Origin of the sequence: Cryobacterium serini, assembly GCF_004404025.1 — a bacterium.
Taxonomy (GTDB): domain Bacteria; phylum Actinomycetota; class Actinomycetes; order Actinomycetales; family Microbacteriaceae; genus Cryobacterium; species Cryobacterium serini.
The window spans coordinates 57,672-170,648 of sequence record NZ_SOHN01000009.1 but is presented as its reverse complement, the minus strand read 5'-3'; the positions used below and the strand labels follow the sequence as shown (position 1 = coordinate 170,648).

Here is a 112,977-nt window from a genome sequence, read left to right as displayed (position 1 = left end):
GATGTGGTCGCTCATAGTTTCTCCCGGCACGGTCTTCGCGTGAACACGCACGCGTCAGCCGCCGAGCGAACACCCGGCGCACGCGACCCGGGAACGGCAACTCGTGCCATTCTTTGCCGTTCCCGGGTCGCACACTGCGAGTGTGCTGCCCGGAAAGACGCCGTGGCGCAAGCCGTTGGCGATCAGGGGAGAATGACGCAGCCGAATGGCTGTGGAGGAGGAGCTAACTGACCAGGTACTGCGAGTACGACTTGCGAATCTTGTTGACCTTGGGCACGGCAACCGCCATGCAATAACCCTGACCGGGATTCTTGTTGAAGAAGTCCTGGTGGTAGTCCTCGGCCTCGTGGTAGTCGCCGAGCTGCTCGATCGTGGTCGTGATGCCGGCGCCCCACCATTCACTTGCCCGCTCGCGGGCCGTCTCGAACAGCTGCTTCTGCGCATCGTCGGTGTAGAACATTGCCGACCGGTACTGGGTACCCACATCGTTACCCTGCCGATTGAGCTGGGTGGGGTCGTGCAGGGTGAAAAATACGTCGAGAATCACGCTGGCTGGAATGACATCGGGATCGAAAGTCACCGCGACAGCTTCGGCGTGACCGGTATGACCGGTGCAGACCGCTTCGTAGCTCGGGTTGGCGGTCGTACCGCCGGTGTACCCCGACACGACTTCGCTCACTCCGCGTAAGACCCGATACACAGCATCGAGACACCAAAAACATCCACCTGCGATCACAAAAGTTTGCACCCGACAAGTCTAACTCCTCGCTCGCTGCAGCCTCCGGTCGACGTGGCGCTCACGCCCTCTGTTCGCCCAAAGCGGATGTCGGTGGTCGCCCCTAATCTAAAAAAAGAGACCGGGGCCGGCGCGGATACTGCTGAACTTTTATGGAGGAGCACGAATGACCACTCTCATCGCACCGATTCTTCGCGCAGCAATGCCCAGCACAGCACGCCCCGAACTGGCACGTCCCACACCGTCCTTTCCCGTGGTGCGTGGCCGCAGCTTCATCCTCGTGCGCGAAGGGCTGTGGCGTATCGTGGACCCAGCTGGCGCTGTCATCGGGTATATCGAACACCACGTCGGCGTCGACGGCGACCGATACAGCGCCCGGCGAATCGTCTTCGCGACCCGCACCCGAGACCTCGGCGAGTTCTGTCGGGTCGCCGATGCGGTGGACTGCTTTCGCTAGTGCCGCACCGGCAAGTGCACTGGGCGGTAGCGCACTTGACTGAGGGCACGCCGCGTCTGATCCCAAAGAACCGGGTTCAGCACGGATAAAATCCTGCACATGGAATGGTGGAATAACTTCGTAACCTGGTTTACCGACGTCAGCACTCGACCGATGATTTTCACCGCGGTCGTGTTCATCGGCGCGATCGTCATTGCCAGCTTGCTGGCCGCGTTGATCTCGCGCGGGGCCATCAAACGGCTCATTGCCCAGCGCGATCGCGAGATCAAAGTGGCCGCTATCGCGACCCTCGTCGACGCCGCCACCGAGGCATCCGTGTGGAATTCCCTCACCCCGCAGGAACAGGTCATGAGCGATCGGGCGGTCGGCCAAGCCGATATTCAGGTGCGGCTGCTTCCGATTCGCGGATCGGGAATCGCCGCGACGTGGGCGGCGCACGAACTGTACGAACTCAAGCGCACCTCCGCTACGTTCGGGTACCAGCTGGAACCGGCACTGGTGGAGTTTCGTGACCGACTGGTCGAGTGGCAGAACAAGCCCGCCCGCGCACGCAAGATTTTTCAGGGCGATCTTGACCGATGGAAGTCCCAGAACTCCTCCACCGAAAAAAGCCTGCTCGCGGAGCAGGAAGCGTGGGTGGCCCAGCAACATCACGACCAGTACAACGCAACCGATTCGGCCCTCTCCCCGGCGCGGGCCGCGCCGCTCACGCCGGCGGTCGTCAACCGCACTGCCGTATCTGCGTCGACGGCTTCGGATGCTTCGACCGAGACCCAGCGCCTTTTGGATGACGTGAATAAGCTCGAGGTGCGCGGCACCGACCCGCTCACGCGTTCGTCGGCGGCCCCGACCCTGTAGTCGCTCTCTCCGACAACCGGCGAGTCGGTCGGCGCTTTCTCAGCGTTGACCGGCTCGTGCTGTGTTTTCCGCGTTGGAGATTAGTGCCACCACGTGTCGAACAGTGACGCAGGTACGCGCCGCTTGTGCTCGGTGTTGAGATAGCGCGCTTCGATGGCCTCGGCCACTTCGTCTTCGACCGACTGGCCCTCGAGGAAGTCGTCGATGTGCTCGTACTGCAGACCGAGGTTAGCCTCATCGGTTTGGCCAGGAGTGCGGTCGAGCAGGTCGGCGGTGGGTTCCTTCAAATAGAGCTGTTCGGGAGCTCCCAGTTCCAACAACAGGGCGCGGCCCTGGCGCTTGGTCAGGCCGGTGAGCGGCAAAATATCGGAGCCGCCGTCGCCGTACTTGGTGAAGAATCCGGTCACGGCCTCGGCGGCATGGTCGGTGCCGACCACGAGCAGACCGAGCTGGCCGGCTACCGCATACTGGGCGATCATGCGTGAGCGCGCCTTGACGTTCCCCTTGGTGAAGTCCGTCATAGCCACGTCGAGGCTCGCTAAAAACTCGCTCTCGAACCCGTCGACAGCGGGTTCGATGTTGAAGGTGGCCTGCGATTGTGCACGGATAAATTCCAAGGCGAGTTGAGCATCCGCTTCGTCGCGCTGCACCGCGTACGGCAGGCGCACGGCCACGAAGGTGGCCGGATGCCCTTCCTCGGTCAGTTCGCCTACCGCCAGGGCGCAGAGGCGGCCGGCGAGGGTGGAGTCCTGGCCGCCGCTGATGCCGAGCACGAAGCCCTGGGCTCCGGTGCGCTTCAGATACTCCTTTAGGAATTTCACCCGGCGGCGCACTTCGGCGGACGGGTCGATAGTGGGTGAGACGTTAAGTTCCGCGATGATCCGCGCCTGAAGTTCTCGCATACGTTGAATGTAGCAATCCTCGAAAATCCGCGCTGCGCTTCCTGCGAAATCATCTCACAAGGTGCCGGCGAAAAGTCGTGAAGATTTGCCGTACGGTAAGACAAACGCCGCTCGGGGGGACATGACAATGATTGTCAACAATTGGGACAGCGCGCGTGCGCGCTCGCTGACAGCACGATCGACAAACAGGACGGTTCGCGGCGTCAGCCGTTCTGCCCTGGCTATAGGTGTGGCCGTTGTTCTACTGGGCGGACTCGGCGGGTGCGCCTCCGCGGTCACGAACGACGAAACGGATGCCGCGACTGCTGAGCGGACCGCCGCACCGACGGTCGCACCGACAGGGTGCAGTTCCGAGTTCGCCGTGGACTACGGCGACGTGGTCGGTCTTCAGGACGTGACCGATGAGTTCGGCACGTACTGCCACACGACTATCGGCCCCGAGTCCGAGGCGGCCATCTACGATTCCGCCAAGACTGATGTCGAGACTTTGAACGAATTCGGGTTCACCGAGGACGACGCCGCGGAGGCCCTGCCGGTTGCCCTGCGCATTCTCACCGAAGAGGTATTGGACAGCAGCCGGCTGGACAACTACAGCATTGCCCCGGCCGAGTGGTTTGCGGCGAATTCCGACTACATGAGCACGAAGTGGCAACCGGCTCACCAGAAGGCGATCGACAAAGATGCCGCCACATTAGGCATGTCGGAAACCTCTGGCATCATCGTCACCGACATTCTGCCGTCGCCACTGGCCCGCGACGGAGGCGCACGCGCGTCGAGCGCAGTCGTGCGACTTGATCGCGTCCACGGCGAAGAGCCCGACGGAGGCGAGCAGAACCTGGTGTTCAGCTTCAGCACAACGAGCACGTTTGTTGCGACGGATGCCCAGATCGTCGCGCTGGTGCTCGCGGCCGACCCGAACCAGATCGAGGATGCTCTGCGGACTTCCAATCCGGAACTCTTCGATGAAGCGGATAACTCGTCACTCATCATGACCGGGAAGACCCTTCTGGGTTTCGGTCTGGAAAGCAACGAGCAGATCATCGGCTCGAGTTCGGTGTTCCAGCTGTATACGGACCAGGGCCTCGGCATCGTCGAGTAGGCCGGAGCGTTCGTTCGGACCCGATTGTCACGCGTTTGCTCACGAACATGCAGCGAAACAGGTGCTAACGGCCGTCTGGCTCTTCAATGCTGAGAACCAGGCCATCGAATGTTGTGCTCATCGTCACGAACCACACACCAGTCGCCAGGACCTCCATAGGCCGACCGGATTGCACATAGGTTGCCGTGTAGTCAAGCAGCACCTTTATCGTGTAGACACCGCCGGCCTCGGAGTCAAATCCGGCCATGGGAATCCCACGGGTGACAATCGTCGTTGTCATATTGTTGAAGCCGCGCGGGTTGACGAGATTTGGCTCATTGGTCAAGAGTTCGGAACCCGGTGCGAAGTGCTGTGCAAGTCGGGCGGATCGCGCTTCAACGGTCTCGTCTGGGGTGACGGTCGTGTAGGCGAGCACAGCAGCCCCTGCAGCCGTGTAATGCGCTCTCATATCCCCGGTCGGTCCGGTGTAGATGGAATCAACAGAGTTTTCGTCGGTTTCGCCTGCGCTTTCGCCCGCGCTTTCGCCGCCAGACATCGGTGTCGACTCGGTTGACGCAACAGTTTCACCATCGCTGGTCGCAGCAGCGTCTGCAGTGTTGGCTGCACTAGTCGCTGTCGCGGAGGATCCCGCCAGTTCTTTGGCGACTCCCTCGGCCTCCCCACGTGGCCACAGGGCGAACGCTGCGATAGCGAGTACCGCGCAGGCACCGATAGCGGTGGCGCCGATTTTCTGTTTGAAATCCATTAGATCTTCCTGTCTGTCCCACGGCCCCATGTCCCAGGTGGCCTCGAGCAAAGTGAAATTGACGCAGCGCTCCTTCATAACTGACAGGGTGCAGTCCGCCGGCTTGATCGAGCGGAAAAGAGCTCGAGGATATTTTTGAGGGCGCCGGACAGCGTCTGAGAGAATTTCGTCTCTGGTGCCCCCGGCAAGAATCGAACCTCCGACAATCGGATTGCAGCGGACCCAGTCTTGGCTGAGCGACCCTCATTGCGAAACCTAGACTGATCTCGTCTGATCTCGTCTGATCTCGATCTGATCAGGCGTTCCCCATGATATCCGTCACAATACTATCGCAGAGATAGCAGAAGAGCTTGTAGGGACCGTTTACGTCGTGGGTGATGAGGTCTTCTCTTCCGACTTGGAGAAAGTAGCCACGCTGGATAAATACATCGAGATCTTTGAAGAAGCAGGCGTCGACGTGGTGTCTGGTGACGTGGTGTCTGCTGGATTCGGAAAACAGGGTGGATTTGCCGTTCAGCGGGCCAGCATGGTCCGTCCGAAATTTGAGGCTCCCGGATGCAGCGGCCACGATGCTAACCGGAGTTTGCAGGCTTTCAAACGGACTGCAAAAGGAGGAGCTCCGAGAGGAATCGCAGAGCTTCGATGTGGTAATTCATCGTGGGGCTGGCGACACATCACCACCGGGCACAAAGCTGACTACGGCAAGATTAGTGCTCCCTCTGGAAAGAGCTGGGACACCTTCGCAAAATGGTGCGTAGGGCAGACCCTCGGATCCCCGTCGAGCGCAACCAAGCAATCCTCCAACAACACCTATCTCTACACGGCCCCCATTCAGATCTGGAACAACGGCGCCCTGCAAAAGACCTACCAGAATCGTGTGTCTGTGCGAACGAGCGATTGGGTGATCGTGACTTCCTACATCAGCCGCACCTAAGGTAGAGGACTATGTCTAAGCGAGTCGACGAAGCATCGGCCTTACTCGACGAACTCTTCGCGTATCTCGAGGGGTTCGACCCGCCCATCTTCAGCACTGACCGGGCTGCAGAGACTGTCATGGTGGAGGCAGCAGAACCCGGCCCTGCTGCGAATGTTCTGATCACTCAGCGCGAGTTTCAGTCGTACTACGAAGTGCTACTTGAATCGGCGGCTGACGACCCTAGTCCGGGTTCTCTTCGAAGGAGAGCCTTCTCGCTCTTCTCTGTGTTACTTCAGGAAGCCGCGTGGGACATGTCGGAGCCCGGATCGCTTGGCTACCAATTAATGGGGCACCGATTCGTTTCTCGAGATTGAATCAGTGGTATCAGAACCATACGATCCGATACCGCCGAGCACCGGCAAGCTCCGCGGGCGGAGCCCCAAGGCGATGGATGCGAAGCGCGCCCGGGGGCGGCGCCGCCGTCCGAATGGGTATCACCCCAGAAGTGCACTATCCCTGGATGGAGCTGAGCATGTCCAACGGCACCACGAACCTGGTGTCGCTGGGCGTGTATCCGACCCAGGCGGCGGGGGTTGACGCTAATGCCCTGTCGCTGGGATGTTCTGCAGCTGAGCTCTTTTCTACCCGTACCCATCTCATCGCCCTGCTCGAGGAACAACTCACCGACCAACGCCACGACCTCTTCACCCGCCTCGGCCTCGGACACCTCGCCGGCAAGCTCTACGCCCTCCTGCGCCAGCACCCGTCCCTCACCATTGACACCGCCGCTCGCCTCCTGGGTGTCACCGCCCGGCACACCGCCACGATCCTGAGCCGTCTCCGCCGTCACAAGCTCCTGGTTGTGCACCGGAATGGTTGGGCGAGGTCGAAGCGGGATCTCCGGAACCAGACGGCCCTGCAGATCAACGTGCTTGGAACACTGCTGGCCAGGGCGGAGCGGTATCGGATCGAGCGGGAGGTGTGGGCATGGTGGCAAGCGGAACTGACCACGATGATGTCCGCGCCCGGGTCTCGGCCGCGGCGCCCGCATGTGTCGAGCCGTCCGTTATTTGAGGCGAGCACGCCGGGTGAGCGGGTCTGGCCGCGGTATCCGCGAGCCAGCACCCACCTTGCTGATCATCGTTCCGCGCTCGAGCTGGTGGGTGCAGGGTTGCTCAACCCGGAGAACCGGTGGCAGTACCTGGGTGAGGCGGCGTAACAGTTCCACGGACGCGTGTTCTGGTCCGTGGTGCTGCTCGGTGGGGTTTTTTGCGGGTTATGGCCGGGCCTTGGCGCGGGTGTCGCGTTTGGAGAGCTGGGCGCCAGCAAGGGTGAGGGCGACGAGGCAGCCCGCGGTGAGGATGCTCCAGGGCCAGAAAGCGGACGCATTCCACAGGAGAGTCGTCGCGGCGAGTGAGAAGACGATGCTGACGTAGCTGAGCGTTTCGCGCCGCGGGGTGGAGTACAGGGTTGGTATCCCGTCCCAGACCTTCACTGGGCAGTAGCCCCGCTGCAAATGGGGCGTCTGTCAGTTTGATCGAGGTGAGCGAGCGTGGACGTGCTTGTTTCAGTCGGAATTGTGCGAGTCATCCCCCCGGATGTTCGGTGCACAACCAGCTGCGCTTCCCGACCGTAAGCCTAAGGGGCCGAGCGCCGGACTTGATTCGGATAGCCGGCGGCAGGAGTCGGGCGGCAGCCTAGTTGTACTGGCCAGGGCATTGGTGAAGCATCCAGCCTCCGGCTTGCGAGACGATGCGGTGGCAGGGTCAGGTCGTGCAGCTGGGAAGGCCAGGCAGCGTTGAGCCCTCAGTCCCCGGGGGCCACGGGACGAACACCTTAGGGAAGCGTTATCTCCCGAAGTTGCTGGACTACTGCCTTCCAGCCGCCCAGTTGCTGCTGAGTGATAGGACGTTCCGGGCTCGTAGCCCAGTCTTCGACGTCCCTTCCGCCGATAGATTCCGCCAAATACCTTATGACGCCCTTCTTAGACTCGGTGGACATCGCAGCACCCGTCTGCTCAGCGCCCGGAACGTCGGCGATTTCCGTGAGGTACGCCTGGGCGAACCAGTCAGCGGCTTCAGCACGTAAGTACGCGCTCGTCAGTGAGGTGTACCAGCGAGAGATGAATTCTCCGTAGGGTGCTGAATTCGTCATGAAACCGTCGCCGCTGAAGAGGAGTTCCCGGACTCTTTCAGGGGTTAGCCCTCTCGCTGCAAGGAGGGCGCCGTCGATATCTCCTCGGTCTACGAGTTTACCAAGTTCGTTGCTCATCACACCCATCCGTTACTGATACGGCCACCCGAAGACGTCGGCACGGCGACGGTCCCCCTTGTCTACCCGCGTGAGTTGCTGCGGGCATTTCGGACAGCGGAATTAGTGGATTCTTCTGCGTTGCCAATGTTGGCTGTTGATAACCATAGTGGACGTCACTAAAGTCGGCGGAAACCCGGCGCGGAGTGCTGGCGTCGGCTGTTGTGGAAGCCTTCTACATACCGGATGACATCGCTGCGGGCTTGTGATTTCATCGCGTATGCGGTGCGGTAAACGCGTTCGTTCTTGAACATCGAGAAAAGCTTTCGGCCAAACTGTTGTGCCAACACGCCGGGCGGCCCATCGAGGAGCGCAACCAGAGGCTGGTCACCAGCTCCCGGAACTCGGTCGACGTGAAAACGCTGCCGCGGTCCTGACCGCGTCGGCAATTCCCGTGTCTACGGTGCGGCGCAGCGGCTGCGGGACAGCTTCTGGACCGCGACAGGAATTGTGCCCCGCGACCCCAACAAATCCACCCGAGGGGGCATCTAGCACGGGATTCCGTAGGACGTTCCGCATACGGGCGCACTCTTGGTCACCGTGGTCTTCGCTGCCAGCCTTTGGGAGTTCGAATTACCGTCGTTCTTGCGCTCGCTTTTTGCGCACGGCCATTTTGACCGCTCCGGCGATTATGAGCAGTCCACCGACAGTGCCGAAAATTCCCAGTGGCGTGCTCGTCGACAAATAGCCAATCCCAGCGACCACAAACGCAATCCCAATGAGTGTCAGGATGCCCTGAAATATTTGTGTTTCTCGCATAATAGTCTCCTGGATCGGGTGGCCAGGGAATCGGCCTCTCACCGCATTTTATGCGGCTGCTGCATAGTCGAACGCGACTGCTGGACCCACGGCTTTGGCTCAACATCTGTCCTCGGACCGGCTTGACCCACGTCGTCCCGCAAGGGGTTCCTGTTACGGATCGACTGTTCGAGTGTCCCGTTCACCGTCCGGCTTCCGGGCATTGTATCCATCAATTTTCTGACAGTCCCGCCCCACACCGATCGGAGATTGGCACGTCGTGGTGGGCAGAACTCTAAGGTCCGCTAGGGCGCGGCATCGAGAACGCTGACCACCGTTCGCGAGCTGAGTGTCGGATGCTGGGAGTAGCATGATCGCAATCTCGCTCTTCTGCTATTGGAGGATGAAATGTCCCGTCCCACTGACCGTTCCGGTACCGCGCTTCTCGTGATAGATGCCCAGAACGGGGTTCTGGCCAACGCCCACCGGCGCGGTCCGGTGGTTGCCAATATCGCGATTCTGGTAGACCGCGCCCGCTCTGAAACAGTGCCGGTCCTCTGGGTACAGCATTCCTCTGACGAGCTGCCGATCGACAGCGATGTCTGGCAGATCGTTCCCGACCTCACGCCAGCGCACGGTGAGGCCGTTATCCGCAAAGAGTATGGAGACTCGTTCGAGGCGACCAGCCTGGAACAGGTGCTCGCCGGGATCGACGTCGGGCACCTCGTCGTTGTCGGTGCGCAAACCGACGCGTGCGTGCGCTCCACCCTTCATGGGGGTTTCACCCGCGATTACGATGTGACGTTGGTCTCCGACGCGCACACCACAGAAGATCTCACCGAATGGGGTGCTCCGCCGCCCGCTCAGGTGATTGAGCACACCAACCTGTACTGGAGCTTCCAGGCCGCCCCCGGTCGAACCGGCAAGGTCGTGCCGACGGCAGACGTCGAGTTCACGCGAAGAGCCCCTCGAGCGAGATAGAACGTTCGCTCACGCTTCGTTGCTCGGCCGGGCCGGTGATTGTCGACTGCGACGATATCTTGATCGAGCGATCCGATGTCGTTGTGGTCCGAGCTGCGGCCCCCAGCACCACCAGCAAAGGAGCAGAGATGTCATTCCAGGCATACCTCGACAACATCGAAGACAAGACTGGACTGACCCCGCGACAGTTCATCGCGCTCGCTCAGGAGAAGGGGTTCGACGACCCGTCCACGAAAGCCGGGGTGATCGTCGATTGGCTGAAGGCGGACTTCGACTTGGGCCGCGGTCACGCCATGGCGATCGTGCACATCATCAAGAACGGCGAAAAAATCGACACGAAGCACGTGGGCAGTGGCACCGCGCATAGCGACGCATCCGACACACTCTGGCTCGACGGGAAGCAGAACCGCCCCGCGTGAGCCAATAGCTCCTGGCCGTCGCTGCCCACTGGACAGATTTCGGTGCCCGCTGAGGGTTCGGCGGATGGGCACATGAAAGGACCGCCGACGTTAAGGGCCTGCCCTCGCGACCTGCGCTTCTGCCCGAGTTCGGGGCACCGTCGCATCGAAGTGGTCGTGACTCCTGGGTGAGCTCTAATGGACTAGATAGGCTGCATCTCAAGGGGGCCTCAAAATGGGAACAGATATCCGGAGTCGCACGCTATTCAGAAGTACCTTCACCGTGCTGCGGTCAATAGGTGGAGTGATCATTACGGTGGCCATAATTCTGGCCGATGTCGTGAAATCGACATCCGGGGGCGGGGCCTCCTCATCGGCGTACCCAACCGTAGTATTACTGAGTTCGAAGACCAGCACGTCAGCGGCCGTCTCCCCCGCGAAGGAACTAATCCCGAAGAAGAAGAGACTGCACAGGAAGCGCAGATCCTAGCCACAGCATTTCGGTGGTAGCGGCGTAGTGCTGGGCGGGGACCGCTGGGTAATCTGCGCGCTTGGCTCCGCCCGATTCCCGCAAAGGGTTCCACTTACGGGCAACATGCTCCGCGAAGCGACTTGAGCTGAATCACGTTTGAACGCGCCCGCTGGACGTCCCCCTTGCAGACCCCTCACTCTCAGGCGTTGACCCCAAGGCGTTCCCTTTACGTGACGTTTTGTTCATCTGAGCCATGGCTAAGGCGGTTCAGCTATCCTCGCATCACAGGCAATGAATGGGGACGACATGGCTTCCACACGATCGATCAATACGGCAAGGCGATTGGTCGTTCTCAGTGCCGCGCTCATGGTGAGTGCGGTTGTGTCCGGCTGCTCAGTCTCGGACGTGTGCCCCACGATCGGGTGGGACAACACTGTCACCGTCGAACTCGAAGGCATAACATCTAACGTCAGCGTCGTTGAGTTGTGCGTCGACGGCGAATGTTCAGGCCCTGCCCCAAGTCAGCTATCACCAGACGAGTCCGTCGGGATCGATGAACACTCGTGGGAAATCTCGACAGTAATGGCGACTCCAGAAAATGTCACTATTCGCGCACTCTCACCAAGCAAAGAAGTCCTCGCCGAGAGGGACGTGACACTCAACTGGGTCCGCGTGGGCGGCACTGAACAATGTGGCGGACCTGCCGAGACCGAGCCCATCACCCTCACTATCGCATCCTGAATTCTCTGAGCGTCCCGACTCTGACCGTCCCGCAGGGGGTTCCCAAGTGACACAGTGTCTTCCCGCAACGCCGCGGGTGGATTGGCCGCAGATCTGTCGCGGTGGAGGTCCGGCTTACGGGCAGGACTTTTCGTTGACGGCGTAGGCAGCGTCAAACGAGACTTTGTCTCCTAGCGCATTACCATCTAGCACAACGTCGAAGATCAGAAGCGCCCGGCGCTTGGGGTCAAGACCTGTCGCGCGGTCCGTCCGCCCTGCGAGCGGCGGCCTGAGAAGTGTGAAGTTCGTGCGATGCTTACTGGTGCGCAAAAATCCCGGAGTGCCACCCGTGAACTCATTTACTGTTGCCTCTGCGCAGATGAACTCGTCCGTCGGACAAGTTGAAACGAATCTTTCCGAGACTCTCCGAGTTATCCGTGCGGCGAGTTCACAAGGCTCGCGCTTGGTGGTATTTCCGGAATTGTCATTGACCGGTTACGATCTGATTCAACTGGCCCACGATGACCGGTGGTTTGCCCCAGACGATCAGCGCCTGGATCTTTTGCGGGAATGTTGTGCCGAACTGAATATCACAGCCGTAGTCGGAGCACCCGTACTTATGGCGGGGCGACGATTTCTTGCATCCTTAGCAATCGAGCCCGACCGCACCATCTTGGTCGCTCCCAAGAATCACTTGCACGGCGACGAGGTCAACCACTTCGAACCAGGCACCGGGCTGACAATTTTGAGCGTCGACGGATGGCGCGTGGCCTTAGCGGTGTGCGTTGATACCGCTTGGCCGTCTCACGCGACTACTGCCGCTGAAAACGGGGCCGACCTTTATGCGGCATCCGTTCTTTACACCGACGGCGAACAACGAAAATTGGACGTCCGGATGGCCGCTCGCGCTATCGACCACAACATGTACTCACTCGCTGCAAACACAGGGGGCACCCTGTCGGCCAACGCTCCGCTGGCAACTCCGCAATATGGGCACCCGACGGAACCTGTCTTGCCCGGGCAATCACAGCGGATGACGAGCTTGTCATCGCGAGTCTCGCACCGAGGCATGGGTAGGCGATTCAGGCGCAAAAATAGGAAAATCTGTCCCACTCATCCTTCGGCTACGGGCACTGACTCTGTCAGGCTAGTGATTTCTTCAAACGCTTACCCCGGTGTCTGGCAGCACATACTCTGTGAAGGAGGGGGTACACGAAATGCAACTGCAAAGACCGGCCTTTCCCGCGCTCCTCGCCGTGACTGCGCGGTCCTGGATCCTCGGCATTCCGTCGATGGCCCTCATCGCCCTGGCGGGGCTTCAGTTCGCGATCATCTCACATGCGGGTATCGGCGAATCCTGCTATCAGAACATCGAGCTAGGCCGTCTGCCTTTGCCCTCAGCAGGATGGACTACGGACGGCTCATTGTCGTTCTTCCCCATTGGGGTCCAATGCTCCTATTTCACAGGCGAGCATGAACTCCTCTTAGTACATACCCAGACCAGCGTGTGGGACTGGGGAATCACGATCGCCGCGATCCTCGGAGTCTTGGGCGTTGCTCTCTTTCTGACCGCCCGACTCGCAACTCGACGGTCCTGGCACGAATCCCTCTGAAGAATTAGACCCAGACCGTCCCGCAGGGGGTTCGGCTTGCGGGCAACATGCTCCGCGAAGCGACTTGAGCTGAATCACGTTTGAACGCGCCCGCTGGACGTCCGTCTTGCGGGCGCCGACTACCGTATTCTTGCGCCGTGAAGAAATTGCGGCGAGGCACCTACGACCGGTCTGCGGATGCGGCTTATTTCAACATTTCACCTCGGATAACCGCCGGGGAGGCCGTTCGGCAGGACGTTCACGAAATCGACGGCCGCGGCGAAGTCATTCTCGACTTCGATGAAGACGGCAAGCTTCTAGGGGTCGAGATCCTCGGTGCCAAGTCTCTGCTGCGCCCGTCCACCCTGAAACAAGCCAAGCGAATCGGCTGACCCAGTGGCGCTCCGGTTCCGGTCCTATGGCCGTTCGTTTCGCGGTCCGTGGGTGCACTCAGCCCTAGACCGTTTCACTAGGACCTTCCCGGCGTCCCTCTGCATCCAGAAGGACTCGCCGACGGTCGCTCCCCTGGACCAGCAAGAAGCCAGCCGCGAGAACGGAAGCTGCTGAAGTGGCTGAAGTGGCTGAAGTGGCTGAAGTGGCTGAAGTGGCGAACATAGCCGTCAACACAACATCGGGTTTCAAGGTCATGGCCCGCCCGGTCATGGACGTAAATTCGCACTGCAGTCCCAGAGGGATCAACGTGATCCGGCCAACGATCGGCTCGTCGGGATCGACGCTCTCGCGCGACGCCGGGAGTGCGTCCACAACGCACGAATAGCTTGGATCTCGAACCGCATATATCGCCGCCGCAGGCGGCAATGCCATGAAGATAGCCAGCCCGCACAACGCAGTAGCCGCCCATCCTCTCGTCCCCATTAGGCCATGCAACCGCATTCCCATGAGCTTGCCGGGACTCCTCTTCTTAAGTCGTGGGAAGTGACCGCACGGGGTTCCCCTTGCGGTTAGGGGGTGAAGGGTCTGCCGGATCCGATCCGGAATACGCCAATCACTGTGGTGCCGTCCGATGCGTAGGCCAAAATGTCGACGTAGGTTCCTTCATGCGCATTCGTCCACTCGATCGCTTCCTCGGGTGACTTCAGGTTCGAGCCTTCAGCGGCTTCAAGGTCTTTGGAATACACGTAGCCCGACTGCATATCGAGGGTTTGGACGAGGATGAGGTCGGGGGCGATCGCGCTGCTTCCTTGGACACCGAACGTTTGACCGTTTGCGTTGACAGGCCAATCCGGAACCGGCCCGAGTGTGGCCTTTCCGCCAGGAGTGGCCGAGGGCGTGTAAAACAGGGTCCCGTAGTTCAGTGCCGTCGCCGTTCCGCCTGTTCCGACGGCCGCGATCAGGAGGATCAGCGCAGTCCAGCGGATTGCGCGCCCTCTTCGAGTCACGGGATGCTTCTCCTGAGGGAGCGAACCTTGCGCTTCTGCGACAAGGAAGTTCCTCATTTGGGTTTTGCGTTCCGGGAACAAGTTGTCGTCGTTCATGATCAGGCAGTCCCTTCTGGCTGCACGCGCGGAGTCGGTGCTGCACCGCTAACCCCGAGGGCAAGTCGGCCTTTGGCTCGGGCGAGTCGGGATTTCACCGTGCCGACCGGGATTCCCAAGGCCAACGCAGCCTGGGCCATCGACATGTCCTCAAGGACGCACAAGGCTAGGACGTCCTGGTCCCGTGGACTCAACCGGGAGAATGCCTTCCGGACGCCAGTTCGGGGCGATTGAGCGTCGAGACGTTGGCCGGTAGCTTCCGCGAAATCGTCGGCGTCTCGAGGTGCAGGGAGTCTGGCAAGAACCAGGTGTTGGCGCCGCCGAGAACGGGCCAGATTGCGGGCCGTGTGGGTGGCCGTTACGAGGAGCCAACCGATGATCGATGCGTCCACTACGCGAACGGACCGGCGGCGCTTCCAGGCTGTGAGAAAGGCAATGGCGGTCACATCATCGGCGTCGGCGCGCGACCCTGTCAGTCGAAGGCTGTGGCCGAAGACGCGATCCGCGTGAAGTTCAAAGACTCGCCCGAACGCTTCAGGATCGTCGGCGACCGCGCGCAACCACAGTGCGACCTCGCTCACGTCCTCCGAATGGTCCACACCTAATAATGTCCACTCGGCTCATCCGAGTTCCCTTTCTCTGACACGAATGTCAAACGTCGTCGCGGAAAGAAAGCACTCCACGCGGCACTCGCGAGAAACCAAGTCAAAGCGTCCCAATAGAGGTTCGGCTATTGGGACGGTGCCAGTCAGTTTTCGAGTCGTGGCGTGAGCTGCCCTGCTGCCCAGTCGAATCAGCCGACTTCGTCGATCAGTGAGAGGCAGAATGGGTGGCCAGCGGGATCTGCGAAAACGAGACAATGGGCGGCATTCGGCTGGTGGTCAAAACGGCGGGCTCCGGAGCGCACAGCCCGCGCCCCTGCCTCTTCGAGATCGTCTACAAAGAAGTCGATATGGACGAGCGATGGGTCCTCGGGCCAGCGTGGCGCCCGGTAGTCACTCACTCCCATGAACTCCAGCCGAGCTCCCACACTGCGCATCGTTGCCCACTCCTCCTCGTGGACGAAAGTTACCTCTCCATCTGTGAGGTCTGCGTAGAACGCAGCTAAGGCCGCGGGATCGGGGCAAGCCAACGTCGTCGAGCTGTAACGGATTCCACTTGACATAGCGATCACACTACCGAGCCGGGACCAACGACGTCAGGCATCGCTAGTCATGTTCGTGTATCTGTGCAGTAGAAGGATTCCCTATCCGGACGCCTCCGCGTCCCGCTGAAGGTTCCCAAGTGACATAGCGTCTTCGCGCAACGCCGGTGGGTGGATTGGCCCCAGACCTGTCGCGCTGGAGGTCCGGCTTACGGCACCCTTCGTCAAGCTACATTCGGATCATGTGGAGGACTTTTGTGCGACAGGCGACGGCCGACGACCTGGAGTTTCTTGAAGCGATCGAGAATGAAGCAGATGCGCTGTTCGCGACCGTGTTCTCGATAGTCGACTGGCGGCCTGCTCCTTCCTATACGACGCCCTCACTGCAGAGTGGCTTCATCCTCGTAGCCAGCGAAAATCCGGGATCGGACCCGATCGGGTTTGCCATGTCCTCGAAGTCCCTGGCAGCAGTCATCTCGAGCAGCTGTCGGTCATGCCGTCGGCGGCACACCGCGGGCATGGGCGCGCGCTCGTCGAGTAAGTCAAGAGCGACTCACGACTGCGCGGATGCAAACGGGTTACCTTGCGAACGTTCACGGACGTTCCATGGAATGCGCCCTTCCACTTGAGCTGTGGTTTCATCGAGCGTGATCCCGATTCTGATTTTCTTCGTGATCTGTCAGCGGCAGAGAAACAGCGAGGACTTGGGTGCGGCCGGCGTATTCAAATGAACTTCGACCTGACTGATGAGCTGCCCCGATAACCGTTCCCCACTAGGAGCCTCTGGCGGGGGTGCTCTCAGGTCACCGCGAGCGGAACATGATTCGCGGAAATCAAGCTCTCGACAGCCCCCATCCTCCGGCGTCGGTTTCACCGGGCTTCGCACCGCCCGCACCGCAGCAATCGGCGCAGGGCTTTATTTGGTTTGGCCGTCGTGCGCTCGGCCACCGCACCACCGTCGTCTAGAAGTCAGTTTCTTGGCAGGCCACGCGCACCTTGCGGGAATACGATCTCTCTATCGGGCTTCCCGTCACGTCGGCAGCCCGCGACGCACCGCCTCACAGCAGCGTCGAAGCATCGCTGCACCACAGATTGACGCCGCTGCGATGCGGCGGCTAATCGTTAAATTGTGACCCCGACGACACCGTTTCTCATCCAGCTAAAGCACACAGGGAGCATCAATGGGTACTGACGACCAGACCAACACATGCAGTTTCCACATGAGCGGTGCGCTGCCAGCAGGTGGCGACCACCTCGGTGGCACCTTCGGTCAGTCGCCGACCCTGGACAGTTGGTACCCGCAGCGTCTCCGGGTTGAGCTTCTCCACCGGAACGGCGTAGACGCCGACCCGCTCGGCGCGGACTTCGACTACGCGGCGGCCTTCGCAACGATCGACTTCACGACGCTCAAGTCGGACATCAAGCGACTGCTCACCACATCGGTCGACTGGTGGCCGGCGGACTACGGCAACTACGGTCCACAGATGATCCGAATGGCGTGGCATGCCGCCGGCACGTACCGAATTGCCGACGGCCGTGGCGGAGCGGGCACCGCGATGCAGCGGTTCGCACCAATCGGAAGCTGGTGGGACAACGGCAACACCGACAAATCACGACGACTCCTACAGCCGATCAAGCACCAGTACGGCAACGCTCTGTCGTGGGCCGACCTGATGGTCTTGACCGGCAACTGCTCCCTCGAGTTGATGGGCCTGCCGACGTACGGCTTCGGTGGTGGACGACTCGATGCGTGGGAACCGGACGACGGCACCTGGTGGGGCCCGGAGGTCTGGAACCCGCACGCGGTCGCGAGCCCTGACGAGATGGTGAGCCGCGACGAACGCTGGCATGGTCAGAACGGCGACGCGGGCTACGACTTGCAGAGCCCCCTGGCCGCGTCGCACCAGGCGCTCATCTACGTCAACCCTGAGGGGCCCTATTCGAACGGCGACCCGCTGGGCTCAGCACGCGACATTCGCATCACGTTCACGCGGATGGCGATGAACGACGAGGAAACGGTGGCATTGATCGCCGGTGGCCACGCGTTCGGTAAGAGCCACGGCCAGGTACCCGCATCCGACATCGGACCATCACCCGAGAAAGCCCCGATCGAGTCGATGGGGCTCGGTTGGCACAACCCGGTGGGCACCGGCAGTGCCGAGCACACTTCGACCAACGGCATCGAGGGCAGCTGGTCTCCGAACCCGACACAGTGGGACAACACCTACCTCGAGAACCTGTTCGCGTACGACTATGAGCAGACGAAAAGCCCGGCCGGCGCGCTGCAGTGGGCACCGACTGACTCGGAGGCGCCGAAGACTCCGGACGCCCACGTACCCGGTCAGATGAACCCTCTCATGATGATGACCTCGGACATCGCACTCAAGGTCGACCCGGAGTATCGGGCCATATGCGAGCGTTTCCTAGCCGACTTCGATCTGTTCACCCTCGCGTTCTCGAAGGCCTGGTACAAGCTCACGCACCGCGACATGGGGCCGAAGCACCGGTACCTCGGCCCGGAGGTCACCATCGCCGACGACCTGCTCTGGCAGGACCCGCTCCCGGACGCAGCAGGATCCTCACTCGACGAGGCCGACGTGGCAGCTCTCAAGGAAGCCGTCCTCGCGACCGGGCTGTCCGTGTCCGACCTCGTCTACACGGCGTTCTCCGCCGCCTCGACTTACCGCGACAGCGACAAGCGCGGAGGGGCGAACGGTGCCCGCCTGGCCTTGTCGCCGCAGAAAGACTGGGCGGTCAACCGACGCACCGTCCCAGTCATCGACGCGCTGCGGAACGTACAGGCGGCTTTCACGGCGACGTCGGGCGGACGGAAGGTGTCTCTCGCCGACCTCATCGTCCTCGCCGGCAGCGCCGCCGTGGAGCAGGCGGCACGGGCGGCAGGATCTGACGCCAGCGTGCCGTTTACGCCAGGCCGTGTCGACACGACGCAGGAGTTGACCGACATCGAGATGTTCGAGTGGCTGCGCCCCATTGCGGACGGGTTCCGCAACTTCGTGTCCGAGCGCTTCGAAGAGTTTGCTCCGGGCGTCGCGCCCGAGGCGGCATTCCTCGACAAGGCGAACCTGTTCACTCTCACCGCACCGGAGTGGACCGTCCTGCACGCCGGGCTCCGCGTGCTCGGCAGCAACTGGGACGAGTCCGACGTGGGTGTGCTCACGGATCACGTCGGAGCCCTGACGACCGACTTCCTCGTGAATCTGACCGACACCGACCTCATCTGGACGAAGGACGACGAGACCGCGATGACCTTCACTGGTCGGGTTCAGGCGACCGGCGAGGCTCGCTGGAGGGCCTCCCGGAATGACCTGGTATTCGGCTCGAACGCGCAACTGCGGTCGATCGCCGACGCCTACGCGGGCAGCGACGGGCAAGAGCGGTTCGTCCGCGAATTCATCCGCGTCTGGTCGAAGGTCATGATGCTCGACCGCTACGACATCAAGGGCCACAAGCGTTACGGGGCGATGGCCGCCTGACCTCGGAGGTCGCGTCCCGGCGAGCTGACGGCGTGGAGGCACGGCGCGGTCACGCGCTGAGCCTCCAAGCCGTCGAGGCCTTGACCGAACGTCGCTTGAGGCCGCGAGCCGAACGTTGCACGGATTGATCAGGCTGGGGACGGCCAAGGAACCTCCGCGGGCAGCACGTGATCGACCACACTCGCACCTCGACGGCTTGCGAGGGTGGACGGGCCGCTATGCCCTGGAAGCCGTTGCCCCCACTCGTAGAGACGCCGGCCGGATTTGCTTCGGCCTCGGGTCGCGAGAGGGTGCCGCTGATGTTCTCTGTGGCGGCTCGTAAGGCCTGAGCCTTCCGGGGTCATGTCCCGCTGAGAAATGCGCGTGACCGGTAGAGGCTCCCGCTACGGGACCAGCCGATAGTCGTGTCTCGGCTAAACGCCGGGGTTGACGATGCGCTCCATCCACGTCTCCGGGGCGATCAAAGTGGAGAACCCGAGATTGGAATACAGGCCGTGTGCATCGTTGGTTGAGAGGGCGATGCGCCTCAGTCCCAGGGGATCGCATTCCTCGAGAATGCCCGCGATGAGGGCTTTGCCAATTCCATGGCCTCGCACTGTGGGGTCGACGAAGACATCGCAGAGCCAGGCAAACGTGACGCCGTCGGTGATGACGCGCGCGTAGGCGACCTGTCTGTTGGACACGCTGTCGTAGATGCCGAAGTTGCGTGATCCGTCAATCGCTGCGTCTTGCCGTGAGCGTGATCGCTCGGGTGCCCAGTAGGACTGCTCGCTGATCCAGCGGTGCACCTGGACACGGTCGATCTCGGCAGTGTCGGATGAGAACCGATAATTTGCATTCATCAAGCCATCTAATCGTGTTGACACGGACCGTGCCGAGTCCTGTCACTCTGGATCCACTGACAAATCAATCGCGATTAGAGCGAGCGCGCTGAAAGCGTCCCGCAGAAGTTTCCTCGAGGGGCCGACATTTAGACGGGGTAGGCCGAGATGTCGATCCGTTGCGATGGCGGCAGGCTGACATCCGCTGGACGGATTGTCCTGTGTGGAATCGATGGCGCTGTTGTACAGCTGGGGTCGCCCGCCGGTGTTCCCACGACAGTCATGGGTAGGTGGCCCGTGACCTCTGGTGTCAAGTCGCTCAGCGCGGTCTTCAGATCGGCTCGGGCTCGTTGGTAGCGGGTTCGGGCGGTTGATGGGCTGATGCTCAGGATCTGGGCAGCTTCGGTGATGGCGAATCCGTCCCAGTGGATGAGGCGGACGAGTTCGGCCTGCGCCGGAGTCAGTCGGCCGATCGCATCTCGCACGTCGGCCCCGTCGTCCGCGGGTCGCCCTTCGGTGGGGGAGGTTCGGAGGACCTCCCGGAATCGTTCGGTGAGGCTCCACCGTCGTCGTTCACTCCGTGCGGCGTTCGTCACGACATGGCGGGCGATTCCGAACAACCACATTCGGCACTGCTCGGCACCGGGTGGTGTTGAGTCGACTCGTCGCCAGGCCGCGAGCATCAGCTCCGCAAGTCCGTCGGCAGCATCGTCGATCGGGAGTCGACGTTGGAAATAGCGCAGCAGGTCCGGCGACGCAGCAGCCAGTGCTTCAGTGAGACGCTCAGAGGAGTTGCTATTGCGTGCCCTCACCAGCTGGCTCCGGGGCAGAAGGACTGCCCGTCCGAGCTGAGGTTGCTGTCGGCGCCGTCGATGCCCTGGTTCGCGAGCTCGGCGCTGACCGCAGCGGTGACAATCATCGTCACCGCCCGCTGGTACTCCTCATCCGCGTTGTAGTGCACGGTTCCGTAGCCGGCTGGTTCGGTCGAGCCGTCGGCGTTGACGGCGATGTTCGAGTCCTGTCGGATCCACTCGATCGTGCTCGCGATCTTCTCCTTGGTCAGCAAGGATTCAATGTCTGTTGTGCGGTAGAAGTTCTTGACGGCCTCGACGGCGGCGGGGTCCTGCCCGCGGATGTTCCCGATCCGCTCCTCGCACTCCACGCCGCTGGGCAGGGTGTAGGCCATCGAGGCGACCGGGGTTTGTGCCCAGGGAACCCAGCTGTTGGTCACCGCGGCCGTTGCCGTTGCTGCGCCACCCAGAAGCAGTACGGACGCCAGCCCCGCGAACACCGGCCGTCTCCACGGCCGCCGTGCGGTCACGCGCGCAGTCTCGACACTGGTTGCAACCCGAAGCTGGGTCAGCTCATCAGCGACACTGTCGGTCATCACCGTGGTGCGCGGAGCGGATCGGTCGAGCAAGCCGTCCAGATCGTCAGATGTTGGGCCCATGATGTTCTCCTCAAAAGTTGGTTACATCAAAGACATGTCCGGAATGACGCCCAACGTCTGCGCAAGCCTCAGAAACTCTTCCCGCCCCCAGGGCCCGCCACCTGGTCCTTCGATCATGCCGGAAGGATTGCGCGCCAGGTTACCGTCCAGAACGACGTCCGAGGAGTTCATCGAACTTCCATCGTCCACTCCGCGCTAACGTGTCCCGCAACAGGTTCCCCCTGCGGGAAAGTTGAGAGGCAGCTAGTTGGGCATCCCAGGGCACGCATCCGCGCCGATTGGAGAACATCGTGACCTTCACAAGCCAGATGATCACCGTCACCTTGCGCGGACAAAATATAATCAAGGGGTCCACGAAAATCACGTTCAACATTAATCAGTTCGGCTCACTACCCACTGTGCTCGTCACCCCCGCAGCGCCGACGGTCGCACGATATCAGGCCCGTGATTGGGCAATCCACAAGATTTCCCCGCCGACGAAACGACATACCTGTGGCTGACCGTGGTGCACGCCGGCCTCGGGCTTACCTGGGTCGAGTCTGATACTGAGTGAACGCCCAATCTGCGCACCCCGATCGCCCGCGGTCCAGCACTCGCGTTCGTGCAGGAGACTAATGGTCGCCACGTCCGCCAACGCCTGCCCGATGGTGCGCGGGCGAAAACGCGTTGGAATGGCATGAATGGAATGGAAACCGTGAGACAGCGCCGCGATCCGAAAATCGGGGTACTGATCTTCTTCCGCTTCGATGTCGCTCAATGTCACAACGTTCCCTGACCGGTAGGCGTCAAGGCAGGGACCTTCTCCGGCTTCGCGGTGCAGGACTTCAACGATGTGGCTTTCCTCACTGGTGGACGCCAGCACCTGCAAGTTGTCGTGGGGATCGGCCAGAAGTATGCCCGCTGCGCTGGCGTCGAGCAACACAACACATTGATCGACCAAGGTACGGAACAGATCGAGCACGTCATATTCTCCGACGAGCATCAGCTAATTCAACAAAAGCGCCGCTCACCAACGCGGCCCGGGACATGCTCGTCGTACGTGAAAGTGTCGATCTCAACTCCTTCGCGTGACCGGGTCGGACCCAAAAACACAGCGTTTTGGTAGAGCGCATGGTCACGCGGCCGGGCACGTCCAGTAACTGACGATGGCGAATCCTCGCAACATAACGATGCCCTTCCTGATCACGTGATTTCACGACTCCACCCGTAAAGTGCTCACTTTCTGACTACTTTCTTTGCGACACTATATTTATGCGCGCAGATCGCCTCGTCGCCACACTCCTGCTGATGCAGGCGCAAGGACACGTGACAGCTCAGGAAGTAGCGGCAGAGGCCGATGTGCCCGACCCTGCGCGGTGGACCGCCCCATCGCGCGCAGCCACCACTCCTGAAGGCATTACAGATGCCGTTGTCCAACGCAGGAAGGTTCGCCTCAGCTACCGGGGTTGGAACCGCACACGGGTCGAAGGACTTTGTGACCTGTGGGGACTGGTCGAGAAGAACGCGGTGTGGTAATTCGTCGGCGGTGTGGATGGCACCCAGCGCACGTATCGCATCGCATCGCATCGGGCGAATTGTCTGGACAGCTGTCACAGATGACCCCGCCGACACAACAAACGTGACCCCATCGAAAGTACGCAGACGGCCGGGCAGCGAGGATTGAGCGTCGCTCAGATCGCGGACGGATCGCTCGGAATGAGATCTGCGCTGGGATCGGGCTCGGCTCCGCGTGCGCCCTGCCCGGTCTTGATGCGGGCCTGATACAGGTGGGATTCAACGGTGCGTACCGAGAGAAAAAGCTCACTGGCGATGTCGCGATTGCTCAGCCCTTGCTGAACGAGCGCGGTAATCTCTCGCTCGCGCGCGGTGAGCGTATCGATCGGGCTTCGCTCCGAACCCGGGGGCAGAACGATACTGAAAGTCCCCGCCGCACTCGCCGCAGCATAGCTGTCAGCCAGGGCTCGGCTACGACGTTCGGACACCGAATTGGACCTCTGCCCGTGCAGGTGGGCAGCTTTGAGGCAGGCGCTGGCGGCCATTCCATAGGCGCCGAGTTCGGCCAAGTGCCGCGCCGCGACGTCCATTTTGTCGGCATCGACCGCTGCGGCGGCGCTCGCCCGCTGGGCCATCGCAAGCACGATCGGTGAGTCTGTTTCGGAGGCGATTTGCTCCAGGCGCACGGCGACATCCGCGGCCGGTTCGCCAAGTTCGTAGAAGGTGTTGAGCAACCAGGATCGAATCAACGGCGACTGCTCGTCCGCAGACTTCAGCAGGCGGCGCGCTAGATGCAGCGCGGCGACGTTGCGACCGGAATGCATCAAGAATTGCAGATCGGATTGGTCGAACTCAAATTGCGAGAGCGCTCCGGCGGCGGGGATGGTGCAGCCCCGGGCCCGGGCCATTTTCGCGGCGGCCGCCTGCATGAGTCCCATTCGGGCGAGGGAACTCGCGTGCAAGCTCTGCACCCAAGGTAACCAGCCCCCGGGATCGGATTGGACGAGGTTTGCATCAGCCATTCGAAGTTCAGCCTCCGTTCCAACCGTGTCTCCCCGATAGTGCGACAATTGGGCCGAGATAAAGCCGAGAATGCCCAACTTGCCGTGGTCGTGGTCGGCGACCGAAACGCGGATCCACTGGTCCAACTCGTCCGTGAGGCTCGCCACCTCAAGCCCGCTCCTGCAGCGCAGTGCCGCGGTGCTGTGAAAGATTTCGATGCCTAAACCGTCGCTTGAGTAGATGTCGGCGTTGCGTTGTGCGCGTTCGCGAAGATTAAGGTCTGTGGCGAGTTCGAGCAGGGTGAGGCCGTGCTGGGTGCGCCCTTCGTGGACGTGACCCATGCTGCTCAGGCAGGCCGCACGAATGCGGGTGATGACGTTGTAGTCCTCATTGTTGGCGATGAACTCGCCGTCCCGGGCGACCCTCGCGCAGTCCATGTTCTGCACGGCCTGGGTCAGACGGATATATTCCACTTCGCCGCGCATAGCGAGGTCGCCGACAAACCAGCCAGCCACCCGGTTGCTGAACGCATCGTACTGCGCTGCGGTGAGGGGCGAAAACTTAGTTAGGGAAATTGCCCAGCGAGCGAGCTTGACGCCGTCCGACGGTTTCACCAAAAGCTCGTCGGCCGTGGACGTGACGGCCACGGCCGCGGCGTAGCGACCGCAGGCGGCTAGGGCTCGTGAGTATTCGATGGTCGCTTTGAGACCCGGTTCGATCTCCAGGCTCAGTGAGGAGTAAAGGAGCGCCTGCTCGGGCTGGCCGCCGCTGCGGCTGCGACGGGCAGCCATGATCAAAATATCAGCGACGACGGCTTGGCCCCATTTCTCGGTCACACCGGGGCGTATATCGGAGCGCTCGAGCCAGCTTTTGGCGATGATCTGGGCTTCGGCCGGGGTGGTGGCGATGCCGTGGCTGCGTTCGGTCAGCAACACCTCGACCAAACGCTGGGTGCTGCTCCGGAGCAGCGCGCTGTCGGCCCGGGCGAGAGCAGCCTCGGCGAGCATGGCATGACCCTGCACGTGGTTGTCCATGTCTGACAGGCGCCGCACATGGCCACGCCGGATGAGGTCGCCCAGGTCGGCGGGGCTACTCAGCATCAGCGCCCGAGTATAGGTCGTTTTGTGCAGCGCACCGATAAGTGAGAGCGTCACCAGCTGGGCCGGGGTGAGACCGCGCAGCTGGTGAGTGAGCAAGTCGGTGATGCGCCGCGACGGGGCCTGGAACGCAAAGGCGGTGCGTTCCAGGTCGGCCAGGGTCGGCTCCTGTCGTGCGACTTCGGCTGTGAGCTCGCGCAGTATGACGCGGGAACCACCGCTTCGGGTGTGCAACAGCGCCTGCGTGACGCGGTCGAACTGAGTGCCCGGTGCAAATTCCCGCACCAACTCGGCGGACTCCGGTTCGGTCAATGGCTCCAGATCAAGGCGCTCGGCGCCGCCTTTGATCCAGAGATCGTCGAGGAGGAGTGTGGTCGCGTCGTCGACCGAGGTGAGGGCCGCGCGCGGCACCAGGTCGCTCGTTGCGAGAAGCGTGATGGCCTGCGCCGCGACTAGCTGGCTCAAGCACCGCATGGTGTGGGCATCGACCAGGTGGGCATCGTCGACGAGAACGATCGGACGGTCGACCGCGCAGACGCGTTGGAGATAGCTCAGGAGCCGACCGGTGGTGACGACTGTGCCGACGAGCGCCTCGGCGAGAACGAGGTTCGGTCCGTTCAACAGGGAACCAAACGGTTCGCGACTGCTGCCGAGCCTTCCGCCGAGACGCTCGGGCTGCTGGCCCGACGTCGTCAGGCATCGAGCCACACTGTCGAGCAAGAGAGATTTGCCGAAACCGAGCGGTCCAAAAATGACCATGCTGATTCCGGCATCCAGGCGATCGACGATCCGTTGCGGGTCACGGTCGATACCGACGACGCGGGGCGCTGCGGCAAGTTCGAGTTGCAGCCCCATTCGCCGATCCACATTCACGTTGCCCCACCGATCCAGACCCAGGATTACGTTGCTCACCGCAGCGCTTGTTCGAACACTTATCGTCACCCCTACGATACCCGCATGCAGAGGGGGGAACTCCCGCAAGGGGACCCGCACACACTGGGAGCGGAAATCGAACTGCTGGATCAACATTCAAATTTTACTGGGGTAAGTGGGTACGGTTACGGGTTTTGTTGCGGAACAGGCGTAAAGAGCACTGGACACTGCAGCGAACCGCCGAATCGCTGGAAATCATCTCATAACGTCCCTAGATACACGAATGTAAACGGCCTGACCGGTCCGATTCGTGGCGATTATGAGACCGGCGATTCAAAGGACACGGCATGGTAATTCAGACTTCTAACGAGCGTCGCTCCGACCGCAAGCGCACCAGTCGAGGCAAAATCATGGCCATTCTGGCCGGCGGTGCCGTGCTTGGTCTCGGTTCCACCGCGACGCTCGCCGCGTGGACCGATACGGAATGGGTTTTCGGTGGCAGCGGTAATGATGCCGGCGTCGGAACCTCGTCCTTCGAGGTCGAGCAGAACGTCGTCGCTCCCTTCGCCACGACCGCGTTCGTACAGGACGAGACGAACCCCGGCCAAGCACTCACCTTCGGCCTCGACGCTTTGAGTCTCACCCCTGGCGATTCCGTCTACGCGCCCGTAGCCCTGCGCACGGTTGCCAACTCGGTGGCGGGCGACCTCACCCTAGAGCCAGCCGTCCCTGCCGCCGGCGTGGTCGTCGTCGACGCCGGCGGCAACCTGTGGAATGACCTCACCGTACGGGTCTGGGTGTCGGGAACAGCGTTTACCTGCGATGCGAGCACCGTCGCATCCGCTTCCATCGTGCAAATCGCCAGCGGTGCCCTCGGTACCAGCGGCGGAACTGCCGCGCAAACCCTGGCGGCGGCCAGCGCGAACACCCAGTACTACTGCTTCTCAGTCACCCTGCCAGAACCGATCAATGCGAATGCAGCCCGCGAGATCGCGGGCCTGCAGGGCCGTACTGTGGCGCCGGCATGGGAATTCTCGGCCGTCTCGAGCTAACCGGCCACAATGTCACGAGTGAAAAGTACCAACGCAATCACCAAGGATGTGATCCTCAGCCTCGCCGGTGTGCTGGGGCTCCTGTCGATCGTCTGGTTTTCACTGGCCCACATCTTCTCGCTGTCGATCGTGGTGGTTTTGACCGGTTCCATGGCCCCGGGGCTTCCCACGGGTTCAGCCATCGTGGTTGAGCAGGGGGTGCCGGCCGCCGACCTTTTGGTCGGAGATATTGTGACCGTGCCCCGGCCCGGGTATGAGTTACCGGTGACCCACCGCGTCGTGAGTATCGATGACATCGCGGGAGACGTAACCGCCCGCTCCCTGACGTTGCAAGGTGACGCGAACGCAACGGTGGATCGCACGCCGTACTCGGTGCAAACTGTGCAGCGAGCCGTGATGGGCTTGCCCACCCTCGGATACGTTATCCGCACCCTCCAATCGCCCCTGTTCACGGGTGCGGCCACCTTGCTGATCGCCCTCGCCATCGTCTGGGCATTTTGGCCGCCGAGTGCGAAACGGGTTGTCGCCACAGCCGGTCCACGTCGGGAAAGCATCGATTCATCCACAGAACGTTAGGGAGCGCGTTGATACGCATGCGAGAGATCACAGCGCGCCCGATGATCGTGGCCGCGGCAGTCGTCGCCGCCAGTGCGCTGGTGAGTGGGCTCAGTTTGTTTTCCCTACGCGCCGTCGCTGTAGTCAATACCGTGACGATCGTGCAGCAACCAGGCGTCCTCAAGCTGACCTCGAACCTATCGCGCGATGAAGTCCTCGATCTGGCCCCGGGGGACCCCGTGTATTGGCAGATCGGGGCCGACCTCACACAGGATCTCACCGGATCGCTGGTATTGGAGATCCGGAAGACCGGTGACCTCGCCACCAACGCGCATGGCTTGATCGTCGCGATCGAGCGCTGCAGCGAGCCATGGCTGAACCTAGAAAGCACACCGAGCTGTGGGGAGGAACACCACTTCGTGCTCGTGGCCACGCCGGTCGATGATAATTCGTCGAACAGTGCCGTCTTTGACCTGGCCGGAATTACTGAAGCGCACGGAAAATACCTACTCGTGACGCTGTCGCTCAATGCGCCCACGAACGTGGACGATGAAGACCTTATGAGCCTGACCGGCGAGGTGGGAATCGGCTTAACCGCAGCGGGCGACGGCTTTCTGAGCGAGCCCGGCAGTGCGGTACAGGGGTCTTTGTCAGCGGATTCCCGCGCCACGCTGGCAATGACCGGCATCGATGCGCTGGCCTTGTTTCTCGTAGCTGTCGGAGTGCTCGGACTCGGCGCGGTCTTCTCCCTACTACGTCGATTCGGGCCGAAGCGCGCCGACGCCCAGGCCCTGCGATGAGTCGCCGCGTTGTGCGCACGCGACCGCGCCACCGCCGGCCCGGCCGGGCTCGGCGGGCAACCGCGCTCGGATTAATTGTTGTCGGAACCCTGCTCGCCGCGACGGTGCAGCCGGCCATTGAACGCAGTTTCGCCGCATGGACCGATACCGAATGGACCCACGGATCGGTAGGAACCGACCTGATGGACTGTGGTATCGACACAGGATATTCGAGTATGGCCGCGGGCATTTTTCTCGCGGCGACGGTCGCGGGCGTCAGCCTGGACTCCGCCGTCGGTATGAACGGCCTGCGGGCCACGCGCGACGGCAACACCTCAGCCAAGGTCGTTCCGAGCTCGGCTCAGCACCCAGACGCCGGCGACGCTGACGCGACAACGGACACCTTCACGAACCCGCTGACGGTGTCCGTGATACAGCAGGGGGTGCTCAACCTCACGGGCCTGAACGCGGGCTTGCCGGTGGGAGCGGCGGGCGTGATCGGCGAGTATGCACGGGTGAGCAACACGGGGTCGTCGGCGGGGGCATCTGGTCTGGTGAATGACTCGGGCGGCATCGGCTTCACGCCGGCCACCGCAAGTGCGCAACTGCCGACGGCGGCAAGTCTCAACCTGGCATCGGTGCTACCGGCCAGAGTGGCCAGTACGTCGCTCTCGATCGGGGCGGTCGCTGCCTCGGCCCAGCTGGACTGGTGCGCGGCGCTCGAAAGCTCAATTTGGGGCGACGGCACCGTGAGCGGCATACAGCGGGACTACGAGATCGCGAGCCTCGGCCTCGTGATGCAGGTGCCCGCGCTCAAGGACGTTCTGACGAGTGCGACCTCTACGGTCTCGTCTTTCGTCAATTCAGAACTCGGGTCAAAGCCGGAGGTTGCCCGGGCGACGGACCTGCTGGCGAATCCCGTCATCGTAGCCGACAGCATGACCGTCGATCTCGCACAGGGCACGGTGTCCATGAACCTCGCTAGCCTGCTGAGCGCCAGCGTGAACGATCAGGCTCCGAACACGACGCTGGGTCTCAACGCCGCCAAGGTCACGGGCGCCGTCGCGCGGGTCTCCACCCTAGTCAGGGCGTGGGCGAGCGCTATTTCAACCGAACTGCAGATAGCGAAGTCGATGCTGAGCGTGCTGCTCACCACGCTGCTGGGCACACTGAACGCTGCCCTGGACAATCTAGCGAGCGTTTTGAATACCACGGTCACTGCGCTGACACCGACCCTGAACGAGGTCTTCTCGGCGCTGCCGCGGGTGCTGTCGCTCACCGTGAACGTGCAACCCGACCAACCGAACGCATTAACGGGGGCGACGTTCACGGCAGCAACTCCAACGTCGAGCGCCGAGTATCAGGTGAGTGCCCTACACATCGAACTGCTCGGCTACTCCACGGGAACGCAGCTCGCGACAGCGACCTTCGCAACAGGGTCGGCCGGAGCGAATGCGCGCTTGCCATAACGGGGCGCCCCCGCGCGCTCCCGGCCCACCTTAAGACCACGGGCCCAGTTCCGCGCATGGCCCTCGTTCCGGGCTTATGCCCGGAACGAGTTGGAGCCGTTAGTTGTCGAAGGTGTAAGGCATTTCCCACCACTGCAGGCATCCCGCACTTCTCCACCTCGTAACCACAGTCAAGGAACCCATCACCCGATCATTGAAGCCAACGGTTCTTACCAGGACCTACCAATCCAAGAAAGAGTGGGCCGGTGCAAGCGCTCGCTGGGCTCGACCCCCGCGGCCGGATCACCCTGCGGGACGTCATCAAATGCCTCGCCGGTGACGGTACGACCGTACTGTTGACCACGCAGCCATCCGCCGGTGTAGGCCAGTGGAACACCGGCCGGATGCCCTGCCCATTCGATTTGAACTGTGCCATTGCAGTTCTGCAAATGCGCGCGGAGAGAAAACAGGGATATGCAAATTGGGATGACGAAGTAATAAAATGGGTCTCTTAGAGTACGGCAATAGAACAGTCGAATTTGACGATCGGATTCTGGCGCACATTCAAATCCTCGACGATCCCAGCACCCTCGTGGCCGAGCACTGCAGGCAGAACAATCCCTCTGACTAGAGTGGCGAGGCCGTATCACTTTTGGATACACGAGTAAATCGTTCGAGGCCAAGCGAGGGAGGCATCAATGGAGATTGTTGAACTTGGCGAGACTGCCGTCATCGGAATCGAAGTTGTCGCTTACTTCGGCCAGCTGCGCTCCGAGATGCCTGCGGCCTGGCGCGAGCTGTTTTCCCGTCAAGACGAGCTGCCCGACTCAGGCACAGGCGTCTTCGTCGAAGCCAGCAACCATTTAGGCGACGGCCGTTACCGCGAGACTATTGGATCAGTAGCTGTCGCCGCCGAAATTCCAGTGCCTGATGGTATGGCTGTGGCTCTCCTTCCCGGTGGAAGATTCGTCCACCACCGGCATGACGGTACGGTGGCAACCATCGCAGGCGGTTTCCAGACCATTTATGACTGGGCTGAAGAGCAGGGATTGACTCTCGGGAACCGCAAGCTCGATGTCGGGTACACGTCCGACGGTGCTCAACAACCGCACGAACTGTACGTCGACATTCTCATCTGACGGCCCCCCTTCACGACGGAATCAGGCTATATCCGGTCGAACCGCCTTATAGTGCCAGTGATCCGCACAGCTGTCGCAGTCGTCCGGGTGCGGCAGCCTCGTATACTTGTTGAGACAGGGAATCGGTGACAAGTTATCTCTCCCCTGTGGCACAAAGTCAGCGAGCTCGGCAGTTCAAGTAGTCCGCCCGAGACCTCTCCCGTTGACCGTTCGGCTTGTGAGACGACCGTGATCGTCGACGTCGGTATTTGTGACGTTTAGCGCTAAGTGGTCGCGTTTTGTGATCCGCTTGTGCGACCTCGCCTCCTTCCGATCGAGCTTCCCCTGCGCAGACGACCGCAGCGAGAATGGAAGCATGCAGGCTGGCAAAGGTGATTTCGAGCTGAGTATGGACGAGCTGCGAGTCGTATCCCAGTACGCCGTCGAGAGCGCTGAGGAAGTACTTTCCGTGTTTGAGGAGACCAATCCGGAGGATTTGCGGCCGCGCTTAGCTATCGAGGCAGCCTGGGCGTTTGTGCATGGCGCCGCACGAACGAACGTGCAACGCGTGACGGCTCTGGATGCGCATCGCGCGGCGAAGGAGGTGGCCGGCGCAGCCGCAGAGTTCGCTGCCCGGTCTGCAGGCGATGCTGCCGCCGCCGCATATCTGCATCCTCTGGCCAAAGCGACGCGAGTTGGCCACATTCTGCGCGCTGCGGCGAATGCAGCTCGGGCCGCCGAGCTGACCGCCGGAGAGGATCCGGCCGAGGGAGAGGCGCTGATCGAGCGGGCGCGCCGACGCGCCACGCCAACTCTGATCGATGTGCTGCGTCGATACCCTCGTGCGCCAGTGGGAAAGAGCCGCGTCGCGCACCTCATGCAGGCACTGGACAGCTCTTTGTGCACGCCCTGCTGCGGGGTTCGGCTACTGCGGCTTCGCGAATCGTAACTACTGACGATCTGAGATCATTGGCCTCATGCTCGTATGGGTTACGGAATGGCAGGTCGCGGAAGAACACCTGCTTATCGCCGTCGGTGACTTCGTGGACTTCACCCTCTACCCGGCCAATATCGTTTGGCTGGCCCGCTTGTTTGGTGACCGCCCGGCGGTTGAGTGGCAGTTTGACACGTACGGCGATGCAGTAGATCAGCCATCGCTTCGTGTGCAGGGGAAAGTCGATGGGCTCATGAGCGTTCGGTGTCGGCAGGTTCAAACTACAGAAGGTCTCGTTCCCGTGACGGGAGCAGCCAAACAGCAGTCCGTGGCAGACACCTCCGGTTCGTGGATGCGCCAAGGTCGGTTTGAGCAAAGCGAGACTAGTCACGGCGCTGACGCGAGGAGTCACCATGGATCATACGAAAATGCCCACGCCGACGACACCACCGATCTTTATGGCTACATACTCTCGTTGACGGTCAACGACGAGACTGACAGCGCCGCAGAAGCGGCTATGAAATAGAGCGGAGGGCTCGCTATTTCATATCTCCTCCGGTCGGCTGCATAGGTAAGTCGCGATAGGGGTTCGATCTACGGGACGGTCTGGAAGTGCTCGACCAAGGGGAACGGTTCATAGAAATGGTGCAGTAGGGCGCGCCATTCTTGGTAGTGCACGGATTACCTGAAGGCGATCGCGTGGTCGTCGGGTCGCTCCCACTCAACGAGCAAGAGGTATGTGCTCAGATACTCGATCGAACGCGACAGCGTCAGGCTACGGCACCCGGGCATTGACGAGATGATGGCCCGCGCATCGGTAAAGGCGAGCTCGAATTCAACTTCACGACCGGGAATCACGGGTCAGAGGGCATGCTCTGTCATCACCCAAGCAGTGTCCCATTCAGCGTTCCCTATGCAGGACGGCAGCAAGGGTCGACGTTGGTGTGGATGATTTGTGCAGGCGAGTACGGAAAATGACACTGGTGCTAAACAATCAATTCCGGAGTAGCTTCAAACGCGAGACACGTTCCTGGCGTGAGCCGGTTGACGAATCCCTGCCCTTCAATAATAATCATTAGGCATGTGCCTAAGTATCACGACGAGCTCGATGCCGTGCTCCGCGCTCTCGCGGATCCGACGCGCCGGGCCGTCGTGGAACGGTTGGCGAAGTCCCCAGCAGTCGTGTCCGAACTCGCGGCACCGATCTCGATGGCGTTGCCGTCGCTCATGCAGCACCTGTGCGTCCTCGAGAACGCGGGACTGGTCACGTCACAGAAGCATGGGCGCGTCCGCACCGTGAGCCTGCGACCGGGCGCCCTCGACGTCCTACACCTGTGGCTCGGCGAGCAACGAACCCCCGCCGAACACCAAGCCGACCGGCTCGGCATCCACATGACCTGTACCACCCCGAAGGAAAACTGACGTGACCCGCGTTCGCATCGACCTGTTCCTCTCGCTGGACGGCTATACCTCGACGACCGACCACGCCCCCGAAAATCCGATGGGTGAGGACTGGGGGCGCCTCACTGCGGCCTACGCCGCGACCCGCACTTTCCACGAGCGCGTCTTCGACGACACCAGCGGCAAGGGCACGACCGGCATCGACGACTCCTACGCCGCCGCGTTCTTCGAGGGCGTCGGCGCCGAGATCATAGGTGCGACCATGTTCGGCCTGCACTCGTTTCCCGACGATCCGGACTGGAAGGGCTGGTGGGGTGGCCAGCCGCCGTTCGGCACCCCGGTCTACGTCCTCACCCACACTGCACCGCGTCCGTCGATCCCCATGGAGGGCGGAACAACGTTCCACTTCCGCAACGCCGCGATCGAGGACGTGCTCGCGGAGGCGACCGAGGCTGCCGGCGGCCTGGACGTGCGCGTCGGCGGTGGAGTCGGCACCGCGCGCGACTTCCTGCGCGCCGGCGTGGTCGACCACTTGCATCTCATGGTCGCCCCGATCCTCCTCGGCCGGGGCACTCGACTGTGGGACGACCTGCCCAACCTCGACCTCACCCACAAGGTAACAACGGAAGTGGCCGAGAGTGGCACGATCCACGTGAACTTCGCACGATAGGACGTGCGCATGACGATCGAACGCCGACTAGCCCGCGCCGGGTTCACCCTGACCCGCGACTACCCGTTCCTCTCGAGCGCGTCTGGGACTCGTTCGCCGACGAGGACCAGAAGCGGGGCTGGTACGGCGCCGGCGACACCAGTGAGCCCGGTGAGTGGGCGTTCAACTTTCGCGTCGGCGGACGCGACGTCGACGATGACTTTCTACTGAACGATTTTAAGTCGCTACAGCGGCGGCAAAGCAAAGGCGCGCACTTCGACCGCCGCGTAGCGGGCTTCAACGAAACGTGCAGCAATCTCGATCGCGCGATCTTCGCTTGCGACGTCGACGATGTAGTACCCGCCCACCCATTCGGTGGTTTCCGCGAATGGTCCATTGGTTACAGAAAGACCGCCGTTAGTGCGAACCACTTTCGCGCCGAGGACTGCCAGCTCGTGGGTGTCGATCAACTCGCCGGTGATGGAGAGCTCGCCGATAACGGCGCCGTGGGCGGCTTCGAACTCAGCGAAGGCTTCGCTTCGGATCGCAAGGTCGCTGGCTGCACTCGTGTGGATCAAAATCATGTACTTCAAGAGGAACTCCTTCAGTGATGCATGTCCTACTGCGACGTATAGCGAAAGACTATGAGGACACCGCGTTTTGACGCGCTGTCCTGAGGTGCTCATCCCGTACGTCGAATTCACACAACGACATGCAAAGGACCAACTTATGGAATACATGCTCTTCATCTGCACAGACGCGACGGCGCCGACGACCGAACCACCTGTCCACACCATCGAAGACTGGGTAGCCGAAACCACTGATGGGGGCACCAGACGCCACGGCGACCGTCTGCGCCCGGCGAACGATGCAACCACGGTGAAACTGCGTGACGGACGGCTCAGCGTCACTGCTGGGCCGTTCGCTGAAACGACGGAGTGGATCGCTGGATACGACGTGATCGAGTGCGGCGACCTCGACGCGGCGATTGAGATCGCGGCGAAGCATCCAATGGCCCAGTTCGGTCAGATCGAGATTAGGCCGATGTGGCCGATCGAGTAGCGGATGCTATCGTTCGTGCCTCTGCCGAGGAAACTGCGCGCATCATCTCCACTGTGATTCGGATGACCGGCGACTTCGCTCTTGCCGAGGATTGTGCACAGGATGCGTTTGTGAGGGCGCTTTCTGACTGGCGCAAAAGTGGCATTCCGGACAATCCTGGCGCGTGGCTGACCACGGTGGCCAAGAGGCGGGCGATCGACCTGCTTCGGCATGCTGGCGCCGAAGACCGGGCGCTTCGGCGGGTTGCCGTCGAAGCAGACGAACCGCTCGAGCCCGATCCGGACAGTAATGCAGATATCGACGATCGTCTCCGCCTCATTTTCACCTGCTGCCACCCCGCACTTCCAATCGATGCCCGCGTTGCCCTGACGCTGCGAACGGTAGCGGGCCTCACTCCCGCGCAGATCGCGCGTGCCTTTCTCGTGACCGAACCGGCGATGGATAAAAGACTCGTGCGTGCCAGGGCAAAGATCAGGCACGCCGGTATCCCTTACCGTGTGCCACCGCCCGACCTCATGCCGGAACGGCGAGACGGTGTGCTGGCGGTGCTGTACTTGTTGTTCACCGAGGGGTACTCCGCTGCTGGCGGAGGGGATCTCATCCGAGTTTCCCTTCTTCGTGAAGCAATCCGGCTCACTCGGCTGCTCGTTGAGCTGATGCCCGACGACGGTGAAGTTCGCGCGCTCCTTGCCCTGATGTTGCTGCATCACGCGCGTAGCGCAGCTCGCACCGACGCTGTCGGAGATGTCGTCACCCTCGAAGAGCAGGACAGATCGCTGTGGGACCGGGATGCCATCACCGAGGCCCTCACCATCCTCCAATCGTTGGTACCGCGAGCAGGTAGGTATGAACTGCAGGCCCGCATTGCCGCCTGCCACCTCGAGGCTTCGGATGCTGCAAGCACTAACTTCGCGCGCATCGCTGAACTGTACGACGCTCTCGCCTTCATCGATCCCTCACCGGTCGTGGAACTCAATCGCGCGGTCGCAGTAGCCATGTCCCAAGGACCAGAAGCCGGCCTCCGCCTTATCGATGCGCTCGTAACCTCACGCAATATGGAGGACTACTACCTACTCCCGGCGACACGCGCCGACCTGCTGCGCAGGATGGGTCGAGGGACCGAAGCCGCAACCGAATACGAGAAAGCACTTCAACTGGCCCCATCAGAGGCCGAGAAACGCTACCTGGGCAAACGCCTGGCAGAAACGAGATGCTGATGCACATCACCCTGACCGACGGGCGAACACTGCACGTTCACGACAGCACCAACGGAGTTCACGCTCCCCTAACCGTCGTCTGGCACCACGGCTCGCCACAAACCGGAGCAGCCCTCGAACCGCACCTGCGAGCCGCGGCGCTGCGCGGTATCCGCTGGATCTCATACGCACGACCTAGCTACGGAGACTCGTCAGCTCAACCCGGTCGCACCGTCACAAACGCCGCAGCCGACGTCGAGCAGCTCATCAATACGATGGGCATCGACCAGATCGCGGTCATGGGCGCTTCCGGGGGCGGGCCACACGCCCTCGCCTGCGCAGCGACTCTGGGTGACAGGGTGTGGGCTGCAGCAACGTTCGCGAGTCTCGCGCCCTTCACGACAGACTTCAACTGGTTCGCCGGAATGGCAGGCGGCGGGCTGTCCCTGCTTGCGGCGCAGCACGGAAAGGATGCCCGCGTAATCTTCGAACGAACTTCCAACTTCGATGAAGACAGTTTCAATTCGCGAGACTACGCCGCGCTGAAATCGGAGTGGACATCACTCAACGCAGACGCAGGGGCTGCGACTGCAGCTGGCCCCGAGGGGCTGATCGCTGACGACCTTGCCTTCGTGAAACCATGGGGCGTAGATCTGTCAGGCGTCCGGATACCCGTACTCCTCGCACACGGTGGCGATGACCGCATCGTCCCCCCCCCTCCCACTCCCAGTGGCTCCTCGAGCACCTCCCCAACGCCGAACTCTGGACCCGGCCACGAGACGGCCATGTCTCAATTCTGAACGCAAGCACTTTGGCCATGGACTGGTTGCGGCAACGGGCCGAAATGCACTGAGGTGCCCCCTTGCGCCTACCCGTACACGCCCGGGACTGACCGGCGCGTACGAGCTCGCGGATAAGACCGGTGCAGGAAGTTATGGGATCGTCAACGACGCCGGCATCCTCTGGCAAGTCGACGCTGACCCCATCATTCTGTGCATCCTTCCTCGAACCAACAACCAGCATGCGAAAGGTAACAACGAAGTGACAGCCGAGAAACCGCGACTCACACGCACTATCCAATTCGTGCTCGCTTGGGCGGTCGGAGTAATTGGAACCATCACCACAGCCATTTCCTTGATCCCTGCGGTGGCCGTCATCGCCTCCGTAAGTGGCGTATCTTCCCTTGGATTCGCCGCTCCCCTACTGGTCGTGTCCGTGATGTATCTCTCCGTTCCCATCCTTATCGCGTTGGCCATCGCGAATACCGGCCGACGATGGTGGCTCTGGCTGACCCTCGCAATAGCGGTCATCGTCTTGCTCCTAGTCGCCCGCTTCGCAGTGGGTTCGCTCGGTGTCTATTGGATTTCGTTTTGAGTCGCGGAGAGCCGTATGCCGCGGGACGTAGTCGCTGGCGCGCACGTCGCCTGGGCGTTTGCGGACCTCTCGCGACAAATCACTCGTCCCGTAGTGGGTTCGGTTTACGGGCACTTCTGCTTCGGCAGACTTTCGTAGTAGTAAAGCGGTCGGGAATGGTCGACGCCATTCTGCGGACCTGACAGTCTGGGTGCGTGATCACGCTACTATCGGCACCGTCCAACCTAGGGCTTCGACCTCCCGAACCTGGAAGCGTGCCGGGCACATCTAAGGCGCCTGAGGCACTTCGAGAAGCGGGCCTGTTTCGTCGTTTGATAGTAGACGGCGCTGTCGACGGTGGAGCTGTCCTTCCCGGTCGCTATGTCGATGACGACATCACTCGCGCCGCCGGCCATGTGCGAAACGAAGCTCAGTTGATCGACCACGCGCGCCGCCTCGCGCGCCGGATCGCTGGAGTCATCGCCGACGGCAGGGCACCGTTGGTGATTGGAGGTGACTGCAGCCTTCTCGTGGCGGCTGGGCTCGCGCTCCAGAATAACGCGGGCCTCGTTCACATCGATGGGCACACAGACTTCCGTCATCCCGGGAACTCGGATCTGTGCGCCAGCGTCGCCGGAGAGGATCTAGCCGCGGCCGTTGGTCTGCACTGGTCGGCAGTCGCCAACATCGACGGACGTGGACCGTACTTCTCGCCCGCCAACACCGTTCACATTGGATGCCGCGAGGACGACCACCATGCCGACGAGGTCCGACGCTTCCTCGGCCTCGTTCTACCCGCCCACCGATCGATCGAGATCGGAATGACCGAGACGGCCAGAGCCGCTCGCACCACCATTGGGAGCGCCGGCTACTGGCTGCACCTCGATGTCGACGTGCTCGACCCCATCTTCATGCCGGCCGTTGACAGCCCTGATTCTGGCGGGCTCGACCCGGAACAACTCGTAGAACTCCTCAAGGCGCTCGCCCCCGGAGCGATCGGAGGCCAAGTCACAGTCTTCGATCCCGATCTTGATCCCGACGGACGCCACGCCACCCTCTTAGCCGAAATCATCGCAGTGGGCATGGCCGACCTGGGGCAGCAAGTGAAGCGACCAAAGCAGCTCACAAAGGACACCACACGATGGCTCTAGGCCAGTCTGCCTGCTCACCCTGCTGAGAGAACTCAAACTCACCAACGTCACCGACCGCGTCGTGTTCCGCGACGCGACCTACTGCAAAGCCCGCGTCGGGCACCGCATCGTGTCCCAAGCCATCGTCGTCGCGATCGGCGTAGCCGCCGACGGGCGCCGGGAAGTACTCGGGTTCGACGTTGGCGACTTCGCGGCGCTCTGGCGAATCAGCGGTCTCCTGCCAGATCGGCAGCTGGCGCAGTGTCGATCGATCAACTCTGATGTATCTACCGGCGCAATACTCACATCCGTGATCATTCCATGTCTCGTACCGCGGCACGACGAACCGGCTAGCTGTACCCAGCCATCAGGTTGGCGCCGCTCGGTTACACGAGGCCGTGCCGATGCCGGTCTCGATACAGCACACGGTGACATGGTGGCGCCACGGCCGGACCGTGAAGAGTGCGCACGGAGGCGAGACTAAGTCTGCCAACGCTCGCCACGAGGATGTTTTGGATACTGATCGGCTTCATCCCCTGGAGGCACAAGCAAACGGACGTCCTCGGTTGCGCTTGTCAACGCTGCTCGGGCTCCGCGTGCAAGCACCTCTACGTTCCGTAAGTTTTTTTCTTAACCGGGTTGACCTTGCACCATCCTTCAGTACTGTCGAAGCGGTTACAAATACTCTCTATTCCTTTGCTTCGCACTAGGAGGTCATCATGCCCAACGTCATCGAGACTGTCGACGTCAACGTTCCCGTTACCGTCGCTTACAACCAGTGGACGAAATTCGAGGAGTTTCCGAAGTTCCTAAGGTTTGTTGAATCCATCACTCAGGTAACCGACACTCTCACCGAGTGGAAGGTAAAAGTGGGCGGCGTGGAGCGCACGTTCGAGGCGCAGATAACTGAGCAGCACCCCGACGAGCGTGTTGCCTGGAACAGTACCGGCGGCGAAGTCGACCATGCGGGAGTTGTCACGTTCCACAAGTTAGCCGAAAACGAGACGCGGGTGACGGTTCAACTCGATTGGGAGGCGACGGGGCTACTCGAGAAGGTCGGAGCCGCTCTCGGGGCAGACAATCACGCCATCAAAAAAGACCTCGCAAACTTCAAAGAGTTCATCGAAGCCAAGGGAACCGACGACGGTGGATGGCGCGGAGACGTGCAGGCCTGACGCTACCGGCAAGCCAACTTTCAAATCGTGAAAATCAAGACGACGCGTATCGGAGTTCGGCCGCTCGCCGTACGTTGAGTGAATCAAGTCTTGCCCCTTCGGTGAGGACAAAAAACCTTGGTCAGACAATTTTTTTCGGTGCCCCCGGTAGGAATCGAACCTACGACAATCGGATTAGAAGGCCGGTGCTCTATCCACTGAGCTACGGGGGCGGGACTATTCAAGGTTACAGGCCGCCGGCCGTGATCGGGTGCCGTCAGCATGTGCGGCGAGTTCATCCGGTCGGCGCAGCGCAGCAAGGTCGTCCATGACGGAGTGACCGGGGACGACGGGCACGGGCGCACCGCTCTGTACAAGCCTCGCGATCTCGCGGCCTAATTTCTCGGTCGAGAGCCCCATCGCGGGTCCGGCGGTCGCCGGCAACTGGGCCAGAATGTGCACGGCGGCCGCCTCAATGGCTCGGGCCGCGTCGATCTCGCCAAGGTGGGCGAGGCACATGGCGGTCGAGAGCACCGCCCCGATCGGGTTGGCCCAGCCCCGACCAGCGATGTCGGGAGCTGAACCGTGGATGGCTTCGAACATGCTCGGGCCGGAGCCGTCGAGGTTCAGGTTTGCGCTTGCGGCGACACCCAGGCCGCCCTGAATAGCCGCGCCCAGGTCGGTGATGATGTCTCCGAACAGGTTGTCCGTCACGACCACGTTGAAGCGTTCCGGAGTCGTCGGCAGGTAGAAGCACAGGGCGTCGACGTGCACGTAATTTACCGGAACGGTCGGGAAGCGCGCACTCACGTCGTCGACCGTCGACTGCCAGAGGGTGCCGGCTTCGACCAGGATGTTCTTCTTGTGGCACAGGGTCAGGGTTCCGCCTCGTCGGTCGGCGAGACGAAACGCGAATTCGACCACCCGCTCCACGCCCATGCGGGTATTGACCGATTCCTGCACGGCGACCGCGTGCGGCGTACCGGCATGCACCGTCGATCCCCGCCCGACATAGGATCCCTCGGTGTTCTCCCGAACGATGACGATGTCGCAACGTTCCGGCGTGAGACCAGCGATGGGCGTGGTCACGCCCGGATACAACTTGACCGGTCGCAGGTTTACCGCCTGCTGAAAGCTGCGTCGCATCTCGAGAATGAAGCCTCGTTCCAGGATGCCCGGCGCGACGGCCGGGTCACCCATAGCACCGAACAGTATGGCGTCGTGGTCACGAAGCTGCGCCTGGAGGGCGGGCGTCCAGAGTTCGCCGGTGGCCAGGTAGTGCCGGGCCCCGGCTGAAATCTGGGTGAGTTCGGCCCGAAAACCAAATGCCGATTGCGCTGCGCCGAGCACCTCGAGTGAGGCATCGATGACTTCGGGGCCGATTCCGTCACCGCGGATCACGGCCAGCCGGTGGACTCTCGCTGTGCTCGTCATTGGCTCTCCCTCATGAATGGATGAGTGCCGCGACAGATGATTGACCTGATCATCGCCACTCGATACTCTAGTTAGGTTACTGGTCAGACCAGTAGAAATGCCAACATCTCTCGGTAGCGCTTCGCAACAGGAGTACCTCTAAACAGAAAGCAGTCCCGTGATTTCGTTCCCGATCCCCTACCCAGCCGGGCTCCCCATCGGCGAACGCTGGCTGGACTGCTCCGAACAGCAGGAGATCGTATTTCCCTTCGACGGCTCCCCTGTCGCGTCGGCCCCGGTCGGCACGGCGGCGCAGGCCGTGCTCGCGGTGAACGCGGCAGCTTCGGTACGCGCGGAACTGGGCGGGCTCAGTGCGGGCATCCGTCGTTCCCTGCTCATCGGCATTCACGACGCTCTCGCCGAGCGAAGCGGCGATTTCGAACAGCTGCTCGTGCTGGAGACCGGCAAGCCCCTCGTGGACTGCCGCACCGAGGTCGCCCGCGCCCTCACCACCTGGTCGGCGAGCGCCGAAGAGGTCGCCCACCTGCACGGTGAAACCGTTCCGCTCGACCTGCAGCCCAGCGGCGTGGGAATGATCGGCTACTGGACGCGGCGGCCGGCCGGAATCATCGTGGGCATCACCGGTTTCAACTACCCCTTTCTACTGGCCAGCCACAAGCTCGCTCCCGCTCTCGCTGCGGGTTGTCCGATCATCATCAAACCGGCCCCGAACACCCCTCTGACCACACTGTGGGTGGTCGACCTCATTCGCGGGGTGCTGCGCGACCACGGGGTGTCGACCTCTGCCGTACAACTCGTCACGGGCGGAATCGCCGTCGGCGAAGCGCTGGTGCGCGATCCGCGGGTGGCTGTCGTCTCATTCACCGGCTCTGCCGCCGTCGGACATCAGATTGCCCGCGATGCCGCCCCGCGCAAGGTCGTGCTCGAGCTCGGCGCCAACACCGCGCTGATCGTGGCGTGCGACGCCGACGTGGAGAAGGCCGTCGACGCCGTGATTCGCGGCGGCTTCTATGCCAACGGTCAGGCCTGCATCTCGGTGCAGCGCATTCTGGTGCACGATTCGATCGCCGACGAATTTGAACGGATGCTGCTCGCTCGCCTCCCCGAGGTGCTCGTCGGTGACCCCCGCGACGCGGGCACCCGCGTGGCGCCGGTCATCAACGAGGCCTCGACCACGCGCATCCTGGCCTGGATCACCGCAGCCCTGGCCAGCGGGGCCCGGGTGCTGGCTGGCGGCCACCGGATCGACTGCAGCATCGCCCCGACCGTGCTGACGGATGTTCCCTACGACGCCCTGGCCTGGTGCGAGGAGATCTTCGGACCGGTCGTCGTGCTGCAGCGCATCTCCGACCTGGATTCAGCCATCGAGCTGGTCAACCGCTCGCGCTACGGTCTGCAGGCCGCCATCTTCACCAGTTCGCTTCAACGCGCCTTTCGCGCCATCAACGAGCTGGACGTCGGCGGCGTCGTGGTCAACGAGATTCCCGGCTTTCGCTCCGACATCATGCCTTACGGCGGCGTCAAGGACTCCGGCACCGGCCGGGAAGGGCCGCGGTTCGCCATCGACGAGTTCACCGTGACCCGCATGGCCATGATCCGCCCGTGACTCATCCAGAAGGAAATACCGTGGACTACACCCAACTGTTCCAGTTCTCCGGTCGCCGCGTCCTTGTGATCGGGGCCGGCAGCGGCATCGGCCGGGAAAGCGCCCTGGCCCTGCACGCCCACGGCGCCACGGTCATCTGCGCCGACCGGGATGCCCCCAGCGCTGTGGCCACCGCGGCGCAGCTCGGTGCAGGGGCCAGCTCGCTGCAGCTCGACGTTCTCGACCAGGACGCCGTGCGTGCCGTTGCCCGGGACCTGACCGACCTGGCCGCGCTTGTCTTCACGGCCGCCACCAATGTGCGCAAGCGCATCGCGGACTACACGCTCGACGAGTTCGATCACGTCGTGAATCTCAATCTTCGCGCCGCCTTCGTACTCATCCAGGCCTTCGCGCCGAACATGGCGGCCAACGGCGGCGGCAGCATCATCGGCTTCGCGTCGATTCGGGCGGTCACGGTCGAGCCCGGCCAAGGGGTCTACGCCGCAACCAAGGCCGGGCTAGTGCAGCTGTTGCGCACGGCCGCCGCCGAATACGGGCCGGCCGCGGTGCGGGTGAACGCGATCTCTCCCGGCGTTGTCGAAACCCCGTTGACGGCCCAGATCAAGAACGATCCCGAATGGTACAACGCCTATGCCGCCAAGAGCGCGCTCGGCCGTTGGTCGGCACCGAGCGAGCTCGCCGGTGCCGTGGTCTACCTCGCCTCGGACGCGTCCCGGTTCGTTACCGGGTCGGTGCTCACCGTGGACGGCGGCTGGACGGCCGTCGACGGCCGGTTCGACCCGCCGAACGCCTAACCACCTCCCGCTCGGATACAACATCCTGATCAGCTCCTACGACCGGTCTGTAATCGGCCGGCGCGAGTTCACGAGACAGACGCCTGGCTTCTGACCAGCGAGAGATTTTCATCGAAACGGACGCCAGCGCGCGGGTCAACCGGCCGGCGTAAGCGTCGGTCAGTGGACCGGCTTGTGCACGGTGTGCAAAGGCCATACCGGCTCGGCCGCTGCGGGCCGCGCCCGCTCGTACCAGTGGGTGGACCGCAGCACCACGAGGTCCTCGAACCGGCGACCGGCGATGTGCAGCCCGATTGGACGTCCGTCGGCGGTGAACCCGCAGTTCACCGAGCTGGCCGGCTGCTCCGAGAAGTTGTACGGCGCGGTGAACGCGATGTGATCGAGCGAAGTGGCCGCGTCGTTGGTCGGCATCGGCCATTCCGCCGGAAACGCGGCGACCGGCGACACCGGCGACAGCACCACGTCGTACGGGGCGGTCGCCGCGACGGTCGTCGCACGCAGGTCCTGGATACTCTGATAGCAGCGCAGCACCTCGGTACCCGATACCCCTGACCCGGCCAGCACCCAGTCCCGGATGAAATCCAGCACCATCGCCTGCCGCGCCGGTTCGAGCACCTCATAATCGGCGAGGGACCGCACCCGCAGGAACAGGTCCAGGTCGGCGAGGTACTTCTCGGTCATCGGCGGGGCGATCTCTTCGACGATCGCACCGGCCGCGGCAAAGAGTTCTACCGCCCGCAGCACGGATGCCGCCACCTCCGGGTCAGTCGCGAGGCCCGCCCCGCCCGCGAGGTGAAAGCCTACTTTCAATCCAGCCACGCCCGATTCGCCGCAGTGCACATCGGTCCAATCCAGGTTCTGCTCGCCAAGACTGGTGTAGTCGCGCGGGTCTGGCCGGGTGAGCACTCCCAGGAACAGGGCCGCGTCATCCACTGTTCTGGTGAGTGGTCCGGCGACCCGGCCCATGTAGGGCGGGTCGACGGCAACGCGCCCGAAACTCGGCTTCAACGTAACGAGACCCAGCCAGGTGGCCGGCAGGCGCAGGGAGCCGCCGATGTCGGAGCCCACGTGCAGCGGCCCGATTCCGGCGGCAGCAGCCGCGCCCGCGCCACCGCTCGACCCGCCCACCGTCCAGGCCGGGTTCCACGGGCTGCGGGTGATTCCGTGCAGACTTGACACGCCGGAGGACAACATGCCGTAGTCGGGCATCACCGTGACACCGAAGATGACACCGCCGGCCTCCCGGATGCGCGCGACGCTCGGCCCGTCGATGGTCGCCACCGGTGCATCGAACTTGGCGGCGGTGCCAGAGGGCTGACTGAAGCCGCGCACGGCGACGTTCTCCTTGATGCTCGTTGGCACGCCGTCGATCGTTCCAAGCGGAGTTCCGGCCGCCCAGCGGCGTTCACTCGCGACGGCCTCGGCGAGCGCCCCGACCCGATCGAGACCCCAGAAGCAGTTCAGCTCGGGCTGCAGACGCTCGGCCCGCTCGAGCACCGCGGCCGTCACCTCGACCGGTGAGAGGTCGCCGCTGCGGTAGCGTGCGACGAGTTCGGTCGCCGGCAGGCTTTCGATGGGGGCGGTCTCGGTCATGGTGACTCTTCCACTGGGTCAGGTGATGCGGATTTTAGGAGGTGATGCGTCGGGCGAGCTCGTCCATCGACGGCGTCGCGCTGACCAGTTGCTGCGTGTATGGGTGCAGGGGGCGGTCGTAAACGCTGGCGGTGGGCCCGCACTCAACGATGCGTCCGTCGGAGATGACGGCGACGGTGTCGCAGAGGTGACGGATAACGCCGAGGTCGTGGGAGACGAACACGAGGGTGAGCTGGTATTCGTCGACCAGATCAGCGAGCAGGTTGAGCACCTGGGCCCGCACCGACACGTCGAGGGCGCTGACCGCTTCGTCTGCCACGAGCACGCGCGGCCGCGTGATGAGCGCTCGTGCAATGGAGATGCGCTGGCGTTGGCCACCGGAGAACTGGTGCGGATGCCGGTGCATCACGTCGGCGTCGAGCCCGACCGCGGCGAGCTGGGCTTCGACTCGAACCAGGGCCTCGGCACGGCTGACCTGGCGCAGGGGTTCGGCGACGATGTCGCGCACTCTCATGCGCGGATCCAGCGACCCCATCGGGTCTTGGAAGACGATCTGCACCTGGCTGCGAAACTCACGCAGTTGCCGTTCCGAGGCACCATCGATGGACTGCCCGAGCACGTCGACCGTGCCGGACGTCGGCTGGTCGAGGGCACAGAGGATGCGCATGAGAGTGGATTTACCCGAGCCGGACTCGCCCACGATGCCGAACCGCTGACCCTCAGCCACGTCGAACGACACCTCCCGCAGTCCGTGCACGACCGGGGCCGGGGTGAACAGTCCGCCGCCACGCCGCCGATACTGACGGCTGAGGCCGCGCACCGAAATGGCGGGGGCCCCGGTGGCCTCGTTGAAGATGACCGGTGGGCCGTCGGGTTCGAGGCGCTGGTGGGCGGCGCGGTGCGGCGGCGCCGTCAGCGCTGCTGTGGCATCCGCTTGAATCGGGCGGGGCGAGGACGGTGTTGCGGCCGGGGTGCTGACGACGGGCATCGACATGGTGTGCAACCGGCCACGGTCGTCGACCGAGGAGAGATCGGAGGCCGCGATGAGTTTCTGGGTATACGGATGCTGCGGCGCGGTCAACACGCGACCAACCGGTCCGTCTTCGACGATGTCGCCCTGGTACATGACGAGCACCCGCTGGCACACCTCGGCCACCACCGCGATGTCGTGCGTGATCAGCAGCAGTGCGGTGCCTCGGTCGGTGACCAGGTTGCCGATGAGTTTGAGCACCTCGGCCTGCACCGTGACGTCCAGAGCCGTGGTCGGTTCGTCGCAGAGCAGCAGCTGCGGGTCATTGGCCATGGCCATCGCAAGCATGACGCGCTGGCGTTGCCCGCCGGAGAGCTGGTGCGGAAATGCCAGGGCCGCCTCAGCGGGGTTCGGCAGTTTCACCTGGGCCAGCAGTTCGACGGCGCGTTGCCGAGCCTGCCGCCGACCGCGTTCGGTGTGGTGCACGGTCATGATTTCGGCCACCTGCGCTCCGACCCGCATGAGCGGGTTCAGGGCGGTCATTGGCTCCTGGAACACCATTGCCATGGTGTTGCCGCGCAACGAGTTCAGGCGGCGTTCGCCGGCGGTCAGCAGGTCGGCGTCGACGCCGTTGAGGCGGATCGTGCCGGTGGCCGCGAGGGTTTCCGGCAGCAACCCCATAACGGCTGTCGCGGTGAGCGACTTCCCCGACCCGGACTCTCCGATCAGGCCGACGCGTTCGCCGGCGGCGATGTCGAAGCTGATGCCGTGCAGCAGTTCGGTGAAGGGCGAACCGACCCGCAGGTCGGTCACGCTGAGGGTGGGTGTGCTGTCGGTCATCGTTTCACCTGCATCTTGGGGTCGAAGCGATCACGGAGGCCGTCACCGAGCAGGTTGAAGCCGAGCACCGCCACGGCGATGGCGATTCCCGGCCAGACGATGAGCAGCGGCTCGATGAACAGGTACCCCTGCGCGTCCTGCAGCATGCGCCCCCAGGATGGCGTGGGTGGCGGTGTGCCGAGCCCCAGGTAGGAGAGGGCGGCCTCGGCGAGAACCGCGATGCCGAACGAGACTGACGCCTGCACGATGAGCATGCCGCTGATATTGGGAAGCACGTGCCGCAGGCCGATAAAGAGGCCGTTCTTGCCCGAAGCGCGAGCCGCCTGCACGTATTCGCGGCTCATGATCTGCATGGTGCCACTGCGGGCGATGAGGGCGAACGCGGGTGCCGTGCCGATACCGAGCGCGACCATGGCCGTAACCGTGCCCGCGCCGAAGATCGCACCGAAGATGATCGCGAGCAGCAGGGCGGGAAAGGCGAGGGAGATGTCATTGCCGCGCATCATGAACTGGTCCAGCCGGCCCGGATTCATGCCGGCCACGATGCCGAACGGCACGCCGAGAACCGCGGCGATCCCGACCGCTACGGTGCCAACGAGCAGTGAGATCTGGGCACCGCGCAGGATGGAACTGAACACATCACGCCCGAAACTATCGGTGCCGAGCAGATGTTTTGCGCCGGGCGGCAGAAGGATGGAATCCGAGAAGACACCTTCGGGGTCGAACGGTGTCCAGAACACGGACACGACGGCCGCCAACAGCACGAGGCCGATGAGCACGAGGCCGGCCCAGAGCGTGGCACCGCCGCCGTGACCGGCCGGGCGGCGGGCCCGGGTCTCGTATTTGATCGCGGTCATGCGGCGCTCCGGAGTCGGGGGTCGATCAGTGTGAAGGCGAGGTCGACCAGAAAGTTCAGGGCCAGCACGAATACGACGAGCACGAGCACGATGCCCTGCACGGCCGGAAGGTCACGCAGGGCCACCTTGTCGAGCAGCAGGCTGCCGAGGCCGGGAATGCTGAAGACCCGCTCGATCACGACGGCGCCGACCAACAGGGTGGCGATCTGCAGGCCCAGCACGGTCATCACCGGCACGGCGGCGTTGCGCAGTCCATGCCGGAACAGAGCCCGTCCGGCGCCGAGGCCCTTGGCCCGCGCGGTGCGGATGAAGTCTTCCCGCATCACTTCCAACACCGAGGAGCGCACATACCGGCTGAGCACGGCGCCCTGCACGCTGCCAAGCGCGATCGCGGGCAGGATAAGGTGCAGGGCGAATTCTCCGAAGTTTTCGCCCGGGTCGACCCAGCCGCCCGCCGGAAGCCAGCGGAGCATCACGGCGAAGACCGTGACGAGCAGCATCCCGGCCAGAAATCCGGGCACGGCCACGCCGATCTGGCTGATGCCAGACAGGATGGCGCCGTCGAGCTTTCGCTGCCTGACCGCGGTCAGGATTCCGAACGGAATCGCGAAGAGCAGCGCCAGCACGACGCTGGTGAGCACGAGGATCACCGTGATGCCGAGAGCATCCGTTATTTCGGGGCCGATCGCCTGGCGGCTCACGGTGGAGGTACCGAAATCACCGATGAGCACATGCCCGAACCAGTCCAGGTAGCGCACGATCGCGGGGCGGTCGAGCCCCATAGCCGTGGCCTGCGCCGCGACATCCGCTTCGGTGGCCTGCACGCCCAGGGCGATGCGGGCGGCGTTACCGGGCAGAATGGACAGCATTAGAAACGTTACGACCGAGGCCACGACCACCGTGGTGGCGAAGACGCCGAGGCGACGCAGAACCACAAAGACCATAACGCGACTATCCTCTGACTGATTCACGGTGGGGCGACGCTCAGACAGCGCCGCGCCTACCGCTCGAACAACAACCGTACGCGTACCGACCTGACCTGCCTATCGCGCGATCGTCGACAGGTCCAGTGCGAGACTCGGGGTATTCTTCGGCACCCCGAGCAGGTCTGCGTCGGCGAGGGAGATCGCCGGCTGCAGGTAGAGCCAGTCGGCGGCGGCTTCCTCGGCCATGGTCGTCGTGGCCTCCTTCATTAGTTCGATGTAGGTGGTCGCGTCGGCGGCGTCCGCTTCGGCGAATTTGGCCATCACCGCGGGCGAGTCGTAGCCCGCGTAGTAGGTTGGGGCGGCGAAGGCATTCACGTCGCGCGGCTCGCTGTGCATGATGAGCGACATGTCGTAGTCGTGGCTGGAGAAAACGTCGTCGAGCCAGACTGCCGGAAATTCGAGCGCCGTCACGTCGGCGGTGATGCCCACCTTGGCGAGCTGATCCTTGACCACCTGGGCGCCGGCCACGGCGTAGGGAAGGTTGGGAATCTTAAAAGCGACGGTCAGATCACTGACTCCCGCCTCGGCCAGGAGCTCGGTGGCCCGGTCGGGGTCGTACGGGTAGAGATCGGCCAGGCTCTCGTCATACCACGGGTCGGTCGGCGGCACCATGGAACCGATGAGCAGGCCATAGCCGCTGTTCGCGGTGTCCATGACCGCTTGTCGGTCGATGGCGTACATGACGGCCTGCCGCACTCGAACGTCGCTGAAAGCATCGCTGGCATTGTTCATCGACAGCGTGACCTCACCGGTACTGGCGCCTTCGAGCACCTGGAAGTCGGTGTTGGACTTGAACTGGTCGACCAACTGGAACTGGGAAATGCCCGAAATGAGGTTGATATCGCCGCTGAGCAGCGCGTTGGTCTGCGCGGTCGCGTCGGTGAAATAACGCAGTGTCACGTCGGTCATGTACGGGACCTCGCCCCAATATTCAGCGTTGGCGGCGAGCACGAGGCTGTCACCGGTTTTGAACGAGCTGACCGTGTACGGCCCCGTACCGACCGGAGCGGTGGCGAGGTCGGCCAGGGCGGATTCGGTGAACATGGTGCCGACCGGACCGCTCATGTTGAACAGCCAGCTGTTGCTCGGCTTGGACAGGGTGATGCGCGCCTCGGTATCACTGACCGCCTCGATGCTGGCGATCGGGTCGAGGTACGCGGGTCCGTTGGCGGTCCAGTTGTCCTTGACACGTTCGAGGCTGAACTTGACGCTCTCCGCGGTGAACGGCGAACCGTCGGAGAAGGTCACGCCGTCGTGCAGCAAGAAATCATAGACCAGCCCGTCGTCGCTGATTGTCCACGACTTGGCGAGCAGGGGAATGATGGTTCCGTCGTTGTTAAGTTTCACCAACCCCTCGTAAACGTTGTAGAGGAGGGCCTGCGGAATGGCGGCACCGGCGGTCGTGGTGTAGTCGAGGTTGCCCGGAGTGGCCAGCAGGCCAACGGTCAACGACGTGTCCGGCTCCCCCTCGGCGGTCGTCGACCCGCTGGAACAACCGACCAGCGCCAGGGAAGCAACCATAATCGTAGCAATGCTGGCGAACCTGCTTCGCCGGGTGTGTGCCGTCATACGAACGTGCCCCTCTGCTTGGGCTGGCCCCGCGAAGGTCGGCCAGAAATACTGGGAGAAATACCGTGGAAACGTGCTGTGCCTACCGGTAAAACACATGGTCAGACCAGTACACTCTGTATTGAAGTCAGCTTTACATGCAGAGCTCAGATCGTCAAGATCGACCCCGACATTGACGCGCTGCTATCGGCGCCGCTTCTTTTTGATCTGGGCCGGAACCTCAAGGGAGTGCAGATGCCCCACAAAGCCGCATTTACCGCCGTCAAAACTGTCAAGGCCTACGAGCGCGTCGTCGAGCAGATCGAGACCGCGATCAGCAAACGGGAACTCCGCCCCGGCGATCGTCTGCCGAGCGAGCGCGAGCTGATGCTGACTTTCGAGGTGAGCCGATCGACCATTCGGGAGGCCCTGCGTGTGCTCGAGAGCACCGGGCTCGTGCGATCGCGCCCTGGCGACCCGCGCGGGCCCGAAGTGCTGCAGGCCTCGCCCGCTATCCTGACGAAAACCGTCAATCGCCTGGTGCGCCTGGAAACCATCGCACTCTCGGAGCTCGTGGAGTTTCGCATCATGCTGGAGGGCACTGCCTGCACCCTGGCCGCCCAACGCCGCACCGAGGTGCAGCTGAACGAGATGTGTTCGGCCATCGACGCGATGCAGGCGGAAGTGGCCAACGGACCGGTCGCGTTCAGCCGAGCGGATGTCGCCTTCCACGTGAGCGTGTGGGCGGCCAGCCAGAATCTGCTCCTGCAGATCTGCGGGGAGGCCACCCGCGGTGCCCTCATCGACATGGTCACCGACGAACTCGATCGCTCACCCGACTCCCAGGCCAGGATGGAACTCTCGCTGGCCCACGATCGTGAGATTCTGGCTGCGATCTCGTCGGGAGACGGAGCGACTGCCGGACGACTGGCCAGGTCCTTCGTCATCGAATACTACGGCAACATCATTTCGCCGGAGAGTCGGGCAGCGCTCGGCAACGTCACGCACGAAGCCCGGGTGTAGAGCCCACTCGGCGCCCACTCAGAGCCCACTCAGAGCCCACTCAGAGCGCTTTGGCTGCGGCGACGAGAACCTGCGCGAGAGTGGGCACTCCGGCCGCGCGAAAGACCTCGATGCCGGCGCTGTTGGTGATGATGACCGTGGGCGTGTTACGAATGAGCAGCGCCTCGGCTTGCTCGGGAGCGCCGGCGACATCGATTTCACGCATGGTCGCACCGGGTACCAGTCGTTTCGCTTCGGTGAGCACCGCCCGTGTCTGCATGCACGGTTCGCAGAATGACGACGAATACAGTGTGAATTCCATCAAGGCCTCGCAGGTCGCGCGTTGAGTTCGGTAGCGTTCCAGTTTACAGGCCGTGTCGCAGGCCACCGGTAGACTCGGGGCATGACGAACAGCACGACTGGTGAAGCACCCACGACCGCCCCCGCAAACTCCCCGACGTCGAAGAGTCCCGACCGATTGGTCTGGATCGACTGCGAAATGACCGGGCTCGACCTGGACCGCGACGAGCTCGTCGAGATCGCCGTCGTGATCACCGACTACGACCTCAATGTGCTCGACCCAGGCCTCGATATCATCATCAAACCCAACGACTCCGCCCTCGAAAACATGGGCGACTTCGTGCGAAACATGCACACCTCCTCCGGCCTCATTACCGAGATCCCGAACGGCGTCAGCGCCGCCGAAGCCGAGTTCATGGTTCTCGAATACGTGCTGAAATTCATCCCGGCCGAGCAGAAAGCGCCGCTCGCCGGCAACTCCATCGGCACCGACCGCTCCTTCCTCACCCGATACATGCCGCGCCTCGACAACCAGCTGCACTACCGCAACGTCGACGTGTCATCGATCAAAGAACTGGCCCGACGCTGGTACCCGCGGGTGTACTTCAACGCCCCCGCCAAGGACGGCGGACACCGCGCCCTGGCCGACATCCTCGAATCGATTCGCGAGCTCGCCTACTACCGCCAGACGGTATTCGTGGCCGACCCCGGTCCAACCAGCGACGAGGCCAAGTCGCACGCGGCCGATGTTGTGCACTTATTCGCCTCCGAGGTGTAATAGGATTGCTGAGTTGCCCCGCATTGTAAATGTGGGAACGCATGGTGGGTATAGCTCAGTTGGCAGAGCGCCTGGTTGTGGTCCAGGAGGTCGCGGGTTCAATCCCCGTTACTCACCCCAATGAAACACCGCGAGTTTGGCCTCCGGCCATCGCAGTGTTGGTGAAAGCAGGCCGCGATGTTTGAAGCCGCATGTTAGAACTCGACGCGTCCGAATTCGAGCGTCTTGTGGTCGATGAGCTTGATCTGCTGCCCGACGATATGGTCGACGGACTGGACAACGTAATCTTCGTGGTCGAAGATCGTCCCGAAGATGGCACCCTGGACATTCTGGGCCTGTATGACGGAGTCGCGCTCACTGAGCGCGGTCAGTACGGCTTTGGCGAGATGCCAGATCGCATTGTGCTGTACCGGGAACCGTTGCTGGCTATTTGCGAAACCCTCGACGACCTGCACGAGGAAATTCACATCACCCTGGTTCATGAAATCGCGCATTTCTTTGGGCTAGATGACGACAGGCTGCACGAACTCGGCTGGGGCTAGCCTCCAGCGGTCTACCCTTGGGTCATGCGTTCCTTCCGTCCTGGCCGTCTCGTGGGCATTTTGGTCGGAACGGTGGTCATCCTCGGCCTCGGCGTTTACGGCCCCGCCACTTTGCTGGGGCCCCTTCCGAGCGTCACTGCGACCACCGTCATCCCTGCCTCGACAGCCACAGCGCCCACTCCCCCAGTTCTGTCCGCCAACGGCGCAAGCGCCATCGCCGTTCTCGCTGCGACGACCAGTGCGGCGTCCGGCACGACCTCCACCAGCACGGATTCAACCAGCATGGCGGTCCCCGAGCCCATCGCAGTTGCCGGAACGGCCGAGGCCCTCCCGATGGCGTCCATTGCCAAAGTCGTGACCGCCCTGGTCGTTCTTGACGAGAAACCGATTGTGCCGGGCGAGAGCGGCCCGGTAGTGACGCTCACGGCGGCCGACTTTCAGAGCTATCTCGACTACGACAAGGCCGGAGCCCGCTCGGTCACTGTGTTCGCTGACGAACAGTGGACCGAGCTCGAGATGCTGCAGGGCTTGCTGCTCGGATCGAGCAACAACCACGCCGATAGTGTGGCCCGCTGGGCGTTCGGGTCGGTCGACGCCTACGTGGTCGCCGCCAACGCATGGCTGGGGCGCAACGGGCTCACCGGTACCGCCGTCGTCGACGCGACCGGGCTGCACGATGCCAGCGCCGGCACTGCCACCGATCTGGCCCGCCTGGCCGGCCTCGCCGCTAGCGACCCGATCGTGTCGGCAATGCTGGAGAGTCCCGCATCCGCTTTAGCGAACCGCCGCGGTGTGCAGAACACCACGTCATATCTGCCCGAGGAAGGAATTACGGGCATTTCACGCAGCTACACGGATGCGGGCGGGGTCTGTTTTCTGTTCACCGCCGAGATCAGTGACGGCGCCTCAAGCTTCACGTTCTCGGGTGCCTACATTGGCGAACCGTCCTACGATGCGCTCACCGCGGATCTCACCGCGCTCATGGCGAGCGCGCGGGCTGGAGTTGGCGCGCTACCTGTCCTGGCCGCCGGAGACGCATACGCGACGTTTGAATCCGCGTGGGGAGATGACGCCTCGGCCGTGGTCGGCGTCTCTCGCACGCGCTATGCCTGGCAGGCCGCGAGCCCGGAGGCCGCGACGGTCACGCTCAAGGACTTCGCCACTGCCCGCACCGGCGCGAACATCGGCCAGGTGCGGCTCACCGTCGCCGGGGAGAAGCTCTCGGCCGCCTTGAAACTCGACCAGGCCATCAACGACCCTGGACTGGGCTGGCGGCTGCTCCATCCGGTCGCGATGATCTCGGCATTACTCGACCAGTAACTAAATCGGATCGACCTCGGCGTCGACCGGATCGCTTTCGCCCTCGTCGAAGGCGTAGCGCACGCGGAGTTGCCCGCTCACGTCGCGTTGGTCGACCTCGTCGTACCAGAACACCGATTCCAGTCCGGCGACGGCGGCCACCATACTGATACGTGCCGCGTGCTTGCCGCGCACGAGGGCTCGGGAATCGATCTGCCCCTCGAGCGGGCCATCAATGAACTCGGCGACATACAGGGTTGGGTTTGCGCTGTCAGTATCACTCATGGCAGCCAATCTAGTCCCCTCCGGTTCGAGCTGCCCGCCCGTAACCGAATGGTCGCGCGAGGTTCCGGCGTCTCTTCTTCGAGATAGGTGGCCCACTCCTGCTGCCACTGGTCCCAGTGGGTGCGAAACACTTCTCCGTCGCGATCGAGCGCACGCTGTTTGCGTAGAGCGTCGTCGGCCGCGAGCCAGACACGCACGTGGCTGAGCGGTTCATGCGCGGCCGCGAGCGTTCCGCAACCCTCCACGATCAGGGGGCGGGCCGAGTCAAGCGGATTCCACTCCGCCGCCTGATTCGTATTCCAGTCGTAGCGCTGCCATGCCGCCGGCTGGCCCCAGTGCCGTGGCTGCAGAACATGGCGGCGCAGATGGCAGACGGCCGCATCGAGACCATCCCAGCCGGGATAAATGTCGTCCATGCGCACCAATTGCGGGCGATGCGGGCCAGTCCAATGTTTTCTGAGCGCGTCGGCGAGGGTGCTCTTGCCCGCACCGCTAGGACCGTCGATGAGCACCACGGGGTTCGGACCGGCAGCGGCCACGGCCTGCAGTATCGGTGCCAGCAAGACCATGTCGTCGTGAGGAACCAGCCCTCTATCGGTGTCAGGCAAGAATGAAACTCCAGGTCTCGGCCCACACCGCGACGCCGATAGCGATACCGGCAATGGCGAATCCGATGCCGACCAGAACCGCGTCAGCCGCTCGGACCCGCGACGGCCTGGCCCAGGTGCGGGGCTCGTCGCTGCCGAATCCGCGCGCCTCCATGGCCGTAGCGAGTTTGCTGCCCCGACGCACCGAAAGGACGAGCAGGGAAAAGGCCGGGCCGAAGAACCGGCGGGCGGCGCCGCGCGGTCCACCGCCATCGCCCACCCCGCGGGCCCGGCGGGCCAGCGTGAGCGAGTGCCAGTCTTCGACGAACATACCCACGAGTCGCAGACCAGCCAGGCCGCCGAGCACAAATCGCGCGGGCAGACGCAGTACCTGGGCTAGGCCGTCGGCTAGGTCCGTCGGATCCGTCGTAGCGAGCAGCACGATGCCGGGCAGGCCGATGGCGAGAACCCGCAGCCCGATAGCCAGGCCGAGCTGGGCTGAGCCGTCAGTCACGGAGATGAATCCGAACTGCCACAGCAGGCCACCGGAGTCTTCGCCATAGAGCACGGTCGTGACCATAGCCATCGGGGCCGCGATCCAGACCGGCGCGGTTCGCAGCCAGAATTGTCGGACGCTCAGGCCGCACCAGAGCAGAAGTGCGGCCTCGAGCAGCAGGGCGACTCCAGCCGAGACCCAGTCGATCGAGAGCAGCAGCGCACAGCTCACGATCAGGGCCACGGCGAGCTTGGCGACCGGGTTGAGTCGGGCGACAACGCTCGGGCGGATCGTCGGAGTCAGCAAGCTCATGGCGCCCCCGCCCCGAGGCGGATCGAGTCTGGCATACCGAGCCGGTATTCCTCGTCGGCCAGGGCGCTGACAAACTGGGCGTCGTGGGTGACCGCGACGAGCGCGATGCCCTCATCGAGCAGGTCGGCCAGCAGGGCCACGAGTTCCTGCCAGGTACGGGAATCCTGCCCGAAGGTCGGCTCGTCGAGCACGAGCAGACGGGGACGGGTCGCAAGAACGGTGGCGACGGACATCCGCCTCTTCTCGCCGCCCGACAGGGTGAACGGGTTGGCGTCGGCAAGATGATCGAGTCGTAGCCGGTGCATCAGCTCGTCGACGCGGCTGGTCTGTTCGGCCTGGCTGAGGCCGAGGGCGTGCGGGCCGATCAGCAGGTCGGCCCGCACGCTTGCGGCCAGGAATTGATGTTCCGGGTCTTGAAAAACGGTTCCAATGCGGGTCAGCAGCTGCTGGGAACGCCAGCGGTGCGGCTCGGGCGCGATATCGGCCGCAAACGTGTCACTCGCGTGCAGGGTTCCCCCGGCCGGCTTCAGCAATCCGGCCAGCGTAAGGGCGAGAGTGGATTTTCCCGCGCCGTTGGGGCCCGTCACAACGGTGGCGGTACCTGCCCGCAGGTTGAGGGTGATGTTCTCGGCCACGATGGATGCCGCGCGCCGGCCAAACGGAACGCGACCGACCGCGAGTCCCTCTGCCCGAAGCAGGGTCTCTGCCGAAGCGATGGGAGCGCGCGTCGGAAATCGGGGGGGCAGCGCCGGCACCCAGACGCCGGCCTGCGCCAACCGTTCCCCGTGCCTCGACAAGACTTCGCGGGTGGGACCGTCGGCCAGCACACCGCCGGCCGGGTCGAGCACGATGACGCGATCGACGACGTCCTGCCAGACTTCGACCCGGTGCTCGATGACCACCAAGGTGGCCCCGGATCGATCGAGCGAGCGCACAACGGCGTCGCGCACCTCGACGACACCATCGGGGTCGAGGTTCGCGGTCGGTTCATCGAGCAGCAACAGCCCCGGCCGCATGGCGAGCACGCCGGCCAGAGCCAGCCGCTGCTTCTGCCCGCCGCTCAGGCTCGAGGTGGGGTGGTCGAGGGGTAGGTTCAGGCCGACTTCGGTGAGAGCCTGCCGCACCCGCGGCCAGATCTCGGCACGTGGAACGGCGAGGTTCTCGCACCCGAACGCGACATCATCTCCGACCCTGGCCAGCACGACCTGAGAGTCCGGATCCTGCAGCACGAGTCCGACCCGGCCGCGCGCCTCGGCCGGGCGACGGCCGTCGATGAGCAGGCTGCCGGTTTCGTCGCCGTCTTCGGCATCGCCGAGCACACCGGCCAGCGCGTGCACCAGCGTACTCTTGCCGGCACCGCTGGCACCGAGCAGCAAAACCCGCTCGCCAGGCTCGACCTGCAGGTCAAGCCCGGACACCGCCTGATTGTGGCGCCCGGCGTGGCGCCAGCCCCAGTCACTGGCTTGAATCTGAACGGCCCGAATCTGCGCATCGTGACCGGCGGGAAACGGCGGGGTGTGCAACATCCGCTAGCTGATCGCGGCGGAGTGTGCTCGCGACCCTTCCCGACCGGCAGCAAAGCGGCTCAGCGCACCCGTGCGGGCCAGGCCGCGCACGGCCAGCCAGGACAGCAGGCCGGCGAGCACCGTGCCCGACACGACCGCGGATACGAAATAAACGGCTTTGTAGCCAAAATCCAGTGCTGCATAGCTCGTGAAGGTCGTGTCGAGAAACCCTACGGCCACACCGGCGCCCGCGCCGGCGAGCAGGGCCACGCCCAGCCTCCAGTTGGTATACAGGAACAGCGCGAGAATGATTTCGGCGCCCAGGCCTTCCACGACGCCCCAGATGAGTGTGGAGAATCCCCACTGGGTGCCGATCAGCATTGATACGACGGCGGCGACGACCTCGGTGTACACGGCCGCGCCGGGCTTGCGGATGATGAGGCCGCCGAGCACTCCGGCGAACAGCCAGCCACCGGCCAGGAGACCTTCGAGGCCGGGCGTGAACGCAAGGATGGCGCTGAGCGGGGACCAGGCGAGGCCCCAGGCCCAGAAGATGACGCCGCTCGCGACGCCGATGACGCTCGCGACGACGATGTCGACCACGCGCCAGCGAAAGTTGCGTGGCTTCTTCGTCGTGACCGATCGTGTGGCTGTGATTGTAGCGTGCACTGTGCGTGCCCTTTCCGTAGGTGAATACAGGGCACGGGATCGAGAAGCCTCCCTGCGCTGGCATGATCCAGATCAGGTTCGACGGTCGAAGCTTGGTCAGCTTCCTCTCAGCCCGGTGTACCGGACTCCCGTGATCGTTTTCAATTCTAGCGCCCCGCCTAGACTTGCGGCATGGGAATCACGACATGAGCATCGGAATCCTGCTCGTGTTGGCCACGCTATATCTCCTGCTGATGCGTCGGTTTGTGATGCGGCGTCGGCGCATCGCCCAGGGGCTGCCGGTGAACGGCCCGTGGCATTTTCCGACCTGGCTGCGCCTTCGGATGCCACGGTGGGCGCGCCGTCGTTTCGCGCGGCGGCCGCGCCGGCCCCGCCGCATCCGTTCTGCTCGTCGCCCCCGCCGCGCTCGCCCGGGACCATCTTTGGACCACGGGAGCAGTTTATAGACTGGGCCCGCGGACGGGGCCCGGGCCCCGTCCGGAGAGCGGGGCTACTTCTTCAGGGCTCGGATTACTCGGGCCAGGGCTCGGCCGGCGACCACAAGGAACGGCACACCGACTGCGAGCAGGGCGATGACGTTCGGCTCGAACCGAGCGGTGCTGCCCGCCTTGACATAGGCGCCGATCGGCAGCGACACCCCACCGCCGCCGCCACCGGATCCGGCAGCACTGCCTTCACCGGTATCACCGCCACCGAAACCGTAGTAGCTGAGCGCCACTGGTACGAGGGTGACGCCATCAATTTGCACGGGATCACCGTAAGCCGATTTCACACCGGCGGAACGGAAGGTGTCTGCGAGTTTTTCCGGGAGGCTGGTCATTCCAACAGGGTAGCCGACTCGTGCCCTATGGGCGAGGCTTGAAAAACGAGGCCGGACGCACGCTTCCCGCCCCGAATCGCTCGGTCACGGAGTCAACCGCCAGCTCGGCGCCCCGCCAGTCCTCGTCGGGATCCCACAACCCCACCGATCCCGACGCCGTACCGAGTTGCTCGGCCCGCACGCCGATCAGACGCACCCGAATACCCGACGCGGCCAGCAGGTCGAACGCAGCGACTGCTTCCTCATAAATGCGCCGGCCAACATTGGTCGGTTCAGCGAGGGTACGCGACCGGGTAACGGTGCTGAAGTCGGTGTAGCGCAGCTTGAGTGCCACGCGCCGTGCCACGAGATTGCTGCGCCGCAGCCGAGCGGCCACAAGGTCGCACTGCCGCAGCAACTCACTGTGCAGTCGGTCGATGTCGGTCTCGTCGTGCTCAAAAGTCACCTCGTGGCCAACGCTTTTCTCTTCCCGCTCAATCGTCACCGGGCGTGGGTCACGCCCCCAGGACAACTCGAACAGCTTCAGACCGGAGGCCTCCCCCAGCGTCTTTTTCAGCACGTCTAACGGCGTGTGCGCAATATCACCAATGAGTTTCAGGCCGAGGCGCGTGAGCATCTGCGCGGTGGCGGACCCCACGCCCCACAGGGCGGTCACGGGCAGCGGATGCAGAAACTCGACCGTCTCATCGCCCGGCACGACGAGCAGACCGTTGGGTTTGGCCAGGCCGGAGGCAAGTTTGGCGACGAACTTGGTCGACGCCGCGCCCACGGAGCAGACGAGGCCGGTTTCGGCAAACACGCGCGCGCGAATGAGTTCGCCGATCACAGCCGGAGAACCAAACAAATTAGTCGCGCCGGCAACGTCAAGAAAAGCTTCGTCGATGCCGAGCCGTTCCACCAGCGGGGTGACGTCGTCGAAGATCCCCATCACCCGGTTGGAAAAGTCGCGATACAGCCCCATGTGTGGCTCGAGTACGATCGCGTTCGGGCACTGGCGTAGCGCTACCGCCATCGGCATGGCCGAGTTCACGCCGTATTTTCGGGCAATGTAGTTGGCCGCCGTGACGACCGAACGGCCACCGCGGTGGCCGACGATCACCGGCAGGTGTACGAATTCGGGGTGGGAGAGCAACTCGACCGAGACAAAGAACGCGTCCAGATCCACGTGCAGCATCGTCGCCGAACGGTCGTCGACGTCGTCCGCCGAAATCTGCCGCCCGCTGCCGTCCTGTCTGCCCACCGAAGAACCCTAACCCGATCCGGCCTATCGGCATATTCATTTTCGACCATAACTCCTGCAATCTGTACCCGGCCTCAAGCGGAAGTGCGCAATTCCGCCGATCTCTTCTGCCGTGCTCTCATATTGCAGGAGTTATGAGGTGAGCCCGGGTGAGCTGGTGGCCGATAGGCGGCCACCGACAAGCGCGACCAATTCTGGTCGGCCGCTAACCAATCGCGGTGCCGAAGACCAGCCCGAGCAGGTAGGTGACCGCGGCCGCCCCAAGGCCGATCACCAGTTGTCGCAACGCACGCTTCAGCGGCGGACCGCCAGAGAGCAAGCCAACGACTGCGCCGGTGGCCAACAGGGCGACTCCCACGAGAATGGTGGCCACGATGATGGCCGCGTAGCCGCTCATACCGAACAGGTAGGGCAGCACCGGCAGCAGCGCGCCCGAGGCAAAGAAGCAAAAACTCGACAGGGCCGCTCCGGTGCCGGTGCCGATGGCCTCGTGTTCATCGTGCCGGGGAGCCTGCGGGCGGACCGCGGAAATCGGTCCGGTCGCCGCGTAGGCGGTGGCGAGTACCCCACGGGCGTATGCCTCCGCCTCGTCTTCAGACATGCCCCTGGCCCGGTAGACCAGGGTCAGCTCGTTGGCGGCGAGGTCCAAATGGGAGAGCACGCTCTTGGCCGGCGCCGCGGGGGTCGACGCTTCGAGCAGTTCTCGCTGGGAGCGCACCGAGACGTACTCGCCGGCGCCCATGGAGAGTGCCCCGGCCAGCAGCCCGGCGATACCGGTGAACAGAATCGTCGCGGCGGGTACGCCGGTCGCGCCGATACCGAGCACGAGGGCGAGGTTGCTCACCAGCCCGTCGTTGACGCCGAAGACGGCGGCCCGAAAGGTTCCCGACAAGCGTTTGCGGCCCCGAGCAGCGAGGCCGCGCACAACCTCTTCGTGCACGGTCTCGTCGGCGGCCATGGCGTTGGTCGCGTCGGCATCCGCTTGGTATGGCGACCGCCCCTCGGCCCGCTGGGCGAGGGCAAGTACGAACACCGAGCCGAACCGGCGAGCGAGCAGCGCCAGAAATCGGGTGCGCAGCGCGCCACGTTTGGGTGAGCCCACGTCACTGCCCAGCAGTTGCCGCCAGTGTTCTTCGTGCCTTCCTTCAGCGTCGGCGAGGGCAAGCAAAATCTGGCGCTCTTCGCCGGCCCGCCGGTTAGCGAGGTCGCGGTACACCGCAGCCTCGGCCTGTTCGTCGGCAAGGTACTGCCTCCACCGACGGATGTCGCGGGTCGACGGGGTGCGTTCGTCCGGCTCAGGATTGATCACGTTCACGCCTCCGGCGCCGCTTCCAGAAAGCTCTGTGGGATGCGCGCGGAGTCGTGCGGGCCCGAACCGTCGAGACCGAAGAACGGCTCCTCGAACTGGACGACCCAGAATCTTTCCCGCACCACGGTGGGCGCGTACAGTCCAGCGCCTTCCGACTCCCCTGCCGCCACGATCACGCCGATCGGGTCGTCGATCAGGGAGTCGGGAAACCGGGTGCGGTCGAGGCGCACGATAACCTGCACGCCGACTCCGAAAGGCTGAGTTGTCACCTGTTACTCGATTGTGGCGGCGCGTTCGAGCACGAGTTCGCGCACGCGCGCGGCATCCGCTTGCCCACGCATGGCCTTCATGACCGCGCCGATCACGGCTCCGGCGGCCTGCACCTTGCCGTCCCGAATCTTGGCGAGCACATCGGGCTGGCCAAGGAGCGCCGCGTCGATGGCGGCGATCAGCGCGCCGTCGTCAGAGACCACGGCGAGCCCACGGCTGTCGACGACCTCGGCCGGGGTGCCCTCCCCGGCAATGACGCCTTCGAGTACCTGGCGGGCGAGACGGTCGGTGAGGGTTCCGGCGTCGACGAGTTCGATCAGCGCGGCGAGCTGCGCCGGTGTCACGAGCGAGTCGGCCGCGACCCCGGCCGCGTTGGCGAGCCGGGCGATTTCTCCGGTCCACCACTTACGTGCGGCCTGAGCGGATGCCCCGGCCGCGACGGTCGCTTCGACCGCGTCGAGCAGGTCGGAGTTCACGACGTCCTGGAATTCGAGGTTCGCAAAACCCCACGCTGCCTGCAGGCGCTTGCGGCGTGCCGCGGGTGGCTCGGGCAGGGTCAGGCGCAGCTCTTCGACCCAGTCGCGGGACGGCGCCATCGGCAGGAGGTCGGGCTCGGGAAAGTAGCGGTAGTCGTCGGCGTCGCTCTTGGGCCGACCGGCACTCGTGATTCCGGTGTCTTCGTGCCAGTGCCGGGTCTCCTGCGTGATGGTGCCGCCGCCGGCCAGTACGGCAGCCTGGCGCTGGATTTCGTAGCGCACGGCGCGTTCGACGCTTCTCAGCGAGTTGACGTTCTTGGTTTCGGTGCGGGTACCGAGCACGTTCGACCCGCGCGGGCGCAGCGAGACGTTGGCGTCGCAGCGCACGTTGCCCTCCTCCATGCGGGCGTTGGAGACGCCGAGCGCTTTGGCGATCTCCCGAATCGCCGCGACGTAGGTCTTGCCGATCTCGGGGGCGTCGTGTTCGGCGCCCTCGATCATCTGGGTGACGATCTCCACCAACGGCACTCCGCCACGGTTGTAGTCGACGAGTGAGTAGTCGGCGCCCTGGATGCGTCCGGTCGCGCCACCCATGTGGGTGAGCTTGCCGGCATCGTCTTCCATGTGGGCGCGTTCGATCTCGACGGTGACCAAACGGCCACTCTCGAGTTCGATCGTGATCGAACCGTCATGCGCAATCGGGTCGTCGTACTGGCTGGTCTGAAAGTTCTTCGCCGTGTCGGGGTAGAAGTAGTTCTTGCGGGCGAACCTCGAGTGTTCCGCGATCTCACACCCCAAAGCCAGCCCCAAGCGGATGCTGGATTCGATCGCCTTCTTGTTCACCTGCGGCAGCCCGCCGGGCAGTCCGAGGCAGGTCGGGCAGGTGTTCGTGTTAGCGCCGGAACCGAACTCGTTGGCGCAACCGCAGAACATTTTGGTTTTGGTGTTGAGCTCGACATGCACCTCGAAGCCGAGCACCGGCTCGAACAGTTCGAGTGCGCGGTCAAAGTCCATCAATTCAGCCTTGGGCATCAAACGGCTCCCTCTTCGCTGGCAAACATTTCGGTCGGGGTCAGGGCTGGTGCCTGGCTGAGCATGGTGTGTCCCCAGCGCGCTTCGAGCAGCTGCTCGATGGCGGCGCCGACGGTATAGAGGCGGGCATCCGCTTTGGCCGGGGCCATAATCTGCAGGCCGACCGGCAGGCCGTCTTCGGGTGCGAGGCCCATTGGGATGCTCATGCCGGGCACCCCGGCGAGGTTGGCCGGAATGGTGGTCACGTCGTTGAGGTACATGGCCATCGGGTCGGCGAGCTTTTCACCGAATTTAAACGCGGTAGTCGGGGCGCTGGGTGACATCAGCACGTCCGCCTGGCTGAACGCGGCGGCGAAATCACGCTGAATGAGCGTGCGCACCTTCTGCGCACTGCCGTAGTAAGCGTCGTAGTAGCCGGCGCTCAGGGCATAGGTGCCGAGGATGATGCGGCGCTTGACCTCGGCGCCGAAACCCGCCTCGCGGGTGGCGCTCATGACGTGCTCGCTCGTGAGCGAACCACTGTCCGGGTTGACCCGGATGCCAAACCGCACCGAATCGAAGCGCGCCAGGTTGCTCGAGGCCTCGGCCGGCAGAATCAGGTAGTAGGCCGCGACGGCGTACTCGAAGTTCGGAGCGGAGACCTCGGTGATCTCGGCGCCGGCGGCGACGAGCAGGGCGAGGGTCTCGGTGAAACGCTGGGTGACGCCGGCCTGGAATCCGTCGCCGGAGAGTTCCTTGATGACGCCGACGCGCACGCCCTTGAGGGCACCATCCTTAAGGCCGGCTTGGGCTGCGGCGGCCATCGAGGGCCAGCTGTCGGTCAGCGAGGTGGAATCCAGCGGGTCGTGCCCGCCGATGACATCGTGCAGCAGGGCGGCGTCGTAGACCGAACGGGAAACCGGGCCGACCTGGTCGAGGCTCGACGCGAGGGCGATCGCACCGTAGCGGGAGACTCCGCCGTAGGTCGGCTTGACTCCAACCGAACCGGTCACGGCGGCTGGCTGGCGAATCGATCCCCCGGTGTCACTGCCGAGGGCGAGCGGCGCTTGGAAGGAGGCGACGGCCGCGGCCGAGCCGCCGCCGGAACCACCGGGGATGCGGTCTCGGTCCCAGGGGTTGCGGGTGACGCCATAGGCGGAGTGTTCGGTGGAGGACCCCATGGCGAATTCGTCCATGTTGGTCTTGCCGAGCGGGATCAGCCCGGCCGCACGCAGGCGGGCCACGACGGTCGCATCGTAGGGCGGCACCCAGCCCTCGAGAATTTTCGACCCGGCGGTGGTGGGCATGTCCTGGGTGGCGAGTACGTCTTTGATCGCGATCGGAACACCGGCGAGCGGGTTCAGCGATTCACCTGCAACGCGGCGGGCATCGATCGCGGCGGCGGTGTTGAGGGCGGCGTCGGCTGCGACGTGCAGAAAAGCATGCAGGTCGGTGTCGACCGCCGCGATGTGGTCAAGGTGGGCGCGGGTCGCCTCGACGGCACTGACCTGCTTGCTGACCAACAGTTCACTCAGCGCAGCGGCGGAAAGCTTGGTGAGATAGGTCATGGTCACTCCTCGTCCAGGATGGCGGGCACGCGGAATTTGTCACCGGCGCGGTCCGGCGCACCGGACAGGGCCTGCTCGACCGTCAGCGAGGGGACGACGACGTCATCGCGGAACACGTTGGTCAACGGCATCGGGTGGCTCGTCGCCGGGGTATCGGCTGTGGCAACCTCAGACACTTTGGCGATCGAGTCGACGATCTGGCCGAGGTCATGGGTGAGGCTGGTGATCTCGAGGGGGCTGAGGTCGATCCGGGCAAGGTATGCCAAATGGGCAACCTGCTCGGCCGTGATTTCAGACATGGTGCTCCGATACGCATTGGGGTGGTTACCTCAATCCTATTCGCCAGCCGCGGCGAGCCCGATCCGCCGACCGCACCGGTTGACCATTCGCGTGGATCGAATCAAGTTCGGTATCGCCGACGACGAAAAAGAACCCGCGACGAAGCCAGAAGTTCAGCGGGAAGTAACCGTTTCGTAGCACACTGGCAGATATGAGAGCAATTGTTGTTGAGCAGAACCCGGGCGGATCCGTGCTGTCGATGCGGGATCTCCCGAGCCCCGAACCGGGCCCGCGTCAGGTGAAGATCCGTGTGCGGACTGCGTCGGTGAACCGTGCCGACCTTGCTCAGCGCGCGGGAACCCACCAACCGGTTAGCCCGGGCGGCGCGCCGGTCGTTGTGGGGCTGGATGCCGCGGGCGACGTTGTCGCGGTCGGGAGCGAGGTGAGGGGCGTTCACGTCGGTGACCGCGTCATGGCCACCGTCAGTGGAGGTTTGAGCGAGGATGTCGTTGTCGACGCTGCGCTGGTTGTACCGATTCCAGCGGCGTGGACCTACGCGGAGGGTGCTGCTGTCATCCTCGGGCTGATGACCGAGCACAACGCGCTCCGCACTGCGGGTGGCCTCAAGCCGGGCGAAACGGTGCTCGTTCATGCGGCGGCCTCAACAGTGGGGCTTCAGTGCGTACAGCTGGCAAAGTACCTCGGCGCCGGACTGATCATTGCTACCGTTCGCACCGACCGGGCAACAGACCTTCTTCTTGCTCAGGGTGCCGATCACGTGATCGAGATTGGCGAGGCCGGTTTCGCAGATCGGGTTTTGGAACTGACGGATGGCCGCGGGGTCGACATCATCGTCGACCACGTTGGTGGCCCCTATCTTGCGGACAATATTCGTTGCGCAGCCCTCCTCGGACGCCTGGTCGGTGTGGGGCGCCTCGGTGGTGCCCACGGTGATCTTGATCTGGAAGCACTGGCCTTTAAACGTCTGAGCATCATCGGGGTCACCTTTCGCACCCGTGACGCTGCCGAAAAAGCCGCCATCGTCGCCGCGCTGCGCTCCGAGGTCGACCCGGCTGCCGAAGCACTGCGCCCGTTGATTGATCGGATCCTGCCCTGGACCGAAGTCCAACAAGCGCAGGATCTCATGGCCGCGAACTCGCACCTGGGCAAGATCGTACTCAGTCTTCTGAATACGTAAGCCAGAGCGTCTGGAAATGCACACTAGGTAGGGAACCGCATGCGCGAAACTGACTTCTTCAACGGCGTCCAAGTGCCCGTCATTGGCCAGGGAACCTGGCATCTCGGTGAGGATGCCGCGAAGCGAAAGACCGAGGTGTCGGCCCTGCGCGCGGGGATCGACGCTGGCCTGACCGTAATCGACACCGCCGAAATGTATGGCGATGGCGCCTCGGAAGAACTGGTCGGCGAGGCCATCCGGGGTCACCGCGATGACGTCGTGCTGGTCAGTAAGGTCTACCCGCATAACGCCAGCCGCAGCGGTGTCGTCGCTGCGTGCGAGCGTAGCCTGCGCCGGCTCGGAACCGATCGGCTCGATGTCTTTTTACTGCATTGGTCCGGCAGTTTCCCGCTGTCCGAGACCGTCGACGGGTTCGATCACCTGCGTGCAGCTGGCAAGATCAGGAGCTGGGGATTATCCAATTTCGACCGGGATGATCTACAGCGAGCACCAGACGGATGCGCCACCAATCAGGTGCTCTACAACCTCGGCAGTCGGGGCATCGAGTTTGATCTCCTGCCCTGGCAACAACGCGCAGGCATGCCGCTCATGGCCTATTCACCACTCGGCCAGGGACCGACTCTGCTCGAGCATCCGCTCCTGGCCGAAATCGGAGACAAGCACGGAGTGACTGGTGCCCAGATCGCACTCGCCTGGGTCATCCGGCAACCGGGCGTCATCGCGATCCCCAAGGCCTCATCTCTCGAGCACGTGCAGCAGAATGTCGGCGCGGGCGCGGTGGTCCTGGACGCCGAGGATTGCCTGTCGCTGGATAACGCATTTCCGGCGCCCCGCAGCAAGCAACCGCTCGATATTCTGTGACGCCGTCCGTTCATTGTTGAAGCGCGCTCTGCGCGATCGTGATACTAATGAAACATGCTCATTTTCTGCACAGCCTAACGCTGTCGCATATTCATCCATTCAATACCTCCGAAAGTGAAGACGGACCTTCCGTCTTACACCGTTATAAATTCAGGGAGTGAAAAAAAATGAAAGCAGTCGTTTATAAGGGCCCCAATGAGGTCAACGTGGAAGAAGTTCCAGATGCCAAGATCGAACGCCCCACTGATGTTCTCGTGCGCATCACGGCCACGAATATCTGCGGTTCAGATTTGCACATGTACGAGGGACGCACCGATTTCGCGGTTGGACGTACGTTTGGCCACGAGAACATGGGCGAGGTCATCGAGGTCGGTAACGGAGTCGACAAGGTCAAAGTGGGCGAACTCGTCGTGCTGCCGTTCAATATTTCCTGCGGGTTTTGCAAGAATTGCGAACGCGGTTTTACCAACTACTGCATGACGACTCAACCCGACCCGGTCGGTGCCGGCGCCGCCTACGGCTTCGCCGGCATGGGTCCGTACCCCGGCGGGCAGGCCCAAATGCTGCGTGTGCCCTACGGTGACAACAACTGCTTGCGCCTGGGTGAAGACGCCAGAGAAAAGCAGAACGATTACGTGATGCTCTCGGACATCTTCCCTACCGGCTACCACGCTACAGAGATGGCCGGCGTTATCCCCGGGGACACAGTCGTGATTTACGGTGCGGGTCCGGTCGGGCTGATGGCTGCCCTGTCTGCGACGATCAAGGGAGCCAGTAAAGTCTGGGTGGTGGACCGACGCCCAGACCGGCTGGCCCTCGCCGAACAGATCGGCGCAATCGCCGTTGATGACTCGAAGACGGACCCGGTCCAATTCGTTTTGGACCAGACCAAGGGTGTCGGCGCGGACCGAGGTTGTGAATGCGTGGGCTATCAATCCCACGATCCTCAAGGCACCGAAGATCCCGCCATGACGCTGAACCGGCTGATTCAGTCCGTGCGCATCACCGGGGGCATCGGCGTTGTCGGCGTCTTCCTGCCGGCAGATCCCGGCGGCTTCGACGAGAACGCCAAGCAGGGCAAAATTGCCATTGACTACGGCCTGCAGTGGCTCAAAGGTCAAAATATCGGCAGCGGCCAATGTCCGGTGAAGAAATACAATCGGCAATTGCGTGAACTCATTGCCGTGGGCAAGGCCAAGCCATCCTGGATCGTTTCGCACGAGATCCCGCTCAGCCAAGCCGCGGATGCCTACAAGAACTTCGGCGCCCGCAACAACGGGTGGACCAAAGTCATCCTCAAGCCCGAGTAGGCCAAAGTCATCCTCAAGCCCGAGTAGGCCACTGTCGAATAGGCCGCGGTCGAACGACCTCGCCGCGGCGTATTCACCGCTCGGACTCGACCGTTGAGGGAGTGAACACGAGTTCGTCCAATGATCCAACCGAAAGCGCAACCATCACAGGCTTCGACATGGTCGCCGTGTTCGGCGGGGCGGCACTTGCGGGTGCCGCCCCCGGATCAGCAGGACGACCCGTTCAGCGGGACGGCGCGTGCCGCTCCAAGCCCCACAGGGTAGCGGCGACAACAACCCCGTAGGCCAGGTGCGGGGCGATGTCGCTGGCCCAGTCTTTGGCGGTCCAGGTGCGGGGGTCGGTCACCCCCAGAACCGTCATCGGCACGTTACCGCCAATCAGCGCGCCGACCGTGGCCGCCAGCCCGCTCACCACCGGCGCGGGTCGCCAACCGGCAGAGCGGAAGAGTCCGAGTAGTGCACCAAGACCCACGCCCACGATCAAACCGGTCAATGGCCCAAGGCCCGCGATCCGATTTTTTCTCACCTCGTCAGATCCGGGGATTGTGAGCTGCGCGACGTCGGCAAGTTTCTCGACGGTGGCCTGCGGAGTGGAGCTGGCCGGTCTGCCTTTGATCGCCATCCCGAGGTAGCTCACGGCGTTGAGCGCGGTGGTACCTGCCGCGCCGGCCGCCGCGCCGCCCAGGAACCCCCGGAGCAGGCTCATGGTCGACGAACGAGTTCGGCGGAGAAATGGTAATCGCATGTGCTGGGCATGGCACTCCTTCGAAAGAGGCGACAAGCATCGGCCTGAATTCGGTTTACACCGACAGCAGCCGCATTTCAAGAGGTCTGGCTATAGCCGCCCCCTCCAAACGACGTTGGACGCGCGGTGCGCGGCCGGTGAAATTCCACGCAAAACCCAGAAGGCCTGTGGGGCAGACTACGTGGATGCAGGTGAGGACGCGGGCGCCAACCCGGCCGGCCCCTCCGCGAGCAGGGTTCGAAACTCGTCGGCGTCGAGTATGCGGATGCCGAGGGTTTCGGCCTTGCCGAGCTTGGATCCTGCGCCCGGCCCGGCGGCGACGAAATCGGTGTTCTTCGACACGCTCGATGCACTCTTGCCGCCGGCGGCGATGATCCCTTCCTGCGCCCCCTCCCGGGTGAAACCCTCAAGCGAACCGGTGGCGACCACGGTCAGCCCGGCGAGCACTCCCCCGGCGGCCTCGGCCGCGCCCGGCCCGGGGTGGCCCGGGGTGGCGAACTGCACACCGGCCGCGGACCACCGGGTCACAATATCGACGTGCCAATCCACCTGGAACCAGTCGAGCACGGCGTCAGCGATGATGCTGCCGACCCCGTCGACCTCGGCCAGTTCCTCACGGGTCGCGGCACGAATGGCATCGAGGGAGCCGAAGTGGTTGGCCAGTGCGCGTGCGGCGACCGGGCCGACATGACGGATGTTCAGGCCCACCAGAATGCGCCATAACGGCTTCGTCTTGGCTTTCTCAATCTCGGCCAGGAGCTTGAGCGCACTCGACGATGGCTGCAGGTCGGTCAGACCCTGCTTCTTCTCGGCAGGATTCGGATTGCGAGAGAACGGCATCCGAATTTTCAGGGCCCCGTCGTCTTCCTTAGGCAAGCCCGTTTCGGCGTCGCGCACGATCACCTGGATCGGCAACAGGTCGGCAAGTTCGAGGTCGAACAAGCCGGCCTCGGTCGACAGCGGCGGGTCGGCCGGCACGGTCGGCTGGGTGAGCGCGGAAGCCGCGACCTCGCCGAGCACCTCGATGTCGAGGCCGCCCCGGCTGCCGATGTGCTCCACCCGGCCGCGCACCTGTGCGGGGCAGCTGCGCGCGTTCGGGCAGCGCAGGTCTTTGTCGCCCTCTTTGGCCGGCGCGAGCGGGGTGCCACACTCCGGGCAGTTCAGCGGCATGACGAATTCGCGTTCGGTACCGTCGCGTAGCTCCACGACCGGTCCGAGCACCTCCGGAATGACATCCCCGGCCTTGCGCAGCACGATGATGTCACCGATCAGCACACCCTTGGCCTTGACGACGTCCTGGTTGTGCAGGGTCGCCTGGCGTACCTCGGAACCGGCCACGAGAACTTTTTGCATCACCGCAAACGGGGTGGCCCGTCCTGTGCGGCCGACACTCACGACGATGTCGAGCAGTTTCGTGTTGACCTGCTCGGGCGGGTACTTGTAGGCGATGGCCCAGCGCGGCGCCCGGTTGGTAGCGCCAAGCTCGGCGTGCAGGGCGAGCTCGTCGATCTTGATCACGATGCCGTCGAGTTCGTGAACGACGCTGCCGCGGTGTGCCCCGTAGTACTCGATGAACTCGGCCGCCTCGGCGACCGACGGGACTACGCGAAAGTAGCTGCTGGTCGGCAGCCCCCAGCCCTCGAGCAGGCCGTAGACCTCGGACTGGGTCTGTACGGGCGGGTTCTCCCAAGCGCCGATACCGTGCACAAGCATGCGCAGCCGCCCCAGGCGCGCCTTCATGAGGCGCAGCTGGTCAGCGTTCTTACCGGCGGCTTTCTGCCGCAGCGACCCTGCCGCAGCGTTGCGGGCGTTCGCGAACACCCGCTCGCCGGCCGCGGACTGCGCCGCGTTCAGTTCGTCGAATGCCGCCGTCGGAAAAAACACCTCCCCGCGCACCTCCATGAGCGACGGATGCCCGGTACCGGCCAGGCGACTCGGGATGCCGGGTACGAGATCGATGTTCTCGGTCACGTCTTCGCCGACGACCCCATCGCCGCGGGTGGCGGCGGAGACGAGCACGCCATTGGCGTACCGCAGGTTGATGGCGAGGCCGTCGATCTTGAGTTCGCACAGGTAGTGCACCGCGCGGCCGGAGTTCTCCGCGGCCTTGCCCGCCCAGCCTTCAAATTCTTCGAGGGAGAAAACGTTGTCGAGGCTCAGCATGCGTTCGGCGTGCGTGACCGGATCGAACAGGGTGACTTCGGCCCGGCCGCCCACCGTTTGGGTGGGGCTGTCCTGACTTTGCAACTCGGGATGCAGGCGCTCGAGCTCGGCGAGGCGCTGCACCAGCCGGTCGTAGTCGGCGTCGGAGATGACGACGGTGCCCTGCCCGTAGTAGGCGTCCCGGGCGGCGAGCACTCGGGTGGTGATCTCGGCAGCCTCGGCGGCTGCGACGCTCAGCGCGTCGTTGGTGGTGTCGGCGACGGACTCAGGCATTGACCGGGACGGGGCTGGCCGAAGCGGTGCTTGCAGACGTGACAGAAACGGGGACGGCACTGACGGTGCGGTCGATAGTGCACTGGCCGAGCACCCGGGTGCCGACGTAGACGACGGCGGTCTGCCCGGGGGCGACACCGGCGAGTGGCTCGTTCGGAATGATGCGCAGCTCGACCGAGCCGCGGACTCCGGTCACTGCGGTGGTCGAGACGACCTGGGCCACCGCGGGTACCGGGTCGGCGTGGGCGCGAATCTGCACGTGGCAGGGGAACGCGACTTCTGGATGTTCGGGGGCAAGCCCCGCCCAGGTGTATCTGTTGCCGGCGATCTCCTTGATGGCGAGCGCCTCCTTCGGACCGACGACGACCGTGTTGGTGACCGGACGCACCTCGAGCACGAAGCGCGGCTTGCCGTCGGCGGCCGGAGTGCCGATCGACAGCCCCTTCCTCTGGCCGACGGTGAACGCGACGGCACCGTCGTGCTGGCCGAGCGTGTTGCCTTCCCGATCGAGGATGTCGCCGGTCACTGGGGCGACGCGTTCGCCGAGCCAGCCCTTGGTGTCACCGTCAGGGATGAAGCAGATGTCATAGGAATCGGGCTTGTTTGCCACCGAGAAGCCTCGCTCGGCCGCTTCCGCTCGCACCTCGGCCTTGGTCGGCGTGGCGCCAAGCGGAAACATGGAGTGATTGATCTGATCGGCGGTGAGCACACCGAGCACGTAGGACTGGTCTTTTGCCCAGGCGGCTGCGCGGTGCAGTTGCTTGTTGCCATCGGCATCCGTCAGAATGCTGGCGTAGTGGCCGGTACAGACGGCGTCGAAGCCGAGGGCCATGGCCTTTTCGAGCAGGGCGGCAAACTTGATCTTCTCGTTGCAGCGCATGCACGGGTTCGGTGTGCGGCCGGCGGCGTACTCGGCGGTGAAGTCGTCGACGACGTCGAGTTTGAAGCGTTCCGAGAAGTCCCAGACATAGTAGGGAATGCCCATGATGTTGGCGGCACGCTGGGCATCCATCGAATCTTCCACGGTGCAGCAGCCGCGGCTGCCGGTGCGCAGTGTGCCCGGCATTCGGCTCAGCGCCAGATGTACGCCGACCACCTCGTGTCCAGCTTCGACCGCACGCGCGGCTGCGACGGCGGAATCAACACCGCCACTCATTGCTGCTAAAACCTTCACCCAACGAGTGTACGCGGAGTGCCCGTTTGAGCCAACGTCATCGCCCGGGCACCCGATCGGCCATGCCGGCGGCGAGCGCCTGGGCGTGCGCGGCCGGCAGAGCGGCGAGCAGTGCGTCGACGTCGGCGTCGGTCGACGAGTGGCCGAGGGTGATGCGCAGGGCCCCGCGGGATTCGCTCTCGCTGCGTCCCATCGCCCGCAGCACGTGCGAGGGTTCCGGCACCCCGGCCTGACAGGCTGACCCGGTCGACACAGACACTCCGGCGGCGTCAAGCAGGAACAACAGCGAGTCGCCCTCGCAGCCGGGAAAGCTGAAGTGGGCGTTGCCGGGCAGCCGGGTGATCGGGTCGCCGTTGAGTACAGCGTCGGGAGCGACCCGCGCCACACCGGCGATCACCCGGTCGCGCAGCGCGGCCAGGCGGGTAGCTTCGACGCCGCCCGCAGCCGGCGACAACGAGGCCGCCCGCTGTTCAACGGTGATGGCCGATGCCGCCACCGCGAACGAGACCGCTGCCGCGACATCCTGGGTACCACTGCGCACCTTGCGCTGTTGCCCACCGCCGTGGATGAGCGGCTCGACGGTCGTCGCCCGGCCGAGCACGAGCGCGCCGATACCGACCGGGCCGCCGACCTTGTGCGCCGATACGCTCAGCGCTGACACACCGGTGGCGGCGAGGGTGCGAAAGTCGACCGGAAGGTAGCCGTATGCGGCGACGGCATCGACGTGCACCGGAATGCCGTGGACTGCGGCGAGCGTTGCCGCCTCGGCAACGGGCTCGATGGTGCCGACTTCATTGTTGGCCATGATCACACTCACCAGCGCAACGTCCAGGGGGTCACGCGCAATGGCATCCGCCAGCGCGGCGAGGTCGATGCGTCCGTCATGGTCAAGCGGAATCCACTCGATGACGGCCCCGTCGTGCTGCGCCAGCCACTCCACCGTATCGAGGGTCGCGTGGTGTTCGCCGCCGGGCACCAGAATGCGTCGGCGCGGCGCGCGGGCCCAGTACAGGCCCTTGATGCCCAGGTTGATCGCCTCGGTGCCGCTGCCGGTGAAGACCACCTCGATCGGATCGCAGGCGAGACTCGTGGCCACGATCTCGCGCGACTCTTCGAGCATCCGCTTCGCATTCTGGCCCTGGCTGTGCACCGAGGCGGGGTTGCCGACGACGCTCATCGCTTCGGCGTAGGCGGCAATAGCGGCGGGAAGCATGGGCGTGGTCGCCGCGTGATCCAGATAGACAACCATGTCTTTCATTTTACAGTCGGGCGGATACCGGTGGTCGTCACGCTCCCCCCACACTGATTACTCTTGAATCCATGAGTTCCACCGACCCCCTGCGCAACCTCGGTGTGCGATTGACCAGCGCGGGCGGTGAACTCCGCGTCTGGGCCGAACACGCCGATGCCATGGAGTTGTGCCTGTTCGACGACACCGATCCGAACTGGATCATCAAGAGCGTGCCGATGGCACAGGACGTGCACGGCGTCTGGTCCGGCAAATCGCGCACCCTGTCACCGGGGCGCCGATACGGCATCCGGGTGTCGGGTCCGGCCAGCCCACAAAATTCGTTTCACCCGGAAAAAATCCTGATCGAGCCGTATTCCCGCGGTCTGGTGCGGGTGGGCGCCGGACTGTGGCAGTCCTCGGTGGTCGATGATTATTTCGACTGGAACGGCACCGCGAAGCCAGCCACCGCCCTCGACCACACCGTGGTCTACGAGGCACACGTGCGCGGCCTCAGCCGGCTCAATCCGCTGGTTCCAGCCGCGCTGCGCGGTACCTACGCCGGCCTCGCCCATGAATCCACCATCGGCTATCTGAAGGACCTCGGCGTGACTGCGGTCGAACTGTTGCCGGTGCAGGCCTTCGTGTCGGAACAGCGTCTGATCAAACAGGGCCTGATCAACTACTGGGGCTACAACACCCTCAACTTCTTTTCCCCGCACGCGGACTACGCCACCCAGGCGGCCCAGTCTGCGGGGCCGGCTGCGGTGCTGCGCGAGTTCAAGGGCATGGTCAAACTGCTGCACGAGGCGGGGCTCGAGGTCATCCTCGACGTGGTGTACAACCACACCGCTGAGGAGGGTCGCAACGGCCCGGTCACGAGCCTGCGCGGCATCGACAACGCGGCCTACTACCGGCAGGACGAGTCCGGCGCCTACATCGACGTGACAGGGTGCGGCAACACGGTCAACTTCAGCCACGACGTGCCCAAACGGCTCGTGCTCGATTCGCTTCGCTACTTTGCCAACGACCTGCAGATCGACGGGTTCCGTTTCGATCTGGCCGCGACACTCGGCCGTGACGGCGGCGTCGTCTACGACCGGGAGCATCCGCTGCTCACCGAGATTCGCGACGACCCGGAGCTGGCCGGCGTGAAGCTCATCGCGGAGCCGTGGGATGTCGGCCAGGGCGGCTGGCAGACCGGCAATTTTCCGCCCGGCTGGACTGAGTGGAACGACCGCTACCGCGACCGCATGCGGGACTTTTGGCTTACCGACATGAAAAGCCTGCGTTTGAGCGGCTCGGCCGGCAGTGGGATCGGGCGGTTCGCGACCCGGGTTGCCGGTTCCTCGAACACTTTTTCGAAGCAGCGCGGCCCACTCGCCTCGCTCAACTTCATCACCGCACACGACGGGTTCACCCTCGCCGACCTGACCGCGTACGACGTGAAACACAACCTCGGCAACGGTGAGTCGAACCGTGACGGCACCGACAACAACAGCTCGTACAACCACGGCGTGGAGGGGCCCACTCGCGACGTGACCATACTGGCCATTCGCCGCAAAGCCATGCGCAACCTGCTCGGCACCCTGCTCCTGTCAGCCGGCATCCCGATGCTCACCGCCGGCGACGAGTTCGGGCGCAGCCAGCGGGGCAATAACAACGCCTACTGCCAGGACAGCGAGCTGACCTGGCTGAACTGGAATTTCGACGACTGGCAGCAAGACCTGCACCGGGTCACCCGCCGTCTGCTGCAGTTGCGCCGGGAGAACCCGGCGTTGCGTCCGGTGCACTTCGGGCGGTTCGGCGAGACCACGCCGAATGCCAGCCAGCTCGACTGGTACAACATCGCCGGCGAGACGCTCACCGGCGACGCCTGGAACTCACCGACCGAGCGCACCCTGCAGTACATGGCGGCGTCGACACCCGAGCATGAAGACTCTAACCGCATCCTGCTTGTGATCAACGCGCGGGAGCAGGACGAGATCGTCACACTGCCCGCGCATGAGGAAGTGGATGCATATACGTTGCTCTGGGATTCCAGCCACGACGACCTGCGCGACTTGTGTCTCGAGCATTCCCCGGGCACTCCCCTGTTCGTTCCGGGTGCCTCGATGCAGCTCATGCGCGCTCATGGCGCGTTCGTGCCGCGCCGGTGACGCGACTGAACTTCGCTGGCGACGCTCGCAGAGGAAGGTGAAGAAGCTTGTGCGGGTTGAGCGGTCTGGATATCGCGGCGCGAACCGTCGATCACGTGTCCAGCGAGCTGCATTTCCAGGGCCGGAACTGTTTCATGCGGATGATCAGCGAATTTACTATCAAGTTCAGCGAAGCGGGCGGCCGCGCCGGTTCACAACGATGGTCGTGGCAGAGGTGAAGGTGTCGACGTGCGCGCTGCCCGCCGAGGTCACCGTGCCGTTGGCCCGGTGGTCGTATCGGGAGTTCGCGGCCGAAGCCATCACCCGCAAGGTCGTCGATTCCGTCTCGGTGTCCACGGTGCGTTGTTGGCTGCACGCGGAATCCCGTCCGGTTTAGACGAATTCGTGATTGGTGCTAACGAGAAATCGCAGCTTCAAGCCCTGACTCGCCGCGACCCACCCTGCCGCCAGCGCCGAGCCGGATCAGGTGTCAGCAGTTCGAATATCGACGCGGTGGGACCCTGGCTTACTTCGCCGCATACGACGTTCACCAAGGTCACGTCTTGGGTCGGTGCGCGCCCACGACTGGGATCGAGCCGTTTAACGCCCTCGTCGAGTACGTCATTTCTGAACCCTACGCGTCAGCGACGAGGGTGTTCTAAGTCGTCGACAACGTCTCCTCACACAACGGCACCCGGGCCATCGACCGCATGCACGACGCGTGGCCGAGGACTGAATTCGTCCACCTGCTCAACCACGCGTCGTGGTTGAACCAGGTCGAAATCTACATCTCGACGGACTCCTCACCACCCACGAAAGCCGCACTCTGGAACCCCCGACGGACTTACAAACTTGACCACTAGCGGCAGAACATTCAATATTTGCCGTAGCCCGAGTTGCCATTTACGCAAAAGTTTGATATTTTCTGACACAGATTGCGCGGCAACCGAGAAACGGACAGTACTTATAGGACTTAAGCCTCCTCATATTCTTTATCCTGATCGGAATCCTTGACCAGTAACGAGCGGAGTACCGTCGAGTGGCTACTTCCCCAGATTCTTCTTCTCTTCCCTATAATCGCACCTCGGCTTCCGAGAAGTCGCCCTTCCGTGACAGATCCGTCGATTCCCTCCGTGGCATTGCTATAATTCTTATGGTTGCCTATCACGTTATCGGCGGCATGCAGCTATCTAGCAACTCGGGGTGGTATTACTCATCTGACCTCCTTGTGGACCTGAGGATGCCGCTGTTTACGGCATTGTCCGGATTTGTATTTGCTTGGAGATCGCCATCAGACATAGGTTCCTATCGTCGACTGATCATAGGCAAAGCAAGACGACTCCTCGTACCTCTACTTACAGTCGGAACATTGTTCGTACTGGTGCAGAGTGTGACTCCAGGAACCAATTCGACCAGGCCGATTCAGGAGTTTTGGAAACTATATGTCTATGGGCTGGGACATTTCTGGTTCCTTCAGGCAATATTCCTGATTTTTCTCGTCGTTGGCCTTGTAAACCTGTCCGCTCTCGGTCGGAAATTTTCATTCGCTTTGGCCACCCTCACGATCACGTCTGGGATAGCCATCCTTGTCAACGTTCCGGCAGCGTGGGACATTTTCAGCATCAATAGGGCAATAGAACTCTTGCCTTTTTTCTTGCTTGGATATATCTCTTCTTCCTACGGAAGCATGTTATTGCCTGCGCGCGGTGCTGTGTTGGTATTGGCTGGTGCCCTGCTCGCAGTACGTGCCGCGGAGGTCTTCGGTGTGATAAATCTCCCAGCTTCTTCAAGCGCTCTTCTGAGTCTTCTACTAGGGCTCACGGGCATAACTGCTGTCGTAGCTTTTCGCAAACAGCTCTGCTGGCTCCCTCTAGCATGGCTTGGACACTTTTCATTTGCGATTTTCTTACTACACGTTTTTGGTACTGCGCCAGTGCGAATCCTGCTCAATACGATCGGGTTTGACTCAGAGATTCTGGTGTTTGTGGCATGTATGGCTGCTGGCCTTGGTCTTCCTATTCTCTTTGAAGTCACGCTCGGCAGATTCCCTTGGATCAGCTGGGCTCTACTGGGCCAGAAACCATACCGTTCACCCATCGCGAAGCCGCAAATCACAGGTCAGATTGAGAGTGTGCCAGCGCGTTAGGCTGCATGGGTGCTGGCATGGGTAAGGATTGGCCTCTATCGGGTCCCTGAGTGGTACGAGTGAGCGCCACGGTGCGGATGCCGATTGGCGCGAGTAGGCGTCGGTGTGAGTGTGGGTGAGCGCCGCCAGTAAGGCTCCTTCCATCACGTGACGGCCACGTGGTGCAAAGAGAATGGATAGTGGTACGAAAGATCAAGCCGAAACTGGTTTTGCAGTTTCGCAACCAAGGCCACTCGGGCCGAGCCATCTCATCTGGTCAAGGCATGTCCTGGCACAGCGTTCAGTTGGTGATCGATCACGCGATGGTCACGGGCGCCGCGTCCCGGGTCGACGACAGGGCCCGCCTGGCGGCTAGTTCGCGATGGCGACCAGGCCCATTTCGGCTGGGCTGATGAGCAGATCATTCCTCGGAACGACGCGCACGGTGTAGCCGAAGGCTCCGGCCCGGTCGAGTTCGACCGTTCCCGTGAACAGCGTGGCACCGCCGGCCGGCGTTTCCTTCACGAGTGCCGGTTCGAGCGCCTGAGTCGCCACATCGCGCAGTTCGTCGGTACCAAGGCTCTTGCCGTAGACAACCTCGACGGTCACGTCCTCAGCGACGAGTCCGCCGAGCTGCACGTGCGCGCGCAGGTGCAGGTCATCACCCACTTCGGGCACCGACGAAACGCCGCCCGATTCGACGTGGGTCACCGCAACCTGCGGCCAGGCCGAGACGATCTTGCCTTTCCACGCCGCCAGTTCACGTGCCGCGCGGTAGTTGTTCGCCGACATGAGGGCTTGGTAGTGCCCGGCCGGGCGATACAGACGCTGCACATACTCGCTGACCATGCGGTCAGCGGAAAGTGCCGGCGACAGGGTACTGAGAGTGTGCCGAATATTTGAGACCCATCGTTCGGGTACATCGTCACCGTTGCGTTCATAGAACATCGGCGCGACCTGGTGTTCGATCAGGTCGTACAGCGCCTCGGCTTCAAGCCGGTCGCGTTCGGCGGAGTCGCCGGCCGAATCGGCCGACGGAATTGCCCAGCCGTTCTTGCCGTCGTAATATTCCGGCCACCAGCCGTCGAGGATCGAGAGGTTGAGGGCGCCGTTCAAGGCCGCCTTCATGCCGCTCGTGCCACAGGCCTCCAGCGGGCGTAGTGGATTGTTGAGCCAGACATCTGTTCCCGGATACATGAGCTGGGCCATGGCGATGTTGTAGTCGGGTAGAAAAGCGATACGCGTGCGCAGGACAGGATCCGCCGCGAACTGCACGATCTTCTGGATCAGTCGTTTGCCCTCTTCATCGGCGGGGTGCGACTTGCCGGCGATGACGATCTGAATCGGATGCTCCGGGTGCAGCAGCAGGGCGCGCAGGCGTTCAGGGTCATGCAGCATCAGGGTCAAGCGCTTGTACGTGGGAACGCGGCGGGCAAATCCGATGGTCAGCACGTTCGGGTCGAACACCCGCCCAATCCAGGCCGGGGGGATACCACCCGGATTCTGGTCGCGCCAGGCACCCAGCAGACGGCGGCGGGCATCCTCGACGAATTGCAGGCGCATCCGCCCCCGCACCGACCACAGGTCTTGATCGGACACATCAGGGGAGGCCCAATTTGCCGTCGAGGTGTCGCTCGTGCCGAGCTTTGTGTTGGCGAGGCTCTTCAGCGCCGGGTCGGTCCAGCTCTGCGCGTGGACACCGTTCGTGATCGACGTGATCGGCACATCCGCGGAATCAAAACCAGGCCACAGCCCGTTGAACATTCTTCGACTGACCTCGCCGTGCAGGGTCGAAACGCCGTTGGCGTGCTGGCCGAGGCGTAATCCCATGATGGCCATGTTGAACACCTCGGAGGAGCCGCCGGAGTAACTCTCCGCTCCCAGCGCGAGCAGGTCCTCCACGTCAACACCGGGCAGCAGGTCGGTACCGAAGTACCGCCGCACGAGGGATCGGTCGAAGCGGTCGATGCCAGCGGCGACCGGGGTGTGGGTGGTGAAGACGGTTCCGGCGCGGGCCACCTGCAGGGCTTCCTGAAAGCTCAGTCCTTCGCCGATCAGGCTGGAGATGCGCTCGAGGCCGAGAAACCCGGCGTGGCCCTCATTGGTGTGGAATACTTCCGGCTCTGGCAGGCCGTGCAGTGAGCTCCACAACTTCACGGCGCGGGCACCGCCGATACCCAGCAGGAGTTCTTGAAGCAATCGGTGTTCGCCGCCGCCGCCATACAGGCGATCGGTGACCAGCCGCAGGTCGTCAGCGTTCTCGGGAATGTCGGCGTCGAGCAGCAGTAGTCGAACCCGGCCCACCTTGGCCTGCCAGACGCGGGCATGCAGCGTGCGGTCATCGGGCAGAGCAAGGGCAATCTGCACGGCCGAACCGTCGGCCCGACGCAGTACGGCCAGCGGCAGCCCGTCGGGGTCGAGCAGCGGGTAGCTCTCCATCTGCCAGCCGTCAGGCGAGATGGCCTGGCTGAAGTAACCGGCGCGATAGAACAGCCCCACGCCCACCAGCGGCAGGCCGAGGTCGGACGCGCTCTTGAGATGGTCGCCGGCCAGAATGCCCAAGCCCCCTGAATACTGCGGCAGGGCGGCAGCAATGCCGAACTCCGGTGAGAAATACGCTATCGCAGCGGGCTTTTCTCCCTCGAGCTCCTGGTACCAGCGTGACTGTTCGAGATAATCGCGCAAGCCGTCTCTGGTGGAATCAACCTGCGCTACGTAGTCGTGGTCCTGCGCCAGCTCGTCGAGGCGACGCGGGTCGACGGCGCCGAGCAGGGCGACCGGGTCGGCACCGATCTCGCGCCACAGCTCAGGGGCAATGCGCTCGAACAACTGCCGGGTCGGTTCATGCCACGACCAACGGAGATTGCCGGCAAGCTCCTCGAGGGCCGCGAGGGGCTCGGGGAGGACGGCGCGGACGGTAAATTTGCGGATGGCCTTCACGAGGTCAACCTTAGGGGTGCTGGGTAGCCAATATGTAATACCTCGATCGACGCGTGCGGGCACGCCCGGCCGAAGGGGAGCGCCATGGCCGCCGTTCACGCTACGGTCATGGTGTGGCCAAGACAGCAGCGAAAAAGACGATCCCGCCGGCAGCATCGAGCAGTGCTCGCACGACCGTGTCCGCGGATGCCGCGGCGGGGCGCCGTTTCCCTGCCGCCATTGGTCGAATCCCGGTTCTGGACCTGTCTCCGCAGCTGGGCGACAATCGCTGGCCGGTCCGCGCCTTCGTCGGCGAAGTCGTGCCGTTTGGCGCGACCGCTTTTCGCGAGGGGCACGACCTCATCGGTGTCGACCTGCAACTCACGGCGCCGGATGGCAGCACGACGCGGCACCCGATGGTGCTGCAGGCCGACGGCACCGACCGCTACGGCATCGAGGCGCAGCTCGATGTCCCGGGTCACTGGCAATATCGGGTGCGCGCCTACGCCGACGACTTCGCGACCTGGGAACACAACGCGGCGATCAAGATACCGGCGGGCATCGACGTCGAGCTCATGTTCACCATCGGCGGGGCTCTCCTGAGACAGGCCGGCCTCGATAGGGGCCGCCCAATCGCCGCCCGTCGCTTGTTCCAGGCCGCTGCCAAGTCGCTCGCCGACACTGAAAAATCGGCTACCGAGCGTTTTCTCACGGTAGCGGATGCTGCGCTGCGGCAGGTCATCGCTGCCCGCCCGCTCGCGGGCCTGGAGTCACTCTCAGCCGAACGCACGATCATCGTCGAACGGGCAAAGGCCGGTGTCGGTGCCTGGTATGAGTTTTTCCCGCGCTCTGAGGGCGCCGTTCGCCGCGCCGACGGCAGCTGGAAGAGCGGAACCTTTCGCACTGCAGCCACACGTCTGCCCGCCGTGGCTGCCATGGGATTCGACGTGCTCTATCTGCCACCGATCCACCCCATCGGGCAAGCCTTCCGCAAGGGCCCGAACAATTCGCTCACCGTCGCCCCCGGCGACCCAGGATCGCCCTGGGCGATCGGCTCGCCTGACGGCGGCCACGACGCCATCCACCCAGACCTCGGCACCGTCGCCGATTTCAGCTTTTTTCTGAAAAAAGCCGCCTCCCTCGGCATCGAACTCGCTCTCGACTTCGCCTTGCAGGCCTCCCCCGATCATCCCTGGGTGGCGGAGCACCCGGAGTGGTTCACGACCCTGCCCGACGGCACGATCGCCTTCGCGGAAAACCCGCCGAAAAAATACCAGGACATCTACCCGATCAATTTCGATAATGATCCCGCCGGTATCCGCGCTGAGGCGCTGCGACTGCTGCGCTACTGGATTAGCCTCGGCGTGCGCATCTTTCGCGTGGACAACCCGCACACCAAGCCGCTCGACTTCTGGGAGTGGCTCATCGCTGAGGTCAATGCAACGGACCCCGACGTGGTGTTTCTGGCCGAGGCATTCACCCGTCCGGCCCTCATGCAGGCCCTCGGCAAGGTTGGCTTTCAGCAGTCGTACACCTACTTCACCTGGCGCAACACAAAGAGCGAGCTCGAGGAGTTTTTCGACGGTCTCGCCACCGTTACCCCCGATTTTCTGCGCCCAAACCTGTTCGTGAACACCCCCGATATTCTTACCGAGTACCTGCAGTTCGGAGGCCCGGCGGCGTTCAAGATTCGGGCCGCGCTTGCCGCCACGGCCGCGCCGAGCTGGGGGGTTTATGCCGGTTTCGACCTGTTCGAGAACGTCGCCAGGCCCGGTGCTGAAGAGAGCATCGACAGCGAAAAGTATGAGTACCGGCCGCGTGACTGGAACAGGGCCGAGGAGCTTGGAAAGTCTCTCGCGCCATATCTCACGCTGCTCAACCGCATCCGCTCCGAGCATCCCGCGCTGGGCCAGCTGCGCAACCTCGACATCCACTCGAGCGACGATGACTCAATCCTCGTCTACAGTAAATTTCTCGACGCTGCCTTCACCGGCACAGGTCAAGCGGATGCCCTCATCATCGTGGCCAACGTCGACCCGCATTCGGTGCGCCAAACGGTGGTGCACCTCGATGTGACCCGGTTCGGCATCGCCCGCGGCGACAACTTCGACGTGCACGATCTAGTCTCAGGCATTACCTGGACCTGGTCGTCCGATAACTTCGTGCGCTTGGACGCTTTCACCGAACCGGTGCATATTCTGCACGTCACGCCACACGATCCGGCCCGGGTCCGCCCATGAGCGGCGGCAAGAACAAAGACAAAAAACACAAGAAACACGAAACCACGAGCGCGAAGGGTCAGGGAAAGAACATCGACGGCAAGAAGGCACAGTCCCCGAAATCCGGGCCCAAGAAAATCCAGAAGCACGCCGCCCCGATCGCACTGGTGCCCGATCACGTGCTCGAGGCCGTCGCCGCCGGCCGGTATTACAACCCGCACGAAGTTCTGGGCCAGCACCTCGCGAACCACGACGGTGCGTCAGACCCGGTCGTCATCGTCCGGGCACTACGTCCACTCGCCACCGAGGTGTTCGCCATTCTCGCCAATGGATCGCGAGTCGAGCTGACCCACCTCGCGCACGGCATCTGGCAGGGCGCGGACATCGTTGAACCCAGCGATTACACGATCGAGGCCCGCTATGAGAAGGCCCCGGCCTGGACCTGTGATGACCCGTACCGGTTCATCCCGACGCTCGGCGAGCTGGACCTGCACCTGATCGGTGAGGGTCGCCACGAACGGCTCTGGGACGTGCTCGGGGCCCACCACCGTCAGCATCAGGGTGTCGCGGCGTCATCCACCGGCACCTCCTTCGCTGTGTGGGCGCCGCACGCCCGCGCCGCGCGGGTGATCGGCGACTTCAACGGCTGGAACGGCGTCACTCATGCGATGCGAAATATGGGTAGCACCGGAGTATGGGAGCTGTTCATTCCGGGCCTCGAACTCGGCGCCAACTACAAGTTCCAACTGCTCGCGCAGTCCGGCGACTGGGTTGAAAAAGCCGACCCGATGGCCCGGCTGGCCGAGGTACCGCCGCAGACCGCGTCGATTGTCACCGAATCGCACTACGAATGGTCGGATGCCGCCTGGCTCGCTAATCGCAAGGCCAACGATCCCCACAACCAGGCTATGAGCGTCTACGAGATGCACGTCGGTTCCTGGCGCCCCGGCCTCGGCTACCGCGACCTGGCCGACGAACTGGTCGGGTACCTGCTGGAGCTGAGTTTCACACACGTGGAATTCATGCCCCTGGCCGAGCATCCGTTTGGCGGTTCCTGGGGTTACCAGGTGAGCGGCTACTACGCTCCGACCAGCCGGTTCGGTTCCCCCGACGACCTGCGCTACCTGATTGACCGGCTACACCAGGCCGGCATCGGTGTGATCATGGACTGGGTACCCGGCCACTTTCCCAAAGACGATTTTGCCCTGGCCCGCTTCGACGGCCAGGCACTCTACGAACACGCGGACCCGCGCCGCGGAGAGCAGCTGGACTGGGGCACCTACATCTTCGATTTCGGCCAGATGCAGGTGCGCAACTTCCTGGTCGCCAACGCGCTGTACTGGCTCGAAGAATTTCACATCGACGCACTGCGCGTCGACGCCGTCGCCTCGATGCTCTATCTCGACTATTCGCGCGAGGCCGGCCAGTGGGAGCCGAATAAATACGGCGGCAACGAGAACCTTGAGGCGATCAGCCTGCTGCAGGAGATCACCGCGACCGCCTACAAACGCAATCCGGGCACCATCATGATCGCCGAGGAATCCACGAACTGGGGCGGGGTGACGGCGCCGACCAGCGGCGGCGGGCTCGGCTTCGGCTTCAAGTGGAACATGGGCTGGATGCACGACTCCCTGGAGTACATGCAGGTCGACCCGATGTACCGGTCATACCACCACAACGACATCACCTTCTCGTTCATCTACGCCTTCAGCGAGAATTTTCTGCTGCCGATCAGTCACGACGAGGTCGTGCATGGGAAGGGTGCCCTGGTATCGAAGATGCCCGGTGATTCCTGGCAGCAGCTCGCCAACGTGCGCGCGTACCTCTCCTTCATGTGGGCGCACCCTGGCAAGCAACTCTTGTTCATGGGAAGCGAATTCGGTCAGCGCTCGGAGTGGAGCGAAGAGCGCGGACTGGACTGGTGGATGCTCGACCAGCCGGCGCACCGCGGCCTGTTCAACCTGGTGGCCCAGCTCAACCGGGTCTACCGCGACAATGCGAGTCTGTGGAGCCGCGACAACGACCCGGGGGGCTTTGAGCTCCTCGACGGCGGTGCCGCAGGCCAAAATGTCGTGTCGTTTCTGCGCTGGGACAACCACGGCGTTCCGGTCGCCTGCTTCTTCAACTTCGCCGGGCAACCACACACCGACTACCGGGTCGGCCTGCCGTTCTCCGGGGAGTGGGAGGAGATTCTCAACACGGATGCCGGCGACTTCGGCGGGTCGGGCGTGGGAAACCAGGGCGCAGTAGAGGCCTACAACGAGCCGTGGGCCGGTCGACCGGCATCGGCCACCCTGACCCTGCCCCCCCTCGCTGGCCTCTGGTTGCGCCTTCGCCGCTAGGCGCATCCCGCTCGGGCGCACACGGTGGAAATCAGTACAGAAGTGCAGTGAGCCGCGAACGGGTGGGGGGAACCCGTGGGTCGTCCTGACCGACGACCTCAAACAGCTCGAGAAGGCGCTCGCGGATCGTGTTGCGGCCTGCAGCGGGCTGGGCCGGGAAGAGTCCCAGCAGGCGATCGAAGGCATCCTCGATGTGACCCCCGGATAAGTCGAGGTCGGCGACCAGCAATTGTGCGTCGAGATCGTCGGGGGCGGATGCCGCGCCGTTGCGAATCTGGTCGATGGTCTTGCCCTGCAGCCGGGCCAGCAGGCTCACCTGGGCCAGGCCGGCAACGGCCATCGTGTCGTTCGGGTTTTGCGCCAGTGCGGTGCGGTACTCACTCTGAGCGGTGGCATAGTCGCCGGCTTCGATCGCCGTGTAGGCCTCCAGGTGGTGCGGCGGCAGGGGCTCGGGTGCCGCGGCGACGGGTTCGACGTCCGCGTCAGCGGCCTCGGCCGTACCCGTCACACCCTGCTGCGCTGCGAGCTCCAGAACACGACCGAGCACCTCGGTGATCTGCTCTTCACCGAGCGGACCGTTGAAAAGCTGCACTGGCTGACCGGTGATGACGGCGGCGACCGTCGGCACGGACTGGGCCTGGAATGCCTGGGCGAGCTGCGGATTCGCCTCGATGTCGACGCGGGCCAGCACGAACTTGCCGGCGAAACCCAGAACGATTTTCTCCAGTACGACCAAGAGCTGCGTGGAGGGTTCACTCCAGGATGCCCACAGCCCCACGATCACGGGAACGCGAGAAGACAACTCGAGCAGTTCACCAAAGTTGGCGTCGGTACCATCGAGAACGAGGCTCGGAAGGGTGAGCGCGCCGGAGGGTACAGCCGCCCCGCCGGCCACGGGCGCGCCGCTGCTGGCCGCCGGGGTCGTACCCGCCGGGGCACGGTTCACGAGCGAGGACAGGTCGACCGCTCCGCGCAGGTTCGATCCGAGAGGGGGCATATTCGTCATGGGAGCTCCGCTGATGTGATGAGGCCCTGGGCAAAGCCCAGAAGCACGATTTTTTCGCTAGAACCGGCCGTGGGTACGTAGAACAGCAGTTGATCGCGGTAGGTGTTTTGAAAGCCCTTGGCCGTGGTGGTGATGCCGGAGAGCGCCTTCGTGGCGAGGGCATCGGCGGCCGGGCCCACCGTGGCCCCGGCATCGACCGGTTTGACCGTTTCCGTCTCTGTCATACTCACCGCCACGATGCTGCCGGAGTCGTTGGTCGCCAGGGCTACGGCCTCGTCGGTGCCCGCAGCCGCCGCGAATTCGATCGAAGCGGTCGACGGCAAGGCGGCGATCTTGGCCGCGTTCAGGTCAGCAACCTGAACGCGAAAATTATCCCCCTCGCTCTCGAACAGTCCGAATGAGGCGCTCGCCTCGCCCTGCAGCAGGATGTCGGCATACGCTGCGGCCAATTCGTCCGGCGGCAGCAACAACAACTTGTTGTCCGGAGCGATGGCGGGGGCACCGACGATGGCCGGCGCCACCTTAGGAACGTGCGCCGACTGCTCCAGCGCGAACAGATATTCCACTTGATAATTTGTGCGGGGCGATTCCTGCTTGAGGATGACCGCCATGGTCGGGATGCTGGGATCGTTTTCGTCTTGAATGACCGTCATGACAACACGAGGCCAGGAATTCGTCTGCTGCGGCAGTGTAAACGTCAGTGGTGCACCAGCCAGAGCAATCAGCGGGGCTACTGCCGGATCGACGGCACGAATCTTGTAGTTGGCCAGTCGTTGTTCCAGGGCCGGGCCGGTGAACCTTGTCGCAATAGTCTCAGCGTTCAGGCTCGTATCGGCGTCCGCGGTGAGCACCGAGATCTCGGTCATGATCGTTTCCAGCTGGGAGACCGTGACGGCTGGCGGCGGCAGCTCAGCGGCAGCCTCGACGGAATCAGTGGGCTGAGGCGTCGGTGTTGGCGTCGCGGTGGTCGTGCTAACCGTGCTGAAATCGGGCCACAGGTCGGCCGAACAGCCGCTCAGCGCGAGGCCGGACACCACGATCATGGGAAGAATGGCCACCCGGCGGGCGATCCCCCGCCGCGAAGTCGTGATCTGACTGGCCTTGATGGCTTTTGGACGTGGTGCGCGCGGCAAACGCGGCATGCGAGGACCGCGGGGGACATTGCGACGCGGCCTGCGCGAGCGACGCAGATGCAGCAGGGCCAGCACGTACAACACCAGGCCGGCCAACAAAAGCAAGGCACCACCAGCAAGCAGCGGGCCCGCCCACGGAGTGGAATTGTCGGACGCCCAGGACAAACGGATGCTGGACGGCGCCGGTTCGATCCCGTCCGACGCGACGAGCACCGAAATACCCTCTGGCAGGGTCAGCGTGGTCGTCACAGACTTCGTGCCGGTGTACTCCTCGAGCCACAGGTCTGAGCCGGCCGGATTCATGATCGCGGCGGTGGTATCCGCTGTGGGGGCATCACCCGCGGTTCCCTCGCCATCATCGGCGGCTACGGCGTCGGTGACGGTGGAAGTGAGCTCTCCCGTTTTCTCACTGAGGGCGACAGTGGCATACGCGTCGTCCGCTATCCAGGCCGCGACGTCTTCGGAACGCCCGTAGGCGAGGAAGATCGGGCCATCTCCGCGCACGTTGATGGTCTGGCTGCCCGTCGACGCTGAAAGCGCGCTCGGATCTATCACGGTGTATTTCGTGTCGCCGGTGACGGAAGAGGTCAGGGACGTAAATGCGGGCTCAAGGAGAACGGTTCGCTGGGCAATGCCGAGAACGATCATCACCGCAGCAAGCACGAAGGCCACAATGGCAAGAACAAAACGCACGTATCACCCTTCAGCTTGTGGCTGGTTCGGTACTGTTCAGTCACTTTGGCTGACTCCTATGCCTGAAAGCGCTCAGACACAGACCTTTTACGTTACTGCCTTCTCCTGAGAGGTGCCTAATAGCGCCAGAGACCCACCGTCGAATGCACGGGAACTCGCGGTGGCGCCAGCAGACTAAAATTGGGGTGTTCCCCGTCATGCATGATCCATCGAGGGCCGGGGCCCCATTTGTAAGGAGTAATACGTGTCTGACGACGAAGCTGATTTCACCCAGGTATTTCGCGGCTACGACAAGGACGAGGTCGCCAAGGCCATCCAGTCCCTGCGTCGCGAACTGATTCAGGCCAACACTCAAAACGCCGAGGCCGGCCGCGAGGTCAAACGGTTGGTAGCGCGCATTGACGATCTCAACGCTGAGATCGAAGAGGTTGGCAGCCCCACCTTCTCCGGCCTCGGGACCAAACTGGAGAATACCCTTCGCGTCGCAGAAGAGCAGTCCACCCGAGTCATCGCCCAGGCCGATATCGACGCCGAAAAGCTGCGCGCTGCAACAACCGACGAGGTGCAGCTGCTTCGCCACAATGCCCTCGAGCAGGCCGAACGCACCCTGTCCGATGCCGCCGTCAAAGCACGTCGGGTACTCGATGACGTGCGAGTAGAAGCTGATGACGTGCGCGCCCGCGCCCAGGACGACCAGGCACAGGTCGTCCAGGATGCAGTGCGCGATGCCTCGCTGATTCGAGGCGCCGTCGCCACCGAGGCTGCCGAAGCCCGGGCAACGGTCAAGCGTGAGGTGTCGGCCATCCGCTCTGAAGCCGATCGTGAAGCAGCAGAAGTGCGTGTGGTGGCCCAACGGGAAGCTACCGAGGCTCGTGAGATCGCGGCGGGGCTCACCCACGAAACCGAACTCACCCGCGCCGAAGTGGCCTTGGAACTCGACCAGCAGCGCGCTGACCTGCAGCGCGAAACCGAACAGGCCCGCGTCGATCTGGCCGCCGAGACGGAGCAGGCCAGGGTCGATCTTTCCCGGGAATCCGAGCAGGGGCGGCTGGCCGGCGCTCACGAGGCAGACCAGGCGCGCACCTTGCTCGCCGCCGAGGTCGAGCAAGGGCGAATCGATCTGGCCCGCGAGATCGAACAGGCACACGCGGTGACAGAGGTGGAACGAGAGCAGGCCCAGACCGATCTTGCTCGCGAGCTCGATCGCAAACGCGCTGCTCTGGCCCGCGAGATCGAGCAGGGCCGCGCTGCCCTCGCTGCCGAGGTTGAGCAGGCCGCCGCTGACCTGGCTCGGGAAAACCAGCAGGGCCGCATCGACGCCGACGCCGAAGCCGAACAGGCTCGCATCGATCTGGAGAACCACCTCACCGCCACGCGCAAGAAGGGTGAGCACGAGGCGAGCCGCCTGGCGAGGGAGATCGATCAGGCGCGAGCCGACTTCGACGTCGAGCTAAAAGCCCGCCGTGATGAGGCCGAGCAGGGGCACCTCACCCGGCACCAGGAGGCCGTGGCGCAGACTCAGAAGTTTCAAGTGGATGCCGCCAGGCAGCTTACAGAGACGAGCGAGCGCACGGCCGAGCTGCGTACCCTCAACGAGCAACTCGATGCCGGCGCCCGCGAGGAGGCCAAGGCAAACAAGGAACTTGCCGAAGAGAACGCCGCAAGCATTCTCCGGGACGCGCACACCACCGCTACTGCTCTGGTCACCGACGCCACAACACGCTCACGCACCCTCGTGGCAGATGCCGAAGACCGGCTGTCCCAGATTAGAATTGAGCGCGACGCCGTGGCCGGGTACTTTGAAAGCTTGCGCAGCGTTTTGACCCAGGCAGAACGGGTCGCAGCCGAGTAATTCCCCGTCCTGGAGCCGTCACGTGAAAATACTAAATGCCTTTCGGTTTGGACTCGTCGGAACAGTGGGTGTTGGGCTGGGCTTACTGATCATCACCTCGGTAATCACCCTGCAGACGATCATCATCTATGTCGGGGCCGCGCTTTTCATCGCGCTCGGCCTCGACCCGGCCGTGTCCTGGCTGGAGAAGAAGAAGTTTCCGCGCTGGGCGGCGATTCTGACCGTGGTCGCAGCGGTGCTCGGTGTTCTGACCGGCGTCATATTCGCGATCGTGCCGATCATCGTTGGCCAGGTATCCAAGCTGTCCAAGCTCGTTCCGGAACTGGTGCGGGGGGTGAACACCTCGACCTTCCTGGACGATCTGAAAAAACAGTTCCCCGGTCTCAACATCGACGAAATCACGAAGACCATCACGGATTTTCTCGGCGGCAACCTCACCAACATTACGACGACGGTCGTTCAGTCTGGCCTCGCCATTGTCAACGGTCTTTTCGGCGGCCTCATCATCCTCATTCTCACGCTCTACTTCACGGCCTCGCTGAACAGCATGAAACGCGCCACCTATCAGCTGGTTCCTGCATCCAAGCGGGAGCGCTTCACCAATATCAGTGAGCAGATCACCACGGCCGTCGGCCGCTACATCGTGGGGCAAGCCGCGCTGGCCTCGGTCAATGGCGTGCTGAGCTTCATCTTTCTCTCGATCATCGGAGCTCCGTTTCCGGCGCTGCTCGCCTTCATCGCCTTCCTGCTGTCGCTGATTCCGCTTATTGGTACCATTTCGGGTTCGGTCATCATCGTGCTGACCTGCCTGATTCCCGAGATCGGCAGCTCGCCGCAGACAGCGCTGGCCGCAGCGATCTACTACCTCATTTATATGCAGGTAGAGGCATACGTGCTCAGTCCGAAGATCATGAACCGGGCCGTGTCGATCCCGGGCGCCGTTGTCGTGATCGCTGCTTTGGCCGGGGGCAACCTGCTCGGCATCCTCGGCGCGCTGATCGCCATCCCGGTCGCAGCTTCAATCATCCTGATCGTCAAACAGGTCGTCATCCCCCGCCAGAACGAACTCTGAAGCCGTACCTCGACACCTTCAAGAAGCGTTGCGCAGACCGGTATTCCACTCCGTCGGCAGGGGCAGCGCGCCCGGGTTGACGGTAGCAACGATCTCACTGAGGACGCGGCGGGTCAAAGTCTCGCCAACCCACAAGTGTTTACCGCCCTCAACGGCGACAAAGCGAAGATCGGGCACGCTGGCAAACCGCAAGCGGGCGGCATCCGGCCTGAGGTAATCGTCGAATTCGGGGATCACAGCTACCAATTCACGTTCGTTCTCCGCCCACGCCGCCAGCTCTTCGTTGCTCGTGCGGTGCAGTGGAGGTGACAACAGGATGGCGCCCCGAATGGGATGCTCCAGGCCGTATTTCAGGGCCAGTTCGGTGCCGAATGACCAGCCGACCAGCCACGGGTTAGGCAGGTGACGCGCTGCGACGAGCGCCATCGCCGCGGCGACATCTGCTCGTTCGGTCAGTCCGTCACCGAAGATTCCGTCGCTCGTACCGCGCGGCGATGCCGTACCCCGGGTGTTGAACCGCAGCACGGCCAAATCGGCCATGGCGGGCAGCCGGTTCGCCGCCTTTCGAAGAATGTGCGAGTCCATGAAACCGCCCGCGGTGGGCAGCGGATGCAGCGTAACGAGCGTCGCGACCGGTGCCCTACCGACCGGGGTGGCCAGTTCGCCCACCAGGGTGAGGCCGTCGCTCGTGTGCAACTCGACGCGTTCGATGGTGGCTGGCAGTTCGATGCCGCCACGAATGTCAACCGACACGGTCGCTGGTTCTCCTGACCTCTCGGAATCGTCGGTCACTTGATCTTCCAACAGTGGGTGTGCCAGTGCCGCCGGTTGGCGAGGTCGGCATCGTCACCGAGCACCCCATCGCCGCGCCAGGTGACGATGTGCGCGGTACCAGGGACGATTCCCTGGGTGCATCCGGGACACAGGTAGGACTTGACTGCCTGCTTGGCGGGAACTGGTTGAACATGCCAGAGGCCGTCACGCCGAACTTCGCTGCGACGCCACCCCGCGAGCAGATGATTCAGGCCAATGTCTGCCTCGTCGTCGCCCGATGGCTGGGCCTTGCGGCCTCGGGGTCGATTGCTGCGCGCCATGCTCCCAGTCTAAAGTGCGGGCCTGATGCCGAACACCAGAGGCTCGGTACGCCGGAGCGCGCCTAGTACCAACCCGAAGCCTGGGACTTCTCCCAGGCGCCGCACGGCGTGCCGTAACGGCCCGTGATATATCCAAGACCCCACTCAATCTGGGTACCAGCGTTCGTGGCCCAGTCGTCGCCGGCGCTAGCCATCTTGGAGCCGGGCAGGGCCTGCGGAATACCATAGGCACCACTCGAACCGTTCTGAGCGCTCACATTCCAGCGTGACTCTTTCTGCCAGAGCGAAACCAGGCAGTTGTATTGGTCTTCGCCCCAGCCACGACCGGCAACAGCGTCGTAGGCGTACGCCTGGGCCGAGCCGGGGTCCGGTACGGCAGCCGATGGAGCCGTGAAGCTCTGGGTCTTTTTTTCAACCGCGACCACGATGGGCACCGGTTTGGGCTTTTCGGTGACGGCATAGCCGTCACGACTGATGGTATTCGTGTAGCCGCCGGCAATGAGAACGGCCTGGGCGGGCCCGTCGTCGGTCGAGCTGCCAGCTATTTGAAAGTATGGAGACGCCGTAGCGCCCGAGTAGGGGTCAACGACGGTGACGAGAACGAACGCGCAGGCGGCGGTGAACCCGAACAGAAAGTGAGCCGGCTTGACCCGGGAACGAGTTCGACGAACAGTCGGCCGTACCGCGGCCGGGACAGTGTCGATTACCTTCAGATGCCTACCCATTACTACTCGACCTTAGCCGACATATTTGATGACAGCCAAGTAGCGACAACCAAAATCAGCGGACCGCGAGCATGACGTCCACAACGCTGTCCAGCACGAGGTCCACCTGCGCTTCCCGGTATCCTCCCCGTTCAGGGCGAAAAACGGCCGTCCGTACCTCATCGACCGTGAAATCACGACCGTCGTGGAAATACTTCACCAATTTATTGGCGAGACGGTCGACGTCCCCTCGTTTATAGCCGACGGCCAGAACACTCGTGCGCGTAAAGCGGTAACCTGGGGGGCGGCTCAGCCGAGCGACGATCACCTCGGCGGTGCCCTCAGCGTCAACCATCCACGCCTGCTCTCCCCCAGCTCGGGTCGCTTGATCGCGTTCTCGAGCGGCAAATGCGTCTTCAAGCCGTTCCAGTGCCGCGTCAACCTGGTCGGGTGAGTATCCGCCTTTGTGCATTGAGAAAGCGGTGTGACGGATCCCCTCGGCCGTCAAGCTCGCATCGGTGCCGGTGTCTTCCGCCTCGGCCTGCTCCGCGACCAACGTGTGGATGGCATCGGTTCCGTTTGCGGCGCCCGACTCGTCACCCGTGGTGGGCGGCAGCGTGGTTTCAGTCTCGGTACCGGCGGCGATCTCGTTTACGGATTCCACAGCATCGGTATCAGCATCGAGTTCGTCGTCGTGGAGGTCAGGCTGGTCGTAGGCGCGCCGGGCCGCAGCCAGAAACGCGTCGACCTGGGTGACGTTGTAGCCGAGGGACTTCTTGCCCACTCGCGAAAATATGGTGCTCATACCCTCATTGTCTCGTACCAGGTTCGCGGGGGAAGAATCGGTTGCGCTCACGCAAAGACCAGATACAGGGCGTAGGCGGCAGCGGCCGACGGCAGAATCGAGTCGAGCCGGTCCAGAAAACCGCCGTGCCCGGGCAACCACGAACTCATGTCCTTGATACCTAGGTCGCGTTTAATAAGCGATTCGGCCAGGTCGCCAAAGGTCGCGGTGAGCAGAATGACCGCCCCGAAAACCAGACCAAACCACCAGGGCTGGTCGAGCATAAAAATTGAGAGGAGCACGCCGGCGATCATGCAGATCAGTCCGGCGCCAACAAAACCCTCCCACGTCTTCTTCGGGCTGATCGAGGGCGCCATCGGATGCTTACCGAAGTTCAGACCGCTGACGTACGCACCGGTGTCGGCAGAAATGACCAGGATCAAGAAGGCGAGCGTCCACCATTGCCCGTGGTCCTGGGCGACAAGCAAAACGGCGAAACTCGCGAGAAAGACGACGTAGACCTGAATTAGAATGCCACCGCCGACGTCGCCAACGAGGGAACGGGCACTGGCGCGGTGCGACGGAATCACGGTCAGGGCCAAACGCCACAGTGCGATCAGTGCGATGCCGCCGAGCATGACGAGCCATTGGCCGGTTGCCCCGCCGTAGAACGCAGCCGGAACGATGGCGACCGCCGAAATGATCACGGGGATGCGCGGCACGTTGCGTCCGGCGCGTCGCAGGGCCTGTGCCAGTTCGAACGCACAGAATCCGACGATCACGACCGCGAAGATCATGAAGAGCTGTTTGATGATGATGAGGCTGAGCAGCATTGAGCCGCCGAGCACAAGTCCGATCAGGATGGCCAGAATGAGGTTGCGCCCGGTGCGCGCTGCGATGCGTTCGTTCGTTGCATCGAGTTGAGCCCGGGTGGCCTGCACCTGGCGTTCAAAATCGGCCTTAGTGGTCTGCACCTGACGTTCGAAATCTGCGCGTGTCGTTTTCACCTGCGCCCGAAACTCGGCGCGACTGACACCGCGACCGCGTTTGTGCGGCTGGCCGTTTTCCGGTTTCTCGGTCATCTAAACGCTTCCTAGATCTCGAGGAGTTCGGCTTCCTTGCGCTTGAACGCGTCGTCGATGCCGTCCACGTGGTTTTTGGTGATCAGCTCGAGCTCTTTCTCGGCGCGACCGACCTCGTCGTCGCCGACCTCGCTCTTGAGCGCATCGAGCTCGTCCTTGGCCTTGCGGCGAATGTTGCGCACTGAAATGCGGGCATCCTCCGCCTTGGCCTTGACGATCTTCACAAATTCCTTGCGGCGTTCCGTGGTGAGTTCGGGCAGCGTGGCCCGGATAGTGGTGCCGTCGTTGCCGACGTTGGCGCCCAGATTCGGAGTGTCGCGGATGGCGATCTCAATGTCGCGCAGCGCTTGCTTATCGTAGGGACCGATCAACATTGTGCGCGCTTCCTGGTTTTGCAGGGATGCGAGTTGTTCCAGCGGGGTCAGTGTGCCGTAGTAGCTCACCAGAATTTTCGCGAACATTTGCGGGTTGGCGCGCCCGGTTCGCACGGTGCCAAAGTCGTCTTTGGCGGCCTCGAGGGCCCGGTTCATGCGCGCAGTGGCGTCGGAAAGAACATCCGCGATCACGGTGACTCCTTTATTGGTGGTGGAACAATTCTAGTTGGAGACGCGAGTGCCCAGATCGGTGCCCAGGATGGCTGCGGTGACGTTGCCCTCGGGCGCCATACCGAACACCTGCATAGGCATGTGGTTGTCCATGCACAGGCTGAACGCGGTGGAGTCGACCACTTTGAGGCCGCGCTGGAGGGCCTCCAGATAGGTGATGTGGTGAATCTTCTGAGCATCCGGGTTGGTGCGCGGGTCGTCGGAATACACGCCGTCCACGCCGTTCTTCGCCACGAGCACCACGTCGGCGTCGATTTCCAGGGCACGCTGCGCGGCCACCGTATCGGTCGAGAAGTAGGGCAGTCCCGCTCCAGCACCGAAGATAACAACGCGGCCCTTTTCCAGGTGCCGCTCGGCACGCCGCGGAATGTACAGCTCGGCAACCTGGGTCATCGAGATGGCAGACTGCACGCGGGTTTCTGCCCCGGCCTGTTCCAGAAAGTCCTGCAGGGCGAGGGCGTTCATGACGGTGCCGAGCATGCCCATGTAGTCGGCGCGTCCGCGGTCCATACCGCGCTGGGAAAGCTCGGCGCCTCGAAAGAAGTTGCCGCCGCCGACGACGATGGCCACTTCGACCTGCTTGGCACCCTCGGCGATCTCCCGGGCCAGCGAGCTGACGACATCGGGATTCACACCCACGGCTCCGCCGCCGAAGGCCTCACCGGACAGTTTAAGAAGCACCCGTCGTTTCTTCACGACCGCGGTCGGGTTTATCGGGCTGGTGTGGGGGATGGGCGAGCTGGCCGTGTCAGTCATGTCGTGCGGGGCCTTCCGAGAGGGAGTACTACCAAACTACCGAGTGCGCGCGCGTACCCCACCGGGGCACACACACAAAACGGAGGCCGGATCGCTTGCGCAATCCGGCCTCCGTCATTTTGTGTTAGGCGCCGACCTTGAACCGGGCAAAGCCCGACACGGTCAGTTTTGCATCATCCAAAACCTTGGCGACGGACAACTTGTTGTCCTTGGCGTAGTCCTGTTCGAGCAGGGCGACCTGCTTGAGGTACGCCTTGACGCGTCCCTCAACGATCTTGGGCAGTGCCGCTTCCGGCTTGCCCTCGTTCTTGGAGATCTCGGTGACGATCTTGCGCTCGGTCTCCACGAGGTCAGCCGGAACATCGCTCGCCGCGAGGTACTCGGGGTTAGCGAACGAAATGTGCTGGGCCACGCTGCGCGCGGTTTCAACGTCGGAACCGGAGAAACCGAGAACAACACCGACCTGCGGGGGCAGGTCCTTGCTGGTCTTGTGCAGGTAGATCGAGAACAACTCGCCGGTGACGGCGGCAACACGGCGAAGTTCGAACTTCTCGCCAATGATTGCCGCTTCGCCATCAATGAGCTCGGCGACGGTCTGGCCACCAGCCGTGGCGGCCAGACCGGCCTCAACCGTGGTCGCGCCAGCGGCGGCGATTGCGTCGAGAACCTTATCGGCCAAAACGACGAACTTGTCACCCTTGGCGACGAAGTCGGTCTCGCAAGCCAATTCGATCATGTACGCGGTCGTGCCGATTTCCTTGGCAGCGACGAGTCCCTCAGAGGTGGAACGGTCAGCGCGCTTGGCGTTGCCCTTGGCACCCTTGAGACGCAGGATCTCGATGGCCTTGTCCATGTCGCCGTCGGCTTCAACGAGGGCGTTCTTGGTGTCGACCATTCCCGTGCCGAGGTTCTCGCGAAGAGCCTTGACGTTTTCGAGTGTGAAGTTTGCCATACCGGGTTCCTTACTTGGTCTCTTCAGCGACAATGGTGGGCTCGTCAGCGACGGCAGCCAGTACGGCTGCTACGTCGCTGTCGGCGACAGCGTCGGCGATGGTGGGCTCTGCAACGACGGCCTCGTCGGCTGCGACGGTAGCGTCGGCAACCTTCTCGGTCTCGGCGGAGGACTGCGCTGGGGTGGTCTCGGTGTCGGAGGCCTGGAGCAATTCAGCTTCCCACGCGGCGAGGGGCTCAACTTCAGCCTCCGGCTTGGCGTGGCGCTGGATGAGGCCCTCGGCTGCGGCGTCCGCGATGATGCGGGTCAACAGGCCAACGGAGCGGATGGCGTCGTCGTTGCCCGGGATCGGGTACTGCACGTCGTCGGGGTCGCAGTTGGTGTCGAGGATGGCGATGACGGGGATTCCGAGCTTGCGCGCCTCGTCAATGGCGAGGTGCTCCTTGTTGGTGTCAACGACCCACAGCGCAGACGGGGTCTTCGTGAGGTTGCGGATTCCGCCAAGGCTCTTGTGCAGCTTGACGAGCTCGCGCTTCTTGATGAGCATTTCCTTCTTCGTGAAACCGCTCTTGGCGGTGTCGTCGAAGTCGAGCTCTTCGAGTTCTTTCATGCGGGCTAGGCGCTTGGAAACGGTCTGGAAGTTGGTGAGAAGTCCACCGAGCCAGCGCTGGTTGACGTAGGGCTGGCCGACGCGCTGCGCCTGCTCTGAGATGGATTCCTGGGCCTGCTTCTTGGTGCCGACGAAGAGGATGGTGCCGCCGTGGGCAACCGTCTCCTTGACGAAGTCATAAGCCTTGTCAACAAACCCGAGCGACTGCTGCAGGTCGATGATGTAGATGCCGGAACGCTCGGTGAAGATGAAGCGCTTCATCTTCGGGTTCCAACGGCGGGTCTGGTGCCCGAAGTGCACGCCGCTGTCGAGCAGCTGGCGGATGGTTACGACGGCCATGTGCCGTACTCCTGTTCTGATGCAGGCTCGAAAGCCACACCAATCGGTTTGTGTAACGATCGGTCGATCGCTACTCCTGGTGCCCGGCACATGTCCGCCCTGTTCACGCAAGTTTCGCGGGAGACGGGACCGATTGGACATGGCGGCCAAATGGGCACGCGTAGTCAGCGCACAAAGCGCTGCTTGGGATAGCGTATCACCGCGGGCGCACTACTGCGACCGCCTCCTGCACAGGTCCGGTATCGATGGATACCTGCACGGATGCGCCTTCTGCCCGGGCAAGGTCGGTGCCGAGCGGCAGGGTAGGGACATGCAGACCCTACGCGCACTCGCTGCATCCGCTGTCATCATTGTGATCGTGGGTGTGGGCGCCGGACAGTCGTCGGGTGCCGCGTTGGAACGGAGGGCGGTTTCAGCCCCCACCGGGGTCGCTGCCTGGGTCTGGCCGGTCGCGTCTCCGCACCGGGTGACGCGGGCGTTCGAAGCGCCGGAGTCGCAATATACGGGCGGTCATCGCGGCATCGACCTGGCTGCACTGGCGAATGACGCGGTGTTTGCGCCGCACGACGGCGTCGTATCGTTTGCAGGTCGTGTCGTTGACCGGCCTGTGCTGTCAATCACCCAGCCGGGAGATCTGATTTCGACGGTCGAGCCCGTGATCGCCACTGTCGCGGCGGGAGACCGCGTGCGCGCCGGACAGGTGATCGGTACAGTGGCGAGCGGCGGTCATTGCCCTCCCGGCTGTCTGCATTTCGGTGTGCGACTGCACGGACTGTACGTGTCGCCCCTCCTCTTTCTCGGAACCGTGCCGCGCGCGATTTTGTTGCCGTCCGTGCCGTGACGGGGCCGCGACATCTGCACGAACCGATTTCTCCCTTGGCCGGGTCAGGCGCGAGGGTGGGCGAGTCCATAGCTGGCTTTGAGGCGTTCCGCCGACACATGGGTATAGATCTGGGTGGTACCGAGACTGACATGCCCAAGAAGTTCCTGCACGGCGCGCAGGTCGGCTCCCCCGTCGAGCAAATGGGTGGCAGCAGTGTGGCGCAGGGCGTGCGGTCCGGCCGGACCGGTGCCGGGGACCGCGGCCAGCAGCGCGGCTACGAGGCGATAGACGCCGCGCACGCCGAGGCGCTGGCCTTGGCGGCCGAGGAACAGCGCCGTGGCATTTGACGCGTTGCTGATTGGTGCGGCGGCGGGCGCCCCGGCGTTTGATCGAGCTTTTGTCGTTGGTCCGGTCTGCACGGCGCCTGCCGAGACCGCGGCGAGTACGTTCCGCCCCTGACACAGGTAACCGACGAGGGCGCGCTTCGCCGGAACGCCGAACGGAACCACGCGTTCCTTCGCCCCCTTGCCGGTGACCCGCACGGTCAACCGTTCCAGGTCCACGTCGGCGAGATCGAGGCCGACGAGCTCCGAGACTCGCAGCGCCGAAGCGTAGAGCAGCTCGACGATGGCGAGATCACGCAGGGCGAGTGCATCTCCTCCGGCGGCGCGGGCCGCCAGCAGTTCGAGCAGTTCGCTCATCTGGGTCTGGGCGATCACGCGTGGCAACGTTCGACCGGGTTTCGGCGAGCGCAGACGGGCCGCCGGGTCTGTGCTGTCGTCGTGGCTGCGCGCGAGCCAGGCAGTGAAGCTGCGAGCCGACGCCGACCGGCGGGCCAGCGTGGCCCGGGCCAGGCCAGCCTGAGTTGCGACCCAGAGCCATTCCCGCAGGAGCTCAAGGCTCAACTCGGCGGATGCCGTCACGCCCCGGTCGCCAGCAAACGCGGCCAGTTGGTTCAGGTCGGTGCGATAGGCACGTACCGTATGCGCTGAGTAGCCACGCTCGGCGCTGAGGTAGCGCAGAAACTCGTCGATGTCGTCGATCACGCGCATGGGTTTAGTTGCTCGATCCCATGAGTTCGCGCTGCCGCCGTCATGACTGCCGCGAAAAAGACTGCCGGCGGTCTTCGGGCGAGAGGGCGGCCAGCTCATCGACGTAGTCGGCGGAAAACTGCGTCACCGCGGCGTAATCGCCGATCGGCAGTTGCGAATGCGTGATCTGGTCGGCGTAGACGTGCACAAGGTTCAGCGTCTGACCGCCGTTCACCCCGGTCAGCTCACGGTCGGGGGCGCTCAAATCCATTGAGTAACAGGTAGCCGCTGCCACCGACACGGGGATGCCGGCAAATACGCCCTGAGTGGAATAGTGCAGGTGCCCGGCGAGAATTGCCCGCACATCACTGCCGGCCAGAACGGCCGCCAGTCGCGGCTGGTTCTGCAGCTCGAGCACACTCATCAGCGGCAACGGTGTGGGAATCGGTGGGTGGTGCAGCGCCAGGATCGACCCGCGGCGGCCCGGGTGCGTGAGCAGCTCGGCCAGCCAGCTCAGTTGCTCGTCGGTGACTTCACCGTGGTGATAGCCGGGAACGCTCGAGTCCAGGGCGATGATGCGCAGTCCGTCGAGGTCATACACATGGTCGACGGGGTGCTGGTGCGCGGGGTCGTGGGCCGCGGCTTCGCTGAGCAGCTCGGTCCGGAACGGTTCGCGCAGGTCGTGGTTGCCCATCACCCAGATGATCTTGGCCTCCCAGCCGGCGGCGGCGGTTTCGACGATGCCGCGAATGCGGCGATAGGCATCCGCTTCGCCCCGATCGGCCACATCGCCGGTGAGAATGAGGGCGTCGGGGCGGATACCCGAGCGGTGCAGCTGCTCGAAGGCGCGATGCACGGTGGAGTCGGTGTCGATGGAACCGTAGAGCGCCGCGCCATCCGCTAGAAAATGGGTGTCACTCAGGTGCACCAAAACCTGCTCGGCGGGCGCGTACTGGCCCAGCTGCACGGCTGCCATGGATCACCTCTCGTCGGGTTTCCAGACTACGGGCACCCGCCGACACCCGTTTCGTCCAAACACCACAACAGCCCGGTCCCGCACCGGCGACACGGGCAGACCGGCGGGCTATCATGGCGCCATGTCTGCCCAGCCGGACGCCTATACCGAGGCCCTTGACCGTGCACTGCTGCACACCCATGCCTGGCTTGCGTCACTACCCTCCCGCCCAATCGGCCCCCGTGTCGATGCCGACACCCTCGCCGCCCTCTCGGCCGGCCCGTTACCCCCGTCGTCGTGCGCTGCAGCCGACGTGATCGATGAACTCGCCGCCTTTGCCGAACCGGGACTCATGGCAATGCCCTCCGGCCGATTCTTCGGGTGGGTCATTGGGGGCACCCTGCCCGCCGCCCTCGCCGCCGACTGGCTGGTGACCGCATGGAACCAGAACGCCGGAATGCGCTTCGCCACTCCCGCGGCCGCCGTGCTCGAAGAGACCGCCGCCGGCTGGCTTCTCGATCTGCTCGGGCTGCCGCCGGGAGCGGATGTCGGATTCACCACGGGCGCGACGATGGCCAATTTTGTCGGCCTCGCCGCGGGACGGCAGTGGGTTTTGGAGCGGGCCGGATGGGACCTGGACCGGGACGGCCTGGCCGGTTCGCCGCGTGTGCGGGTTTTCGTGGGGGCGGAGCGTCACGACGTCATCGATCTCGTACTGCGCTACCTCGGCCTCGGCGCACCTATCGTCGTCGACGTCGACCAGCAAGGACGGTTGCGGCCGGACTCCCTGGCCGAACTATTGGACGCCGGTTCCGGCCCAGCCATCGTCTGCCTGCAGGCTGGCAACCTGCATTCCGGAGCATCAGACCCGATGGGTGTGGCGATCGACGTGGCACACCGGCATGGAGCCTGGGTGCACGTCGATGGAGCGTTCGGCCTCTGGGCGGCAGCCAGCCCGCGCTTTAGGGACCAGCTGACCGGCCTGGACGGCGCTGACTCCTGGGCGACGGACGCTCATAAGACACTCAATGTGCCCTACGACTGCGGTGTATCGATCGTGTCCCGGCCCGAGGTCGTGCGCAGGGTGTTCGGCGTGCACACGAGCTATTTGATGGCGGCCGACGGCACTCCCGGCAACCTGGGGCCCGGTGACCCATTCGAGAAGGTGCCCGAGCTGTCCCGCCGGGCCAGGGGGGTTCCGGTCTGGGCGGCGCTTCGATCACTCGGCCGGGTCGGCACGATCGCGTTGGTGGACCGTCTCGCAGCGAATGCGCGGAACCTTGCCGACGGTCTGCGTCTATTGCCGGGGGTCGAAGTGCTCAACGAGGTGGTGTTCACCCAGGTGTGCGTGAGCTTCGGCAGCGATAAACGCACCCGGCGGGTGACACAGCAGCTCATCGCCGACAGTTCAGCCTGGATGTCGGGGTCGCGCTGGCACGACCAGGATATTCTGCGCATCTCGGTGAGCAACTGGTCAACGGATGCCGCCGACGTAGCGCTCTCCCTCGCGGCGGTGGCGCGGGCCTGCGCTGTCGTTGACGCTGCCAATGTCGACGTCGAGGATGTACGCCGTACTCCCACACCCCGGTTCCCTGAACGCGCGACCCACGATCGAAACTGACCTGACCTCCGTGATTTACAGCCGGCGCACCCAGCCGGCCTCCCGCTCCTGGGCGGCTCCATCAAGATCGAGACCGCCGAGGGCGCCGCGCACGGCCGTAGTCGAGAGCCCGGCGCGGCGTGACAGATCGGCGACCGTGCGCGGCGAGCGAGCGCTCAGGGCGTCGAACACGCGCACCTGGTCGCTCGTGCGGGGTATCGGGCCCGGGCCGGTATCCGTGTCGGAAAAGTCCAGGGGCACCTGGACTGACCGCTCACCAACCAGCTCGGCCATCTCCGTCGGGTTGGTCACGCACACCGCGGCGAATTCGCGAATGAGGCGATGACAGCCGGCCGAGGTGGGGCTTGTGATCGGCCCGGGCACGGCGCCGAGCGGGCGGCCCAGCGCCGACGCGTGCCCGGCGGTGTTGAGCGAGCCCGACCGCCATCCCGCTTCCAACACGATCGTTGCCGCACTCGCTGCGGCGATCAATCTGTTTCGTTGCAAAAAGCGCCATTTCGTGGGGGCAGCGCCGCAGGGCAGCTCGGAGATAACGGCGCCAGCGGCCACGATGCGGGTGAGCAGGGAGTCGTGTCCGCTCGGATAGAACCGGTCGACTCCCCCGGCGAGAAAGGCCACGGTCATGCCGTCACTGGCCAGGGCTGCACGGTGGGCCATCCCGTCGATGCCATAGGCGGCACCGGACACCACGGCAAAACCACGGTCGACCAGCCCGGCCGACGCCTCCATCGCGATGTGCTCGCCGTAGCCGGTGGCGGCCCTGGCCCCGACCAAAGCAATCGAGTTGGGCAGCGCGGCCAGGGCGCCGGGCACACCCCGCCACCACAGCGCCAGTGGCGCATGCTGCTCAAGGTCATCGATCGTCGCGGGCCAGAGGGTGTCCGTGGCCAGCAGTAACCGGGCGTCGACGCGAGCTGCTTGTTGCAGCGAGCGGATGACGTCACCCGAATTGAGCCGCGGCCGCCAGCGTTGCAGCCCCGCGTCGAGGGCCTGTTCCAGCTCGGCGCTGGTGTCGGCATCCGCTTCGGTGTGATCGGAACTGGGATTGGTGGCAAAGACGACGTCTGGGGCGCCCGGCTCATCGGCGAGAACGTCGCGCACGAGGGCGCCGATGCGCACCGGGCTCCATGCTTCGAGGATGGCCGTCAGCGCCACACTCGCGCCGAGGCTCGCCACAAGCAGGCCGGCCGTACCGTCGCCGGGTTCGGCGATGCCGGACCAGGCCGCGCGGGCGAATACTTCGCCGGCCGCCTCGGGGGGCTCGCCCGGCATTCCACCGCGCACGCCTGCGCTGAGCTCGCTTACCCGGGTCTCGTCGAGGCCGAACATCGTCATGAAGTCATTCCTTTGCGTAAGTAGAGGGCGTGACCGATTTGGTCGGGACCGGGACTGCTGAGACCGTCGTAGTCGGCCAGGGTCCAGGCGATGCGCAGAACCCGGTCGTAGCCGCGCATAGTGATTCCGCCGCGTTCGAGCGCCCGGTCAAGGCCCGCGGTGGTGCGCGGTGCCAGTCGAGTCGATGCGCCGCGCAGCCACGGGCCCGGAACCTGGGAGTTCAGGGTCCAGGGGGTGCTGCTGAGCCGCTCGGCCGCCGCCGCGCGGGCAGCTACCACCCGCTTTCGGGCGGCGACGCTCGTCATCCGCTGCGTATCGGTGGCAAGGCGCAGCTGGGCGGCGGTGATGCGCTTGACGTTGAGCTGGATGTCGATGCGGTCGAGCAGCGGCCCGGAGATGCGGGCCAGGTAACGGCGGCGCGCGTTGGGCGGGCATGTGCAACTGAGGTCTCCCGCGCCGTACTGCCCGCACGGGCAGGGGTTTGCTGCCATCACCAGTTGAAACCGAGCCGGAAAATGCGCGACGGCGTTGGCGCGGTGAATGCTGATCCAGCCAGATTCCAGGGGCTGGCGCAGGGCGTCAAGCACCGGAGAAGCGAATTCGGGAGCTTCATCGAGAAAAAGAACTCCGTGCGAGGCCTTCGACGCTGCCCCCGGCCGAATCTGACCATTGCCACCGCCGACCATGGCCGCAGCGGTCGCCGTATGGTGTGGGGCTTCCCAGGGCGGCCGGGTGATCAGGGCTCCGCCTAACCCGAGCCCGCTGAGCGAGCGGAGGGAGCTGACTTCGAGGGAGCTCGCCGGGTCGAGGTCGGGCAGCAGGCCGGGCAGACGGGCTGCGAGCATGGTCTTTCCCGCGCCGGGTGGGCCGAGCAGAAACACGTGGTGACCGCCCGCGGCGGCTATCTGCAGGGCCAGAATGGCGTCGTCATTGCCGATCACGTCTGCCAGGTCGGGTTCGGCGGCCAGGCTGGCCGACCCGGTCGCTGCCAGAATGGGCTCGACCGGTATCGGAGGGAGCGTGGCGCCGTGGAAGATCGCCGCATCACGCAACGATGCGACACCGATGACTCGAATATTGGGCACGAGGCGTGCTTCACCCTCGTTGCCGATCGGTACCATCACCGTTACATGCCCGAGGCGAGCCGCGGTCATCACACCCGGAAGAATGCCCAGCGTCGGACGGAGTCTGCCGTCGAGGGCGAGCTCGCCGAAGTGCACGACCTGACCGACCGATTTTGCGGAAACGGTGCTGTCGGCGGCGAGGCAAGCCAGCGCGATCGCGAGGTCGAAGCCGGCACCGTGCTTGGGCAACGCGGCCGGCGACAGATTGATGGTGAGGCGGTGGACGGTAAGCGGGCATCCGCTGTTGGCGGCCGCAGCACGCACCCGCTGGGTGGCCTGTGCGAGTGCCGCATCGGGCAGCCCGATCAAAATCATACCGGGCAGTTGCGCCGAGATGTCGGCCTCGACCTCGACGAGCGCTCCGGTCAGTCCGAGCATTGCTACGGCGTGGGTGCGGGCGATGCCCATCAGAACACGCCCTCGAGGTGTTCGATGACCGGTTCGCGGCCGACCGGGGCGATGACCGCGATGACGTCGAGCCGGATTTGGCGTGGCCAGCGCTCGGCCTCGACACACCAGGCGGCGGCCAGGCGGCGCATCCGGGCCAATTTTTTCACCGTGATGGCTTCAAACGGATGTCCGAAGCCCACGCTGCTGCGCGTCTTCACCTCGACGAACACAACGGCAGCGCCCTGTTGCACGACGAGGTCGATCTCCCCCTCTGAGCAGCGCCAATTGCGGGTCAGGATCGTGTAGCCGGCTCCCTGAAGAAAGCGCGCGGCCTGATCTTCGCCGAGTTTGCCCAGTTCGTCTTTGCGCGCCACGAGTGCCTCCGACCACCAGAGTGGCCGGTCGGGCCCGGCCACGGCCGGACCGTCGCCGCATTGGTGGAGAACAACGCGCCCGGGGCTGCTGTGGAGGACGCTGTGGAGGCGCTGGAGAGGACGCCGCGGAGGACGCTGCTATTCGGCGTGCATGACGAACAGGCGGCGCACGACCTCGCCGGCTAGGAGGTCGTCGAGGCTCTCATTGAGGTCACTGAGCGGTCGGGTGTCGGTGTGCAGCAGTTCGACCGGAAGCCGACCGTCGCGCCACAGCTGCAGGTAGGCCGGAATATCGCGGCTCGGAACCGAGTCGCCCATATAGGAGCCGAGCAGCCGCCGGCCCATCCCAGGGAACTGCAGCGCCGGCGTGCTGATGGTCTGCTCGGGGTGCGGCAGGCCGACCGAGACGAGGGCGCCGCCGCGGGTGAGCAGGGCCAGGCTTGCCTCCATCACCCGGGCGCTGCCGACCGCCTCGATGGCGAGGTCGACGCCGTCGCCCGTGTGCTGGCGAACGAGCTCGGCCGCCTGGTCGGGCGCCCCGGCATGGTGGGCTCCGCAGCGGAGGGCCAGCGCCTGTTTCCCGGGCAGCGGATCGATCGCGATGACGGTGGTGTCGGCCAGCTGGGCGGCGGCCATGACGGCCATCAGGCCGACCGCGCCGAGTCCGAACACGATCACCGACTGGCCGGGTGCGAGCGCGCCGGTGTTGAGCACGGCACCGATGCCGGTGAGGGCCGCGCAGCCGAACATCGCGGCGATGTCGAAGGGAACATTGGAGTCGACAGCAACGACGGATTCGCGGGCCACGACGGCGTACTGCGAGAAAGCGGAGATCCCGAGGTGGTGGTTGATCCGCTCGCCGTCGGCGCCGGCGAGCACGGCCGAGCCGTGCAGCAGGTCGCCGGTTCCGTTGGCCTCAGCGCCGCGGTGGCAGAGTGCCGGGCGCCCGGCCAGACAGGCCCGGCAGTCCCCGCAACTCGGCACGAAGACCAGCACGACTCGATCGCCGACGGCCAGATCGTCGACGCCGTCACCGAGGGCGCTCACGGTGCCGGCAGCCTCGTGTCCGAGCGCCATCGGCAGGGGCCGAATGCGTGAACCGTCAATGACCGAGAGGTCTGAGTGGCAAAGACTCGCGCGTTCGATGCGCACGAGCACCTCGCCGGCCCGGGGAGCAGGCACCGGAACCTGCTCGAGCGTGAGCGGGCGGCTGTCGGCGTAGGGGCGCGTAGAACCGGATTCGCGAAGGATCGCGCTGAGCATCGTTGCTGGAATCATTCTTCCAACCTAACGCCCACCGGGGCGTACGCTGGGCGTATGAAAATGCGCGACCGGATGACCGACTTCGGCATGCGAACGATGAACGGCGTGCACCGGATGGTGCTAAGCCTGTCGGGCGGACGCCTCGGCTGGACCATCCGCACCATGCAGACGGTCGAACTGCACACGACCGGCCGCACTACCGGAAAGCGTCGGTCGACGATGCTGACGGCGCCCGTTCACGAGGGCGGAAGGTACGTGCTCGTGGCGTCCAAGGGCGGTGACGACCGGCATCCGTTCTGGTATCTCAACCTGTTGGCTCAGCCCGCCGTGGACCTGACCATTCGAGGCGTGACGCGACCATTTCGGGCTCGCACCGCGTCATCCGCTGAGAAAGCCGAGCTGTGGCCACGTATCGTGGCGGCCTATCCCGGTTACGGTGCCTACCAAGGCAAGACCGACCGCGACATCCCCGTGATCATCTGCGAGCCGAGCGACTAATTGCGGACGGAGCCCGGGCCCGACCAGCGCACACGGGTCAGGCGACCGGCTCGAGGGGCTCGGCGGCGAGGATGGCCGGGAAGATGGGCGCGTGCACGCCGGACATCTCTTCGAGCACCCGGATGACCTGGCAGCTGTAGCCGTATTCGTTGTCGTACCAGACGTACAGCACGGCCTTCTGGTCGGTCACAATGGTCGCCAGCCCGTCGACGATCCCGGCCCGGCGCGAGCCGAGGAAATCGCTCGACACCACTTCGGGCGAGTCGATGTAGTCAATCTGCCGGTGCAGCGAGGAGTGCAGCGACATGGTGCGGAGGTACGTGTTGAGCTCGTCCTTATCGGTCGCGAGGGCAAGGTTGAGGTTGAGAATGGCCATCGACACGTCGGGGGTGGGAACGCGGATAGCGTTGCCGGTGAGTTTGCCGGCGAGTTCGGGCAGAGCCTTGGCAACGGCCTTGGCCGCTCCGGTCTCGGTGATGACCATGTTGAGCGCGGCGGAGCGGCCGCGGCGGTCGCCGGAATGGAAGTTATCGATGAGGTTCTGGTCGTTGGTGAACGAGTGCACCGTTTCGACGTGACCGCCGACGATGCCATAGCGGTCGTTGATGGCTTTGAGCACCGGAGTGATCGCGTTCGTGGTGCAGGACGCCGCAGTGATAATGCGGTCGCTCGCCAGAATGTCCGTGTGGTTGATGCCGTGCACGATGTTCTTCAGCGCGCCCTTGCCCGGCGCGGTCAAGAGAACGCGGGCGATACCGGGGCACTTGAGATGCTGCGACAGGCCTTCTTCGTCGCGCCACTTGCCGGTGTTGTCGACGACGATGGCGTCGTGGATGCCGTACCGCGTGTAATCGATGCCGGCCGGGTCACCGGAGTAGATCACCTGGATGAGTGTGCCGTTGGCGAGGATGGTGTCGTTCGCCTCGTCGATGGTGATTGTGCCCTCGAACGGGCCATGCACCGAGTCGCGACGCAGCAGGCTGGCCCGCTTCATCAGGTCGTTGGCGGAACCGCGGCGCACGACGATCGCGCGCAGTCGCAAGCCCTGGCCGCCGCCGGCGTGTTCGATCAGGATGCGGGCAAGCAGCCGGCCGATGCGACCGAAACCGTAGAGCACGACGTCGGTGCTGGTGCGCTCGTCGAGCCCGTGCTGCCCGACGACGTCGGCGAGTTCGACGCGCAAGTACTCCTCGAGGGTGACGCGGTCGTTCTGCTTGCGAAAGCCGAGGGCCAGGCGAGCGAGGTCGATCGAGGCTGCTCCAAGATTGAGGCCGTCGATGGTCTGCAGAATCGGGAGGGTCTCTTCGAGCGGAAGCTCGACATCCGCTATATGGCGTGCGAAGCGGTGTGCCTTGAGCAGGCCAACGACCGACTTGTTGACCAGGCCGCGGCCGTAGACGCTCGTCACGACGTTGTTGTCCCGGTAGAGGCGCCCGATCAGGGGAATCATCGCCTCAGCGAGAGCCTCACGATTACTCCACGTTGCACGGGCACGATCAGCGTCCTGGATCACAGGGTTGCCTTCCTAAACCTTCGTTGGTTAGTCCGTTAAACGGTACATGTCCGGCCACCCAAGGCCCCGGAGTCATTGCTTATTCGTCGAGCGCAAGTTCCTTGGGAAGTTCGAAGTCTTTTGAAGCGAGTTCTTCCACGTTGACGTCTTTGAAAGTCAGCACGCGCACCGATTTCACGAAGCGGTCCGAGCGGTAGACGTCCCAGACCCAGACGTCCTTCATGGTCAGTTCGAAGTAGAAATCGTGTTCCGTGTCCCGGCGCACCAGGTCGACCTCGTTGGCGAGATAGAAGCGGCGTTCGGTTTCGACGACATACTGGAACTGGCCAACCACGTCTCGATATTCCCGGTACAGGGCCAACTCGACCTCGCGGTCGTAGTCCTCGAATTCGTCTTCTTCCATGGTGATCTCATCTTACGCTGAGATTTTGAGCCACGATTTGCGGTGTAAGGGGGTCGGCCCGAGCACGTCGATCGCGCTCAGATGGGCGGCGCTGCCATAGCCCTTGTTCGACGCCCAGCCGTACCCTGGCGCGTCGTCGTGCGCAGCGATCATGAGGCGGTCGCGGTGCACCTTGGCGATAACAGATGCCGCCGCCACCGACCCGCAATCCCGGTCGGCTTTGATACGCGTCACGACGTTGAGCGGGGTGGCCAGCGCCTTGTTCAGCCAGTCGTCGCTGCCGTCGAGCAAGACGATGCTGCCGGCCACATCGACACCCTGCCTGTAGAGCTCGGCCAACGCCCGCTTGCCGGCCAGCCCGAGGCACGCGATAATGCCGAGTTCATCGACCTCGGCCGCCGAGGCGAGCCCCACGGCCGAGTACGTCGCCCAGGCAACGGCGAGCGGTGCGAGCAGTTCCCGGCGCGGTTCGCTGAGCATCTTCGAGTCGCGAAGTCCCGCGGGCATGCTCAGAACGGATGCATCTACCGCGGCAAACCCGACAGCCACCGGCCCGGCAAGGGCACCGCGACCCACCTCGTCACAGCCGATCACAAAACGTGCGCCGGTGCGCAGGAGATCGAACTCCACCTCAAGGGTGGGGTCGGACACCGCCACTACTCGGAGCCCTTGTCGGCCTGCTCAACTTCGCGGAATACGTCGGGGTAGTCATCGAGCCACGCCCAGTGCGCCAGCGGCCAGCTCACCACGAGCGCGCGACCGACGACGTTGTCGATCGGGACGTACCCTTTGCCAGCCGTGTCGCCGTTGTAGCGGGAGTCCTTGGAGTTGTAACGGTTGTCGCCCATCATCCAGAGTGAGCCCGCCGGGATTGTGACGTCGAAGTCATCCTTGGAGACCTTGGTGTCGCCGGCCGGCAGCAGCACATAAGCGGATTCGTCAAGTGGAACTTCGTTGACGCTCATCTGGCCGAGGGCGTTGCAGCACACGACATGGTCACCGGGCAGTCCGATCACTCGTTTGATCAGGTGGTCGTTGCTGTCGGGCGCGGACAGGCCAACGACCGAGAGCAGCCAGTCCGCCCCCGCCACGATCGGATTTTGCACGATCTCAGCCTGCGGCAGCAGCCATCCACCCGGGTCTTTGAAGACGATGACGTCTCCGCGGGAGATCGGGATGAACTCGGGTTCGAGCTGATTCACGATGATGCGGTCGTCGATCTGCAGCGTGTTTTCCATCGACCCGGAGGGGATGTAGAACGACCTGATCAGGAAGGTCTTGATCAAAAACGAGATGAGCAGTGCCACCACAAAAATAACGAGGAGGTCGCGGATGAACAGCAAGACGCTGCGCTGCTTGCTGGGCGCTTTCTTGCTTCGGGCCATCTTTCTGGGAAACCTCTTCGACTCTGATACCCGACGATCGGACCTGGAGGCGAGCACTTCATCTGTCATTTAACCGCCTGAGCTCCCCATCAGTTTAGGTGATGGGGAGCTCTGGGAAGAATCCGATTGGATTTTTGGGAAGCGCGAAAGTTAGCGCTTTTCCTTGATCTTGGCCTTCTTGCCACGCAGGTCGCGCAGGTAGTACAGTTTTGCGCGACGAACGTCGCCGCGGGTCACGATCTCGATGTGGTCGATGACCGGGGAGTGCACCGGGAAGGTACGCTCGACGCCGATCTGAAAGCTGACCTTGCGAACGCAGAACGTTTCGCGCACGCCTTCGCCGGAGCGGCCGATGACGACTCCCTGGAAGACCTGGATACGAGAGCGGGTTCCCTCAATGATGTTGACGTGAACCTTGACGGTGTCGCCGGCACGGAAGTCGGGAAGATCCTTCTTCAGCGATGGGGCGTCTACCGCGTCGAGAATATGCATGTTGTTTCGCTCTCTGTACCCGCCACAGGTCGACTACGCTAGGTGCTTCATCCGAAGCAATCAGTATGAGGATGTGCGCCGCAACGAGCAGGTTCCCCCGTGGCAGAGTCCTGCAGCGGCACAAGCGCCAATTCTGCCATGAACTCGCACCCATTGCAAAGCGGGGGCCGGTCGGTCAGAGCCGGTCGCGCTTTTCTTCGATGACGATGACCTCTGGCTTGGCGCTTCGGCCAAAGGTCGCTGTCGGCCTGGCCTGGTGGGGGCGTGGCTGGTTCGGCAGTGGATGCTGGGCCCCAGCCGGGGCAGACTGACCGTGCGCCTGCTGCTCCACCAAGTCGACCATCGCCAAAACTCGGCGCCGGGCGGCGTCAAACAGCTCCCAGACAGCGAACCAGAATACGGCGAAGCCTGCGACGATGACGAGTACGCTGAGCCAGCCCGCGGCATCCGTTGAAAAAGGAATGGCGATGATGAGCGCGTGCCAGAGAGTGAGCACGCCGACGTCGGCGTAGGAGAGCGCCCGGGTTTCGCGCACTTCTTTGCGTGCGTAAATGACGAGGGCCACGAGCAACAGCCCGAGGCCGATGAGAACGGCTCCGAAGAAGATACCCAGCACCGCCCATGCGCCCGATCCAAAGATCGCGGACCCGACGAGTAACCAGAGCGGCAGGGCTCCGGCTGCAATGAATTGCCAATGGTAGAAGGCGCGGCGGATGATCATCGATTTAGTTTATCGACGCGGGCTGACACTAACCTTGGCGTTCGCTGGAGGCTGAAGTCACGAAATCGCGGGCGGCAGAAGGTCGGGCCGCACCCGTTCGGTGCGTTCAATTTGCTGCTGGTGGCGCCAGGTACTGATGGCGCCATGGTTACCGCTTCGCAACACCGGCGGAACATCAAGGCCGCGCCAGCTGGCGGGCTTGGTATAGCTGGGGTATTCGAGCAGGCCGTCTTCGTGAGACTCTTCGACGAGGCTTTCCGGGTTGCCGACAACGCCGGGAATGAGCCGGCCGATCGCTTCGATCATGGCCATGACGGCGACCTCTCCCCCGTTGAGCACATAGTCGCCGAGGCTCACGAGCCGTACCCGGCCGCGCTGCGCGTAGTGATCGACGACACGCTGGTCGATGCCCTCGTAGCGACCGCACCCGAAGACGAGGTGCTGCTCGAGCGATAGCTCGCGGGCCATTCGCTGGGTGAACTGGTCCCCCGCCGGCGAAGGAAAGATGACGATGGGTCCGTCGTCGGTCGATTCAGGGTCAGCGCCGAGTATGGCATCCAGGGCGTCACCCCAGGGCTCCGGCTTCATGACCATGCCAGCGCCGCCACCATACGGGGTGTCGTCGACCGAATGGTGCCGGTCGTGGGTGTGGTCGCGCAGGTTGTGCACG

Annotated in this window: 110 protein-coding genes, 2 tRNA genes, 2 pseudogenes and 1 riboswitch (2 of these 115 running past the window's edge); of the genes and pseudogenes, 48 read left to right on the top strand and 66 right to left on the bottom strand. The window is 63.7% G+C overall.

All coding sequences use genetic code 11. The features are described from left to right. Positions 1-15 carry the beginning of a single-stranded DNA-binding protein gene (locus E3T51_RS06370; protein ID WP_134528886.1) on the bottom strand. 525 nt of this gene lie to the left of the window's left edge, so the window shows 15 of its 540 coding nt (coding positions 1-15); it begins with the start codon at positions 13-15; its stop codon lies beyond the left edge, outside the window. A gap of 208 nt (positions 16-223) precedes the next feature. Then, on the bottom strand, positions 224-748 hold the full coding sequence (gene msrA / locus E3T51_RS06365) for a peptide-methionine (S)-S-oxide reductase MsrA (protein ID WP_134528884.1): 525 nt from the start codon (positions 746-748) through the stop codon (positions 224-226). A gap of 154 nt (positions 749-902) precedes the next feature. Here msrA and E3T51_RS06360 point away from each other — a divergent pair, with 154 nt between their 5' ends. Both E3T51_RS06360 and E3T51_RS06355 read left to right on the top strand, forming a co-directional pair. Continuing rightward, entirely contained in the window at positions 903-1,193 is a 291-nt protein-coding gene (locus tag E3T51_RS06360; RefSeq protein WP_104191021.1) for a hypothetical protein, read from the top strand. 99 nt (positions 1,194-1,292) lie between these two features. Then, positions 1,293-2,051 (top strand): hypothetical protein, encoded by a 759-nt coding sequence (locus E3T51_RS06355; protein WP_134528882.1) that lies wholly within the window; start codon positions 1,293-1,295, stop codon positions 2,049-2,051. A gap of 80 nt (positions 2,052-2,131) precedes the next feature. On the opposite strand, the gene nadE is transcribed toward E3T51_RS06355, so the two are convergent. Continuing rightward, positions 2,132-2,953, bottom strand: a complete 822-nt coding sequence (gene nadE, locus E3T51_RS06350) for an ammonia-dependent NAD(+) synthetase (protein ID WP_134528880.1) — start codon at positions 2,951-2,953, stop codon at positions 2,132-2,134. 229 nt (positions 2,954-3,182) lie between these two features. On the opposite strand from nadE, the gene E3T51_RS06345 reads away from it, so the two are divergent. Continuing rightward, on the top strand, positions 3,183-4,052 hold the full coding sequence (locus E3T51_RS06345) for a hypothetical protein (protein ID WP_134528878.1): 870 nt from the start codon (positions 3,183-3,185) through the stop codon (positions 4,050-4,052). A 64-nt stretch (positions 4,053-4,116) separates the two neighbouring features. Here the strand turns inward: E3T51_RS06345 and E3T51_RS06340 are convergent, their stop codons facing one another. Then, the gene (locus tag E3T51_RS06340) at positions 4,117-4,797 is read right to left on the bottom strand and encodes a hypothetical protein (RefSeq protein ID WP_134528876.1); all 681 of its coding nucleotides are present in this window, start codon (positions 4,795-4,797) and stop codon (positions 4,117-4,119) included. A 370-nt stretch (positions 4,798-5,167) separates the two neighbouring features. Here E3T51_RS06340 and E3T51_RS06335 point away from each other — a divergent pair, with 370 nt between their 5' ends. Both E3T51_RS06335 and E3T51_RS06325 read left to right on the top strand, forming a co-directional pair. Then, complete coding sequence (locus E3T51_RS06335) at positions 5,168-5,731, top strand: hypothetical protein (protein ID WP_134528874.1); 564 nt, start codon at positions 5,168-5,170, stop codon at positions 5,729-5,731. Between the two features lie 514 nt (positions 5,732-6,245). Continuing rightward, the gene (locus E3T51_RS06325; RefSeq protein ID WP_134528870.1) at positions 6,246-6,932 is read left to right on the top strand and encodes a hypothetical protein; all 687 of its coding nucleotides are present in this window, start codon (positions 6,246-6,248) and stop codon (positions 6,930-6,932) included. A 57-nt stretch (positions 6,933-6,989) separates the two neighbouring features. On the opposite strand, the gene E3T51_RS06320 is transcribed toward E3T51_RS06325, so the two are convergent. From E3T51_RS06320 to E3T51_RS16970, 3 genes are all read right to left on the bottom strand, one after another. Further along, positions 6,990-7,208, bottom strand: a complete 219-nt coding sequence (locus E3T51_RS06320; protein ID WP_134528868.1) for a hypothetical protein — start codon at positions 7,206-7,208, stop codon at positions 6,990-6,992. 341 nt (positions 7,209-7,549) lie between these two features. After that, positions 7,550-7,984, bottom strand: coding sequence for a hypothetical protein (locus E3T51_RS06315; protein ID WP_134528866.1), 435 nt, complete (start codon positions 7,982-7,984; stop codon positions 7,550-7,552). A 612-nt stretch (positions 7,985-8,596) separates the two neighbouring features. Then, the gene (locus tag E3T51_RS16970) at positions 8,597-8,782 is read right to left on the bottom strand and encodes a hypothetical protein (protein ID WP_206751174.1); all 186 of its coding nucleotides are present in this window, start codon (positions 8,780-8,782) and stop codon (positions 8,597-8,599) included. Positions 8,783-9,169: 387 nt separating this feature from the next. Between E3T51_RS16970 and E3T51_RS06310 the strand changes: the two genes are divergently transcribed. The 5 genes and pseudogenes from E3T51_RS06310 (at position 9,170) to E3T51_RS06295 (ending at position 13,316) form a co-directional block, all read left to right on the top strand. Continuing rightward, positions 9,170-9,742: an isochorismatase family protein gene (locus E3T51_RS06310; protein WP_134528864.1), complete on the top strand. Its 573-nt coding sequence runs from the start codon at positions 9,170-9,172 to the stop codon at positions 9,740-9,742. 128 nt (positions 9,743-9,870) lie between these two features. Beyond that, the gene (locus tag E3T51_RS06305; protein WP_134528862.1) at positions 9,871-10,161 is read left to right on the top strand and encodes a DUF4287 domain-containing protein; all 291 of its coding nucleotides are present in this window, start codon (positions 9,871-9,873) and stop codon (positions 10,159-10,161) included. A gap of 1,469 nt (positions 10,162-11,630) precedes the next feature. Then, positions 11,631-12,302, top strand: a pseudogene (locus E3T51_RS17500) (carbon-nitrogen hydrolase family protein); the annotation flags it as partial. Between the two features lie 247 nt (positions 12,303-12,549). Beyond that, positions 12,550-12,945 (top strand): hypothetical protein, encoded by a 396-nt coding sequence (locus E3T51_RS17095; protein ID WP_241989204.1) that lies wholly within the window; start codon positions 12,550-12,552, stop codon positions 12,943-12,945. A gap of 137 nt (positions 12,946-13,082) precedes the next feature. Then, on the top strand, positions 13,083-13,316 hold the full coding sequence (locus E3T51_RS06295) for a DUF2283 domain-containing protein (protein ID WP_241989203.1): 234 nt from the start codon (positions 13,083-13,085) through the stop codon (positions 13,314-13,316). A 570-nt stretch (positions 13,317-13,886) separates the two neighbouring features. Here E3T51_RS06295 and E3T51_RS06290 read toward each other — a convergent pair. The 3 genes from E3T51_RS06290 to E3T51_RS06280 form a co-directional block, all read right to left on the bottom strand. Next, entirely contained in the window at positions 13,887-14,420 is a 534-nt protein-coding gene (locus E3T51_RS06290) for a hypothetical protein (protein ID WP_104191009.1), read from the bottom strand. Between the two features lie 2 nt (positions 14,421-14,422). Further along, positions 14,423-15,001 (bottom strand): RNA polymerase sigma factor, encoded by a 579-nt coding sequence (locus tag E3T51_RS06285; RefSeq protein ID WP_241989225.1) that lies wholly within the window; start codon positions 14,999-15,001, stop codon positions 14,423-14,425. 212 nt (positions 15,002-15,213) lie between these two features. Continuing rightward, a complete protein-coding gene (locus E3T51_RS06280; RefSeq protein ID WP_104191005.1) occupies positions 15,214-15,585 on the bottom strand; it encodes a VOC family protein in 372 nt (123 codons plus the stop codon). Positions 15,586-16,745: 1,160 nt separating this feature from the next. Between E3T51_RS06280 and katG the strand changes: the two genes are divergently transcribed. Further along, positions 16,746-19,058 carry a catalase/peroxidase HPI gene (katG, locus tag E3T51_RS06275; protein ID WP_134528856.1) on the top strand — a complete coding sequence of 771 codons (2,313 nt, stop codon included), beginning with the start codon at positions 16,746-16,748 and terminating at the stop codon, positions 19,056-19,058. 413 nt (positions 19,059-19,471) lie between these two features. Here the strand turns inward: katG and E3T51_RS06270 are convergent, their stop codons facing one another. The 4 genes from E3T51_RS06270 to E3T51_RS06255 all read right to left on the bottom strand — a co-directional run bounded on the left by E3T51_RS06270 (position 19,472) and on the right by E3T51_RS06255 (position 22,311). Next, the gene (locus tag E3T51_RS06270) at positions 19,472-19,900 is read right to left on the bottom strand and encodes a GNAT family N-acetyltransferase (protein WP_134528854.1); all 429 of its coding nucleotides are present in this window, start codon (positions 19,898-19,900) and stop codon (positions 19,472-19,474) included. 128 nt (positions 19,901-20,028) lie between these two features. Next, on the bottom strand, positions 20,029-20,691 hold the full coding sequence (locus tag E3T51_RS06265) for an RNA polymerase sigma factor (RefSeq protein WP_134528852.1): 663 nt from the start codon (positions 20,689-20,691) through the stop codon (positions 20,029-20,031). Then, a complete protein-coding gene (locus E3T51_RS06260; RefSeq protein ID WP_104191000.1) occupies positions 20,688-21,329 on the bottom strand; it encodes a hypothetical protein in 642 nt (213 codons plus the stop codon). The genes E3T51_RS06265 and E3T51_RS06260 overlap by 4 nt, the downstream gene beginning before the upstream one ends. Positions 21,330-21,765: 436 nt before the next feature. Beyond that, the gene (locus tag E3T51_RS06255; RefSeq protein ID WP_134528850.1) at positions 21,766-22,311 is read right to left on the bottom strand and encodes a GAF domain-containing protein; all 546 of its coding nucleotides are present in this window, start codon (positions 22,309-22,311) and stop codon (positions 21,766-21,768) included. A gap of 269 nt (positions 22,312-22,580) precedes the next feature. Here E3T51_RS06255 and E3T51_RS06250 point away from each other — a divergent pair, with 269 nt between their 5' ends. Continuing rightward, complete coding sequence (locus E3T51_RS06250; protein WP_134528848.1) at positions 22,581-22,844, top strand: WYL domain-containing protein; 264 nt, start codon at positions 22,581-22,583, stop codon at positions 22,842-22,844. A 155-nt stretch (positions 22,845-22,999) separates the two neighbouring features. Here the strand turns inward: E3T51_RS06250 and E3T51_RS06245 are convergent, their stop codons facing one another. Further along, on the bottom strand, positions 23,000-25,834 hold the full coding sequence (locus E3T51_RS06245; RefSeq protein WP_134528846.1) for a helix-turn-helix domain-containing protein: 2,835 nt from the start codon (positions 25,832-25,834) through the stop codon (positions 23,000-23,002). 308 nt (positions 25,835-26,142) lie between these two features. Here E3T51_RS06245 and E3T51_RS06240 point away from each other — a divergent pair, with 308 nt between their 5' ends. The 7 genes from E3T51_RS06240 to E3T51_RS06205 all read left to right on the top strand — a co-directional run bounded on the left by E3T51_RS06240 (position 26,143) and on the right by E3T51_RS06205 (position 32,207). Continuing rightward, entirely contained in the window at positions 26,143-26,847 is a 705-nt protein-coding gene (locus tag E3T51_RS06240; RefSeq protein WP_134528844.1) for a SipW-dependent-type signal peptide-containing protein, read from the top strand. Positions 26,848-26,865: 18 nt separating this feature from the next. Then, positions 26,866-27,423 (top strand): signal peptidase I, encoded by a 558-nt coding sequence (locus tag E3T51_RS06235; RefSeq protein WP_166806399.1) that lies wholly within the window; start codon positions 26,866-26,868, stop codon positions 27,421-27,423. A 17-nt stretch (positions 27,424-27,440) separates the two neighbouring features. Beyond that, positions 27,441-28,202 carry a hypothetical protein gene (locus tag E3T51_RS06230; RefSeq protein WP_134528840.1) on the top strand — a complete coding sequence of 254 codons (762 nt, stop codon included), beginning with the start codon at positions 27,441-27,443 and terminating at the stop codon, positions 28,200-28,202. Continuing rightward, positions 28,199-29,650 (top strand): choice-of-anchor G family protein, encoded by a 1,452-nt coding sequence (locus tag E3T51_RS06225; protein WP_134528838.1) that lies wholly within the window; start codon positions 28,199-28,201, stop codon positions 29,648-29,650. The genes E3T51_RS06230 and E3T51_RS06225 overlap by 4 nt, the downstream gene beginning before the upstream one ends. Positions 29,651-30,327: 677 nt before the next feature. Next, on the top strand, positions 30,328-30,768 hold the full coding sequence (locus tag E3T51_RS06215; RefSeq protein ID WP_134528836.1) for a GyrI-like domain-containing protein: 441 nt from the start codon (positions 30,328-30,330) through the stop codon (positions 30,766-30,768). A 355-nt stretch (positions 30,769-31,123) separates the two neighbouring features. Beyond that, complete coding sequence (locus tag E3T51_RS06210) at positions 31,124-31,696, top strand: putative immunity protein (protein ID WP_134528834.1); 573 nt, start codon at positions 31,124-31,126, stop codon at positions 31,694-31,696. 28 nt (positions 31,697-31,724) lie between these two features. Continuing rightward, a complete protein-coding gene (locus tag E3T51_RS06205; RefSeq protein ID WP_134528832.1) occupies positions 31,725-32,207 on the top strand; it encodes a hypothetical protein in 483 nt (160 codons plus the stop codon). Between the two features lie 155 nt (positions 32,208-32,362). On the opposite strand, the gene E3T51_RS06200 is transcribed toward E3T51_RS06205, so the two are convergent. Then, positions 32,363-32,539 carry an antibiotic biosynthesis monooxygenase family protein gene (locus E3T51_RS06200; RefSeq protein ID WP_338145147.1) on the bottom strand — a complete coding sequence of 59 codons (177 nt, stop codon included), beginning with the start codon at positions 32,537-32,539 and terminating at the stop codon, positions 32,363-32,365. 225 nt (positions 32,540-32,764) lie between these two features. Here E3T51_RS06200 and E3T51_RS06195 point away from each other — a divergent pair, with 225 nt between their 5' ends. Beyond that, positions 32,765-33,103 (top strand): ArsR/SmtB family transcription factor, encoded by a 339-nt coding sequence (locus E3T51_RS06195; RefSeq protein ID WP_134528830.1) that lies wholly within the window; start codon positions 32,765-32,767, stop codon positions 33,101-33,103. A 1-nt stretch (position 33,104) separates the two neighbouring features. Further along, positions 33,105-33,752 carry a dihydrofolate reductase family protein gene (locus E3T51_RS06190; protein ID WP_134528829.1) on the top strand — a complete coding sequence of 216 codons (648 nt, stop codon included), beginning with the start codon at positions 33,105-33,107 and terminating at the stop codon, positions 33,750-33,752. 224 nt (positions 33,753-33,976) lie between these two features. On the opposite strand, the gene E3T51_RS16715 is transcribed toward E3T51_RS06190, so the two are convergent. After that, positions 33,977-34,417, bottom strand: a complete 441-nt coding sequence (locus E3T51_RS16715) for a YciI family protein (protein ID WP_206751173.1) — start codon at positions 34,415-34,417, stop codon at positions 33,977-33,979. A gap of 43 nt (positions 34,418-34,460) precedes the next feature. Between E3T51_RS16715 and E3T51_RS06175 the strand changes: the two genes are divergently transcribed. From E3T51_RS06175 to E3T51_RS06145, 7 genes and pseudogenes are all read left to right on the top strand, one after another. Continuing rightward, positions 34,461-34,793 (top strand): YciI family protein, encoded by a 333-nt coding sequence (locus E3T51_RS06175; protein WP_134528827.1) that lies wholly within the window; start codon positions 34,461-34,463, stop codon positions 34,791-34,793. Beyond that, entirely contained in the window at positions 34,778-36,010 is a 1,233-nt protein-coding gene (locus tag E3T51_RS06170; protein ID WP_241989202.1) for an RNA polymerase sigma factor, read from the top strand. Before E3T51_RS06175 ends, E3T51_RS06170 begins: the two co-directional genes overlap by 16 nt. Beyond that, a complete protein-coding gene (locus tag E3T51_RS06165; protein ID WP_241989201.1) occupies positions 36,010-36,789 on the top strand; it encodes an alpha/beta fold hydrolase in 780 nt (259 codons plus the stop codon). Before E3T51_RS06170 ends, E3T51_RS06165 begins: the two co-directional genes overlap by 1 nt. Positions 36,790-37,030: 241 nt before the next feature. Beyond that, complete coding sequence (locus tag E3T51_RS06160) at positions 37,031-37,363, top strand: hypothetical protein (protein WP_134528825.1); 333 nt, start codon at positions 37,031-37,033, stop codon at positions 37,361-37,363. Positions 37,364-37,617: 254 nt separating this feature from the next. Beyond that, the gene (locus E3T51_RS06155) at positions 37,618-38,493 is read left to right on the top strand and encodes an arginase family protein (RefSeq protein WP_241989200.1); all 876 of its coding nucleotides are present in this window, start codon (positions 37,618-37,620) and stop codon (positions 38,491-38,493) included. Positions 38,494-38,554: 61 nt separating this feature from the next. Continuing rightward, positions 38,555-38,680: pseudogene (locus E3T51_RS06150) on the top strand (transposase); the annotation flags it as partial. Between the two features lie 511 nt (positions 38,681-39,191). Continuing rightward, entirely contained in the window at positions 39,192-39,647 is a 456-nt protein-coding gene (locus E3T51_RS06145; protein WP_134528821.1) for an SRPBCC family protein, read from the top strand. 139 nt (positions 39,648-39,786) lie between these two features. Here the strand turns inward: E3T51_RS06145 and E3T51_RS06140 are convergent. Together E3T51_RS06140 and E3T51_RS06135 are read right to left on the bottom strand one after the other, a co-directional pair. Further along, positions 39,787-39,859: transfer RNA gene (locus E3T51_RS06140), tRNA-Arg, on the bottom strand. A 4-nt stretch (positions 39,860-39,863) separates the two neighbouring features. Continuing rightward, positions 39,864-41,060 (bottom strand): 3-isopropylmalate dehydrogenase, encoded by a 1,197-nt coding sequence (locus E3T51_RS06135; protein ID WP_134528819.1) that lies wholly within the window; start codon positions 41,058-41,060, stop codon positions 39,864-39,866. A 157-nt stretch (positions 41,061-41,217) separates the two neighbouring features. Between E3T51_RS06135 and E3T51_RS06130 the strand changes: the two genes are divergently transcribed. Together E3T51_RS06130 and E3T51_RS06125 are read left to right on the top strand one after the other, a co-directional pair. Further along, complete coding sequence (locus tag E3T51_RS06130) at positions 41,218-42,666, top strand: aldehyde dehydrogenase family protein (RefSeq protein ID WP_241989199.1); 1,449 nt, start codon at positions 41,218-41,220, stop codon at positions 42,664-42,666. 20 nt (positions 42,667-42,686) lie between these two features. After that, positions 42,687-43,460: an SDR family NAD(P)-dependent oxidoreductase gene (locus tag E3T51_RS06125; RefSeq protein ID WP_134529406.1), complete on the top strand. Its 774-nt coding sequence runs from the start codon at positions 42,687-42,689 to the stop codon at positions 43,458-43,460. 159 nt (positions 43,461-43,619) lie between these two features. Here E3T51_RS06125 and E3T51_RS06120 read toward each other — a convergent pair whose 3' ends face one another. From E3T51_RS06120 to E3T51_RS06100, 5 genes are all read right to left on the bottom strand, one after another. Beyond that, positions 43,620-45,053 carry an amidase gene (locus tag E3T51_RS06120; protein ID WP_134528817.1) on the bottom strand — a complete coding sequence of 478 codons (1,434 nt, stop codon included), beginning with the start codon at positions 45,051-45,053 and terminating at the stop codon, positions 43,620-43,622. A gap of 34 nt (positions 45,054-45,087) precedes the next feature. Further along, positions 45,088-46,863: a dipeptide ABC transporter ATP-binding protein gene (locus E3T51_RS06115; protein WP_134528815.1), complete on the bottom strand. Its 1,776-nt coding sequence runs from the start codon at positions 46,861-46,863 to the stop codon at positions 45,088-45,090. Next, on the bottom strand, positions 46,860-47,720 hold the full coding sequence (locus tag E3T51_RS06110; protein WP_134528813.1) for an ABC transporter permease: 861 nt from the start codon (positions 47,718-47,720) through the stop codon (positions 46,860-46,862). The genes E3T51_RS06115 and E3T51_RS06110 overlap by 4 nt, the downstream gene beginning before the upstream one ends. Further along, on the bottom strand, positions 47,717-48,664 hold the full coding sequence (locus E3T51_RS06105; protein ID WP_134528811.1) for an ABC transporter permease: 948 nt from the start codon (positions 48,662-48,664) through the stop codon (positions 47,717-47,719). Before E3T51_RS06105 ends, E3T51_RS06110 begins: the two co-directional genes overlap by 4 nt. A 99-nt stretch (positions 48,665-48,763) precedes the next feature. Then, complete coding sequence (locus E3T51_RS06100; RefSeq protein WP_241989198.1) at positions 48,764-50,227, bottom strand: ABC transporter substrate-binding protein; 1,464 nt, start codon at positions 50,225-50,227, stop codon at positions 48,764-48,766. Positions 50,228-50,509: 282 nt separating this feature from the next. Here E3T51_RS06100 and E3T51_RS06095 point away from each other — a divergent pair, with 282 nt between their 5' ends. Beyond that, entirely contained in the window at positions 50,510-51,277 is a 768-nt protein-coding gene (locus E3T51_RS06095; protein ID WP_134528807.1) for a FadR/GntR family transcriptional regulator, read from the top strand. A gap of 40 nt (positions 51,278-51,317) precedes the next feature. Here E3T51_RS06095 and E3T51_RS06090 read toward each other — a convergent pair whose 3' ends face one another. Next, positions 51,318-51,536 (bottom strand): thioredoxin, encoded by a 219-nt coding sequence (locus E3T51_RS06090; RefSeq protein ID WP_241989197.1) that lies wholly within the window; start codon positions 51,534-51,536, stop codon positions 51,318-51,320. Between the two features lie 123 nt (positions 51,537-51,659). Between E3T51_RS06090 and orn the strand changes: the two genes are divergently transcribed. The 4 genes from orn to E3T51_RS06070 all read left to right on the top strand — a co-directional run bounded on the left by orn (position 51,660) and on the right by E3T51_RS06070 (position 54,196). Next, positions 51,660-52,334, top strand: coding sequence for an oligoribonuclease (gene orn / locus E3T51_RS06085; protein ID WP_104191641.1), 675 nt, complete (start codon positions 51,660-51,662; stop codon positions 52,332-52,334). Between the two features lie 44 nt (positions 52,335-52,378). Continuing rightward, positions 52,379-52,454 (top strand) — tRNA-His (locus E3T51_RS06080). A gap of 71 nt (positions 52,455-52,525) precedes the next feature. Next, positions 52,526-52,876 carry a metallopeptidase family protein gene (locus tag E3T51_RS06075; RefSeq protein WP_134528803.1) on the top strand — a complete coding sequence of 117 codons (351 nt, stop codon included), beginning with the start codon at positions 52,526-52,528 and terminating at the stop codon, positions 52,874-52,876. Positions 52,877-52,900: 24 nt separating this feature from the next. Further along, a complete protein-coding gene (locus E3T51_RS06070) occupies positions 52,901-54,196 on the top strand; it encodes a D-alanyl-D-alanine carboxypeptidase family protein (RefSeq protein ID WP_134528801.1) in 1,296 nt (431 codons plus the stop codon). On the opposite strand, the gene E3T51_RS06065 is transcribed toward E3T51_RS06070, so the two are convergent. From E3T51_RS06065 to gatC, 12 genes are all read right to left on the bottom strand, one after another. Next, positions 54,197-54,460 carry a hypothetical protein gene (locus E3T51_RS06065; RefSeq protein WP_134528800.1) on the bottom strand — a complete coding sequence of 88 codons (264 nt, stop codon included), beginning with the start codon at positions 54,458-54,460 and terminating at the stop codon, positions 54,197-54,199. Continuing rightward, positions 54,457-55,068, bottom strand: coding sequence for an AAA family ATPase (locus E3T51_RS06060; RefSeq protein ID WP_241989196.1), 612 nt, complete (start codon positions 55,066-55,068; stop codon positions 54,457-54,459). Before E3T51_RS06060 ends, E3T51_RS06065 begins: the two co-directional genes overlap by 4 nt. Further along, positions 55,061-55,855, bottom strand: a complete 795-nt coding sequence (locus E3T51_RS06055) for an energy-coupling factor transporter transmembrane component T family protein (RefSeq protein ID WP_134528798.1) — start codon at positions 55,853-55,855, stop codon at positions 55,061-55,063. The genes E3T51_RS06060 and E3T51_RS06055 overlap by 8 nt, the downstream gene beginning before the upstream one ends. Further along, positions 55,852-57,381, bottom strand: a complete 1,530-nt coding sequence (locus E3T51_RS06050; protein WP_174844569.1) for an ABC transporter ATP-binding protein — start codon at positions 57,379-57,381, stop codon at positions 55,852-55,854. Before E3T51_RS06050 ends, E3T51_RS06055 begins: the two co-directional genes overlap by 4 nt. Positions 57,382-57,384: 3 nt before the next feature. Continuing rightward, complete coding sequence (locus tag E3T51_RS06045; RefSeq protein ID WP_134528796.1) at positions 57,385-58,029, bottom strand: ECF transporter S component; 645 nt, start codon at positions 58,027-58,029, stop codon at positions 57,385-57,387. A 32-nt stretch (positions 58,030-58,061) separates the two neighbouring features. After that, a riboswitch (TPP riboswitch) is annotated at positions 58,062-58,171 on the bottom strand. A 348-nt stretch (positions 58,172-58,519) separates the two neighbouring features. After that, positions 58,520-58,849, bottom strand: a complete 330-nt coding sequence (locus E3T51_RS06040) for a hypothetical protein (protein WP_134528794.1) — start codon at positions 58,847-58,849, stop codon at positions 58,520-58,522. A gap of 25 nt (positions 58,850-58,874) precedes the next feature. Beyond that, positions 58,875-60,089: a DNA polymerase IV gene (dinB, locus tag E3T51_RS06035; protein ID WP_134528792.1), complete on the bottom strand. Its 1,215-nt coding sequence runs from the start codon at positions 60,087-60,089 to the stop codon at positions 58,875-58,877. Between the two features lie 205 nt (positions 60,090-60,294). Then, on the bottom strand, positions 60,295-61,395 hold the full coding sequence (locus tag E3T51_RS06030; protein WP_174844573.1) for a VIT1/CCC1 transporter family protein: 1,101 nt from the start codon (positions 61,393-61,395) through the stop codon (positions 60,295-60,297). A 5-nt stretch (positions 61,396-61,400) separates the two neighbouring features. Then, positions 61,401-61,667 carry a hypothetical protein gene (locus E3T51_RS06025; protein WP_134528788.1) on the bottom strand — a complete coding sequence of 89 codons (267 nt, stop codon included), beginning with the start codon at positions 61,665-61,667 and terminating at the stop codon, positions 61,401-61,403. A gap of 3 nt (positions 61,668-61,670) precedes the next feature. Beyond that, a complete protein-coding gene (gene gatB / locus E3T51_RS06020; protein WP_104191631.1) occupies positions 61,671-63,176 on the bottom strand; it encodes an Asp-tRNA(Asn)/Glu-tRNA(Gln) amidotransferase subunit GatB in 1,506 nt (501 codons plus the stop codon). After that, a complete protein-coding gene (gene gatA, locus E3T51_RS06015; RefSeq protein WP_134528786.1) occupies positions 63,176-64,723 on the bottom strand; it encodes an Asp-tRNA(Asn)/Glu-tRNA(Gln) amidotransferase subunit GatA in 1,548 nt (515 codons plus the stop codon). Before gatA ends, gatB begins: the two co-directional genes overlap by 1 nt. Before the next feature lie 2 nt (positions 64,724-64,725). Further along, on the bottom strand, positions 64,726-65,022 hold the full coding sequence (gatC, locus tag E3T51_RS06010; RefSeq protein WP_104191629.1) for an Asp-tRNA(Asn)/Glu-tRNA(Gln) amidotransferase subunit GatC: 297 nt from the start codon (positions 65,020-65,022) through the stop codon (positions 64,726-64,728). Between the two features lie 191 nt (positions 65,023-65,213). On the opposite strand from gatC, the gene E3T51_RS06005 reads away from it, so the two are divergent. The 3 genes from E3T51_RS06005 to E3T51_RS05995 all read left to right on the top strand — a co-directional run bounded on the left by E3T51_RS06005 (position 65,214) and on the right by E3T51_RS05995 (position 68,371). Beyond that, positions 65,214-66,200, top strand: a complete 987-nt coding sequence (locus tag E3T51_RS06005; protein WP_134528784.1) for a zinc-binding dehydrogenase — start codon at positions 65,214-65,216, stop codon at positions 66,198-66,200. A 39-nt stretch (positions 66,201-66,239) separates the two neighbouring features. Next, a complete protein-coding gene (locus E3T51_RS06000) occupies positions 66,240-67,061 on the top strand; it encodes an aldo/keto reductase (RefSeq protein ID WP_104191627.1) in 822 nt (273 codons plus the stop codon). Between the two features lie 167 nt (positions 67,062-67,228). After that, positions 67,229-68,371 (top strand): glutathione-independent formaldehyde dehydrogenase, encoded by a 1,143-nt coding sequence (locus E3T51_RS05995; protein WP_134528782.1) that lies wholly within the window; start codon positions 67,229-67,231, stop codon positions 68,369-68,371. Between the two features lie 223 nt (positions 68,372-68,594). Here E3T51_RS05995 and E3T51_RS05990 read toward each other — a convergent pair whose 3' ends face one another. The 4 genes from E3T51_RS05990 to E3T51_RS05975 all read right to left on the bottom strand — a co-directional run bounded on the left by E3T51_RS05990 (position 68,595) and on the right by E3T51_RS05975 (position 73,975). Further along, positions 68,595-69,077, bottom strand: coding sequence for a hypothetical protein (locus E3T51_RS05990; protein WP_174844568.1), 483 nt, complete (start codon positions 69,075-69,077; stop codon positions 68,595-68,597). Between the two features lie 216 nt (positions 69,078-69,293). Then, positions 69,294-71,552 carry an NAD-dependent DNA ligase LigA gene (ligA, locus tag E3T51_RS05985; RefSeq protein WP_134528781.1) on the bottom strand — a complete coding sequence of 753 codons (2,259 nt, stop codon included), beginning with the start codon at positions 71,550-71,552 and terminating at the stop codon, positions 69,294-69,296. After that, on the bottom strand, positions 71,545-72,708 hold the full coding sequence (gene mnmA / locus E3T51_RS05980; protein ID WP_134528779.1) for a tRNA 2-thiouridine(34) synthase MnmA: 1,164 nt from the start codon (positions 72,706-72,708) through the stop codon (positions 71,545-71,547). The genes ligA and mnmA overlap by 8 nt, the downstream gene beginning before the upstream one ends. 55 nt (positions 72,709-72,763) lie before the next feature. Beyond that, complete coding sequence (locus E3T51_RS05975; RefSeq protein ID WP_134528777.1) at positions 72,764-73,975, bottom strand: cysteine desulfurase family protein; 1,212 nt, start codon at positions 73,973-73,975, stop codon at positions 72,764-72,766. A 71-nt stretch (positions 73,976-74,046) separates the two neighbouring features. Here E3T51_RS05975 and glgX point away from each other — a divergent pair, with 71 nt between their 5' ends. The 3 genes from glgX to E3T51_RS05965 all read left to right on the top strand — a co-directional run bounded on the left by glgX (position 74,047) and on the right by E3T51_RS05965 (position 78,238). Continuing rightward, positions 74,047-76,113 carry a glycogen debranching protein GlgX gene (gene glgX, locus E3T51_RS05970; protein WP_134528775.1) on the top strand — a complete coding sequence of 689 codons (2,067 nt, stop codon included), beginning with the start codon at positions 74,047-74,049 and terminating at the stop codon, positions 76,111-76,113. Positions 76,114-76,318: 205 nt separating this feature from the next. Beyond that, positions 76,319-76,489 carry a hypothetical protein gene (locus E3T51_RS16710; RefSeq protein ID WP_166806397.1) on the top strand — a complete coding sequence of 57 codons (171 nt, stop codon included), beginning with the start codon at positions 76,319-76,321 and terminating at the stop codon, positions 76,487-76,489. A 642-nt stretch (positions 76,490-77,131) separates the two neighbouring features. Then, positions 77,132-78,238: an acyltransferase family protein gene (locus tag E3T51_RS05965; protein WP_166806396.1), complete on the top strand. Its 1,107-nt coding sequence runs from the start codon at positions 77,132-77,134 to the stop codon at positions 78,236-78,238. A 351-nt stretch (positions 78,239-78,589) separates the two neighbouring features. Here the strand turns inward: E3T51_RS05965 and glgP are convergent, their stop codons facing one another. Beyond that, positions 78,590-81,157 carry an alpha-glucan family phosphorylase gene (gene glgP / locus E3T51_RS05960; protein ID WP_134528771.1) on the bottom strand — a complete coding sequence of 856 codons (2,568 nt, stop codon included), beginning with the start codon at positions 81,155-81,157 and terminating at the stop codon, positions 78,590-78,592. 113 nt (positions 81,158-81,270) lie between these two features. On the opposite strand from glgP, the gene E3T51_RS05955 reads away from it, so the two are divergent. Beyond that, positions 81,271-83,376, top strand: a complete 2,106-nt coding sequence (locus tag E3T51_RS05955) for an alpha-1,4-glucan--maltose-1-phosphate maltosyltransferase (protein WP_420898414.1) — start codon at positions 81,271-81,273, stop codon at positions 83,374-83,376. Next, complete coding sequence (glgB, locus tag E3T51_RS05950) at positions 83,373-85,697, top strand: 1,4-alpha-glucan branching protein GlgB (RefSeq protein WP_134528769.1); 2,325 nt, start codon at positions 83,373-83,375, stop codon at positions 85,695-85,697. Before E3T51_RS05955 ends, glgB begins: the two co-directional genes overlap by 4 nt. 31 nt (positions 85,698-85,728) lie before the next feature. Here the strand turns inward: glgB and E3T51_RS05945 are convergent, their stop codons facing one another. Both E3T51_RS05945 and E3T51_RS05940 read right to left on the bottom strand, forming a co-directional pair. After that, positions 85,729-86,703 (bottom strand): tetratricopeptide repeat protein, encoded by a 975-nt coding sequence (locus tag E3T51_RS05945; RefSeq protein WP_134528768.1) that lies wholly within the window; start codon positions 86,701-86,703, stop codon positions 85,729-85,731. After that, the gene (locus tag E3T51_RS05940; protein WP_134528766.1) at positions 86,700-88,529 is read right to left on the bottom strand and encodes a DUF8094 domain-containing protein; all 1,830 of its coding nucleotides are present in this window, start codon (positions 88,527-88,529) and stop codon (positions 86,700-86,702) included. Before E3T51_RS05940 ends, E3T51_RS05945 begins: the two co-directional genes overlap by 4 nt. 244 nt (positions 88,530-88,773) lie before the next feature. On the opposite strand from E3T51_RS05940, the gene E3T51_RS05935 reads away from it, so the two are divergent. Together E3T51_RS05935 and E3T51_RS05930 are read left to right on the top strand one after the other, a co-directional pair. Next, entirely contained in the window at positions 88,774-90,381 is a 1,608-nt protein-coding gene (locus tag E3T51_RS05935; protein ID WP_134528764.1) for a coiled-coil domain-containing protein, read from the top strand. 22 nt (positions 90,382-90,403) lie between these two features. Continuing rightward, positions 90,404-91,453 carry an AI-2E family transporter gene (locus E3T51_RS05930; protein WP_134528762.1) on the top strand — a complete coding sequence of 350 codons (1,050 nt, stop codon included), beginning with the start codon at positions 90,404-90,406 and terminating at the stop codon, positions 91,451-91,453. An 18-nt stretch (positions 91,454-91,471) separates the two neighbouring features. On the opposite strand, the gene E3T51_RS05925 is transcribed toward E3T51_RS05930, so the two are convergent. The 9 genes from E3T51_RS05925 to rpsB form a co-directional block, all read right to left on the bottom strand. Then, positions 91,472-92,206, bottom strand: a complete 735-nt coding sequence (locus E3T51_RS05925; protein WP_134529401.1) for an alpha/beta hydrolase — start codon at positions 92,204-92,206, stop codon at positions 91,472-91,474. A gap of 35 nt (positions 92,207-92,241) precedes the next feature. Continuing rightward, positions 92,242-92,547, bottom strand: coding sequence for a hypothetical protein (locus E3T51_RS05920; RefSeq protein WP_134528761.1), 306 nt, complete (start codon positions 92,545-92,547; stop codon positions 92,242-92,244). A 62-nt stretch (positions 92,548-92,609) separates the two neighbouring features. Continuing rightward, a complete protein-coding gene (locus E3T51_RS17090; RefSeq protein WP_241989194.1) occupies positions 92,610-93,272 on the bottom strand; it encodes an aggregation-promoting factor C-terminal-like domain-containing protein in 663 nt (220 codons plus the stop codon). Positions 93,273-93,327: 55 nt separating this feature from the next. Then, entirely contained in the window at positions 93,328-94,056 is a 729-nt protein-coding gene (locus tag E3T51_RS05910) for a DivIVA domain-containing protein (protein WP_134528759.1), read from the bottom strand. A 47-nt stretch (positions 94,057-94,103) separates the two neighbouring features. Continuing rightward, entirely contained in the window at positions 94,104-95,117 is a 1,014-nt protein-coding gene (locus tag E3T51_RS05905) for a phosphatidate cytidylyltransferase (protein ID WP_134528757.1), read from the bottom strand. A gap of 11 nt (positions 95,118-95,128) precedes the next feature. Further along, positions 95,129-95,683, bottom strand: coding sequence for a ribosome recycling factor (frr, locus tag E3T51_RS05900; RefSeq protein WP_104191611.1), 555 nt, complete (start codon positions 95,681-95,683; stop codon positions 95,129-95,131). Between the two features lie 30 nt (positions 95,684-95,713). Next, positions 95,714-96,478: a UMP kinase gene (pyrH, locus tag E3T51_RS05895; RefSeq protein WP_134528755.1), complete on the bottom strand. Its 765-nt coding sequence runs from the start codon at positions 96,476-96,478 to the stop codon at positions 95,714-95,716. A 124-nt stretch (positions 96,479-96,602) separates the two neighbouring features. Continuing rightward, entirely contained in the window at positions 96,603-97,430 is an 828-nt protein-coding gene (tsf, locus tag E3T51_RS05890) for a translation elongation factor Ts (protein WP_134528753.1), read from the bottom strand. A gap of 10 nt (positions 97,431-97,440) precedes the next feature. Next, a complete protein-coding gene (rpsB, locus tag E3T51_RS05885) occupies positions 97,441-98,379 on the bottom strand; it encodes a 30S ribosomal protein S2 (RefSeq protein ID WP_134528751.1) in 939 nt (312 codons plus the stop codon). Between the two features lie 310 nt (positions 98,380-98,689). Between rpsB and E3T51_RS05880 the strand changes: the two genes are divergently transcribed. Next, positions 98,690-99,220, top strand: a complete 531-nt coding sequence (locus E3T51_RS05880) for a murein hydrolase activator EnvC family protein (protein ID WP_134528749.1) — start codon at positions 98,690-98,692, stop codon at positions 99,218-99,220. A 44-nt stretch (positions 99,221-99,264) separates the two neighbouring features. On the opposite strand, the gene E3T51_RS05875 is transcribed toward E3T51_RS05880, so the two are convergent. Both E3T51_RS05875 and E3T51_RS05870 read right to left on the bottom strand, forming a co-directional pair. Then, positions 99,265-100,254, bottom strand: coding sequence for a tyrosine recombinase XerC (locus E3T51_RS05875; RefSeq protein WP_134528747.1), 990 nt, complete (start codon positions 100,252-100,254; stop codon positions 99,265-99,267). 40 nt (positions 100,255-100,294) lie between these two features. Continuing rightward, on the bottom strand, positions 100,295-101,209 hold the full coding sequence (locus E3T51_RS05870) for a phosphodiesterase (RefSeq protein WP_134528745.1): 915 nt from the start codon (positions 101,207-101,209) through the stop codon (positions 100,295-100,297). Positions 101,210-101,330: 121 nt separating this feature from the next. Between E3T51_RS05870 and E3T51_RS05865 the strand changes: the two genes are divergently transcribed. Then, positions 101,331-102,809: a pyridoxal phosphate-dependent decarboxylase family protein gene (locus E3T51_RS05865; protein WP_134528743.1), complete on the top strand. Its 1,479-nt coding sequence runs from the start codon at positions 101,331-101,333 to the stop codon at positions 102,807-102,809. A 15-nt stretch (positions 102,810-102,824) separates the two neighbouring features. On the opposite strand, the gene dprA is transcribed toward E3T51_RS05865, so the two are convergent. The 4 genes from dprA to E3T51_RS05845 all read right to left on the bottom strand — a co-directional run bounded on the left by dprA (position 102,825) and on the right by E3T51_RS05845 (position 107,310). Beyond that, positions 102,825-104,144, bottom strand: a complete 1,320-nt coding sequence (dprA, locus tag E3T51_RS05860; RefSeq protein ID WP_134528741.1) for a DNA-processing protein DprA — start codon at positions 104,142-104,144, stop codon at positions 102,825-102,827. Beyond that, on the bottom strand, positions 104,141-105,676 hold the full coding sequence (locus E3T51_RS05855; RefSeq protein ID WP_134528739.1) for a YifB family Mg chelatase-like AAA ATPase: 1,536 nt from the start codon (positions 105,674-105,676) through the stop codon (positions 104,141-104,143). The genes dprA and E3T51_RS05855 overlap by 4 nt, the downstream gene beginning before the upstream one ends. After that, positions 105,676-106,074 (bottom strand): YraN family protein, encoded by a 399-nt coding sequence (locus E3T51_RS05850; protein WP_420898413.1) that lies wholly within the window; start codon positions 106,072-106,074, stop codon positions 105,676-105,678. Before E3T51_RS05850 ends, E3T51_RS05855 begins: the two co-directional genes overlap by 1 nt. A 96-nt stretch (positions 106,075-106,170) precedes the next feature. Further along, entirely contained in the window at positions 106,171-107,310 is a 1,140-nt protein-coding gene (locus tag E3T51_RS05845) for an alcohol dehydrogenase catalytic domain-containing protein (RefSeq protein ID WP_420898412.1), read from the bottom strand. A gap of 39 nt (positions 107,311-107,349) precedes the next feature. Here E3T51_RS05845 and E3T51_RS05840 point away from each other — a divergent pair, with 39 nt between their 5' ends. Continuing rightward, positions 107,350-107,793, top strand: coding sequence for a nitroreductase family deazaflavin-dependent oxidoreductase (locus E3T51_RS05840; RefSeq protein ID WP_134528737.1), 444 nt, complete (start codon positions 107,350-107,352; stop codon positions 107,791-107,793). A gap of 37 nt (positions 107,794-107,830) precedes the next feature. On the opposite strand, the gene E3T51_RS05835 is transcribed toward E3T51_RS05840, so the two are convergent. The 7 genes from E3T51_RS05835 to trmD all read right to left on the bottom strand — a co-directional run. Beyond that, positions 107,831-109,306, bottom strand: coding sequence for a glyceraldehyde-3-phosphate dehydrogenase (locus E3T51_RS05835; RefSeq protein WP_134528735.1), 1,476 nt, complete (start codon positions 109,304-109,306; stop codon positions 107,831-107,833). A 79-nt stretch (positions 109,307-109,385) separates the two neighbouring features. Further along, positions 109,386-109,709 carry a DUF2469 domain-containing protein gene (locus E3T51_RS05830; RefSeq protein ID WP_104191599.1) on the bottom strand — a complete coding sequence of 108 codons (324 nt, stop codon included), beginning with the start codon at positions 109,707-109,709 and terminating at the stop codon, positions 109,386-109,388. Positions 109,710-109,721: 12 nt separating this feature from the next. After that, entirely contained in the window at positions 109,722-110,366 is a 645-nt protein-coding gene (locus tag E3T51_RS05825; protein ID WP_134528733.1) for a ribonuclease HII, read from the bottom strand. Continuing rightward, positions 110,366-111,094, bottom strand: a complete 729-nt coding sequence (lepB, locus tag E3T51_RS05820; protein ID WP_134528731.1) for a signal peptidase I — start codon at positions 111,092-111,094, stop codon at positions 110,366-110,368. The genes E3T51_RS05825 and lepB overlap by 1 nt, the downstream gene beginning before the upstream one ends. Positions 111,095-111,244: 150 nt before the next feature. Then, on the bottom strand, positions 111,245-111,586 hold the full coding sequence (gene rplS / locus E3T51_RS05815) for a 50S ribosomal protein L19 (protein WP_092108884.1): 342 nt from the start codon (positions 111,584-111,586) through the stop codon (positions 111,245-111,247). Positions 111,587-111,761: 175 nt separating this feature from the next. Then, the gene (locus E3T51_RS05810; protein WP_134528729.1) at positions 111,762-112,307 is read right to left on the bottom strand and encodes an MFS transporter; all 546 of its coding nucleotides are present in this window, start codon (positions 112,305-112,307) and stop codon (positions 111,762-111,764) included. Between the two features lie 57 nt (positions 112,308-112,364). After that, positions 112,365-112,977, bottom strand: the 3' portion of a protein-coding gene (trmD, locus tag E3T51_RS05805) for a tRNA (guanosine(37)-N1)-methyltransferase TrmD (protein WP_134528727.1). It continues 98 nt past the right edge of the window; 613 of the gene's 711 nt are visible here — the last part of the coding sequence; its start codon lies beyond the right edge, outside the window; the stop codon is at positions 112,365-112,367.

What these genes read in the sequence shown, in the direction of transcription:
- gatA (WP_134528786.1), bottom strand. Translation starts at nt 64,723, where the DNA reads ATGACCTATCTCACCAAGCTTTCCGCCGCTGCGCTGAGTGAACTGTTG.
- E3T51_RS06175 (WP_134528827.1), top strand. Translation starts at nt 34,461, where the DNA reads ATGGAATACATGCTCTTCATCTGCACAGACGCGACGGCGCCGACGACC.
- E3T51_RS05830 (WP_104191599.1), bottom strand. Translation starts at nt 109,709, where the DNA reads ATGGAAGAAGACGAATTCGAGGACTACGACCGCGAGGTCGAGTTGGCC.
- E3T51_RS06250 (WP_134528848.1), top strand. Translation starts at nt 22,581, where the DNA reads ATGCGCGCAGATCGCCTCGTCGCCACACTCCTGCTGATGCAGGCGCAA.
- rpsB (WP_134528751.1), bottom strand. Translation starts at nt 98,379, where the DNA reads ATGGCCGTCGTAACCATCCGCCAGCTGCTCGACAGCGGCGTGCACTTC.
- E3T51_RS05905 (WP_134528757.1), bottom strand. Translation starts at nt 95,117, where the DNA reads ATGACCGAGAAACCGGAAAACGGCCAGCCGCACAAACGCGGTCGCGGT.
- E3T51_RS06070 (WP_134528801.1), top strand. Translation starts at nt 52,901, where the DNA reads ATGCGTTCCTTCCGTCCTGGCCGTCTCGTGGGCATTTTGGTCGGAACG.
- E3T51_RS06305 (WP_134528862.1), top strand. Translation starts at nt 9,871, where the DNA reads ATGTCATTCCAGGCATACCTCGACAACATCGAAGACAAGACTGGACTG.
- nadE (WP_134528880.1), bottom strand. Translation starts at nt 2,953, where the DNA reads ATGCGAGAACTTCAGGCGCGGATCATCGCGGAACTTAACGTCTCACCC.
- E3T51_RS06260 (WP_104191000.1), bottom strand. Translation starts at nt 21,329, where the DNA reads ATGGGCCCAACATCTGACGATCTGGACGGCTTGCTCGACCGATCCGCT.
- E3T51_RS06165 (WP_241989201.1), top strand. Translation starts at nt 36,010, where the DNA reads ATGCACATCACCCTGACCGACGGGCGAACACTGCACGTTCACGACAGC.
- E3T51_RS06290 (WP_104191009.1), bottom strand. Translation starts at nt 14,420, where the DNA reads ATGAACGACGACAACTTGTTCCCGGAACGCAAAACCCAAATGAGGAAC.
- E3T51_RS06280 (WP_104191005.1), bottom strand. Translation starts at nt 15,585, where the DNA reads ATGTCAAGTGGAATCCGTTACAGCTCGACGACGTTGGCTTGCCCCGAT.
- E3T51_RS05870 (WP_134528745.1), bottom strand. Translation starts at nt 101,209, where the DNA reads ATGGCAGCCGTGCAGCTGGGCCAGTACGCGCCCGCCGAGCAGGTTTTG.
- E3T51_RS05865 (WP_134528743.1), top strand. Translation starts at nt 101,331, where the DNA reads ATGTCTGCCCAGCCGGACGCCTATACCGAGGCCCTTGACCGTGCACTG.
- E3T51_RS06355 (WP_134528882.1), top strand. Translation starts at nt 1,293, where the DNA reads ATGGAATGGTGGAATAACTTCGTAACCTGGTTTACCGACGTCAGCACT.
- tsf (WP_134528753.1), bottom strand. Translation starts at nt 97,430, where the DNA reads ATGGCAAACTTCACACTCGAAAACGTCAAGGCTCTTCGCGAGAACCTC.
- mnmA (WP_134528779.1), bottom strand. Translation starts at nt 72,708, where the DNA reads ATGAGTGGCGGTGTTGATTCCGCCGTCGCAGCCGCGCGTGCGGTCGAA.
- E3T51_RS05880 (WP_134528749.1), top strand. Translation starts at nt 98,690, where the DNA reads ATGCAGACCCTACGCGCACTCGCTGCATCCGCTGTCATCATTGTGATC.
- E3T51_RS06240 (WP_134528844.1), top strand. Translation starts at nt 26,143, where the DNA reads ATGGTAATTCAGACTTCTAACGAGCGTCGCTCCGACCGCAAGCGCACC.
- E3T51_RS05910 (WP_134528759.1), bottom strand. Translation starts at nt 94,056, where the DNA reads ATGAGCACCATATTTTCGCGAGTGGGCAAGAAGTCCCTCGGCTACAAC.
- E3T51_RS06135 (WP_134528819.1), bottom strand. Translation starts at nt 41,060, where the DNA reads ATGACGAGCACAGCGAGAGTCCACCGGCTGGCCGTGATCCGCGGTGAC.
- E3T51_RS06270 (WP_134528854.1), bottom strand. Translation starts at nt 19,900, where the DNA reads ATGAATGCAAATTATCGGTTCTCATCCGACACTGCCGAGATCGACCGT.
- E3T51_RS06000 (WP_104191627.1), top strand. Translation starts at nt 66,240, where the DNA reads ATGCGCGAAACTGACTTCTTCAACGGCGTCCAAGTGCCCGTCATTGGC.
- E3T51_RS06215 (WP_134528836.1), top strand. Translation starts at nt 30,328, where the DNA reads ATGGAGATTGTTGAACTTGGCGAGACTGCCGTCATCGGAATCGAAGTT.
- E3T51_RS06090 (WP_241989197.1), bottom strand. Translation starts at nt 51,536, where the DNA reads ATGCAGACACGGGCGGTGCTCACCGAAGCGAAACGACTGGTACCCGGT.
- E3T51_RS05990 (WP_174844568.1), bottom strand. Translation starts at nt 69,077, where the DNA reads ATGAGCCTGCTCCGGGGGTTCCTGGGCGGCGCGGCGGCCGGCGCGGCA.
- E3T51_RS05840 (WP_134528737.1), top strand. Translation starts at nt 107,350, where the DNA reads ATGAAAATGCGCGACCGGATGACCGACTTCGGCATGCGAACGATGAAC.
- orn (WP_104191641.1), top strand. Translation starts at nt 51,660, where the DNA reads ATGACGAACAGCACGACTGGTGAAGCACCCACGACCGCCCCCGCAAAC.
- E3T51_RS06210 (WP_134528834.1), top strand. Translation starts at nt 31,124, where the DNA reads ATGCAGGCTGGCAAAGGTGATTTCGAGCTGAGTATGGACGAGCTGCGA.
- E3T51_RS06040 (WP_134528794.1), bottom strand. Translation starts at nt 58,849, where the DNA reads ATGACCAGCCTCCCGGAAAAACTCGCAGACACCTTCCGTTCCGCCGGT.
- E3T51_RS05920 (WP_134528761.1), bottom strand. Translation starts at nt 92,547, where the DNA reads ATGGCGCGCAGCAATCGACCCCGAGGCCGCAAGGCCCAGCCATCGGGC.
- E3T51_RS06100 (WP_241989198.1), bottom strand. Translation starts at nt 50,227, where the DNA reads ATGGTTGCTTCCCTGGCGCTGGTCGGTTGTTCCAGCGGGTCGACGACC.
- E3T51_RS16715 (WP_206751173.1), bottom strand. Translation starts at nt 34,417, where the DNA reads ATGAGCACCTCAGGACAGCGCGTCAAAACGCGGTGTCCTCATAGTCTT.
- E3T51_RS05945 (WP_134528768.1), bottom strand. Translation starts at nt 86,703, where the DNA reads ATGACGAATATGCCCCCTCTCGGATCGAACCTGCGCGGAGCGGTCGAC.
- katG (WP_134528856.1), top strand. Translation starts at nt 16,746, where the DNA reads ATGGGTACTGACGACCAGACCAACACATGCAGTTTCCACATGAGCGGT.
- E3T51_RS06225 (WP_134528838.1), top strand. Translation starts at nt 28,199, where the DNA reads ATGAGTCGCCGCGTTGTGCGCACGCGACCGCGCCACCGCCGGCCCGGC.
- E3T51_RS06115 (WP_134528815.1), bottom strand. Translation starts at nt 46,863, where the DNA reads ATGACCGACAGCACACCCACCCTCAGCGTGACCGACCTGCGGGTCGGT.
- E3T51_RS06315 (WP_134528866.1), bottom strand. Translation starts at nt 7,984, where the DNA reads ATGAGCAACGAACTTGGTAAACTCGTAGACCGAGGAGATATCGACGGC.
- E3T51_RS06110 (WP_134528813.1), bottom strand. Translation starts at nt 47,720, where the DNA reads ATGACCGCGATCAAATACGAGACCCGGGCCCGCCGCCCGGCCGGTCAC.
- E3T51_RS17090 (WP_241989194.1), bottom strand. Translation starts at nt 93,272, where the DNA reads ATGGGTAGGCATCTGAAGGTAATCGACACTGTCCCGGCCGCGGTACGG.
- E3T51_RS06310 (WP_134528864.1), top strand. Translation starts at nt 9,170, where the DNA reads ATGTCCCGTCCCACTGACCGTTCCGGTACCGCGCTTCTCGTGATAGAT.
- lepB (WP_134528731.1), bottom strand. Translation starts at nt 111,094, where the DNA reads ATGGCCCGAAGCAAGAAAGCGCCCAGCAAGCAGCGCAGCGTCTTGCTG.
- E3T51_RS05810 (WP_134528729.1), bottom strand. Translation starts at nt 112,307, where the DNA reads ATGATCATCCGCCGCGCCTTCTACCATTGGCAATTCATTGCAGCCGGA.
- ligA (WP_134528781.1), bottom strand. Translation starts at nt 71,552, where the DNA reads ATGCCTGAGTCCGTCGCCGACACCACCAACGACGCGCTGAGCGTCGCA.
- pyrH (WP_134528755.1), bottom strand. Translation starts at nt 96,478, where the DNA reads ATGACTGACACGGCCAGCTCGCCCATCCCCCACACCAGCCCGATAAAC.
- E3T51_RS06255 (WP_134528850.1), bottom strand. Translation starts at nt 22,311, where the DNA reads ATGCTCGTCGGAGAATATGACGTGCTCGATCTGTTCCGTACCTTGGTC.
- E3T51_RS06325 (WP_134528870.1), top strand. Translation starts at nt 6,246, where the DNA reads ATGTCCAACGGCACCACGAACCTGGTGTCGCTGGGCGTGTATCCGACC.
- E3T51_RS05875 (WP_134528747.1), bottom strand. Translation starts at nt 100,254, where the DNA reads ATGCGCGTGATCGACGACATCGACGAGTTTCTGCGCTACCTCAGCGCC.
- E3T51_RS06230 (WP_134528840.1), top strand. Translation starts at nt 27,441, where the DNA reads ATGCGAGAGATCACAGCGCGCCCGATGATCGTGGCCGCGGCAGTCGTC.
- E3T51_RS06075 (WP_134528803.1), top strand. Translation starts at nt 52,526, where the DNA reads ATGTTAGAACTCGACGCGTCCGAATTCGAGCGTCTTGTGGTCGATGAG.
- E3T51_RS06340 (WP_134528876.1), bottom strand. Translation starts at nt 4,797, where the DNA reads ATGGATTTCAAACAGAAAATCGGCGCCACCGCTATCGGTGCCTGCGCG.
- E3T51_RS05975 (WP_134528777.1), bottom strand. Translation starts at nt 73,975, where the DNA reads ATGGTTGTCTATCTGGATCACGCGGCGACCACGCCCATGCTTCCCGCC.
- E3T51_RS06205 (WP_134528832.1), top strand. Translation starts at nt 31,725, where the DNA reads ATGCTCGTATGGGTTACGGAATGGCAGGTCGCGGAAGAACACCTGCTT.
- E3T51_RS05995 (WP_134528782.1), top strand. Translation starts at nt 67,229, where the DNA reads ATGAAAGCAGTCGTTTATAAGGGCCCCAATGAGGTCAACGTGGAAGAA.
- E3T51_RS05855 (WP_134528739.1), bottom strand. Translation starts at nt 105,676, where the DNA reads ATGGGCATCGCCCGCACCCACGCCGTAGCAATGCTCGGACTGACCGGA.
- E3T51_RS06360 (WP_104191021.1), top strand. Translation starts at nt 903, where the DNA reads ATGACCACTCTCATCGCACCGATTCTTCGCGCAGCAATGCCCAGCACA.
- E3T51_RS17095 (WP_241989204.1), top strand. Translation starts at nt 12,550, where the DNA reads ATGCAACTGCAAAGACCGGCCTTTCCCGCGCTCCTCGCCGTGACTGCG.
- E3T51_RS06005 (WP_134528784.1), top strand. Translation starts at nt 65,214, where the DNA reads ATGAGAGCAATTGTTGTTGAGCAGAACCCGGGCGGATCCGTGCTGTCG.
- E3T51_RS06120 (WP_134528817.1), bottom strand. Translation starts at nt 45,053, where the DNA reads ATGACCGAGACCGCCCCCATCGAAAGCCTGCCGGCGACCGAACTCGTC.
- gatC (WP_104191629.1), bottom strand. Translation starts at nt 65,022, where the DNA reads ATGTCTGAAATCACGGCCGAGCAGGTTGCCCATTTGGCATACCTTGCC.
- glgB (WP_134528769.1), top strand. Translation starts at nt 83,373, where the DNA reads ATGAGCGGCGGCAAGAACAAAGACAAAAAACACAAGAAACACGAAACC.
- E3T51_RS06050 (WP_174844569.1), bottom strand. Translation starts at nt 57,381, where the DNA reads ATGTTGCACACCCCGCCGTTTCCCGCCGGTCACGATGCGCAGATTCGG.
- E3T51_RS06055 (WP_134528798.1), bottom strand. Translation starts at nt 55,855, where the DNA reads ATGAGCTTGCTGACTCCGACGATCCGCCCGAGCGTTGTCGCCCGACTC.
- dprA (WP_134528741.1), bottom strand. Translation starts at nt 104,144, where the DNA reads ATGACGATGTTCGGCCTCGACGAGACCCGGGTAAGCGAGCTCAGCGCA.
- gatB (WP_104191631.1), bottom strand. Translation starts at nt 63,176, where the DNA reads ATGCCCAAGGCTGAATTGATGGACTTTGACCGCGCACTCGAACTGTTC.
- E3T51_RS05845 (WP_420898412.1), bottom strand. Translation starts at nt 107,310, where the DNA reads ATGATTCCAGCAACGATGCTCAGCGCGATCCTTCGCGAATCCGGTTCT.
- rplS (WP_092108884.1), bottom strand. Translation starts at nt 111,586, where the DNA reads ATGCATATTCTCGACGCGGTAGACGCCCCATCGCTGAAGAAGGATCTT.
- E3T51_RS06095 (WP_134528807.1), top strand. Translation starts at nt 50,510, where the DNA reads ATGCCCCACAAAGCCGCATTTACCGCCGTCAAAACTGTCAAGGCCTAC.
- E3T51_RS06145 (WP_134528821.1), top strand. Translation starts at nt 39,192, where the DNA reads ATGCCCAACGTCATCGAGACTGTCGACGTCAACGTTCCCGTTACCGTC.
- E3T51_RS16970 (WP_206751174.1), bottom strand. Translation starts at nt 8,782, where the DNA reads ATGCGAGAAACACAAATATTTCAGGGCATCCTGACACTCATTGGGATT.
- E3T51_RS06105 (WP_134528811.1), bottom strand. Translation starts at nt 48,664, where the DNA reads ATGGTCTTTGTGGTTCTGCGTCGCCTCGGCGTCTTCGCCACCACGGTG.
- E3T51_RS06065 (WP_134528800.1), bottom strand. Translation starts at nt 54,460, where the DNA reads ATGAGTGATACTGACAGCGCAAACCCAACCCTGTATGTCGCCGAGTTC.
- glgX (WP_134528775.1), top strand. Translation starts at nt 74,047, where the DNA reads ATGAGTTCCACCGACCCCCTGCGCAACCTCGGTGTGCGATTGACCAGC.